General features: G+C 75.0%; 96 protein-coding genes (2 of these 96 running past the window's edge). 53 read left to right on the top strand and 43 right to left on the bottom strand.

The annotated features are described in order from the left end of the window. Positions 1–11, top strand: the end of a protein-coding gene (locus tag LPA54_RS04940) for a zf-HC2 domain-containing protein (RefSeq protein WP_228974131.1). 1,396 nt of this gene lie to the left of the window's left edge; only the last 11 of its 1,407 coding nucleotides appear in the window; its start codon lies off the left edge, out of view; it ends in the stop codon at positions 9–11. A gap of 6 nt (positions 12–17) precedes the next feature. Here the strand turns inward: LPA54_RS04940 and purU are convergent, their stop codons facing one another. Together purU and LPA54_RS04950 are read right to left on the bottom strand one after the other, a co-directional pair. Continuing rightward, the gene (gene purU / locus LPA54_RS04945; protein WP_228974133.1) at positions 18–869 is read right to left on the bottom strand and encodes a formyltetrahydrofolate deformylase; all 852 of its coding nucleotides are present in this window, start codon (positions 867–869) and stop codon (positions 18–20) included. A gap of 95 nt (positions 870–964) precedes the next feature. Continuing rightward, a complete protein-coding gene (locus tag LPA54_RS04950; protein WP_228974135.1) occupies positions 965–1,447 on the bottom strand; it encodes a hypothetical protein in 483 nt (160 codons plus the stop codon). Positions 1,448–1,647: 200 nt separating this feature from the next. Here LPA54_RS04950 and LPA54_RS04955 point away from each other — a divergent pair, with 200 nt between their 5' ends. Then, the gene (locus LPA54_RS04955) at positions 1,648–2,916 is read left to right on the top strand and encodes an ABC transporter substrate-binding protein (protein ID WP_228974380.1); all 1,269 of its coding nucleotides are present in this window, start codon (positions 1,648–1,650) and stop codon (positions 2,914–2,916) included. A gap of 43 nt (positions 2,917–2,959) precedes the next feature. Here the strand turns inward: LPA54_RS04955 and LPA54_RS04960 are convergent, their stop codons facing one another. Beyond that, the gene (locus tag LPA54_RS04960) at positions 2,960–4,318 is read right to left on the bottom strand and encodes a hypothetical protein (RefSeq protein ID WP_228974137.1); all 1,359 of its coding nucleotides are present in this window, start codon (positions 4,316–4,318) and stop codon (positions 2,960–2,962) included. 81 nt (positions 4,319–4,399) lie between these two features. Then, positions 4,400–5,782, bottom strand: a complete 1,383-nt coding sequence (locus LPA54_RS04965) for a transcriptional regulator (RefSeq protein WP_228974139.1) — start codon at positions 5,780–5,782, stop codon at positions 4,400–4,402. 299 nt (positions 5,783–6,081) lie between these two features. On the opposite strand from LPA54_RS04965, the gene LPA54_RS04970 reads away from it, so the two are divergent. From LPA54_RS04970 to LPA54_RS04980, 3 genes are all read left to right on the top strand, one after another. Then, the gene (locus tag LPA54_RS04970; RefSeq protein ID WP_228974141.1) at positions 6,082–6,756 is read left to right on the top strand and encodes a bifunctional DNA primase/polymerase; all 675 of its coding nucleotides are present in this window, start codon (positions 6,082–6,084) and stop codon (positions 6,754–6,756) included. Positions 6,757–6,858: 102 nt separating this feature from the next. Further along, positions 6,859–7,671 (top strand): ABC transporter ATP-binding protein, encoded by an 813-nt coding sequence (locus LPA54_RS04975; protein ID WP_228974144.1) that lies wholly within the window; start codon positions 6,859–6,861, stop codon positions 7,669–7,671. Positions 7,672–7,754: 83 nt separating this feature from the next. Further along, positions 7,755–9,386: a transporter gene (locus LPA54_RS04980; protein ID WP_228974383.1), complete on the top strand. Its 1,632-nt coding sequence runs from the start codon at positions 7,755–7,757 to the stop codon at positions 9,384–9,386. 104 nt (positions 9,387–9,490) lie between these two features. Here the strand turns inward: LPA54_RS04980 and LPA54_RS04985 are convergent, their stop codons facing one another. Both LPA54_RS04985 and LPA54_RS04990 read right to left on the bottom strand, forming a co-directional pair. Next, the gene (locus LPA54_RS04985) at positions 9,491–10,363 is read right to left on the bottom strand and encodes an alpha/beta fold hydrolase (protein ID WP_228974146.1); all 873 of its coding nucleotides are present in this window, start codon (positions 10,361–10,363) and stop codon (positions 9,491–9,493) included. 458 nt (positions 10,364–10,821) lie between these two features. After that, on the bottom strand, positions 10,822–11,514 hold the full coding sequence (locus tag LPA54_RS04990) for a metal-dependent transcriptional regulator (RefSeq protein ID WP_228974147.1): 693 nt from the start codon (positions 11,512–11,514) through the stop codon (positions 10,822–10,824). A 170-nt stretch (positions 11,515–11,684) separates the two neighbouring features. Between LPA54_RS04990 and LPA54_RS04995 the strand changes: the two genes are divergently transcribed. Then, positions 11,685–12,440 (top strand): SIS domain-containing protein, encoded by a 756-nt coding sequence (locus LPA54_RS04995; RefSeq protein ID WP_228974148.1) that lies wholly within the window; start codon positions 11,685–11,687, stop codon positions 12,438–12,440. Between the two features lie 44 nt (positions 12,441–12,484). Here the strand turns inward: LPA54_RS04995 and LPA54_RS05000 are convergent, their stop codons facing one another. Together LPA54_RS05000 and pdxH are read right to left on the bottom strand one after the other, a co-directional pair. Further along, on the bottom strand, positions 12,485–13,873 hold the full coding sequence (locus LPA54_RS05000) for a PAS domain-containing protein (RefSeq protein WP_228974150.1): 1,389 nt from the start codon (positions 13,871–13,873) through the stop codon (positions 12,485–12,487). A 353-nt stretch (positions 13,874–14,226) separates the two neighbouring features. Further along, complete coding sequence (pdxH, locus tag LPA54_RS05005; protein ID WP_228974153.1) at positions 14,227–14,916, bottom strand: pyridoxamine 5'-phosphate oxidase; 690 nt, start codon at positions 14,914–14,916, stop codon at positions 14,227–14,229. Between the two features lie 245 nt (positions 14,917–15,161). Between pdxH and LPA54_RS05010 the strand changes: the two genes are divergently transcribed. The 8 genes from LPA54_RS05010 to LPA54_RS05045 all read left to right on the top strand — a co-directional run bounded on the left by LPA54_RS05010 (position 15,162) and on the right by LPA54_RS05045 (position 25,316). Further along, on the top strand, positions 15,162–16,262 hold the full coding sequence (locus tag LPA54_RS05010; protein WP_228974155.1) for a citrate synthase 2: 1,101 nt from the start codon (positions 15,162–15,164) through the stop codon (positions 16,260–16,262). Positions 16,263–16,490: 228 nt separating this feature from the next. Beyond that, complete coding sequence (locus tag LPA54_RS05015; RefSeq protein WP_228974156.1) at positions 16,491–17,324, top strand: TIGR03084 family metal-binding protein; 834 nt, start codon at positions 16,491–16,493, stop codon at positions 17,322–17,324. After that, complete coding sequence (locus LPA54_RS05020) at positions 17,321–19,045, top strand: acyclic terpene utilization AtuA family protein (RefSeq protein WP_228974158.1); 1,725 nt, start codon at positions 17,321–17,323, stop codon at positions 19,043–19,045. The genes LPA54_RS05015 and LPA54_RS05020 overlap by 4 nt, the downstream gene beginning before the upstream one ends. A 91-nt stretch (positions 19,046–19,136) precedes the next feature. Continuing rightward, the gene (locus LPA54_RS05025; RefSeq protein ID WP_228974159.1) at positions 19,137–20,735 is read left to right on the top strand and encodes a carboxyl transferase domain-containing protein; all 1,599 of its coding nucleotides are present in this window, start codon (positions 19,137–19,139) and stop codon (positions 20,733–20,735) included. A gap of 6 nt (positions 20,736–20,741) precedes the next feature. Then, the gene (locus LPA54_RS05030) at positions 20,742–22,763 is read left to right on the top strand and encodes a biotin carboxylase N-terminal domain-containing protein (RefSeq protein WP_228974160.1); all 2,022 of its coding nucleotides are present in this window, start codon (positions 20,742–20,744) and stop codon (positions 22,761–22,763) included. Between the two features lie 50 nt (positions 22,764–22,813). Beyond that, positions 22,814–23,965, top strand: coding sequence for an acyl-CoA dehydrogenase family protein (locus LPA54_RS05035; protein WP_228974162.1), 1,152 nt, complete (start codon positions 22,814–22,816; stop codon positions 23,963–23,965). A 53-nt stretch (positions 23,966–24,018) separates the two neighbouring features. Continuing rightward, a complete protein-coding gene (locus LPA54_RS05040) occupies positions 24,019–24,753 on the top strand; it encodes an enoyl-CoA hydratase family protein (RefSeq protein ID WP_228974163.1) in 735 nt (244 codons plus the stop codon). Then, positions 24,741–25,316: a TetR/AcrR family transcriptional regulator gene (locus tag LPA54_RS05045; RefSeq protein ID WP_228974165.1), complete on the top strand. Its 576-nt coding sequence runs from the start codon at positions 24,741–24,743 to the stop codon at positions 25,314–25,316. Before LPA54_RS05040 ends, LPA54_RS05045 begins: the two co-directional genes overlap by 13 nt. A 61-nt stretch (positions 25,317–25,377) precedes the next feature. Here LPA54_RS05045 and LPA54_RS05050 read toward each other — a convergent pair whose 3' ends face one another. Both LPA54_RS05050 and LPA54_RS05055 read right to left on the bottom strand, forming a co-directional pair. Further along, entirely contained in the window at positions 25,378–26,361 is a 984-nt protein-coding gene (locus tag LPA54_RS05050; protein WP_228974167.1) for a DMT family transporter, read from the bottom strand. 131 nt (positions 26,362–26,492) lie between these two features. After that, complete coding sequence (locus tag LPA54_RS05055; protein WP_228974169.1) at positions 26,493–29,429, bottom strand: FAD-binding and (Fe-S)-binding domain-containing protein; 2,937 nt, start codon at positions 29,427–29,429, stop codon at positions 26,493–26,495. Between the two features lie 190 nt (positions 29,430–29,619). On the opposite strand from LPA54_RS05055, the gene serC reads away from it, so the two are divergent. Together serC and LPA54_RS05065 are read left to right on the top strand one after the other, a co-directional pair. Then, positions 29,620–30,738 (top strand): phosphoserine transaminase, encoded by a 1,119-nt coding sequence (serC, locus tag LPA54_RS05060; RefSeq protein WP_228974172.1) that lies wholly within the window; start codon positions 29,620–29,622, stop codon positions 30,736–30,738. A 268-nt stretch (positions 30,739–31,006) separates the two neighbouring features. Further along, on the top strand, positions 31,007–31,699 hold the full coding sequence (locus LPA54_RS05065) for a DUF4360 domain-containing protein (protein ID WP_228974174.1): 693 nt from the start codon (positions 31,007–31,009) through the stop codon (positions 31,697–31,699). Positions 31,700–31,937: 238 nt separating this feature from the next. On the opposite strand, the gene LPA54_RS05070 is transcribed toward LPA54_RS05065, so the two are convergent. Both LPA54_RS05070 and LPA54_RS05075 read right to left on the bottom strand, forming a co-directional pair. Then, the gene (locus tag LPA54_RS05070) at positions 31,938–32,777 is read right to left on the bottom strand and encodes an ABC transporter permease (protein WP_228974175.1); all 840 of its coding nucleotides are present in this window, start codon (positions 32,775–32,777) and stop codon (positions 31,938–31,940) included. Next, on the bottom strand, positions 32,774–33,880 hold the full coding sequence (locus LPA54_RS05075; RefSeq protein WP_228974178.1) for an ATP-binding cassette domain-containing protein: 1,107 nt from the start codon (positions 33,878–33,880) through the stop codon (positions 32,774–32,776). Before LPA54_RS05075 ends, LPA54_RS05070 begins: the two co-directional genes overlap by 4 nt. 102 nt (positions 33,881–33,982) lie before the next feature. On the opposite strand from LPA54_RS05075, the gene LPA54_RS05080 reads away from it, so the two are divergent. From LPA54_RS05080 to LPA54_RS05090, 3 genes are all read left to right on the top strand, one after another. Further along, positions 33,983–34,756 (top strand): TetR/AcrR family transcriptional regulator, encoded by a 774-nt coding sequence (locus LPA54_RS05080; protein ID WP_228974180.1) that lies wholly within the window; start codon positions 33,983–33,985, stop codon positions 34,754–34,756. Between the two features lie 132 nt (positions 34,757–34,888). Beyond that, on the top strand, positions 34,889–35,794 hold the full coding sequence (locus LPA54_RS05085; protein WP_228974182.1) for a hypothetical protein: 906 nt from the start codon (positions 34,889–34,891) through the stop codon (positions 35,792–35,794). 128 nt (positions 35,795–35,922) lie between these two features. Then, a complete protein-coding gene (locus LPA54_RS05090) occupies positions 35,923–36,417 on the top strand; it encodes a DUF3224 domain-containing protein (protein ID WP_306806455.1) in 495 nt (164 codons plus the stop codon). Here LPA54_RS05090 and LPA54_RS05095 read toward each other — a convergent pair. Further along, complete coding sequence (locus tag LPA54_RS05095) at positions 36,399–37,421, bottom strand: WD40 repeat domain-containing protein (RefSeq protein WP_228974184.1); 1,023 nt, start codon at positions 37,419–37,421, stop codon at positions 36,399–36,401. The two genes, LPA54_RS05090 and LPA54_RS05095, sit on opposite strands and share 19 nt — an antisense overlap. Before the next feature lie 50 nt (positions 37,422–37,471). Here LPA54_RS05095 and LPA54_RS05100 point away from each other — a divergent pair, with 50 nt between their 5' ends. The 3 genes from LPA54_RS05100 to LPA54_RS05110 all read left to right on the top strand — a co-directional run bounded on the left by LPA54_RS05100 (position 37,472) and on the right by LPA54_RS05110 (position 41,437). Next, positions 37,472–38,176, top strand: a complete 705-nt coding sequence (locus LPA54_RS05100) for a GDSL-type esterase/lipase family protein (protein WP_228974387.1) — start codon at positions 37,472–37,474, stop codon at positions 38,174–38,176. A gap of 638 nt (positions 38,177–38,814) precedes the next feature. After that, positions 38,815–40,899: a hypothetical protein gene (locus LPA54_RS05105; RefSeq protein ID WP_228974185.1), complete on the top strand. Its 2,085-nt coding sequence runs from the start codon at positions 38,815–38,817 to the stop codon at positions 40,897–40,899. 1 nt (position 40,900) lies between these two features. After that, complete coding sequence (locus LPA54_RS05110; RefSeq protein WP_228974188.1) at positions 40,901–41,437, top strand: hypothetical protein; 537 nt, start codon at positions 40,901–40,903, stop codon at positions 41,435–41,437. 244 nt (positions 41,438–41,681) lie between these two features. Here the strand turns inward: LPA54_RS05110 and LPA54_RS05115 are convergent, their stop codons facing one another. Then, on the bottom strand, positions 41,682–42,305 hold the full coding sequence (locus LPA54_RS05115; protein WP_228974191.1) for a GNAT family N-acetyltransferase: 624 nt from the start codon (positions 42,303–42,305) through the stop codon (positions 41,682–41,684). 83 nt (positions 42,306–42,388) lie between these two features. On the opposite strand from LPA54_RS05115, the gene LPA54_RS05120 reads away from it, so the two are divergent. After that, positions 42,389–43,321, top strand: coding sequence for a phosphotransferase family protein (locus LPA54_RS05120; protein WP_228974193.1), 933 nt, complete (start codon positions 42,389–42,391; stop codon positions 43,319–43,321). 130 nt (positions 43,322–43,451) lie between these two features. Here LPA54_RS05120 and LPA54_RS05125 read toward each other — a convergent pair whose 3' ends face one another. Then, positions 43,452–44,711 (bottom strand): LLM class flavin-dependent oxidoreductase, encoded by a 1,260-nt coding sequence (locus tag LPA54_RS05125; RefSeq protein WP_228974195.1) that lies wholly within the window; start codon positions 44,709–44,711, stop codon positions 43,452–43,454. 211 nt (positions 44,712–44,922) lie between these two features. Further along, complete coding sequence (locus tag LPA54_RS05130) at positions 44,923–45,306, bottom strand: hypothetical protein (protein WP_228974196.1); 384 nt, start codon at positions 45,304–45,306, stop codon at positions 44,923–44,925. Between the two features lie 362 nt (positions 45,307–45,668). On the opposite strand from LPA54_RS05130, the gene LPA54_RS05135 reads away from it, so the two are divergent. Further along, entirely contained in the window at positions 45,669–46,949 is a 1,281-nt protein-coding gene (locus LPA54_RS05135) for a hypothetical protein (protein WP_228974198.1), read from the top strand. 87 nt (positions 46,950–47,036) lie between these two features. Here the strand turns inward: LPA54_RS05135 and LPA54_RS05140 are convergent, their stop codons facing one another. Continuing rightward, positions 47,037–47,447: a hypothetical protein gene (locus tag LPA54_RS05140; protein ID WP_228974200.1), complete on the bottom strand. Its 411-nt coding sequence runs from the start codon at positions 47,445–47,447 to the stop codon at positions 47,037–47,039. Between the two features lie 91 nt (positions 47,448–47,538). Here LPA54_RS05140 and LPA54_RS05145 point away from each other — a divergent pair, with 91 nt between their 5' ends. Together LPA54_RS05145 and LPA54_RS05150 are read left to right on the top strand one after the other, a co-directional pair. Beyond that, on the top strand, positions 47,539–48,357 hold the full coding sequence (locus LPA54_RS05145) for a helix-turn-helix transcriptional regulator (RefSeq protein WP_228974202.1): 819 nt from the start codon (positions 47,539–47,541) through the stop codon (positions 48,355–48,357). Next, the gene (locus tag LPA54_RS05150; protein ID WP_228974205.1) at positions 48,354–48,590 is read left to right on the top strand and encodes a DUF397 domain-containing protein; all 237 of its coding nucleotides are present in this window, start codon (positions 48,354–48,356) and stop codon (positions 48,588–48,590) included. Before LPA54_RS05145 ends, LPA54_RS05150 begins: the two co-directional genes overlap by 4 nt. Here LPA54_RS05150 and LPA54_RS05155 read toward each other — a convergent pair. Together LPA54_RS05155 and helR are read right to left on the bottom strand one after the other, a co-directional pair. Then, a complete protein-coding gene (locus LPA54_RS05155) occupies positions 48,587–49,150 on the bottom strand; it encodes a dihydrofolate reductase family protein (RefSeq protein ID WP_228974206.1) in 564 nt (187 codons plus the stop codon). The two genes, LPA54_RS05150 and LPA54_RS05155, sit on opposite strands and share 4 nt — an antisense overlap. A 275-nt stretch (positions 49,151–49,425) precedes the next feature. Continuing rightward, entirely contained in the window at positions 49,426–51,576 is a 2,151-nt protein-coding gene (helR, locus tag LPA54_RS05160; protein ID WP_228974209.1) for an RNA polymerase recycling motor ATPase HelR, read from the bottom strand. Positions 51,577–52,151: 575 nt separating this feature from the next. Between helR and LPA54_RS05165 the strand changes: the two genes are divergently transcribed. After that, entirely contained in the window at positions 52,152–52,667 is a 516-nt protein-coding gene (locus LPA54_RS05165) for a SigE family RNA polymerase sigma factor (protein WP_228974210.1), read from the top strand. Between the two features lie 199 nt (positions 52,668–52,866). Next, on the top strand, positions 52,867–54,471 hold the full coding sequence (locus LPA54_RS05170) for a hypothetical protein (RefSeq protein ID WP_228974212.1): 1,605 nt from the start codon (positions 52,867–52,869) through the stop codon (positions 54,469–54,471). Positions 54,472–54,533: 62 nt separating this feature from the next. Here LPA54_RS05170 and LPA54_RS05175 read toward each other — a convergent pair whose 3' ends face one another. From LPA54_RS05175 to LPA54_RS05190, 4 genes are read right to left on the bottom strand one after another with little or no spacing between them, the layout of a single operon-like run. Next, entirely contained in the window at positions 54,534–54,950 is a 417-nt protein-coding gene (locus tag LPA54_RS05175) for a hypothetical protein (protein WP_228974213.1), read from the bottom strand. A gap of 34 nt (positions 54,951–54,984) precedes the next feature. Further along, the gene (locus LPA54_RS05180) at positions 54,985–56,499 is read right to left on the bottom strand and encodes a PTS transporter subunit EIIC (protein ID WP_228974215.1); all 1,515 of its coding nucleotides are present in this window, start codon (positions 56,497–56,499) and stop codon (positions 54,985–54,987) included. A 52-nt stretch (positions 56,500–56,551) separates the two neighbouring features. Then, positions 56,552–57,661 carry an N-acetylmuramic acid 6-phosphate etherase gene (gene murQ, locus LPA54_RS05185; protein ID WP_228974217.1) on the bottom strand — a complete coding sequence of 370 codons (1,110 nt, stop codon included), beginning with the start codon at positions 57,659–57,661 and terminating at the stop codon, positions 56,552–56,554. Between the two features lie 18 nt (positions 57,662–57,679). After that, positions 57,680–58,573, bottom strand: a complete 894-nt coding sequence (locus tag LPA54_RS05190) for a MurR/RpiR family transcriptional regulator (protein ID WP_228974389.1) — start codon at positions 58,571–58,573, stop codon at positions 57,680–57,682. 147 nt (positions 58,574–58,720) lie between these two features. Here LPA54_RS05190 and LPA54_RS05195 point away from each other — a divergent pair, with 147 nt between their 5' ends. Then, positions 58,721–59,077: a hypothetical protein gene (locus tag LPA54_RS05195; protein ID WP_228974218.1), complete on the top strand. Its 357-nt coding sequence runs from the start codon at positions 58,721–58,723 to the stop codon at positions 59,075–59,077. Continuing rightward, positions 59,074–59,349: a DUF4031 domain-containing protein gene (locus tag LPA54_RS05200; RefSeq protein WP_228974220.1), complete on the top strand. Its 276-nt coding sequence runs from the start codon at positions 59,074–59,076 to the stop codon at positions 59,347–59,349. Before LPA54_RS05195 ends, LPA54_RS05200 begins: the two co-directional genes overlap by 4 nt. Here LPA54_RS05200 and LPA54_RS05205 read toward each other — a convergent pair. The 3 genes from LPA54_RS05205 to LPA54_RS05215 form a co-directional block, all read right to left on the bottom strand. Beyond that, a complete protein-coding gene (locus LPA54_RS05205; RefSeq protein ID WP_228974222.1) occupies positions 59,297–60,634 on the bottom strand; it encodes a Cmx/CmrA family chloramphenicol efflux MFS transporter in 1,338 nt (445 codons plus the stop codon). The genes LPA54_RS05200 and LPA54_RS05205 overlap by 53 nt on opposite strands. A gap of 210 nt (positions 60,635–60,844) precedes the next feature. Next, on the bottom strand, positions 60,845–61,633 hold the full coding sequence (locus LPA54_RS05210) for a hypothetical protein (protein WP_228974223.1): 789 nt from the start codon (positions 61,631–61,633) through the stop codon (positions 60,845–60,847). A 46-nt stretch (positions 61,634–61,679) separates the two neighbouring features. After that, the gene (locus LPA54_RS05215; RefSeq protein WP_228974225.1) at positions 61,680–63,992 is read right to left on the bottom strand and encodes a cation-translocating P-type ATPase; all 2,313 of its coding nucleotides are present in this window, start codon (positions 63,990–63,992) and stop codon (positions 61,680–61,682) included. A gap of 409 nt (positions 63,993–64,401) precedes the next feature. On the opposite strand from LPA54_RS05215, the gene LPA54_RS05220 reads away from it, so the two are divergent. Further along, positions 64,402–65,097, top strand: coding sequence for a copper homeostasis protein CutC (locus LPA54_RS05220; RefSeq protein ID WP_228974227.1), 696 nt, complete (start codon positions 64,402–64,404; stop codon positions 65,095–65,097). Positions 65,098–65,175: 78 nt separating this feature from the next. Here LPA54_RS05220 and LPA54_RS05225 read toward each other — a convergent pair whose 3' ends face one another. Then, the gene (locus LPA54_RS05225; RefSeq protein ID WP_228974229.1) at positions 65,176–67,209 is read right to left on the bottom strand and encodes a UvrD-helicase domain-containing protein; all 2,034 of its coding nucleotides are present in this window, start codon (positions 67,207–67,209) and stop codon (positions 65,176–65,178) included. A 1,066-nt stretch (positions 67,210–68,275) separates the two neighbouring features. On the opposite strand from LPA54_RS05225, the gene LPA54_RS05230 reads away from it, so the two are divergent. The 4 genes from LPA54_RS05230 (at position 68,276) to LPA54_RS05245 (ending at position 75,164) form a co-directional block, all read left to right on the top strand. Further along, entirely contained in the window at positions 68,276–71,644 is a 3,369-nt protein-coding gene (locus LPA54_RS05230) for an ALF repeat-containing protein (RefSeq protein WP_228974231.1), read from the top strand. Positions 71,645–71,866: 222 nt separating this feature from the next. After that, positions 71,867–73,744 carry a DNA/RNA non-specific endonuclease gene (locus tag LPA54_RS05235; protein ID WP_228974391.1) on the top strand — a complete coding sequence of 626 codons (1,878 nt, stop codon included), beginning with the start codon at positions 71,867–71,869 and terminating at the stop codon, positions 73,742–73,744. A gap of 29 nt (positions 73,745–73,773) precedes the next feature. After that, complete coding sequence (locus LPA54_RS05240; protein ID WP_228974233.1) at positions 73,774–74,817, top strand: hypothetical protein; 1,044 nt, start codon at positions 73,774–73,776, stop codon at positions 74,815–74,817. A 146-nt stretch (positions 74,818–74,963) separates the two neighbouring features. Beyond that, positions 74,964–75,164: a hypothetical protein gene (locus tag LPA54_RS05245; RefSeq protein ID WP_228974235.1), complete on the top strand. Its 201-nt coding sequence runs from the start codon at positions 74,964–74,966 to the stop codon at positions 75,162–75,164. 127 nt (positions 75,165–75,291) lie between these two features. Here LPA54_RS05245 and LPA54_RS05250 read toward each other — a convergent pair whose 3' ends face one another. Together LPA54_RS05250 and LPA54_RS05255 are read right to left on the bottom strand one after the other, a co-directional pair. Further along, positions 75,292–76,935, bottom strand: coding sequence for a DNA repair helicase XPB (locus LPA54_RS05250; protein ID WP_228974238.1), 1,644 nt, complete (start codon positions 76,933–76,935; stop codon positions 75,292–75,294). Positions 76,936–77,125: 190 nt separating this feature from the next. Then, a complete protein-coding gene (locus tag LPA54_RS05255; protein ID WP_228974240.1) occupies positions 77,126–79,612 on the bottom strand; it encodes a helicase C-terminal domain-containing protein in 2,487 nt (828 codons plus the stop codon). A gap of 85 nt (positions 79,613–79,697) precedes the next feature. Here LPA54_RS05255 and LPA54_RS05260 point away from each other — a divergent pair, with 85 nt between their 5' ends. From LPA54_RS05260 to LPA54_RS05295, 8 genes are all read left to right on the top strand, one after another. Next, positions 79,698–80,750 carry a hypothetical protein gene (locus tag LPA54_RS05260; protein ID WP_228974241.1) on the top strand — a complete coding sequence of 351 codons (1,053 nt, stop codon included), beginning with the start codon at positions 79,698–79,700 and terminating at the stop codon, positions 80,748–80,750. A gap of 327 nt (positions 80,751–81,077) precedes the next feature. Then, the gene (locus tag LPA54_RS05265; protein WP_228974243.1) at positions 81,078–82,262 is read left to right on the top strand and encodes a helix-turn-helix domain-containing protein; all 1,185 of its coding nucleotides are present in this window, start codon (positions 81,078–81,080) and stop codon (positions 82,260–82,262) included. A gap of 465 nt (positions 82,263–82,727) precedes the next feature. Beyond that, entirely contained in the window at positions 82,728–82,904 is a 177-nt protein-coding gene (locus LPA54_RS05270) for a hypothetical protein (protein WP_228974244.1), read from the top strand. Continuing rightward, on the top strand, positions 82,894–83,148 hold the full coding sequence (locus LPA54_RS05275) for a hypothetical protein (RefSeq protein ID WP_228974246.1): 255 nt from the start codon (positions 82,894–82,896) through the stop codon (positions 83,146–83,148). The genes LPA54_RS05270 and LPA54_RS05275 overlap by 11 nt, the downstream gene beginning before the upstream one ends. After that, a complete protein-coding gene (locus tag LPA54_RS05280; RefSeq protein ID WP_228974248.1) occupies positions 83,145–83,498 on the top strand; it encodes a DUF6415 family natural product biosynthesis protein in 354 nt (117 codons plus the stop codon). The genes LPA54_RS05275 and LPA54_RS05280 overlap by 4 nt, the downstream gene beginning before the upstream one ends. 78 nt (positions 83,499–83,576) lie before the next feature. Then, entirely contained in the window at positions 83,577–83,978 is a 402-nt protein-coding gene (locus tag LPA54_RS05285) for a hypothetical protein (protein WP_228974249.1), read from the top strand. Between the two features lie 35 nt (positions 83,979–84,013). Further along, on the top strand, positions 84,014–84,427 hold the full coding sequence (locus tag LPA54_RS05290; RefSeq protein WP_228974251.1) for a hypothetical protein: 414 nt from the start codon (positions 84,014–84,016) through the stop codon (positions 84,425–84,427). A gap of 86 nt (positions 84,428–84,513) precedes the next feature. Next, positions 84,514–84,675 carry a hypothetical protein gene (locus LPA54_RS05295; RefSeq protein ID WP_228974252.1) on the top strand — a complete coding sequence of 54 codons (162 nt, stop codon included), beginning with the start codon at positions 84,514–84,516 and terminating at the stop codon, positions 84,673–84,675. A gap of 127 nt (positions 84,676–84,802) precedes the next feature. Here the strand turns inward: LPA54_RS05295 and LPA54_RS42595 are convergent, their stop codons facing one another. Next, positions 84,803–85,186, bottom strand: coding sequence for a cold-shock protein (locus LPA54_RS42595; protein WP_058943222.1), 384 nt, complete (start codon positions 85,184–85,186; stop codon positions 84,803–84,805). Between the two features lie 164 nt (positions 85,187–85,350). Between LPA54_RS42595 and LPA54_RS05305 the strand changes: the two genes are divergently transcribed. After that, positions 85,351–85,608, top strand: a complete 258-nt coding sequence (locus LPA54_RS05305) for a hypothetical protein (RefSeq protein WP_228974254.1) — start codon at positions 85,351–85,353, stop codon at positions 85,606–85,608. Here the strand turns inward: LPA54_RS05305 and LPA54_RS05310 are convergent. The 5 genes from LPA54_RS05310 to LPA54_RS05330 form a co-directional block, all read right to left on the bottom strand. Further along, positions 85,578–86,276, bottom strand: a complete 699-nt coding sequence (locus LPA54_RS05310; RefSeq protein WP_228974255.1) for an HAD family hydrolase — start codon at positions 86,274–86,276, stop codon at positions 85,578–85,580. The two genes, LPA54_RS05305 and LPA54_RS05310, sit on opposite strands and share 31 nt — an antisense overlap. 83 nt (positions 86,277–86,359) lie before the next feature. Beyond that, positions 86,360–87,193 (bottom strand): 1,4-dihydroxy-6-naphthoate synthase, encoded by an 834-nt coding sequence (locus tag LPA54_RS05315; RefSeq protein ID WP_228974394.1) that lies wholly within the window; start codon positions 87,191–87,193, stop codon positions 86,360–86,362. 12 nt (positions 87,194–87,205) lie between these two features. Then, positions 87,206–88,081 (bottom strand): futalosine hydrolase, encoded by an 876-nt coding sequence (locus tag LPA54_RS05320; protein WP_228974257.1) that lies wholly within the window; start codon positions 88,079–88,081, stop codon positions 87,206–87,208. Next, positions 88,078–88,575 (bottom strand): DUF2771 domain-containing protein, encoded by a 498-nt coding sequence (locus LPA54_RS05325; RefSeq protein ID WP_228974259.1) that lies wholly within the window; start codon positions 88,573–88,575, stop codon positions 88,078–88,080. The genes LPA54_RS05320 and LPA54_RS05325 overlap by 4 nt, the downstream gene beginning before the upstream one ends. 45 nt (positions 88,576–88,620) lie before the next feature. Then, positions 88,621–89,919, bottom strand: a complete 1,299-nt coding sequence (locus LPA54_RS05330) for an MFS transporter (protein ID WP_228974262.1) — start codon at positions 89,917–89,919, stop codon at positions 88,621–88,623. Positions 89,920–90,311: 392 nt separating this feature from the next. On the opposite strand from LPA54_RS05330, the gene LPA54_RS05335 reads away from it, so the two are divergent. Both LPA54_RS05335 and LPA54_RS05340 read left to right on the top strand, forming a co-directional pair. Then, positions 90,312–91,232, top strand: coding sequence for a DUF3027 domain-containing protein (locus tag LPA54_RS05335; RefSeq protein ID WP_228974264.1), 921 nt, complete (start codon positions 90,312–90,314; stop codon positions 91,230–91,232). A gap of 1,088 nt (positions 91,233–92,320) precedes the next feature. Beyond that, positions 92,321–95,428, top strand: coding sequence for a sacsin N-terminal ATP-binding-like domain-containing protein (locus LPA54_RS05340; RefSeq protein WP_228974267.1), 3,108 nt, complete (start codon positions 92,321–92,323; stop codon positions 95,426–95,428). Between the two features lie 118 nt (positions 95,429–95,546). Here LPA54_RS05340 and LPA54_RS05345 read toward each other — a convergent pair whose 3' ends face one another. Together LPA54_RS05345 and LPA54_RS05350 are read right to left on the bottom strand one after the other, a co-directional pair. Continuing rightward, the gene (locus LPA54_RS05345) at positions 95,547–97,976 is read right to left on the bottom strand and encodes an HAD-IC family P-type ATPase (RefSeq protein ID WP_228974270.1); all 2,430 of its coding nucleotides are present in this window, start codon (positions 97,974–97,976) and stop codon (positions 95,547–95,549) included. A 262-nt stretch (positions 97,977–98,238) separates the two neighbouring features. Then, positions 98,239–98,502: a DUF2530 domain-containing protein gene (locus LPA54_RS05350; RefSeq protein ID WP_228974271.1), complete on the bottom strand. Its 264-nt coding sequence runs from the start codon at positions 98,500–98,502 to the stop codon at positions 98,239–98,241. Positions 98,503–98,673: 171 nt separating this feature from the next. Between LPA54_RS05350 and LPA54_RS05355 the strand changes: the two genes are divergently transcribed. Continuing rightward, positions 98,674–100,122 carry an NCS2 family permease gene (locus LPA54_RS05355; RefSeq protein ID WP_228974273.1) on the top strand — a complete coding sequence of 483 codons (1,449 nt, stop codon included), beginning with the start codon at positions 98,674–98,676 and terminating at the stop codon, positions 100,120–100,122. 185 nt (positions 100,123–100,307) lie between these two features. Here the strand turns inward: LPA54_RS05355 and LPA54_RS05360 are convergent, their stop codons facing one another. Continuing rightward, positions 100,308–100,490, bottom strand: a complete 183-nt coding sequence (locus LPA54_RS05360) for a BrnA antitoxin family protein (protein ID WP_228974274.1) — start codon at positions 100,488–100,490, stop codon at positions 100,308–100,310. A 128-nt stretch (positions 100,491–100,618) separates the two neighbouring features. Here LPA54_RS05360 and LPA54_RS05365 point away from each other — a divergent pair, with 128 nt between their 5' ends. The 4 genes from LPA54_RS05365 to LPA54_RS05380 all read left to right on the top strand — a co-directional run bounded on the left by LPA54_RS05365 (position 100,619) and on the right by LPA54_RS05380 (position 104,311). Beyond that, positions 100,619–101,071: a MarR family winged helix-turn-helix transcriptional regulator gene (locus LPA54_RS05365; RefSeq protein WP_228974276.1), complete on the top strand. Its 453-nt coding sequence runs from the start codon at positions 100,619–100,621 to the stop codon at positions 101,069–101,071. 28 nt (positions 101,072–101,099) lie between these two features. Further along, entirely contained in the window at positions 101,100–102,485 is a 1,386-nt protein-coding gene (locus LPA54_RS05370; RefSeq protein ID WP_228974277.1) for an MFS transporter, read from the top strand. Positions 102,486–102,497: 12 nt separating this feature from the next. Further along, positions 102,498–103,067, top strand: a complete 570-nt coding sequence (thpR, locus tag LPA54_RS05375) for an RNA 2',3'-cyclic phosphodiesterase (RefSeq protein WP_228974279.1) — start codon at positions 102,498–102,500, stop codon at positions 103,065–103,067. Positions 103,068–103,321: 254 nt separating this feature from the next. Beyond that, positions 103,322–104,311: an aldo/keto reductase gene (locus LPA54_RS05380; RefSeq protein ID WP_228974281.1), complete on the top strand. Its 990-nt coding sequence runs from the start codon at positions 103,322–103,324 to the stop codon at positions 104,309–104,311. Positions 104,312–104,431: 120 nt separating this feature from the next. Here LPA54_RS05380 and LPA54_RS05385 read toward each other — a convergent pair whose 3' ends face one another. Beyond that, the gene (locus LPA54_RS05385; protein WP_228974283.1) at positions 104,432–104,725 is read right to left on the bottom strand and encodes a DUF3303 family protein; all 294 of its coding nucleotides are present in this window, start codon (positions 104,723–104,725) and stop codon (positions 104,432–104,434) included. Positions 104,726–104,930: 205 nt separating this feature from the next. Between LPA54_RS05385 and LPA54_RS05390 the strand changes: the two genes are divergently transcribed. Together LPA54_RS05390 and LPA54_RS05395 are read left to right on the top strand one after the other, a co-directional pair. Then, complete coding sequence (locus LPA54_RS05390) at positions 104,931–106,649, top strand: hypothetical protein (RefSeq protein ID WP_228974403.1); 1,719 nt, start codon at positions 104,931–104,933, stop codon at positions 106,647–106,649. Between the two features lie 16 nt (positions 106,650–106,665). Then, a complete protein-coding gene (locus tag LPA54_RS05395) occupies positions 106,666–107,445 on the top strand; it encodes a DUF4239 domain-containing protein (protein WP_228974285.1) in 780 nt (259 codons plus the stop codon). Positions 107,446–107,742: 297 nt separating this feature from the next. On the opposite strand, the gene LPA54_RS05400 is transcribed toward LPA54_RS05395, so the two are convergent. The 4 genes from LPA54_RS05400 to LPA54_RS05415 all read right to left on the bottom strand — a co-directional run. Next, positions 107,743–107,946 (bottom strand): hypothetical protein, encoded by a 204-nt coding sequence (locus LPA54_RS05400; RefSeq protein WP_228974288.1) that lies wholly within the window; start codon positions 107,944–107,946, stop codon positions 107,743–107,745. A gap of 248 nt (positions 107,947–108,194) precedes the next feature. Continuing rightward, positions 108,195–110,312 (bottom strand): trypsin-like serine protease, encoded by a 2,118-nt coding sequence (locus LPA54_RS05405; protein WP_228974289.1) that lies wholly within the window; start codon positions 110,310–110,312, stop codon positions 108,195–108,197. Positions 110,313–110,434: 122 nt separating this feature from the next. Then, positions 110,435–110,896, bottom strand: coding sequence for a hypothetical protein (locus LPA54_RS05410; RefSeq protein WP_228974291.1), 462 nt, complete (start codon positions 110,894–110,896; stop codon positions 110,435–110,437). A 65-nt stretch (positions 110,897–110,961) separates the two neighbouring features. Beyond that, positions 110,962–114,237: the 3' portion of a polymorphic toxin-type HINT domain-containing protein gene (locus LPA54_RS05415; RefSeq protein WP_228974293.1), read on the bottom strand. 717 nt of this gene lie beyond the right edge of the window; the window shows 3,276 of its 3,993 coding nt (coding positions 718–3,993); the start codon falls outside the window, past its right edge; the stop codon is at positions 110,962–110,964.

The following is a 114,237-nucleotide window of genomic DNA, read 5'->3' on the forward strand; positions in this document are numbered from 1 at the left end:
GCCGTCTGTGACCGCCGTCAGGCGAAGACGACGGTGCGGCTGCCGTTGAGCAGGATGCGGCGCTCCGCGTGCCACTTGACCGCGCGGGCCAGCGCCTGGCACTCCACGTCGCGTCCGACGGCGACGAGTTGGTCCGGCGTGACCTCGTGCCCCACGCGCTCGACCTCCTGCTCGATGATCGGGCCCTCGTCGAGGTCGGCCGTCACGTAGTGCGCCGTGGCGCCGATCAGCTTCACGCCGCGCGCGTGCGCCTGGTGGTACGGCTTCGCGCCCTTGAAGCTCGGCAGGAAGGAGTGGTGGATGTTGATGATCCGGCCGCTCAGCGCCTTGCACAGGTCGTCCGACAGGACCTGCATGTACCGGGCGAGGACGACCAGTTCGACGTTCTCGCCCCGCACCAGCTCCAGCACCCGCGCCTCGGCCTCGGCCTTGGTGTCCTTCGTCACCGGGATGTGGTGGAAGGGCACGTCGTAGGAGGCGGCGAGCTCCGCGAAGTCCGTGTGGTTGGAGACGACGGCGACGACCTCGACCGGCAGCGCGCCGATCCGCTGGCGGAACAGCAGGTCGTTCAGGCAGTGGCCGAACTTCGAGACCATCAGCACCACCCGCATCCGCTCGTCGGCGCGGTTGATCTGCCAGTCCATCCCGAAGGAGTCGCCGACGGCGGTGAAGCTGGCCCGCAGCTTCTCGACGGTGACCGGCGCCTCGGCGGAGAAGTGCACCCGCATGAAGAACAGGCCCGAACCGCGGTCCCCGAACTGCTGGCTGTCCTCGATGTTGCACCCCGTGATGAAGAGGTAGCTCGACACGGCGTGCACGATGCCCTGCTTGTCGGGGCAGGAGAGGGTGAGGACGTACTGGTCGGTCATCCTCGCAGGATGCCATACGCGGCGGGCCGGCCCCGCGCCGCGTCCGCCTGGCGGACCTCGGCCCGGGGGGGCGGTCGCCGACCGCCCGCGAGGCCTCAGGCGGCGCCGGTCAGGGCCCGCAGCGCGTACAGCGGCTGCGGCGGGGCGTCGGGGTCCTCGCCGTCGTTCACGGCGAGGGCGACGTGGGCCTCGCGGGCGGCGCGCACGGCCTCCGGCCAGCCCTGGTGGCCGAGGTAGGCGGAGACGGGCGCGTCCGGGCCGACCTGGTGCACGATCCGCAGGACCCGCAGGACCGCCGCGTCGACCAGCGCGGCCTCGCCCGGGTCGCGGAATATGGTGCCGACGTACTTCTCGGCGGACCAGTTGTCCAGCCAGGTGTCCTCGACCAGCCGGTACACGGCGTCGGTGACGTCCCCGTACCCCTCGACCCCCGCCAGCCAGCACTCCTCGTGGAAGCGGACGTCGGAGAGCATGTGCAGCGCGGAGCGCACGTTGGCGCGCCAACGCCACCAGGGCATGTCGTCGATGGGCATGCCGCCCATGGTGGAGGAGCGACGGCCGCGACGGGAAGAGTTCATCTGCGTTCACCTTGCGGGCCCGGTCCTCGCGGACCGCGCCCGGGACGGACGGGGCACGTGCGCCACGGGGGCGCGGCGCCGGGTTCGATCGTACGTCCCCACCGTACGCGGCGGTCGGCTCCCGTAATTCACCTCGTCGTCACCGACCGTTGAACCACCCTCACTGCGCCGTTACCCACGGGGCGGAAGTGTGCGTGACCATGACCGGTAACGGCACGCGACGCTTCCCCACACCGCTCCTGCCCAGGGCCGCGGCGGTGCTCGTCGCGGCGTCCCTCCTCGCCGGCTGCGGTGCCCTCCCTGGAGCCACGGGGGGCTCCAGGGAGCCCGTCACCGTGATGACCTGGGCCCCTTCGGAGACCCGCGCGACCAACATGCCCGGCATGCCCGCGATGGCCGAGGCGTACGCCCGCTGGAGCAACAGCCGGGGCGGCGTCGACGGCCGCGACCTGCGGGTGGTCACCTGCAACGAGGGCAACACCGCGACCGGCGCCGCCGCCTGCGCCCGCCAGGCCGTCCGCGAGGGCGCGGTCGCGGTGGTCGGCTCCTACAGCCAGCACGGCCGCGCCTTCATGGCGACCCTGGAGGCGGCGAACATCCCGTACATCGGCGGCTACGGCCTCTCCGACGAGGAGTTCACCAGCCACCTGTCCTACCCGGTCAACGGCGGGCAGGTCTCGCTGCTCGCCGGGAACGGCATGCAGCTCGCCGCCTCCTGCGAGCGGGTCTCCCTCGTCCGTCCCGACACGATCGCCGGGGACTACCTGCACGCGCTGCTCAACTCCGGCCTCACCCGGGGCCGGCAGCGCGAGGCGTACGACATCCCCGCCGCCGAGGACGCCGGCGAGTACGCGGTCGTCGCCGACCGCTCCCGCAAGCGGGCCGGCAAGAAGCGCGGCTGCGTCACCGCCGCGCTCGGCGAGCGCACGGCCAACTTCTTCGACTCCTACCGGCGGCTGCCCTCCGACGGCCGGGACGTCCGCGTCTCGTCCGTGCTGGGCAGCGTCGACCAGCCGCTGGTCGACCGCACGGGCGGCGCCTCCGGGCCCTTCGAGGGCGCGTACATCACCGGCTGGTACCCCGACGCGGCCGACCCTCGCTGGGAGCCGATGAAGCAGGTGATCCGGGAGCACGCCTTCGGCGACAACCGGATCGACCCGGCCGACGCCGGCGTGCAGACCACCTGGATCGCCTACACCGTCCTGCGCCGGGTCCTGGAGGCGATCGGCGAGGGCGAGGTCACCCCCGGCCGCATCGCCCTGACCCTCGACCGGGGCCTGCGGGTGGACACCGGGGGGCTCACGCCCGTCCTGCGCTGGCGGTACGAGGACATGCTCGGCACGCCCGGCTTCCCCCGGATCGTCAACCACGGGGTGACCTTCCAGGTGGTGCGGCAGGGCCGCCTCGTGGCGCAGAGCTCGGGCTTCGTCGACGTCGGCGAGGCGATGCTCGACGCCCGCGCCTCCTAGGAGGTGTCCCGCCGCGGGTGCGCGGCGGGGCGCCGGGGGCGCGTCAGAGCTGCGTGGGCTGGCGCTCGGTGAGGCCGTACGTCCGGGCGATGCCGTTCCACAGGCCCGCGGCCTTCCGCTTGGCGATGGTCGCCTCGCTGCTGGCCCCCGCCGCCGAGGCGGTGCTGCCGGTGTTGCGGGCCTTGCCGTCCTTGCAGTTCTTCGGCTTCTTGACCTGCTCCGCCCAGGCGGCGTAGTGGTCGTCGGCCTTGGCCGACGCCTGCCAGGCGGTGGTGAGGGCGGAGGCGAGCGCGGCGTGGTCGGGGAGCTTGTCGATCGGGGTGCCGCCCAGCCGGGTCACCAGCTCGCGGCGCTGCCCGGCGGCCTCCCGCAGGTCCGCCGCCGCCTCGTCCAGCTTCTGGCACCGCTTGATGTTCTCGACCGAACGGATCACCGCGGCGCGGCTGTCGTTGCTGTCGGCGAGCAGCTTGTCGAGCCCCTCCGCCTGCGTCTTCACCGGGTCGGCGGCGGGCGCGGCGGTCGTTCGCTCGGGCGTCGGGGACGAGGCGGCGGCCACGCCGGTCTTGTCGGTCCGCGCGTCCTTGTCGTCCCCGCCGCCGAGCAGGGCGCCCGCACCGAGCCCCACCACGGCGCACCCCACGACGACGGCCGCCACCAGCGGCAGTTTGGAGGAGCGGCGCGGCGGCTCGTCGTCGTAGCCGTCGTACCGGTCGGGGCGCCCGGCCGGTCCGCCCCAGGACTGCTGCTGCGGGTGGGGCTGGTGCTGCGGGCCGGCGGCGTACTGCTGCCGGTGCGGCGGCTGGGGGTGCTGCTGGGCGGGCGGCTCGTACCGGGGCATCTGCTGCGTCCCGCCCGAGGCGTCGTCCCGGAAGAGGTTGTCGAACTCGGCCGGCGGTCCGGTACGTCCCGGTACGGGGGGTATGTACTGGGTCGCCTCGGCATCCGGATCCGGCTGCCGGGGCTGCTGGTGCTGCGGCGGCTGGTGCTGCGGCTGCTGGTGCTGCTGGGGCGCGTACGGCTGCCCGTATCCCGGCTGCTGCGGCTGCCCGTACCCGTGCTGCTGCGGCTGCGGGGCGCCGAAGCCCGTGCCGAGGAACTGCGTCGACTCCGCCGGGCTCTCCGGCGGCAGGGGCGAGGACACCGGCGGCACCGGCCGCAGGTACTGCGTGGCCGGGTCCGTCGCGGCGTCCGGCGGCACCGGCCGCAGGTACTGCGTGGCCGGGTCCGTCGCGGGGTCGGGCGCCACCGGCCGCAGGTACTGGGTGGCCGGGTCCGTGGGGTCCTGGGCGGGGGGCGCGGCGGGGCCCTCACCCGGCGCGGCGTGCGGGGGCGGCGGCCCCCAGGGCTGCCCTGCGGGCCGACCCCACGACTGGCCCTCCTGGCCGTGTCCGCTCTGCGTCACCGGGACTCCTACGTGTGAACCTACGGAAACGTCGGCTCACGCTACCGGGTGTGCCCCCGCCCCCGCACACGGGTGCGGTCCTCAGGCCGCCTGGAGCTCCAGGCGCGCCGTGAACTCCCGTACGGCCGCCTCCTCCCCGAACGGCTCCAGCCGCAGCTGGAGGTCGTCGAGGTACTCCGCGCCGCGCGACGACCGCAGCGTGCCGAGGAGTTCGGCCGCGCGGACGCCCGTGTGGCACGCCTGCTCCACCTCGCGCTGCTGCACCTGCGCCGACGCCAGCAGCACCAGCCCGATCGCCCGGCGCCGCGCGCGGGAGGCCGGGTGGCCCTCCAGGGCCTCGGTCGCCGCCCTGGCCGCCGCCTGGGCCTGGCCGAGGTCCCGGTGGCAGTGGGCCAGTTCGTCGGCGAGGTACGCGTGGTCGAAGTGGGCGATCCACGCCGGGTCGTCGCCCGAGCCCGGGTCGGCCCGGTCCAGCGCCGCGACGGCCCGCCCCGCCACGTCCTGGCAGGTGCGGGCGTCGCCGAGGAGGGCGTGGCCCCGCGCCTCGGCCGCCAGGAACATCGCCTCCGCGCGCGGCGTGACGTGCCCGCGGGCGCCCTCCTGCGCGGCCCGCGCCAACTGGGCGATCTCGCGCGGGTTGCCCAGCTGGGCGGCGAGGTGGCTCATCGAGGCGGCGAGCACGTACCCGCCGTACGCCCGGTCGCCGGCCGCCTGCGCGAGGCGCAGCGCCTGGATGTAGTACCGCTGCGCCAGGCCCGGTTGCCCGGTGTCGACCGCCATGTACCCGGCCAGTTCGGTGAGCCGGGCGACGGCGGCGAAGAGCTGGCGCCCCACCGCGTCCCGGTAGGAGCCGGCCAGCATCCCGGAGACCACGCTGTTCAGGTAGTGCACGACCACCGGCCGCACGTGCCCGCTGCCGAACCGGTGGTCGAGGTCGACCAGCGCCTCGGTCATGGCGCGCACGGCGCGGACGTCCGACAGCCCCACCCGCGACCCGGCGGCCCGTGCGACCTGCGGGTCGGGGCCGGTGATCAGCCAGTCCCGGCTGGGCTCGACCAGGGCGGAGGCGGCGACGGTCGAGCCGGACAGGAAGTCCCGCCGCCCCACGTCGCTGCGCCACAGCTCGCAGACCTGCTCGATGGCGCCGAGGACGGTCGGCGCGAACTGCAGCCCCACCCCGCTCGCGAGGTTCTTGCCGTTCGCCATCCCGATCTCGTCGATCGTGACCGTACGGCCCAGCTTGCGCCCGAGTGCCTCCGCGATGATGCCGGGGGCCCGGCCGCGCGGCTGCTGCCCGCGCAGCCAGCGCGCGACGGACGTCTTGTCGTACCGCAGGTCCAACCCCCGTTCGGAGCCGACCATGTTGACGCGGCGGGCGAGCCCGGCGTTGGAGCACCCCGCTTCCTGGATGAGAGCCTGCAGCCGTTCGTTCGGCTGACGGGCGACGAGCGGCCTCGCTGCCATGACTACCCCCTGTGCTGCCGGTGGTGATCAGATCGTCGATCACTGCCCGGCTGGTGTCCGGAGAATGCAGAACGTGGCGCTGTAATACCAAAACAACGGCTATGGCGATGTATCGCGGCGCATGCCGGGAGCCTCCCGCATTGACGCCCCTCCCCCGACAGTGGTTACCCGTCCGCGGCTCCCACCGCCCGTGCGCGCCCCCGGACGTGCACCCATGCGCCCCGCGTGCCGGATCGATGCACCTCCCCCTTCGGCTTTGCGCCCCGTAACCCCCCGTGTGGCGGGCAGTTGTGCTCTCCGTGGAAGAGACCATCGGAGTCACGGAAGCCGCACGGATCCCCCAGCAGCGCGGTGAGCAGCTGTTGGACAGCGCCGTGCGGTACGCGGAAGAGCGGCACTGGGACGTGTTCCCCGGCACGTGGTTGGAGGCGGTCGAGGGCCGGGAGCTGTGCTCCTGCCAGGACACGGCGTGCCCCGCGCCGGGCGCCCACCCGGCGCGGCCCGACTGGGCCTCGCAGGCGACGGGGAGCGCGGTCGGGGCGCGCCGGCTGTGGGGCAAGCAGCCGCGGGCGTCGATCCTGCTGCCGACGGGGCGCACCTTCGACGCGCTGGACGTGCCGGAGTCGGCGGGCTTCCTCGCGCTCGCGCGGATGGAGCGGATGGACCTCACGCTCGGCCCGGTGACGTGCACCCCGGACCGGCGCATGCTGTTCTTCGTCCTGCCGGGCGCGGCCCCGAAGGTCGCGGAGCTGATCCGCAAGCTGGGCTGGTCCCCCACCGGGATCGACCTCGTCGCCAAGGGCGAGGGCCAGTACGTGGCGGCGCCGCCCACCCGGGTCGGCGGCCAGGGCGCGGTGCAGTGGGCATGCCGCCCCACCCCGGCGAACCGCTGGCTGCCGGACGTGGAGGAGCTGATCAGCCCCCTCGCCTACGCGTGCGGGCGGGAGGCGGCGGCCGCCCGGGGCCGCCGGTAGCGGGGGGCGATCCGCAGGGGTGCGGACCCGCAGGTGAGGGGTTCGTAGGCTGTCCCCACGGCCGCAGGGTGCGGCGGGGGACAGTGGAAGGCGGCAGTGACCATGCCGGAGCCGGAAGTCGACCTGGCGGGTGGAGCGCCCTCGGCGGCGCCACCCGCCGTTCGTGTGGAAGGGCTGTGGAAGCGCTTCGGCGAGCAGGTGGCGGTCGCGGGGGTGGACCTGGTGCTGCCCGCCGGGAGGTTCGTGGGCCTGGTCGGTCCGAACGGCGCGGGCAAGACGACGACGCTGTCCATGGTGACCGGGCTGCTCCGCCCGGACGGGGGCAGCATCGAGGTGGCCGGGCACGACGTGTGGCGCGACCCGGCCGCGGTGAAGGCCCGCATCGGCGTCCTGCCCGAGGGACTGCGGCTCTTCGAGCGGCTCTCGGGGCGCGAACTGCTCGGGTACACCGGGCGGCTGCGGGGGCTGCCGGGCGCCGAGGTCGACAAGCGGGCGACGCAGCTGCTCGACGTGCTGGACCTGGCCGGCTCGCAGCACAAGCTGGTGATCGACTACTCGACCGGCATGCGGAAGAAGATCGGACTCGCGGCGGCGCTGCTGCACAACCCCGAAGTGCTCTTCCTGGACGAGCCGTTCGAGGGCGTCGACCCGGTGTCGGCGCAGACCATCCGGGGCGTCCTGGAGCGGTACACGGCGTCCGGCGCCACGGTGGTCTTCTCCAGCCACGTCATGGAGCTGGTGGAGTCGCTGTGCGACTGGGTGGCGGTGATGGCGGCGGGCCGGATCCGCGCGCAGGGCACGCTCGCCGAGGTGCGGGGCGACGCGCCCACGCTCCAGCAGGCGTTCCTGGAGCTGGTGGGCGCGCGGGGCCGGGACACGGGCGAGTCGCTCGACTGGCTCGGAGGTGCGCGGTGACCCCGGCGGCCGGTACGGCGCTGCCGGGCGGCCCCGGCGCCCCTGGTTCCCCCGGCTCTCCTGGCTCTCCGGGGGTGCCCGGTCTGCCGGGGGTGCCCGGCGGGGGGCCGGGGGTGGTGGGCGGCGGGCTGGTCCCGGTCTTCGTCCGGCTCAAGTGGGCGCTGCTGCGCAACGGCCTGCGGCAGTCGGCGGGGCGGACGGCCGTCTACGTCGTGTCGATCGTCTTCGCGCTGCTCTTCGCCGCCGGGCAGCTGCTCGGCATGGTGCTGCTGCGCGGCCACGCCCAGGCCGGGACGCTCGCGGTGCTGCTGACGGCGGTGCTCGCCCTCGGGTGGGCGGTGATGCCGCTGTTCTTCCCGAGCGGCGACGAGACGCTCGACCCGACGCGGCTGGTGATGCTGCCGCTGCGGGCGGGGCCGCTGGTACGGGCGCTCCTGGTGGCGTCGCTGGTGGGCATCGGGCCGCTGTACACGCTCTGCCTGGTGGTCGGCGCGGGCGTCTCCGTCGCCCACGGGGCGTTCGCGGTGGCCGTGGCGGTGGTGGCGGTGCCGCTGGTGCTGCTGGTGTGCCTGGCGCTGGCGCGGGCCGTGGCGGCGGCCAACATCCGGCTGCTGACCTCCCGCCGGGGCCGGGACCTGGCGCTGCTGAGCGGGCTCGTGGTGGCGGTCGGCATCCAGTTCGTGAACTTCGGCGCGCAGCGGCTCGGGGAGGCGGGCGGGCTCTCCCGGCTGGAGCCGGTCGCGGAGGTGGTGCGGTGGCTGCCGCCCGCGTCGGCGGTCGGCGCGGTGGACTCGGCGAGCCGGGGGGCCTACGGGGCAGCCGCGGTGCAGCTGCTGCTCTCGGCGGCGGCGCTCGCGGGGCTGCTGTACTGGTGGCAGCGGAGCCTGACGACGCTGATGACGGCACCCGACGGCTCGACGCTCGCCGCGGCGGGCACCGGGGCGGACCGGCGGCGCTCCGCGGCGGGCGGAATCCGGCTGTGGCCGGAGGGGCGCACCGGCGCGGTGGTGCGGCGGGCGCTGACGTACGCGTGGCGCGACCCGAAGGCGAAGTCCGGGTGGGTGACGGCGCTCGCGCTGGGCGCGATCATCCCGCTCTTCAACGCCTGGCAGGGCAACGGGTCGGTCTACTGGTCGTGCTTCGCGGCCGGCATGCTCGGGACGCTGATGTACAACCAGTTCGGCCAGGACACCTCGGCGTTCTGGATGGTGGCGATGACCGTGTCGTCGCCGCGCGACGCCTATGTGGAGCTGCGGGCGCGGGCCGGGGCGCTGCTGCTGGTGACGTTGCCGTACGCGACGCTGGTGACGGTGGCGACGGCGGCGGTGCTCGGTGACTGGCGGTCGCTGCCCGGGGGGCTGGGGCTGTCGTACGGGCTGCTGGGCGCGATGCTCGGGATGGGCGCGTGGGCCTCGGCGTTCTTCCCGTACTCGATCCCGCAGGACAGCGCGTACAAGAACGCCGCTCCGGGGCAGGGCTCGCTGGCCTGGATCTCGATGACGTGCGGGATGCTCGGCTCGGTGCTGCTGTGCGCGCCGCTGGTCGTGGCCGCCGTCTGGTCGCACGTGTCGTCGGCCGGACCGTCGGCGGGGTGGCTGCTCCTCCCGCTGGGCGCCTGCTGGGGCGCGCTGCTCACCTGGGCGGGCCTGCGCTGGGGCGCCTCGCGCACGGCGCGGCGCCTGCCGGAGATCCTGGCGGCGGTCAGCAAGGCGTGACGGCCCGGCACCGCGGCCCCGCCCCCGGGCGCCGGGCCGTGGCGCCGGGCGGCGTGCGGCGTGCGGCGCCGCCCGGGTGCGGGGTGCGGGGGCGCGCGGGGGTGTCAGCGCGGCGGGGCGACCTCGGCGAGGAACGGTTCGACGGCGGCGCGCCACGCCTCGGGCTGGTCGTAGTGGATGTAGTGGCCGGCGTCGGCGACCTCGGCGTACCGGCCGTGCGGCAGGACGCGGACCATCTCCTGCGCCTCGGCGCGGCCCAGTTCGCCGTCGAGGCCGCGCACGACCAGGGTGGGGCAGCGGACCTGGGCCAGGGTGTCCCAGTGGGCGTCGTGGACCCAGGTCTCCCGCGCGGCGAGCATCCCGTCCGGCGAGAAGACGGGCCGCCAGCCGTCCGGCGACTCGCACATGACCTCGGCGAAGAACGCGCCGCGCGCGGGGTTCGGCCGCTCGACCCGGGGGTCGTCCTCGCCGAACCAGCGGCGCACGTCGGCGAGGGTCGCGAACGGCACGGGCCACGTGCCGAACCAGCTCTCCCACTCCCGCTGCGACGCCGCGCCGAGCGCCGAGGCCCGCATGTCGCCGATGACGAGCGCCCGGACCAGGTCCGGCCGCTCCGCGGCGAGCTGCCAGGCCGTCAGGGCGCCCATGGAGTGTCCGACGAGCGCCACCGGGCCGAGGCCGAGCTGCTCGATGGCCGCGACCGCGTCGGCGACGTACGCCTCGCGCGTGTAGGGGCCGGCGGCCGGCTTGTCGCTGTGGCCGTGGCCGCGCTGGTCCAGGGCGACGGGCCGGTACTTCTCCGCCAGCCAGCGCGCCGTCTGCGCCCAGTGCGCGGCGCGGCCCATCAGCCCGTGCAGGAGTAACACGCTCTGGACGGGCTCGGTGCCGCCGTCACCCGGCCCCTTGGGCGGGTCGGCGAACTCCCAGGCGGCGAGGCGTACGCCGTCGGCTCCGGTCAGGTCGATCCGTCGCACCATCTGCCCTGGCACCCCCTTCTGTCACGTCGGCTACCCCCGTCAGACTATCGAACTCATATTCGAAAACTGGGCCGAGGGCGCCAACACCGCTCGTTCGAGTGACCCCACTCAAGGATTGGGTCGCGCTGCCGAGGGGAGATCTTCAGCGGGAGGCGGACCACTCGGGGAAAGAGGTCCGACGGGATTGACCCTGGGAGCTCGGGGCTCCGGGTCAGCACAGGGGAGGTCGGGTCCCGGTGCCGCGAGGCACCGGGACCTTCCTCGTGAGCGGACGCGCGCTTCGACGCGGACGGACGGCGCACCGCGCTGCTCCCTCCCCGGGCCGATCACCTGCCGCAGCCAGACTGGCACGCGCGGCGCCCGCGCGTCGGCCGTTCCCCGGATCGGCCGGCTCCGCCCGCGCCGGAGCCGCCGGCGCGCGGAGGAAACCGGCCGGCAGAGGGGCCGCCCCCGCGGGGTCAGCGCTTGGCGACGAAGACGTGCGACGCCACGTCGGCGTCCAGTTCGGCGGCCTCGCCGCTGCTGCCGACCAGCACCCCGCCGGGCGACTCGGTCACACTCACCACGGAGCCGGGCTGCACGCCCGCGCGCCGCAGCGTGTACATGAGCTGGGCGTCCGTCTGGATCGGCTCGCCGATCCGGCGCACCACCACGGTCTTGCCCTCGGCGCCGGCGTCCAGCTCGGAGAGGGAGACCATGTCCTCGTTGAGGTACGGGTCGCTCTCGCCCTTCTCGCCCAGCTCCTCCAGCCCCGGGATGGGGTTGCCGTACGGCGACTCCGTGGGGTGGCGCAGCAGTTCCAGGACGCGGCGCTCGACCGCCTCGCTCATCACGTGCTCCCAGCGGCACGCCTCGGCGTGGACCTGCTCCCACTCCAGGCCGATCACGTCGACGAGGAGGCACTCGGCGAGCCGGTGCTTGCGCATCACGCGGGTCGCCAGCCGGCGGCCCTCCTCCGTCAGCTCGAGGTGGCGGTCGCCCGCCACCGTCACCAGGCCGTCACGCTCCATCCTGGCGACCGTCTGGCTCACCGTCGGGCCGCTCTGGTCGAGCCGCTCGGCGATACGGGCGCGCATGGGCACCACACCTTCCTCCTCAAGCTCGAGGATGGTGCGGAGATACATCTCCGTGGTGTCGATCAGTCCGGACATACGTGCCCCTCGGTGCGTGACATTCAACCTGCGCGGCCCCGTCTCCATTGTTGCCCATCCCGTCGGCAACCGTGCCGCCCCGGACGGGGCGGCGGCCCGACGCCGTATTGACACGGGAATGGTCCAGACCGCACCGTGATCCGCGACACGACGAGAGGAAGGCCATGTCGATGGGCGACAGCACACTGGCCGGTCAGTTCTTCGACGCCGCGATCGGGCTGCTGCGGCGGGTCAGGGACGAGGAGTCCGGTCACATCGCCGCCGCGGGCGCCGCCGTCGCCGGGGCGGTCGCCTCGGGGGGCCGCCTCTTCGCCTTCGGGGCCGGGCACTCCTCGCTCGCCGCGCAGGACGTCGTCTACCGCGCGGGCGGCCTCGCGGTGATGAACCTGCTCGCCGTGCCGGGCGCCGTCGGCGTCGACGTCACGCCCGCCACCCTCGGCTCGGCGCTGGAGCGCGTGGACGGGCTGGCCGCCGCGGTCCTCGACGCGTCCCCGGCCCGCGCGGGCGACGTGCTGTTCGTCGTCTCCCTGTCCGGGCGCAACGCCCTGCCCGTCGAGATGGCCTCGCACGCCCGCGCGCTGGGCCTGACGGTCGTCGGCGTCACCTCCGTGGCGTACGCGAAGGAGACGACGTCCCGGCACCGCTCGGGCACCTTCCTCAAGGACCACTGCGACGTGGTCCTCGACTCGAAGATCGCCGTCGGCGACGCCGAGCTGGCCCTGGAGGGCGTCGCGGCACCCTTCGGGCCGGCCTCCACCGTCGTGACCAGCGCCCTGATGCAGGCCGTGATGGCCGCCGCCGCGCAGGAGCTGGTCGGCCGCGGCGTCGAGCCGCCGCTGCTGCGCTCGGGCAACGTCGACGGCGGGCACGAGTGGAACACCCGGGTGATGGACGAGTACGCGGACCGGATCTTCTACCGCCGCTAGCGGCGCCCCGGCGGGGGCGGGACGGGGCCGGCCGGCCCGCCCGGTCAGTCCGGGTGGGCCAGGTCCAGCGAGGCCGCCACCCGGACGGCGACGCTCTCCGCGTAGCTGACGTCCGCCCGCTCGAAGGGCGGTCTGCTGCCGGACCGAAGGAACGTCACCACGCCCAGCGTCCGGCCCCGGCTGCGCAGCACCGCGCAGAGCGCGTGCGCCGTACCGGGCGGCCAGTGGCGCTCCACCGCCCACGGCCGCACCGGCCCGCCGCGCCGCTCCGCGGTGCCCTGGCCCGCCGACCGCGCGGCCCCCGACGGCCCCGCGGCGCCGGGCGGCCCCGCCGGCCAGGTGCTGGCCCGTACGGTGGCCGCCCGGTCGAGCGCGCGCAGCGCCGGGTGCCCGGCGGCGTACGGCACCGGCAGGCCCGGGCCCGGGACGCGCGCCACCGGGCCGGGGGCCTCGGCGGGGGTGGCCGCCGCCCGGACCAGCCGGGCGCCGCCGTCCCGGGCGACGTCCAGCAGCGCGTCGTCGGCGAACCCGGCGAGCGCGAAGTCCAGGTAGACGGTGGCGGCCTCCATGGGGTCCTCGCACTCCGCCGCCGCGGCGCCCGCCCGGTGCAGCTGGCTCGCCCGGAACCGCAGCCGGTCGGCGTCCTGCTCGGCCTGACGCGCCTCCGTGACGTCCTCGAACAGCCAGGCCACGCCGAGCGGCGCGGGGTCGCGCGCCAGCGGCGAGGCGAGCCGCAGGAAGGCGCTGCGCCAGCAGCGGCGCCGCTCCCCCTCGGGGGTGCGGACCGTCGCCCACAGTTCGGTGGGGGCCTCGGGGCCGCCCTGCGCCAGGACGTGCTCCAGCGCCGCCTCCAACTGGTCGGCGCCCTGCGCGACGGCGTCCCCGAGCGGGCGGCCCAGCAGGGCGGTGCGGGACGCGCCGAGGGCGCGGGCCGCCGGGCCGTTGACGACGGCCGGGCGCAGGTCGGCGTCGACCACGACGAGGGCGCACGGCGCGTCGCCGAACAGGGCGTCGCTGAGCGCGACGGAGCGTTCGAAGTCGAGCTGCGCGTGGACCTCGCCGAAGGCGCAGTACACCCCGGCCGGGCTGCCGTCGGCGCCGCGCACCCCCGCCGCCTGGGTCCGTACCAGGACCCGGCCGCCGTCCTTGCGGAGCAGCGGGAACTCGTGGAGCCGGCGGCCGGGGCCGGCCATGGCGCCCGCCAGCCGGGCCTCGATGCCGGCGGCGTCGGCGGGCCGCGCGGCCCAGCCGCCCAGGCCGCGGCGCCCGACCGCCTCCTCCGCCGGCCAGCCGAGGAGCCGCTCGGCCTCGCGGTTCCAGTGGGTGACCACGCCGTCCGCGTCGAACGCGCAGAGCGCGGTGTCCATCCCGTCCAGCAGCGCGCTGAGCAGATCACCGTCCGCCCGCGCCGTACCGCTCCTGGACGCACTCATCCCGGCACCCCCTGCGAGACGTGGACGTTGCCGCGCGTGCAACCGCACGTGCCCGGCCATTCAACTCGAACGTGACCCACGACACACGGGGTTCGCGAAATTCGGTTGAGCGGGACGCGGGGCGTTCCTAGGGTGGTGCGCACACGAGAGAGGAGGTGATCCGGAAGTGGTTTCTTTTCGGATGCGTGAGGTGACTGCGGGCTGAGGCCTGTCGTCACATGGCGGCAGGCCTCCTGCCGTACACCCAGCAGTCACCGGCCCGCGGGCTCGTCGGCACATCCGGCCGACCTCTCCTCACCAGCAGGAGAGAGCAGAGCCCGCGGGCTTCTCCATGCCCGGCCCCGGCCCCCGGCCTACGGCGCGAGGCGCTCCACGTGCCAGGTGCCGGCGGGGGCGCGGACGTAGCGGAGGCGGTCGTGGAGGCGGTTCTCGTGGCCCTGCCAGAACTCCACCGTCTCGGGCGCCACGAGGTAGCCGCCCCAGTGCGGCGGTACCGGAACCTCCGTGCCCTCGGGATGGCGGGCCGCCAGTTCCTCGTAGCGGGCGAGGAGTTCGTCGCGGGAGGCGATCGTCGAGGACTGGGCGCTGGCCCAGGCGCCGAGCCGGGAGCCGTGCGGGCGGCTGCGGAAGTAGGCGGCGGTCTCCTCGCGGCCCACGCGGGCGGCGGTGCCCGTGACGATGACCTGGCGGGCGACGGGGTGCCAGGGGAAGAGCAGGGAGACGTGCGGGTTGGCGGCCAGCTCGCCGCCCTTGCGCGACTCGTAGTTGGTGTAGAAGACGAAGCCGCGCTCGTCGAAGTGCTTGAGCAGCACCGTGCGGGCGGAGGGGCGGCCGTCGGGGGTGGCGGTCGCCACGACCATGGCGTTCGGCTCGCGGATCCCGTCGCTGTCGGCCGCGTCGGTGAACCAGCACGCGAACTGTTCCATGGGGTGGGCGGCGAGGTCCCGCTCCGCGAGGACGCTGGTGTGGTACTGCTCGCGCATCGGGGCCGGGTCGGGGGCCGGGTCCAGGGCGGGGTCGAGGGCGTCGGTCACGGCGACCATCCTGCCGCAGGGCGGCGTCCCGGGAGTAGCGCCCCGGCGCCCGGAAGGCGGGCGGGAGGGTGCGCGGGCGGCCGTGGGGGCGCGGCTGCCGGCGCAGTCTGCCCCGCCCGCCGGCCGCCCAATCCCGGTGCCCGGTTCGGCGGAGTGTGCCTGATGTCACGCTTCCCCGCATCGGGGGAACCCGACAGACTCGTCGGCTGGGTCACTGTTCCTTCCACACACACGTCACCACGAGGAGCCGCCAGATGTCCGACTTCGTACCCGGGCTCGAGGGAGTCGTCGCGTTCGAGACGGAGATCGCCGAACCGGACAAGGAGGGCGGCGCCCTCCGGTACCGCGGCGTCGACATCGAGGACCTCGTGGGCCACGTCTCCTTCGGGAACGTGTGGGGCCTGCTCGTCGACGGCGCGTTCAACCCCGGCCTGCCGCCGGCCGAGCCGTTCCCGATCCCGGTGCACTCGGGCGACATCCGCGTGGACGTGCAGTCCGCGCTGGCGATGCTGGCGCCGGTGTGGGGGCTGAAGCCGCTGCTCGACATCGACGAGGAGCAGGCGCGCGACGACCTGGCGCGGGCGGCGGTCATGGCGCTGTCGTACGTCGCGCAGAGCGCGCGCGGGCAGGGCCTGCCGATGGTGCCGCAGAGCGAGATCGACAAGGCGCGGTCGGTGGTCGAGCGGTTCATGATCCGCTGGCGCGGCGAGCCCGACCCGAAGCACGTCAAGGCCGTCGACGCGTACTGGACGTCGGCCGCCGAGCACGGCATGAACGCCTCCACCTTCACCGCCCGCGTCATCGCCTCGACCGGCGCGGACGTCGCCGCGGCGCTGTCGGGCGCGGTGGGCGCCATGTCCGGCCCGCTGCACGGCGGCGCCCCCTCCCGCGTCCTCGGCATGATCGAGGAGATCGAGCGGACCGGCGACGCGGTCGCGTACGTGAAGCGGGCCCTCGACAAGGGCGAGCGGCTGATGGGCTTCGGCCACCGCGTGTACCGGGCCGAGGACCCGCGCGCGCGGGTGCTGCGGCGTACGGCGCGGGAGCTGGCGGCGCCCCGCTTCGAGGTGGCCGAGGCGCTGGAGAAGGCGGCGCTGGAGGAGCTGCACAACCGCCGTCCGGACCGTGTGCTGGCGACGAACGTCGAGTTCTGGGCGGCGATCGTGCTGGACTTCGCCGAGGTGCCGGCGCACATGTTCACCTCGATGTTCACCTGCGCCCGCACCGCCGGCTGGTCGGCGCACATCCTGGAGCAGAAGCGCACGGGCCGCCTGGTCCGCCCGTCGGCCCGGTACGTCGGGCCCGGCTCGCGCGACCCGCGCGAGGTCGGCGGCTACGAGGACATCGTGGAGTAGCCCGCGCCCGGCGCCCGGACCCGGCGCCGCGGCCGCCGCCTTCCGGCCCCGCCGCCCCTCGCGGGCGGCGGGGCCGCGGCGTTCCCGGGGGGGGCCGCTCGGCTCCGGGGCGGGCGCCGCCGGGTCGACGCCCCGACCTTAAAAGCAAGCACGCTTGCTTGTTTCTTCGGGCGGGCGCTGTCATGCTCCCCGGACACACCGCCGTGTCCCGACCCGAGGGAGCGCACCGTGCCCCACCCGGATCCCGAGCAGGGCCCGCCGCCCGACCCGACCACCGCCGTCCTGGCCGACCTGCGCGCCGAGGGCGAGGACCTCGACCGGCTCGTCGCCGGACTCGACGCCGCCCGGTGGGCCGCGGCCACGCCCGCGCCCCGCTGGAGCGTCGCCCACCAGGTCGCCCACCTGGCCTGGACCGACGAGGCCGCCCTCCTCGCCGCCACCGACCCGGGCGCCTTCGCCGGCCACGTCGCGCGGGCGGCGGCCGCCCCCGACACCTTCGTCGACGAGGCCGCCGAGGCCGGGGCCGCCGCCCCGCCCGCCGCGCTCCTCGCCCGCTGGCGCGCCGCCCGGGAGCGCCTGCACCACGCCCTGGCGGCCGCGCCGCCCGGCACCCGCGTCCCCTGGTACGGGCCGGACATGAGCGTCGCCTCGATGGCCACCGCCCGCCTCATGGAGACCTGGGCGCACGGCCGCGACGTCGCCGACGCGCTCGGAGCCGTACGCCCGCCCACCGCCCGGCTGCGCCACGTCGCCCGCATCGGCGTGCGCGCCCGCGACCACGCCTTCGCCGTGCGCGGGCTGCCCCCGCCCGCCGCGCCGTTCCGGGTGGAACTGGCCGCGCCGGACGACGCGGGGACGACCTGGGCGTACGGACCGCGGGACGCGCCGCAGCGCGTGACCGGGCCCGCCCTGGACTTCTGCCTGCTGGTCACCCGGCGGGCCCACCGCGCCGACCTCGCCGTACGCGCCGAGGGCCCCGACGCGGACCGGTGGCTGGACCTCGCCCAGGCGTTCGCGGGCCCGCCCGGCCCCGGGCGGCGACCCGCCGGGGAGGCCCGGTGACCCCCGCGGCGCCGGGCGCGCCGGGCCCCGCCGTACCGCCGGTACTGCGGATCGGGAACGCCTCCGGTTTCTACGGCGACCGCTTCGACGCGGTCCGCGAGATGCTCACCGGCGGCCCCCTCGACGTGCTCACCGGCGACTACCTCGCCGAGCTGACCATGCTCATCCTCGGCCGCGACCTCCTCGAGGACCCCGCCCTCGGCTACGCGCGGACGTTCCTGCGGCAGATGGAGGAGTGCCTGGGCACCGCCCACGAGCGGGGCGTCCGCGTCGTCGCCAACGCCGGCGGCCTGAACCCGGCCGCCCTCGCCGACGCCCTGCGCGCCCTCGCCGACCGGCTGGGCCTGCCCGTCCGCGTCGGGCACGTCGAGGGCGACGGGCTGCCCCTCCCCGAGGGCGCCCTGACCGCCAACGCCTACCTCGGCGGCGCGGGCGTCGCGGCCTGCCTCGCCGCGGGCGCCGACGTCGTCGTCACCGGCCGCGTCACCGACGCCGCCCTCGTCACGGGCCCGGCGGCCTGGCACTTCGGCTGGGGCGCGGACGCCCACGACGCCCTGGCCGGCGCGGTCGTCGCCGGGCACGTGCTGGAGTGCGGCACCCAGGCCACCGGCGGCAACCACGCGTTCTTCCACCGCGACGGGTACGACGCCCGCCGGCCCGGCTTCCCCCTCGCCGAGCTGCGCGCCGACGGCTCCGCCGTGATCACCAAGCACCCGGGGACCGGCGGCGCCGTCACCGTCGGCACCGTCACCGCGCAACTGCTGTACGAGACGGCCGGCGCCCGCTACGCCGGGCCCGACGCGACGGCGCGCCTCGACACCGTGCGCCTCACCCGGGAGGGGCCCGACCGGGTGCGGGTGTCCGGGGTGCGCGGCGAGGCCCCGCCGCCGCTGCTCAAGGCCGGGATCACCCGGCTCGGCGGCTGGCGCAACGAGGTCGTCTTCGTCCTCACCGGCCTCGACGTGCCCGCCAAGGCGCGGCTCGTGCGCGAGCAGGTGGACGACGCGCTGGGCCGCTCCGCCCGCCGCCCCGCCGACGTGCGCTGGGAGCTGGTGCGCACCGACCGGCCCGACGCCCCGACCGAGGAGACCGCGAGCGCCCTGCTCCGGCTCGTCGTGCGCGACCCCGACCCCGAGGCGGTGGGCCGAGCCGTGACGGGCGCCGCCGTCGAGCTCGCCCTCGGCAGCTACCCCGGCTTCCACGTCACCGCCCCACCCGGCAAGGGCGCGCCCTACGGGGTGTTCGAGGCGGTGTACGTCGACCCCGCGACCGTGGCGCACACGGCGGTGCTGCCCGACGGGCGGCGCGTCCCCGTCCCGCACCCGGCGGCGGTCCGCGCCCTCGCGCCCGTACCGGAACCCGCCCTCCCGCCGCCCCCGCCGGCCGGTCCGGTGCGGCGGGCGCCGCTCGGGCTGGTCGCCGGGGCCCGCAGCGGCGACAAGGGCGGCGACGCCAACGTCGGCGTGTGGGCGGAGAGCGAGGACGCCTGGCGCTGGCTGGCCCACGCCCTGACCGCCGACCGCCTGGGGGAGCTGCTGCCGGAGACCCGGGACCTGCCCGTCACCCGGCACGTCCTGCCGAACCTGCGCGCCCTGAACTTCACCGTCGCCGGCCTCCTCGGGGAGGGCGCCGCCGCGCGGGTCCGGTTCGACCCGCAGGCCAAGGCGCTCGGCGAGTGGCTGCGCGCCCGCCACCTCGACATCCCGGAGGACCTGCTGTGAGCCCTTCCACGACCGTCCCCGCCGCCCCGGGGGCCCCCGGCCGTCCGGTGCGCGCTCCCGCGAGCGCCTCCGCACCCCCGGAGGTCCTGCCGTGACCGTCCTCGCCTCCGCCCTCGACCCCTCCTCAACCGACCACGCCGCCAACCGCGCCGCCATGCTCGCCCGCCTCGCCGAGCTGGACGCCGAGCACGCCAAGGCGCTGGCCGGCGGCGGGGAGAAGTACACCGCCCGGCACCGCGCCCGCGGCAAGCTCCTCGCCCGCGAACGCGTCGAGCTGCTGCTGGACGACGACACGCCGTTCCTCGAACTGTCCCCGCTCGCCGCGTGGGGCTCCGACCACCCCGTCGGCGCCTCGCTCGTCACCGGCATCGGCACCGTCTCGGGCGTCGAGTGCCTCGTCACCGCCAACGACCCGACCGTGCGCGGCGGCGCGTCCAACCCGTGGACGCTCCGCAAGGCGCTGCGGGCCAACGAGATCGCCCTCGCCAACCGCCTGCCCGTCATCTCCCTGGTCGAGTCGGGCGGCGCGGACCTGCCCTCCCAGAAGGAGATCTTCATCCCGGGCGGCGCCCTCTTCCGCGACCTCACCCGCCTCTCCGCCGCCGGGATCCCCACGGTCGCCGTCGTCTTCGGCAACTCCACCGCCGGCGGCGCCTACGTCCCCGGCATGTCCGACCACACCGTGATGATCCGCGAACGGTCGAAGGTCTTCCTCGGCGGCCCGCCACTGGTGCGGATGGCGACCGGTGAGGAGAGCGACGACGAGTCGCTCGGCGGGGCCGAGATGCACGCCCGCACCTCCGGGCTCGCCGACCACTACGCCTTGGACGAGCACGACGCGCTGCGCCAGGCGCGCCGGATCGTCGCCCGCCTCAACCACCGCAAGGCGCACCCCGCCCCGGGCCCGGCCGCACCGCCGAAGTACGACCCGGAGGAGCTGCTGGGGATCGTCCCCGGCGACCTGCGCACCCCGTTCGACCCGTTGGAGGTCCTCGCCCGGCTCGTGGACGGCTCGGACTTCGACGCCTTCAAACCGCTGTACGGCACGAGCCTCACCACCGGCTGGGCGACCCTGCACGGCTACCCGGTGGGCGTCCTCGCCAACGCGCGGGGCGTGCTGTTCAGCGAGGAGGCGCAGAAGGCCGCCCAGTTCATCCAGCTCGCCAACCAGCGGGACGTCCCGCTGCTCTTCCTCCACAACACCACCGGCTACATGGTGGGCCGGGAGTACGAGCAGGGCGGCATCATCAAGCACGGCGCCATGATGATCAACGCCGTCTCCAACAGCCGCGTCCCGCACCTGTCGGTGCTGCTGGGCGCCTCGTACGGGGCCGGGCACTACGGCATGTGCGGCCGCGCCTACGACCCGCGGTTCCTCTTCGCCTGGCCCAGCGCCAAGTCCGCCGTCATGGGCCCCCAGCAGCTCGCCGGGGTCCTGTCGATCGTGGCCCGCGCCTCCGCCCGCGCGAAGGGGCAGCCCTACGACGAGGAGGGCGACGCCGCGCTGCGGGCGGTGGTGGAGCAGCAGATCGAGTCCGAGTCCCTGCCGATGTTCCTGTCCGGGCGGCTGTACGACGACGGGGTCATCGACCCGCGCGACACCCGTACCGTCCTCGGGCTGTGCCTGTCGGCGATCCACACCGCACCGGTCGAGGGCGCGCGCGGCGGCTTCGGCGTCTTCAGGATGTGAGGCCCCGTGATCGAGACCCTGCTCGTCGCCAACCGCGGTGAGATCGCCTGCCGCGTCCTGCGCACCTGCCGCGACCTGGGCGTGGCGACCGTCGCCGTGCACTCCGACCCGGACGCCGGGGCGCTGCACGTGCGGCGGGCGGACGCCGCGGTGCGGCTGCCGGGCGCCGCGCCCGCCGACACGTACCTGCGCGGCGACCTGATCGTGGCCGCCGCCCTGGCGGCGGGAGCCGACGCGGTGCACCCCGGGTACGGCTTCCTCTCCGAGAACGCCGGCTTCGCGCGGGCCGTCGAGGCGGCCGGGCTGACCTGGGTGGGGCCGCCGCCCGCCGCGATCGAGGCGATGGCGTCCAAGACCCGCGCGAAGCGCCTCATGGGCGCGGCCCCGCTCGACCCGGCGGCGCTCACCGCGGCCGACCTGCCCGTCCTGGTCAAGGCTGCGGCGGGCGGCGGCGGGCGCGGCATGCGCGTCGTCCGGGACCTGGCCGCGCTGCCCGGCGAGGTCGCCGCCGCCCGCGCCGAGGCCCTGTCGGCCTTCGGCGACGACGAGGTGTTCGCCGAGCCGTACGTCACGGGCGGCCGCCACGTCGAGGTGCAGGTCCTCGCCGACGCGCACGGCACCGTGTGGGCGCTCGGCACCCGCGACTGCTCCCTCCAGCGCCGCCACCAGAAGGTCGTCGAGGAGGCGCCCGCCCCCGGCCTGCCGCCCGCCCTCGCCGACGGGCTGTGCGCGACCGCGGTGCGCGCCGCCCGCGCCATCGGCTACACCGGCGCGGGCACCGTGGAGTTCCTGGTCGCGGCGGACGGCACCGCGCACTTCCTGGAGATGAACACCCGCCTCCAGGTCGAGCACCCGGTCACGGAGGCCGTGTACGGCGTCGACCTGGTCGCCCTGCAACTGCGCGTCGCCGAGGGCGCCGCCCTGCCGCCCGAGCCGCCCGCCCCGCGCGGCCACGCCGTCGAGGCGCGGCTGTACGCCGAGGACCCGGCGCGCGGCTTCGCCCCGCAGACCGGCACCCTGCACGCGCTCGACGTGCCGGGCGTACGCCTCGACACCGGGTACGCGGCGGGTGACGAGGTCGGCGTCCACTACGACGCGCTGCTCGCCAAGGCCGTCGCCCACGCCCCGACCCGGCGGGAGGCCGTCCGCGCCCTGGCCGGCGCGCTGGAGCGGGCCCGCGTGCACGGCCCGGTCACCAACCGGGAGCTGCTGGTACGGACCCTGCGGCATCCGGAGTTCGTCGAGCCCGGCCGGGTCGACACCGGCTTCTACGACCGGCACCTGACCGAGCTGACCGCCCCCGCGCCGGGCGCCGGACACGCGGCGGTCGCCGCGGCGCTCGCCGAGGCGGCGTCCCGGCCGGGCCCCGGCGCGTGGCGCAACCTCCCCTCGGCGCCCCGCACCCGCGCGTACACCGGCCCGGGTGGTCCGGAGCGCCCCGGCGGCCCCGGCGACGGCACGGAGGGCCCCGGCGGCAGTACCGGTGGTTCCGGCGGCGACTCCGGCACGTACGTGGTGCGGTACCACCGGACCCGCGACGGCCACGCCCTGCCGGACCACCCCGGCGTGCGGGTCGTGTCGGCCGCGCCCGATCTGGTGCGCCTCGACGTGGCCGGGGTCGTCCGCCCGTACGCCGTCACCGCCTACCCCGGCCCGGGCGGCGGCACGGGGACCGTCCACGTCGACGCGCCGACGGGCTGCCACCGGTTCACGCCCCGCCCGCGCTTCCCCGACCCGGCCGAGCGCACCGCGCCCGGCTCGCTGCCGGCGCCCATGCCCGGCACCGTCGTGCGCGTCGCCGACGGGGTGGCGGAGGGCGCCCGCGTCGAGGCGGGACAGCCGCTGCTGTGGCTGGAGGCGATGAAGATGGAGCACCGGGTGACCGCCCCGGCCTCCGGCGTCCTCACCGCCCTGCACGCCGAGCCGGGCCGCCAGGTCCAGGTCGGCGCCCTGCTCGCGGTCGTCACCCCCGACCCGCCGGGGCAGGCCGACCCGGCCCCGCGCCCCGCCGGCCCGCCCGGGGAGTGACCGGCCGCCGCGCACGTCCCGCCCGTCCAGTCCGCACAGGAGGAACAGGCATGACCGCAGTCACCGGCACCCCCTTCGAGACCCCCGAGCAGCAGGCGCTGCGCACCGCCGTCGCCGCCCTCGGCCGCCGCCACGCCGACACCCACGAGGAGCACCCCGAGGTGCTGTGGACGGAGGCCGGCAAGCTCGGCTACCTGGGCGTGAACCTGCCCGAGCAGTACGGCGGCGGGGGTGGCGGCATCACGGAACTCACCATCGTGCTGGAGGAGTTGGGCGCGGCCGGTTGCCCGCTCCTGCTGATGATCGTCTCGCCGGCCATCTGCGGCACGGTCATCGCCCGGTTCGGCAGCGACGAGCAGCGGCGGCGGTGGCTGCCCGGACTGGCCGACGGCAGCCGGATCATGGCCTTCGGGATCACCGAGCCCGACGCGGGCTCCAACTCCCACCGCATCACCACCACCGCCCGCCGCGCCGCCGGCGGATGGGTGCTGTCCGGCCGCAAGGTCTTCGTCTCCGGAGTCGACCTGGCGGACGAGACGATGATCGTCGGCCGTACGGCGGACGCCCGGACGGGCGCGCTGAAGCCGTGCCTGTTCGTCGTCCCGCGCGACGCGCCCGGCTTCCGCCGCACCGCCATCGACATGGAGCTGCGGGCCCGGGAGAAGCAGTTCGAGCTGGTCCTCGACGACGTGCGGCTGCCCGCCGACGCCCTCGTCGGCGACGAGGACGCGGGGCTGCTCCAACTGTTCGCCGGGCTCAACCCCGAGCGGGTGATGACGGCGGCGTTCGCGCTGGGCATGGGCCGCTTCGCGCTCGCGCGGGCCGTCGCGTACGCGAAGGAGCGGCAGGTGTGGAAGGCCCCCATCGGCTCCCACCAGGCGATCGCGCACCCGCTCGCCCAGTCCCACATCGAACTGGAGCTGGCCCGCCTGATGACGCGGCGGGCGGCCGCGCTCTGCGACGCGGGCGACGACGCGGGCGCCGGCGAGGCGGCGAACATGGCGAAGTACGCGGCGGCCGAGGCGTGCGTACAGGCCGTCGACCGGGCCGTGCACACCCTCGGCGGCAACGGCCTCACCCGCGAGTACGGACTCGGCAGGCTCGTCACCGCCTCCCGCGTGGCCCGCATAGCACCGGTGAGCCGGGAAATGATCCTGAACTACGTCTCGCACCAGTCCCTGGGACTCCCCAAGTCGTACTGACCACGCCCGTACCGACCACGCTCGTACCGACCACGCCATCGGAGGCGAGAGCCATGCCCCTGGTCACCACCGCCCACGACCGTGCCGTCGCCACGCTCACGCTGGACGCGCCGGACACCCGCAACGCCCTCTCCGCCCGGCTGGTCGCCGAACTGGCGGACGCGCTGGCCGACTGCGCGCGGGACCCGGCCGTCCGGGCGGTGGTGCTCACGCACACCGGCACCACGTTCAGCGCGGGCGCCGACCTGAAGGCGCCGCCGAGCCCGTACGCCTTCGTGGCGCTGCTGCGCCGGATCGTGGAGCTGCCGAAGCCGGTGGTGGCGCGGGTCGCGGGGCGGGTGCGGGCGGGCGGGCTCGGGCTGGTCGCGGCGGCCGACCTGGTGGTGGCGTCGGAGGACTCCGACTTCGCCCTGACGGAGGTCAGGATCGGCGTCGCCCCGGCCCTGGTCTCCCTCACCCTGCTCCCCCGCCTCGACCAGCGGGCGGCGGCCCGCTACTACCTGACGGGGGAGCCCTTCGACGCGGCCGAGGCGGCGCGGGTGGGCCTGGTGACGACGGCGGCCCCGGACGTCGACGCGGCCCTCGGCCCGCTCCTGGACGCGCTGCGCAAGGGCTCGCCGCAGGGTCTGGCGGAGTCGAAGCGGCTGGTGACGGCTAGGGTGCTGGAGACCTTCGAGCGCGACGCGGAGGACCTCGTGCAGCGCTCGGCGCAGCTCTTCGCCTCGGCGGAGGCGCGTGAGGGAATGACGGCCTTCCTGGAACGACGGGACCCCGCATGGGCGATGTGACGCCGAAGCAGGACCGCAGCCGCGTCACCCGGCAGCGGCTGCTCGAAGCCGCCGTGGCGTGCCTGGCCGAACGCGGCTGGGCGGGCTCCACGGTCTCCGTGGTCGCCGAGCGGGCGGGGGTGTCGCGGGGCGCCGCGCAGCACCACTTCCCCACCCGCGAGGACCTGTTCACGGCGGCCGTGGAGTTCGTCGCCGAGGAGCGGTCGCAGGCACTGCGGGGGCTCACCGGCAGGAGTCGCGCCGAGGTGGTCGAGGCGCTGGTCGCCCTGTACACGGGGCCGCTGTTCCGGGCGGCCCTGCACCTGTGGGTGGCCGCGTCGGACGAGGACCAGCTGCGCCCCCGGGTCACCGAGCTGGAGGCCCGGGTCGGCCGGGAGACGCACCGCATGGCGGTCGAGCTGCTGGGCGCGGACGAGTCGCGGCCGGGCGTGCGGGAGACCGTCCAGGGGCTGCTGGACATGGCGCGGGGGCTGGGGCTGGCGACCCTCCTCACGGACGACTCGGCCCGCCGGGCGCGGGTGGTGGCCCAGTGGGCCCGCCTGCTGGACGACGCCCTGGGCTGACCGGCGAGGCGCTCCGGGGGCCCGCCGGTCAGGCCGGATGGGCAAGCGATCGGAGCAGCCCCTACGGCGCGCGGCGGCCGGTGCGGGCGCGTACGGCGCCGATGCTCGCCGCGACGACCAGGCTGATCGCGAGGGCGTCGGTGACGGACAGGGCCTGGTGCAGCACGAGGAAGCCGGCCAGGGCGGCGACGGCCGGTTCCAGGCTCATCAGCACCGCGAAGGTCGGCGCCGGCAGCCGGCGCAGGGCGGCGAGCTCCAGGGTGTACGGCAGGACGGACGACATCAGCGCCACCGCCAGGCCCAGCGCGAGCGTCGACGGCACGGCCAGGGCGGTGCCCGCCTCCGCGAGGCCGAGCGGCAGGCTCACCAGCGCGCCGACGACCATGGCGAGCGCGAGCCCGTCGGCCTGCGGGAAGCGCCGGCCGGTACGGGCGCTGAAGACGATGTACGCGGCCCACAGGGCGCCCGCCGCGAGGGCGAAGCCCGCGCCGACCGGGTCCAGCCGGTCGAAGCCGCCGCCGCTGAGCAGCACGACGCCCGCCAGGGCGAGGCCCGCCCACAGGAAGCTGACCGCGCGCCGGGACGCCACGACGGACAGGGCCAGCGGGCCCAGCACCTCCAGGGTGACGGCCGCGCCGAGCGGGATGCGGTCGACGGCCTGGTAGAAGCAGATGTTCATGCCGGCCATCGCGACGCCGAACGCGACGACGGTCCCCCAGTCCGACCGGCTGTGGCCGCGCAGCCGGGGGCGGCACACCGCCAGCAGGACCAGCGCGGCGAGGGCCAGCCGTAGCGTGACCACGCCGAGCGCGCCGGCACGGGGCATCAGCAGCACGGCGAGCGCGGCGCCGAACTGCACCGACAGGGCCCCGGCCACCACCAGGGCGACCGGTCCGAGCGCGCCCCTGCCCTGCGGGGCGGCGGCCCCCGGGAGGGCCGGCCCCGGGGCCTCGGCGGCGGGGGCCGCGGCCGGGGCGTCCGCGGGGAGCGGCGAGGGGGTGTGCGCGGGGGCCGCCGGGGTGTGCGCGGTACGGGCGTCGTTCACCGGTGTCTCGTCTTCCTCTTCTTCCTCGTTCGTGGTGCCCGGGGCTTCGGAGGGACCCGTTCCACTGCTTGGCCGTCCCGTCCACGGTAAGCAGTGAAACAGGTGGACGGCCATGGCAGGGTGCCCTTTTCTCACCTGCCGGGACGGCCGTCTCCCGACCCGCCGGGGCGGCCTCCCCCACCTGTCTGCGACGGGCCGCCCCCGCCCGTCCCCGCAGGGCCGCCGCCGCCCGTCCCCGCAGGGCCGCCGCCGCCCGTCCCCGCGGGGCCGTCGAGCGCCTCCGCCAGGACCTCCGCGAGGTGCCGGGCGCGCCGGCCCGCCAGCTGGTGCAGCTGGGTGCGGCAGGAGAAGCCGTCCGCGAGGAGCTCGGTGTCCGGGCCAGCCGCGCGCACCGCGGGCAGCAGCCGCTCCTCGGCGCAGGCGACGGACACCTCGTAGTGGCCGCGTTCGAAGCCGAAGTTCCCGGCCAGGCCGCAGCAGCCGCCGCTCAGCTCGCCGGTGAGCCCGGCGCGCTCGCGCAGCCGGCGCTCGGCGGCGTCGCCGAGGACGGCGTGCTGGTGGCAGTGGGTCTGCCCGGCGACGGGCCGGTCCACGCGGGGCGGGGCCCAGTCGGGGGCGGTGTCCTCCAGTGCCTGGGCGAAGGTGCGGACCGACGAGGCGAGGGTCCGCGCCCGCGGGTCGCCCGGCAGCAGCTCCGGCAGGTCCGTGCGGAGCGCCGCCGCGCAGCTGGGCTCCAGCACCACCAGGGGAGCCGTGCCGAGGATCGGCTCCACGGTGTCCAGGGTGCGGCGCATGACCGCGCGGGCCCGGTCGAGGCGGCCCGTCGACACGTACGTGAGGCCGCAGCAGACGCGGCCCGGGGGCAGCGCCACGCGCACGCCGGCCGCCTCCAGGACGGTGACGGCGGCGCGGCCGGCGGAGGGCGTGAAGTGGTCGGTGAAGGTGTCGGGCCACACGTACGCCCGCGGCGGCCCCGGCGGGAGGTCGGGCGGCGGCGTGCGGCGGGCGGCCCAGGCGCGGAAGGTCCGGCGGGCCAGCTCGGGCAGGGGCCGCTGCGGCGCGATCCCGCCGAGCCGTCTGGCGACCGCCGCGAGGGGGCGCACCCGGGCGGCGGCGTTGACCAGCGGCGCGAGGGGCGCGGCCGGGCGCAGCAGGGCGGGCAGGGAGCCCATCGCGTAGTGGGCGGCGGGCCGCGGCCGCCCGGCGTAGTGGTGGTGCAGGAACTCCGCCTTGTACGTGGCCATGTCGACGCCGACGGGGCAGTCGCTGCGGCAGCCCTTGCAGGACAGGCACAGGTCGAGGGCGTCGCGCACCTCGGTCGAGCGCCAGCCGCCGGTGACGACCTCCCCCGCGAGCATCTCGTGCAGGAGCCGGGCCCGGCCGCGCGTGGAGTGCCGCTCCTCGCCGGTGGCGCGGAACGACGGGCACATCACCGACGGGCCGGCGGCCGGCTCCTCGGTGCGGCAGGCGGCGACGCCCACGCAGCGGCGCACGGCCGTCCGGAAGTCGCCGCCGTCGTCGGGGTAGCCGAAGGCGACGTCGACGGGGGTGCGCGGCAGGACGTCGAAGCGGAGGTTCTCGTCGAGGCGGGCGGGGCGGGCGAGGGTGCCGGGGTTCATCCCGCCGTCCGGGTCCCACAGGTCCTTGAACCGGCCGAAGAGGGCGACCAGTTCGTCGCCGTACATCCGCGGCAGCAGCTCGGCGCGGGCCTGCCCGTCCCCGTGCTCGCCGGAGAGCGAGCCGCCGTGGGCGACGACGAGGTCGGCGAGGTCCTCGGAGAACCGGCGGTAGCGCCGCACGCCCTCCGGTTCGGCGAGCCGGAAGTCGATGCGGACGTGGACGCAGCCGTCGCCGAAGTGCCCGTAGGGCGTGCCGCGCAGCCCGTGCGCGGCGAGGAGGGCGCGGAAGTCCCGCAGGTACGCGCCGAGGCGGGCGGGCGGTACGGCGCAGTCCTCCCAGCCGGGCCACGCCTCGGCGCCGTCGGGCGTGCGGGTCGCGGTGCCGGCGGCGGCCTCGCGGACCCGCCACAGGGCGCGCTGCCCGGCCGGGTCGGTGACGACGGTGCCGTCGAGGGCGTCGGCGGCGCGCAGCAGGGCGGCCGCGCGGGCGGCGGCCTCGGCGGGGGTGGCCCCGCCGGTCTCGACGAAGAGCCAGGCGGCGCCCCGGGGGAGGCGGGCGCGGGCGGCCGGGTCGCGCACGAGGTCGTGCGCCATGCCCTCGACGGTGAGCGGGGCCAGCGGCAGCAGGCCGGGCGCGGCCTCGGCGGCGGCGCCCTCGTCGGCGTACCCGAGGACGGCGAGGGCCCGGGCGGGCGGCGACTCGACCAGCCGGACGACCGCCTCGGTGAGCACGCCGAGGGTCCCCTCGCCGCCGCAGAAGGCGCGGGCGACGTGCGTGCCGCGCTCGGGCAGCAGCGCGTCGAGGGCGTAGCCGGAGATGCGGCGCGGCAGGCCGGGCGGGAAGCCGGTGCGGATCAGGGCGAGGTGGCGGCGGACCAGGTCGGCGGTGCCGTCGGGGGCGCCGCGGCCGTCGGGCCCGAGGCGCAGCGCGGCGCCGCCGTAGGTGCGCACGGCCAGCTCGACGACGTTGTCGGCGGTGGTGCCCCAGGCGACGGAGTGGGCGCCGCACGCGTTGTTGCCGATCATGCCGCCGAGGGTGCAGCGGCTGTGCGTGGAGGGGTCGGGCCCGAAGGTCAGCCCGTACGGGGCGGCCGCGCCGCGCAGCCGGTCGAGGACCGCGCCGGGCTGGACGGTCGCCGTGCGGGCCTCCGGGTCGACGGAGAGGACGGCGCGCATGTGGCGGGTGAAGTCAAGGACGACGCCGGTCCCCGTGGCCTGCCCCGCGATGGACGTCCCGGCGCCGCGCGGCACCACGGGCGCGCCGTGCGCCCGGCACACCTCCAGGGCGGCGGCCACGTCGTCCGCGTCGTACGGCGCGACGACGCCGAGGGGGACGCGCCGGTAGTTGGAGGCGTCCATGGTGACCAGGGCGCGGGCGCCCGGCCGGAAGTCCACGTCCCCGCGGACGGCGGCGCGCAGCGCCCGCTCCAGGTGTGCGTGATCGCCCATGCCCCCAGCATGCCGCGCGTCCGCCCGGTCGCTCACGCTCGCGCCCCCTCCGTGTCCCGTCCGCGCCCCACCCGGCTCCCACCCGGGTCCCCGCCCGGGTCCCGCCCCGCCGCCCGCCCCGCCTCCTCTTCGTGTCTCATCCGACGGACAGGGGCGTCGGGGCGCCGGGTGACCCACTAGGCTCCGTTCCGTGGCTGAGATCCGGATTCCCGCTGACATCAAGCCCGCCGACGGCCGTTTCGGCGCGGGCCCCTCCAAGGTGCGGACGGAGGCGCTGGACGCCCTCGCCGCGACCGGCACGTCCCTCCTGGGCACCTCCCACCGCCAGGCCCCCGTGAAGAACCTCGTGGGCGAGGTCCGCGCGGGCGTGCGCGACCTGTTCGCGCTGCCCGAGGGGTACGAGGTGGTCCTGGGCAACGGCGGCTCGACCGCGTTCTGGGACATCGCCACCCACGGCCTGATCGAGTCGAAGTCGCAGCACCTGTCCTTCGGCGAGTTCTCCTCCAAGTTCGCGAAGGCGGCGAAGCTCGCCCCGTGGCTGGCCGAGCCGACCGTCGTCTCCTCCGAGCCCGGCACGCACCCGGAGCCGCACGCGGAGGCGGGCGTCGACGTGTACGCCCTCACCCACAACGAGACCTCCACCGGTGTCGCGGCGCCGATCGAGCGCGTCGCCGGCGCCGACGAGGGCGCGCTGGTCCTGGTCGACGCCACGTCCGGCGCGGGCGGCCTGCCGGTCGACATCGCCCAGAGCGACGTCTACTACTTCGCGCCGCAGAAGTCCTTCGCCGCCGACGGCGGCCTGTGGATCGCCGTGTTCTCCCCGGCCGCGCTGGAGCGCGCCGCCCGCGTGCACGCCTCGGGCCGGCACGTGCCGGAGTTCTTCTCGCTGCCGACCGCCATCGACAACTCGCTGAAGAACCAGACGTACAACACCCCGGCGCTCTCCACCCTCTTCCTGCTGAACGAGCAGCTGAAGTGGATCAACGGCCAGGGCGGCCTGGACTGGGCCGTGCGCCGCACCGCCACGTCCGCGCGCACCCTGTACGGCTGGGCCGAGGAGTCCAAGCACGCCACGCCGTTCGTCACCGACCCGGCCAAGCGCTCGCAGGTCATCGGCACCATCGACTTCTCCGACGAGGTCGACGCCGCCGCCGTCGCGAAGGTCCTGCGGGCCAACGGCATCGTGGACACCGAGCCCTACCGCAAGCTGGGTCGCAACCAGCTGCGCATCGCGATGTTCCCGGCGGTCGACCCGGCCGACGTCGAGGCCCTGACGGCCTGCATCGACCACGTCATCGACAAGCTCTGACCTTCCCGCCCCGGGGCCCGCCAGGGCTTCCGGGGCCGGTCACGTCCGTCCCAGGGGCCCGGTGCCGCGCGTCGTCCGCGCGGCACCGGGCCCCTGCGCGTTCCCGGCCGATTACCGACCTGTGCGGGAGCGTCGCGCGTCCCTACCATCCGTAGCGCACGTCCGGACGGAGCGGGGCACAGCGGCCCGAACCGTTTGAACGTTTGACATGTTCATGACCCTGCTCTCGGTCGCCCCCCCCCGTCGGCCGGCGACCGATCGGAGAACCATGTCCGCGAAGCCCTCCAGAAGAGCAGCCAGGGCGCTGGTGACCGGCGGTGCCACCGTCGCGCTCGCCGGGTCCACGCTGCTGGCCCCCGGTACGTCCACGGCCGCCGCCGGCGGCATCGTCGCCCCGCCCGACAAGATCGTCATCGAGATCGCGACGGTCAACGGTTCGGGCTGCCCCGCGGGTACGGCCGCCGTCGCCGTCGCCCCCGACAACACCGCCTTCACCGTCACCTACAGCCAGTACCTCGCGCAGGTCGGCGTCGGCTCCAAGCCCACCGACTTCCGCAAGAACTGCCAGCTCAACCTGGTCGTCCACGTCCCGCACGGCTTCACGTACGCCGTCGCCAGCGCCGACTACCGCGGCTACGCCCACCTGGAGCGCGGCGCGTCCGCGATCCAGAAGGCGTCGTACTACTTCCAGGGCTCGCCCGACACCGCGGCGCGCCAGCACCCGTTCAACGGGCCGTACGACAACAACTGGCAGGCCACCGACCAGACCGACTGGGGCCAGCTGGTGTGGGCGCCGTGCGGAGTGAAGCGGAACTTCAACATCAACACCGAGCTGCGGGTCAACGCCGGCACCTCGGACACCGCGAAGACGAACAGCTTCATCGCCATGGACTCCACCGACGGCGACATCAGGACCGTCTACCGCCTCGCCTGGAAGGAGTGCCCGGACCGCCGGGGCTGAGACCGGCGCGGCGCCGCCACGGCGCACCGCCGCCGGCCCCGCCGGGGCGCCCGGCGGGCCGGCGGCCGGCAGGCGGCGGCCGTGCGGGCCGGCGCCGTACGGGCCGGCGGCCGCCGGGTGACCGGTGGTCGCCGGGCCGTGGGCGGTGGCCGCCGGTCACCCGGCCGGCCGCCGCTCCCGTGACCGGTGGGTCCGCGCCCCCTCCGCGGGCCCACCACCCCCGCCCCGGCCCGTCGCCTCAGCGGCTCAGGCCGCGGAACCGGCGTACCGCCAGCGGCAGGCAGACCGCCGTGATGGCGAGCGGCCACACCACGGCCATCAGCAGCGCGTGCTCCTGGATCCAACTCCCGTCGGACGCGACCTCGTTGCCGAACAGGCCGCGCGCGGCGGACGCCGTCGACGACAGCGGGTTCCAGGCGGCGACGGTCCCCAGCCAGCCGGGCATGGTCGACGTCGGGACGAAGATGCTGGAGATCATCGTCAGCGGGAACGCGACCGCGAAGAGCGACCCGGCCGCCTCGGGGTTCGGCAGCAGCAATCCGAGCCAGACGCCGACCCAGATCAGCGCGAAGCGCAGCAGCAGCAGGAGGCCGAAGCCGCCCGCCGTCGCCGCGACCCCGCCGTCCGCCCGCCAGCCCATCGCCAGCGCGGTGGCGGCCAGGATGGCCAGCTCGGCGCAGGCGATCAGCAGGTCGGTCACGCCGCGGCCCGTCACCACCGCGGACGGGGCCATGGGCATGGACCGGAAGCGGTCGGTGACGCCCTTGGAGGCGTCGGTGACGACCGTCGTGGCGGTGTTCATGAAGCCGAAGGCCATGGTGGTCACGAACATGCCCGGCATCAGGTAGTTCCGGTAGTCGCCGGCCGTGCCGCCGTCCCCGCCGGGCGGCTTCATCGCGCCGCCGAACACATAGCCGTAGAGGAGGACGGAGACGATGGGGAAGCCAAGCTGCCAGGCGATGTAGACGGGTTTGCGCCGGTAGTGGGTGAGGCTGCGGCGGACGATGTTCCAGGAGTCGACGACCGCCCAGTACGCGCGTCCCCGTCCGGCGGGGGGAGTCAGGGTCGTGGTGCTCACGCCGCCGCCCCTTCCCGCGGAGCCGGGCGCGCGGCCCCGAGGCCCGTACCGGCGTCCGCACCGCCACCAGCCGGACCGCCACCGGACCGCCCGCCGTCCCCCGGCGGCCCGCCCCCCGCCGCACGGCCCCCCGCCGCACCGTCCCCCGCCGCCGCCTCGCGGGCGGCGCGTCCGGTGAGGCGGAGGAACACGTCGTCCAGCGTCGGCCTGCGCAGTCCGATGTCCTCCACGCGCACGGCCTCGTCCCGCAGGGACCTCGCGGCCTCGGTGAGGGCCTCCACGCGGTCGCGCACCCGGGCGTGGACGCGCCGTTCGGCCTCGTCCACGCGCACCTCGCCCTCGCCGACGCGGGCCACCACGGCGCTGACGCGCGGCAGGTCGGCCGGATCGGCGGCGACGACCTCGATCACGTCGCCGCCCACCCGGTCCTTCAGCGCCTGCGGCGTGTCGTCGGCGATGGCGCGACCGCGGTCGATGACCGTGACGCGGGAGGCGAGCCGGTCGGCCTCGTCCAGGTACTGGGTGGTGAGCAGCACGGTCGTGCCGCCCGCCACGAGGTCCCGCACGGCGTCCCACACCTCGCCGCGGCCGCGCGGGTCGAGGCCGGTGGTCGGCTCGTCGAGGAAGAGGACCCGCGGGGCGAGGACCATCGAGGCCGCCAGATCCAGCCGGCGCCGCATGCCGCCGCTGTACGTCTCGACGCCCTTGTCCGCCGCCTCCACCAGGTCGAACCGCTCCAGCAGCTCGTCGGCGCGCAGCCGGGCGCGGCGCCCGCCGAGATGGAACAGGCGCCCGAACATCTCCAGGTTCTGGCGCCCGGTCAGCACCTCGTCGACGGCCGCGTACTGGCCGGTGAGCCCGATCAGGCCGCGCACCCGGTGGGGGTGGCGGGCCACGTCCACGCCGGCGACCTCGGCGCGCCCGGCGTCGAACCGCCGCAGGGTCGCGAGGACCCGGACGGCGGTGGTCTTGCCGGCGCCGTTGGGGCCCAGGAGGCCGTGCACCGTGCCGGGCCGCACCAGCAGGTCGAACCCGTCCAGGGCGTCCTTGTCGCCGTACCTCTTCCGCAGGCCCTCGGCCCGGATCGCGTGGGTGGTGTCCATGCGGTCGCCTCCGTGTCCAGAAACTGAGTACACCGTACTCGCCGAAGCGTACACCGTACCCAGTTCTGGTGCGCGGGGTTTTCCCGGCCGTACGCTGGCGCCATGACCAGCAAGGGCGGCGACACCACGACCAGCGGCAGCGGCGACATCGTCCGCAGCCTGGAACTGCTCTGGGGCACGGAGGCGCCCTCGACCCGGGGCCCCCGGCGCGGTCTGACCCTGGAGCGGATCGTCACCGCCGCCGTCGGGCTCGCCGACGCCGAGGGGCTCGGCGCGGTGTCCATGCGCCGGCTCTCCACCGAGCTGGGCGTCGGCACCATGTCCCTCTACCGGTACGTGCCGGGCAAGGCCGAGCTGCTCGACCTGATGCTCGACCGGGTGCAGGGCCTCCCGCCGGACACGGTCGTCACCGAGCAGGCCGACTGGCGCGCCGCCGTCGAGACCCTGGCCCGCGGCTACCTCGACCTCTACCGGCGCCACCCCTGGCTGCTGAAGGTCAACCAGAGCCGCAGCGTCCTCGGCCCGAGCACGCTGCGCGGGCTGGAGTCGGCGCTGGGCGGGCTGCGCGGGATGGGGCTGAGCGACCCCGAGACCCTCTCGGTCATCATCGCGGTGCAGAGCTTCGTCGGCGGCATCGCCCGGATGGAGATCGAGGCCGTGGAGGCGGCGAAGGAGACCGGGGTCAGCGACGAGGAGTTCTGGAAGAGCCAGGAGCCCATCCTGGCGCGCGCCATGGAGAGCGGGCGGTTCCCGCTGATGGCGCAGTTGTCGGACGACACCTTCTCGGCGGAGTTCGACCACTTCGCGTTCGGCCTGCGGTGCCTCCTGGAGGGCTTCGAGGCGGTCGTCGCCCGCCGGGCGGCCGACGCCTCCTGACGCGGCGTCCGCCGGGCGGGCGGCATCCCGATGGCCCACTCGGCGCGCGCCGATGGCCCAGTCGGCGCGCGGCGCGCGGGCGCCTCGCGCAGCATCGGTGGGGAAGCAGCCGCAGAAAGCAGGAGGCACGCAGTGCGTCTCGGACCCCCCTCGTCGACCGCCCTCACGGCGGCCGCCCTCATCCTCCTCGCGGGCGCCGCCGCCCCCGCCTCCGCCACGACCGCCACCGCGGCGCCCCCCGCGTCCACGACCGCGGCGGCGCCCGCGTCCCCGGCACGGGCCGCCGCGCCCGCACCCGCCGCCGCCACCCACTGCGTCCCCGCCGCACCGCTGCGCCTCCAGGGCTCGCAGCGCCCGGCGGGCCCGGCCGTCGGCCTGTGCGTCACGGTCACCGGCGCGTCCATGACCGTCTCCGCCTCGGCCGACTGCGCCTGCACCACCTCCGGCACGTGGACGGCCCGGCGCGGCGACGCCGACGAGACCTCCGGCACGCTCGGCGCCCGCGCGGAGTACGCCGGGCCCGGCACGTACGCGGTCACCGCCACCGTCAGCATCGGCGGCGCCCACCGGGGCGCCTCCCCGGCCACGCCGCTCACCGGCACCGTCGGCGGCACCTTCGCCCTCGCCTCGGCGCTGCCCGCCCCCACGCACCGCATCGAGGTGACGCCCTCGGCCACGCTGCGCCCCGGTACGACCACCACCCTCACGTACAAGGTCACGCAGCTCGCCACCGAAGGGGACGGCAGCGCCCGCCTCGGCATCATCGGTGAGCCCGGCAGCGGCGTCTCGGTCACCTCGCCGGACGCCCGCTGCGTCAACCCGCTCACCAGCGGCGCCCCCGCCACCCGGCGCAGCCCGCACGCCGTGGACTGCACCTTCACCGACCTCGCGGTGGGGCGCCCGGCCGCCGTGACGGTCCGCGTCACCGTGCCGTCCGGGACCTGCTCGACGGTGGTGTCCAAGCTCGGCTACTGGACGCCGAAGGGCCAGCAGGTCTCCGGCGCCATGCTCAACGGCCCCACGGTCAGCTGCCGCTGACCCACCCCCGGGCCCCGGACGGCCCACCGGACCACCCCGGACCCGCCCGAGCCCGCGGGGGGGCCGGCCGCCGACCGACCCACTCGGCGACCGGCCCCGCTGTCACACCCCGCCCGTACACTCGCGCGATGGACCCGATGAGCCCGCCGGAAGCCGAAAGCCCCGAACCCCTCGGGAGCGCGCAGAGCCCCGAGACCCCCGAGAGCCCGTCGCGCGCCTCGGGCACGTTCACCGTCGCCGCGTTCGAGCCGACCTCCCTCACCCCGGACCCCGCCGTGGAGACGGCCCTGCCGGTCTCCGTCGCCACCATGGAGAAGCGCTACGAGGGCGAGGTCAGCGGCCGGTCCGCGACGCTCTTCACCTCCGCGTACGACCATGGCACCGACACCGGCACGTACCTGGCGATGGAGTCCTTCGAGGGCACCCTCGCGGGTCGCGCCGGCACCTTCAACTTCGTCCACGCCGCCTCCACGACCGCCGGTTCGGCCCGGCTCGGCGAGTACTTCGCCATCGTCCCCGGCAGCGGCACCGGCGAACTCGCCGGCATCACCGGCAGCGGCGCCCTGGCCGTCGACGAGGACGGCACGCACCGCGTCCGCTTCGACTACGCGCTGGGCGGCTGACCGCCCCGGCCCCGCAGCCGCCGCAGGCTCAGCAGCAGCGCCGCGCCGAGCACGACCGCGCCCAGCGCCAGCCCCGACCCGCCGCCCTCGCCGTCCGCGCCGTCCGCGCCCGACGGCGAGGCGGCGGACCCCGAGGGCCGCGGCGTCGGGCCCTGCGCGGGCGCCGCCCCCGTCCCCTCCACCGGCACCCGCACGACCCGGCTGCCCGCGCCCTCCGAGCCGAACAGCAGCGCCGACCCGTCCAGCGTGTACGTCACCGACTCCGACTGGCCCTGGATCGGCGCCCGCACCCGCTCGTCCGCGCCGAGCCGCCCGTCGCGCCACGCGTAGCCGCGGGCGCTGAAGTAACTGCGCAGCACCAGCCGGGTGCCGTCCGGGGAGAACGCCCCGTCGGTCACCCACGGCACCTCGCCGATCCGCCGGAAGACGTTGGCGCCCTTCGCCGACAGCTCCCGCGGCCCTTCGTACAGGCCGCCCCCGTCCTCGTGCTTCGACGCGATGTACACGCGGCCCGTCTTCGGGTGCACCATCAGCGCCTCCGCGTCGCGCGGCCCGTCCTCGTACGTCACCGTGTACTGGGTCGCCGTGACCGTCGTGTCGCGCAGCCGCTCCGGCTCGCGGAAGCGGTAGATCCACACGTGGCTCCACGAGCCGCCGAGGTTGTCGCCGATGTCGCCGACGTACACGTACCCGTCGGGGCCGACGGACACGGCCTCCATGTCGCGGGGCTTGCCCACGCCGCGCAGCGTGACCGTCGCGACGGTCTTCCCGGTGCGCCCGTCGACGGCGAAGAGCCGCGGCTCGTCCTGGTCGTTGTGCGTCCAGTGGACGCCGGGGTGGGCGCGGCTGGCGGCGAGTCCGCTGGACTCGGTGATGCGCGGGTCCGTGAGGGTGAAGCCGTCGCCGCCGTCGTCCGCGAGGGCGGGCCCGGCGGCGAGCAGCGGCGCGGTGAGGGCGAGGGCGGCGCCGCCCAGGGTCGTACACAGCGCACGGAGAAGAGCCATGGCCCCAGTGTCCACGCTCACGTGGCGTTCCTCCCCCGCGACCGGCCATGATGGCGGCCATGTCCCCCAGGTTCCTGTTCGTCGGCGACTCGATGACCATCGGCAGCGCGGGCGAGCACACCTGGCGCTACCGCATGTGGCAGCACCTGGAGGCCGTGCTCGGCCCCGGCCGGTACGGCATCGTCGGCCCCCGCACCACCCTCTACGACCACGAGGCCGGCGCGCCGGTCTCCACCGCCTACGCGGACCCCGCCTTCCCCGGGCCGGCCCGCGCGCACCTGGCGGGGTGGGGCGAGGGCTGGCTGCACATGGCGCCGGTCGTCGGTGACGCGGTGGCGGAGAGCGGCGCGGACGTGCTGCTGGTCTCGCTCGGCCTGATCGACCTGGGCTTCTACACGAACAGCGACCAGACGGTGGAGAACGTCCGGGCGTTCCTCGCGGCGGCGCGCGCCGCGAACCCGCGCGTGCGGGCGGTGCTGCTGCCGGTCATCCCGAACGTCCGCGCCGAGGAGGAGCCGCCGTTCGCGGCGGAGTGCGCCCGCTTCAACGAGCTGCTGGCGAAGACGGTCGCCGACCTGGACGACGGCGCGTCCCCCCTGCTCCTCGCGTCGCCACCCGCCGGCTACGACCTGCGCACCGACACCCACGACGGCACCCACCCGGGCCCCTCGGGCGAGCACAAGCTGGCCGCGGCCTTCGCGACCGCCCTCCACCAGGGCTGGGACCTGGGCGCCCCGTACCGCCCGGCCCGGTGACGGGCACAGCGCCGTAGGCGGTCATCCAAGCCGCAGGCATCTTGCGGGAACCGGCCGCTACATGGCCATCGCGAGGAGGGTCGGTCAGCCATCCGGAAACGCAGCCAATAGAAGACGTGAGAGTGAAGCGCACCGGCGGTACTCGGGGCTCACGTCGTCGCAAGCATCCTGCTCGCTCACCTGAATCCTGAGCCGCCGTCTCTTCCTCAAGTTGGCCCAGGCCGCAGCACCTCAACTGCGTTACCTCAACTGAACCTCAAGAATTCGATGGTTCTGTTGCCCGCGCTTCACTCGTGTGCGATCGTCGGGCCACGCAGAGTGAACGACCATCTTCAGTGCGCCGCACCTGATGACCACAGACCAGCGGCGCGATTCCTTTGCGAACCGAAAACAGGGGAACAAGAACTTTGATACGAAGACTCATGCCACGCAAAGCCCTTCTTGGGGCTTGCGCCGCAGCCCTTACCATTGGCCTGCTTCCACAACTGTCATCGAGTCAGGCTGCCGCCAAATCAGCGTCTGTAGCGGATACACCGGCCGAGACAGCAGCCACCAGCACTCAGTGCCACTCCAAAGTATCCACATATGTATGGGAAAACCGCGTCGCGGGTACAGGCAGTCGCACACTTCGAAAGTACATGGACTGGAACCCCTCGAGCGGTGGCGCGAACGGCACCCTGATACCCACAGAGGACAACGCCACCGTCCCACTGCACAGCAGGCTATTTTCCGGGAACAAGGGCACGATATACGAGATAGGCTTGAATGGATCCCTGAAGGCCTATAGAGACATGACAGGCAGTGGCGGCAGCCTGTTGACGCCGAGGTACTACTTCACGAACCCCGATCAGTCGTGGCCCAGCTTCGACAAAATATGGGCTGACACGAATGGGAACATTCTGGCGACTGACGACACAGGCAATCTGCATCTGTATCAGGTTGTTTACCCATCGTCGGGAACCACGGGCTCCACCACGCGTAAGGCTCGGCTTGACGCGGCAGATCCCGCACTGACCGAGCTCCGCCAGTCCTCCAAGATATGGACAGCAGGGGACAAGGTGTACGGCCTCCTCGGCAGCCAAGTTCGCGTGTGGGACTACTCGTTCAGCGGTGAGAAGGTCTCGCTCGGGACGAGTGGCAGGACTATCGCGACCGGGCTCTCGGACGTGCGAACGGCCTGGAGTCCCGGACCTGGAACCGTCTACACCCTGTCCGGGCCGAGTGGCTTGGCCCCACGTCTGCCAGGTGGTGTAGTGCGGGGTTACACGGGCGCACCCTCCGAGTTGCGCTCATCTCGGGATGAGGTCGCGGTGGGGATCTTCGGTGACGTCCTCGTCAATGCCGTGCCGTGTATCACGGAGGCCTCTGAGGACGCCAAGCCCTTCATCAGCGATGCAGCCCCGGATATGACTGGTGTGCCGGAGGTTCCCGCGACACTTCCCACCGACCCCACCCCACCCGGCCCCGCCAAGGTTTCCGGCAAGTTCGTGCTGGGAGACGGAAGCCCCGCAGCCGGACTTCCCGTAACGGTGGAGGCAACCGACGCACGCGGGCCGGGAGGCGAAGCAGTCGACTTGCCCGACCTGGGGTCGACACGTACAGCCCAGGACGGCACCTGGTCATTGACCCTTCCGGATGTACTCCCAACGGACATACAGAAGGCAGCCGATGACAACGGAGGCGCCCTGAACGTCACCGCCCGAACGGATGGTGTCACGACCTCAGGGGTCCCCATGATCGGAACCGTGAGCCTGGTGGCCGCGCCTGACGCACCTGTCAGCGGGCAGCCCACTGCCTTCGCGGCCTCATCGGCTGCGGACGCCCCGACGACGACTCCGCTTCTCCCTCTCCTCAATGACGAAAACCCGGATAACTCCGGCCAAGCGCCCACTGCCGAGCAGTCAGCGCAGACCTACGCGGCGAAGCACGAGAGTGCGCCGCTCGCCTCGAACGAAGGAACACCCAAATGGCAGAGCGACAGAGCGCCGGCACCCTCCAACTTTGATCCATATGTGATCAACGGCGCAGACATTCGCTCCCAAAAGGTGACTCCCTATGAAAACGGATCGGGGTGTCAGACATTTTCCTTCAGAGAGAAGAGTGTGGTCGCGTACACCGCCGTCGGCGAGGGTCACGCATACTGGGACGCACGATCGTCAGTAGAGTACTCAAACAAACTCTCCAGCCAGTTCGACTCCGCCATCAGCTTCGGTTCCAAGTGGACGGTCAGCGGAAAGGTTTCACGGGGATCCTCGGCTGGTATCTCCACTCACTACGCTTATCGCGGGCCCTACTTCTCGAAGCAGTGGACCGTGCCCATCGAATGGCACAAGGAACGCTGGGAAACCTACTGCGGCGCAATTCCCACTCTACGCGGTAAGTACTGGCGAATTGTGGCAGGTGGATACAAGGTTCCCCCGGGCGGCGCTACGGCGAAGTTCGGCAAGGATGTCATGAACAAGGACGGAATGAACAACTACCTCGGGTCGCGCCCTGAGTACCGGGCTGTCGTTCCGCGTGACACATACTTCGCCCTGACCCGCGGCCGCAGCTCCAAGATCGAAAGAGCTGCCACCGCCTATGGCATCACCTTTTCTGCGCAGACGACCTATGATCGCGATCACGCGCAGCGGATATACGCAGGCAGGGGGAGAAGTGCGCACGCCATCTGGGGACGCAGTGGTCCGCTTCACGGGAATCCGGGCATGTTCCACTCTTACTAGGGTGGCCGGTATAGCCGCCTTGACGCTTCTGATCGGCTGCAGTACGCCCCAACAAACACAGGCCCGCGAGGCAGGCACTGCCCTGTACACAGAGACGACCATGTCCAACGGCACCGCTGGCACAGAGAAGGCGCGAGTCGGGCAGGAATGGTGGTTCGCACTCCCCGTCCCACACAACACCTCCGGCCAAGCCATCAAAATAACGCGTGCCGAAGTCATGTCGGTGCCGCAGGGTCTTGAAGTCACCGGTTACGGGGCATTCAAGATCAACGACACCGGAGGCGTCTACTTCCTTTCCAACGCCGCGGATTCCGCTTCTCCTAGATTCCAGGAACTGCGGAACTACATCGACCAGCCCGTCGAGGTACAGCCCAACCAGGCAAGCAAGATCTATTATCTTGCTCGCCTCCGCGTTACCGACCGGGTGCATGGGAACGTTCGGGACTGCCGATACGAGTACGAGCAGGGATCACGCCGATATACACAGACACTGAGCTGTGAGGCAGAGATCCGCACCCAAGCGTCACAGCGCCGATGACAGTGGGGTGCCGCGCCTGCCGGTGCGGCGCCCCACCTCGTGCCGGCGTACGGCTGAACGCGAGGTTCAGTGAATGCCGCCGAGGCTGTGCTGGGTCATCCACGGTCGGCGCACGCGTCGGACCGGCACTGACCGGTCGGTGCGGCCCCCGCGGGCACTCACGGTTTGGTCAGTCGCGTCACGGCGGCCGAAACCACGTCCACGCCCCTGCTCACGCCAGCCGACCCGCCCGCCGGGCCGGGACCTACGCCGACGCGTCCGCCGCGCCGGCCGCCGGTGCCGGTGCCGGTGCCGGTGCCGTGCGGCGGGCGTGCCACTCCGCGCGGGTCACGGCGTACTCGACCTCGCCCTCCTCGGCGCCCTCGATCGGGTCCGGCCACTTCTCGAAGTGCGTGGTCACATACCTCAGCCCGGTCTTCTCCATCACGCGCCGCGAGCCGCGGTTGACCGCCATCGTGTACGCCACGACCCGTTCGACGCCCAGCTCGGCGAAGCCCTTGTCGACCAGCGCCCGCGCGCCCTCCGTGGCGAGGCCGCGCCCCCACGCCGCCCGGCGCAGCCGGTAGCCGAGTTCGACCTCGGCCGCGCTGTCCCGCTCCAGCGGCCGGAACTCGAACCACCCGAGCCACTCCCCCGTCACGGCGTCCTCGGCCGCCCAGTAGTCGAACACCCCCGTGCACGGGTGGCGGCGCAGCATTCCCGGCAGGTGCTCGTCCCGCGCGACCTCCAGGGGAGTCGGCCGCCCCCCGGTCAGGTACCGCATCACCTCCGGGTCTCCGTCCAGCCCGACCAGCAGTTCCTCCTCGCCGGGCGAGAAGGGGCGGAGGACCAGGCGGTCGGTCGTCAGGAAGGCTTCCGTGGATCCCATGGGCGGATTGTCGCCCCGGGACGGCCGCCTGCCCATCGAATATCCGTTGAGGCGACGGATCCCGGCCGTCTACCGTCACGGTCATGCTGCCCGCCGTGGAGACCGACGAGGAGTGGGACGCCGTCGTCCCCGACGAGGCCGTGATGCGGCCGGGCGCCGAGGACCTGTGCGCCCGCCTCGGCTTGGCCGGGGCCTCCCTGACACGCTTCCCGGAGGGCTCGCAGCCGGTGTACGCGGTCGGTGACGAGCTGGTCCTCAAGCTCTTCCCCGGCGCCGCCGCGAGCGACGGGATCGCCGAGGGCCGGGTGCTGGCGTACCTCCAGGGGCGGCTGCCGGTGCCGACCCCGCGGGTCGAGGCGGCCGGCGCGTACGAGAACGGCTGGCGGTACGTCCTGATGTCGCGGCTGCGCGGCGAGAACCTGGCGCACGCCTGGGGCCGCGCCCCGCACGCCGCCCGGGTGCGGCTCGCCGCCCGGGTCGGGGAGGCGCTGGCCGCGCTGCACGCCCTGGACCCGGCCCCGCTGGCGGACGTGCTCGGGCCCGGCGACTGGGGCGCCTTCACCGACCGGCAGCGCGCGCGGGCCGTCGCCCGGCAGCGCGCGCGGGGCCTGCCGGAGCCGTGGCTGGAGCGGATTCCCGGCTTCCTCGCGTCCGTCCCGCTGCCCGGCGCCCCGCACCGCCCGGCGCTGCTGCACACCGAGGTCATGCGGCAGCACCTGCTCACCGATCCCGACGGGTGGCGGCTGACCGGCCTGTTCGACTTCGAGCCGGCGATGATCGGCGACCCGGTGTACGACTTCGTCGGCGTGGGCGTCTTCGTCACCGGCGGCGACCCGGTCCTGATGACCCGGCTGCTCGCGGCGTACGGCCGCCCCGTCGACCCGCGGGCGGTGCTCGCGTACACGTTGCTGCACGTGTACAGCGACCTCCCCTGGTACCTGCGCGAGGTGGGCACGCGCGGGGCGCGGACCTTCGACGACCTCGCGGAGGCGTGGTTCGGCACGGCGGCGGCCTGACCACCCGGCGAGCCGGCGCCCCGAGCCCCGCGCCGCACGCCCCGCACCCCGCACCGCGCGCTCCGCGCCGAGGGGCGGGCGGCCTCCCGTCCGGGCCGCGCGGCCGCCCGCCCCCTCTCACCGCCCCCGCTCACCTGCCCTGCGGCTCCGGCGCCACCGCGTAGTCGCCGATGTCGGTCGTGTCCGGCTCGATCCGCGCCAGCGCCTTCGCGATCGGCCCGTCGAGCCGCGCCGCCTTCTCCGCGTCGCGCCCGGCGCGGCGGGCCGCGAACTCCGGCATGACCTCCCCGGCGAACGTCCGCAGCGACTCGCACACGTGCTCGTGACGGGTCCGGCCCAGCTGCGCCGCGAAGATCACCTGGTCGACGCCGGCGGCCTCGTACCGGCGTACCAGGTCGGTCAGTTGCCCCGGCGTGCCGATGCCCTGCCGCAGGGAGGCGATCTGCGCGAGCCGCGCCTCGTCCTCCGGGGTGCGGGGCTCGCCGAGCGCCGCGACCGGGTCGCGGGTCAGCCCGTGCTCGGCCCGCATCTCCTCGAACTGCTGCCACAGGTCGCTGGTGCCGGGCCGGTGCCGGCCGAGCCCGTAGTAGTACTTCAGACCGAACGACCAGAAGTGCGCGCCGTCCAGGCCCCGGTCGAGGGCCGTCTCCTCGTCGGGGTGGCAGAGGAAGGGCAGGACGACGGCGAAGTTCGGGTTGACGGCCCGCCCGGCGGGGACGCAGTCGTCGGAGGCGATGACCCGGTAGTACAGGTCCACCCACTCCTTGGCCTCCTCCGGCGTGACGAAGGAGAGCGAGAGCGCGCCGAGGCCCGCCCGCGCGGCGGACTCGATGGTCTGCCGGGCCATGCACGCCACCCACAGCGGGGGGTGGGGGCGCTGCTTGGGCTTGGGCAGGACGTTGCGCGGCGGTACGTCGATCCAGCGGCCCTCGTGCCCGGTGAACGGCTCGTCGGCGAGCATCCGCGTGACGACGCCGAGCGCCTCCTGCCACTGCTCCCGCTTGGTCTCCCGGGAGACGCCGAACCCGTCGAGCTCCATCTGCGAACTGCCCTGCCCGGTACCGAAGTCGACGCGTCCGCGCGAGATCAGATCCAGCGTGGCGACGCGCTCGGCGACGCGCACGGGGTGGTTCACGCCGGGGGCGAGGGTGACGATGCCGTGGGCGAGCCGGATCCGCTCGGTACGGGCGGCGGCCGCGGCGAGGAACACCTCGGGGGCGGAGGAGTGGGAGTACTCCTCCAGGAAGTGGTGCTCCGTCTCCCACACGTAGTCGTAGCCGAGCCGGTCGGCCAGTTCTATCTGGTCGAGGGCCTCGTGCAGGAGGCGTTCCTCGCTGCCGGACTCCCACGGACGGGGTAACTGGTGCTGGTACAGCAGTCCGAATCTCATGGCGGTGTGCTCCTCGGTAAGGCGGACGGGCGCGGCATCGACCCGACGATCTCGGGCTGCCCCTACGCGGTACGTGGCATACCCAAGCAGTGCGGTTTTGGCCGGTACTCCCCTCCTCACCGACCACTACCGCACCACCCGCCCCACTGGTCGGCGCCTGTCCGACACACCGAACACCCGCCGGCCGGGCGGGGCGCGACGGCCGCGGGTCTCAGCGGTAGTCGGCGAAGAACGTGCGCAGGTCGGCCAGCAGCAGGTCCGGGGCCTCCATCGCCGCGAAGTGGCCGCCCCGGTCGAACTCCGACCAGTGCACGACGTTGTCGACCTCCTCCTCGTCCCGGCGCAGCGCGATGTCCTGGACCCCGAACATCGCCACGCCGAGCGGCACGGAAAGCGGCTCGGGCTCGCCCCACTCCCGCCCGTCCTCGTAGTACAGGGCGGCGGACGAGCCGGCGGTGCCGGTCAGCCAGTACAGCGACCCACCCGGCCGAACCCGCGCCGGTGTGTGCCGACTTGTGATCGCCGGGCCGCCCCAGCCGTCGGCGCTCCGTTCGACAAGCAGGCGCCGACGGGAACTGTTGGCCGATCGGTTCACGCAAGGACCCGCCGCCCCAGCGCTGCGCGAGGCTCGGCTGCGGGCCGGAATTCGCACCCCCTCGGCCAGGCCGCCGGAACGGCGTCACGCGGTGCGACCGCGTCCACCCACCGGGCGACCCGACGGGCCCGCGTGCCGGGCCCCCGCCCCGGCACGCGGGCCCGTCCTGGCATCGACTCCGGCCGTGCGCATCCCCGACCGGCACCGCACGGGCCCTCGGGGCGGATCGTTCCCTCTGCGCGATCCGGCCAGCGCGCGGCCTGGCCGGATGGCACTCGAACGCCCATCCCGTAATTGACGGTCCATCAGATGGGCCGGAAGCCTGGCGACGGAGACATCGGCACCCAAGGAGCGAGGCAAGCGTGGCAGACGACAGCGGCAAGACCCCCGACAAGCCGTACGTGATCCGTGGCCGAGGCAAGGACAAGGCCCCCGCGGGCACCTTCGCGCTGTTCGCCGACGTCAACTACAACGTGGGCGGACCACGGGACAAGATCCTCGTCATCCCGGCCAAGGGCACGGCGAACAACTTCAGCGAGTACGAGTTCGACCAGAGCGACGACGGCGTGAGCTCCGTCGTCAACAACACCGCCGACGACAACATCCTCTTCACGCGCACCAATCAGGGCGGCAGCCAGCTGCCCGTCAAGGCCGGCACGTCGATCGACGACATGACGAGGATCCCCCTGTCGGGCAGCCCGACCAGCACGTGGAACGACCAGGCCCAGTCCGCCCTCGCCTTCGCCAAGCCGGTGCCGCTCCCGGTCTTCACCGCCCCCGCGGCCGGGGCGCAGACCGAGAACCGCCGTCAGCCCGTCCGGGGCACCGCCGCCCCCGACGTGCAGCAGGTGCTGCTCTACGACGGGACCAAGCAGTTGGCCGGCGTCCCGGTCAAGGACAGCGCCTGGGAGTACACCCCGGACGCCGACTGGCCGCTCGGGCAGCACGACCTCGCCGCCGTGGCCGTGCGCGACGACGTGACCTCCGGCAAGGCCTACCAGCGCTTCTACGTCACGCTGCCGAGCCCCGTCGTGGACATCAGGTCACCCCTGGACGGCGCGGAGGTCGACACCGGGACCTCGGTCGACGGTGTCGCCTTCAACGCCGACTCCGTGCACCTCGTCGAGGGCGGCACCAAGCTCGGCAGCGCCCCGGTGAGCGGTCAGAACTGGTCCTTCGCCCCGGACGGCGGATGGAGTACGGGCAGTCACGCGGTGACGGCGACGGCCGTGCGCGGCAGCCAGGAGTCGGAGCCGGACACGGTCGCCTTCACCGCCGCGAAGAAGAACCTCACCGTCGACTTCACCTTCAACTCCAGCTGGCAGGACTGGGAGACCCAGAAGTACATCCACTCCTACGACATCACCCTGTACGCCGGTGACTCCGACGTGACCCACTGGAACGTCGGGTTCGGGCAGCTCCCGGTCGGGTCGGTGCTCTACAAGGAGTTCACCAGCACGTTCTGGGGGATGATCATCGAGGACGGCTCCCACGGGGACGTCCTCCTCGGCTCGCCTCCCGAGGGCGTCCACGTCGTCCCGAAGGGCGGCAAGCTGACCATCCGCGTCCTGGTGCTCTACCCGACGCAGGACGAGGCGCACAAGCACCTCTACGCCCTCTTCGCCAAGTCCCTGTCCCGCTAGCGGCGACCACCACCTGGCCCGGCGACGCCCCTGTGGGCGCCGCCGGGCCTTTTCGCATGCCCACGGGTACGGCCCGCGCCCGCGCCCTCACAGGACCTCCAGCAGCAGGTGGTGCAGCAGCTCCGGGTCCACGAACGGCATGTCCCGGGTGGGGAGCGAGCGCCAGTCCAGGGGCCACGTCAGACCGTCCAGCGCCGGGACCCCGACGTACGCCGCGCACCCCGCCCCGCGCGACAGCGCCCGCGCCCGACCCGCCGGCCAGGCGTGGGCGGCGGCCGTCAGCGGCGGGACGAGGAAGTACATGTTCCGCTGGCCCGCCAGCTGCCGCACGATCGGGCCCGCCTGGAAGTCCGTGTACGTCATGAGCCGGTACGCGACCTCCTCCGCGAGCATCCCGGCGATCCGGACGGCGTCGAAGTGAACGCCCGCGTGACGCAGGGCATGACCGGAGGCGGGCACCCAAGAGGGAGCCCTGTCAAGCGGCTTGGGGAGATTCATGAGACCAGCTTCACGACTCCGCTCTACTGTGACCAGCGCCACAAGGCGTCTGTGCTGAGCTGTGCACATGGGAGCGGCGACTGTGAACTCTGTGAACATCGGGACCAACGGCACCCCCGGTGCCGCCAAGGCGTTCGGACGGCTGCTGCGCTTCCACCGGCAGCGCGCGAAGGTCTCCCTGGAAGTGCTGGGCGAGCACACCGCGTACTCCAAGTCCCAGGTGGCCATGATCGAGCGCGGCGAGCGCAAGCCGAGCGCCCGGTTCGTGGAGGTCGCGGACGAGGTCCTGGGTGCACAGGGTGCACTTCTGGAGGTCGCGCAGGAGGTCACCGCGAGTGGAGTGGCGGCGTGGTTCGAGGACTACTTGGTGGAGGAGCAAAGGGCTGCGGGCATTCACAAGTACGAGAACCGGGTGATTCCAGGACTGCTGCAGACGCCACGGTACGCGCAGGCGGTTTTCAACTGCGCTGTACCAGCGTTGGAAGACGAGGAGATCGAAGCGGGCGTCGCCGCTCGCCTGGCTCGGCAGCAAGTGCTCACCAAGGCGCCTCGTCCGCATGTGACCTTCGTGTTGGAGAAGATCGTGCTCACCCGGCCAATCGGCGGATCGGCCGTGCTGAAGGAGACCTTGGAGCACGTCCTCGGCGTCGCGCGCCTACGTAACGTCTCCATTCAAGTCATGCCGGAGAGCAGGCAGACGCACGCAGGCATCGACGGGCCCTTCACTTTGCTGGAGACAGCCAAGCGCCTTGGGCAGCTCGTCTACGTCGAAGGGCAAGGCGGTCGCTACTTTCTCAGCGAGCAACCCGACGTGGGGGAAACGTTCGAACGGTATGGCACGCTGCGAGCGCAGGCACTGTCCCCAGAAGATTCCGTACGTCTCATTGAACAGGTGGCACGAGAGCTTTGAGTACCGACCTCAACTGGTTCAAGAGCAGCTACAGCGGTGGCCAGGGTGGCGAGTGCGTCGAGGTGGCCTTCGACTGGATCAAGTCTTCCTATAGCGGTCCGCAGGGCGGCGACTGCGTCGAGGTCGCCGTCTGTCCGCACACCGTGCACGTGCGGGACTCGAAGGACGTCGCCCGCCCCGGGCTGGCCGTCGCGGCGGGTGCGTGGGGCGTGTTCGTACGGGCGGTGCGCTAGCGCGTCACGCGGTAGCGGAGGTAGGGGAACTTCGAGCTGAAGGTGCGGGTCTCGACCAGTTCGAGGTCCACCCGCCGCTCGCCCCGGGGGAAGAACGGGGTGCCGCCGCCGACCAGTACCGGGTACACCACGGCCCGGTACTCGTCGATCAGGTCCGACGCCGCCGCCTCGGCGGCCAGCGTCGCGCCGCCGATCGCGATGTCGCCCTCCCCCGGCTCGGCGCGCAGCCGCGCGATCTCCTCCGCCAGGCCGCCCGAAGCCAGGCGGGCCCGGCCCTGTACCTCCGAGAGCGTGGTGGAGAACACCACCTTCGGGAGCGGCTTCCAGAGGTCGGTCCACTCGCGCGACGCGGCGTCGAGCGCCGGGTCCTGGTCGGCGGTCTCCCAGTACAGCATCGTCTCGTACAGCCGCCGTCCCAGCAGGTGGACGCCGACCTCCCGGATGTCGTCGATCCAGAAGCGGAAGACGTCCTCGTCCGGGGCCGACCAGTCGAAACCGCCGTCCGGTCCGACGATGTAGCCGTCGAGTGAGACGTTCATCGAATAGGTGACCTTGCGCATCGGGAGCCTCCTCGGGGCGGGGTTCGACCGTACGGCCACCGGACCCCGTCGGACCCGTCACGGCTCGCGGGTGCCCCTCGGGTGTCGCGGCCGGGAGCCCGTCCGCGTGGGTACGCGCGCACGTCGTCCTTGCCGCGACGCGGGCGCACCGGGCCGGCTCCTCCCCGGTACGTCCGAGGAGGAGCCGGACGCCCCGGCCCGAACCCGCGCCGTGGCGAAGGTCCGGGCCGGGCCGTCCGGGCGTCCGGCCGTGGGTCCGTGGCGGCGGGCGGGGGTCAGCCGGCCGTGCGCAGGATCACGAGCCGCTGCGTCGCGCGGGTCATCGCGACGTACCGGTCCACCGCGCCCGTGACGCCCTCGCCGAACCGCTCCGGGTCCACGACGACGACCAGGTCGAACTCCAGCCCCTTCGACAGCTCCGGCGTCAGCGACCGTACGCGCGGGCGCTCCCGGAACGACGGGGCGCCGATGACGCAGGCGACGCCCTCGCTGTGGGCGGCGAGCCACGCGTCGACGACCTCGTCCAGCTCCTCCACCGACCCGTACCGGACGGGGACGCCGCTGCTGCGGACGGAGGTCGGCACGTTGGCGTCGGGCAGCGCCGCCCGGATGACCGGCTCGGCCTCCGCCATGACCTCTTCCGGGGTGCGGTAGTTGACCGTGAGGGAGGCCACCTCCGCCCGGTCGATGCCGACCCGTGCCAGCCGCTCCTGCCAGGTCTCCGTGAACCCGTGCCGGGCCTGCGCGCGGTCGCCGACGATGGTGAAGCTGCGCGACGGGCAGCGCAGCAGCAGCATCTGCCACTCCGCATCCGTCAGCTCCTGCGCCTCGTCCACCACGACGTGCGCGAACGGCCCGGCGAGGACGTCCGGGTCGGCGGTGGGCAGCGCCGACTCGTCGACGAGGCTGTCACGCAGGTCCTGGCCGTGCAGCATCGTCACCGCGCCCTCGCCGTCGTGGTCGGCGGCGATGACGTTGTCGATGACGTCGGCCATGCGGGCCCGCTGCGCGGCGACGTCCGCGTCGTGCCGGCGCTTGCGCAGCGACGCCTTCGGGTCGCCGAGCCGCTGCCGGGCCGCGTCCAGCAGCGGCAGGTCGGAGACCGTCCACGCGTGGGGCTCCGCGCGCTGGAGCGCCCGCACCTCCTCCCGGTCCAGCCAGGGCGCGCACATCCGCAGGTAGGCGGGTACGGTCCACAGGTCGCCGACCAGGTCGGTCGCCTCCAGCAGCGGCCACGCGCGGTTGAGCGCGCCGACGAGCTGCCGGTCGTGCCGCAGCGCCCTGCGGAACAGGTCGTCCGGTACCTCGGCGTCGAACTGGTCGCGGAGGATCGTGACCAGTTCCTCGAAGATCCGGTCACGGGCCTCGTTGTGCGGGGTTCCGGGCTCGGGCGCCTCGAACGCCTCCGCCCAGTCGTCGGCGGTCAGCCGGGCCTCGCCCCACGGGGTCGTGACCGTCATGGCGTCCGTGGGCGGAGCCTCGTAGAACCGGACGGCCTTCTCGATCGCCCGCACCAGCGGCGCCGACGACTTCAGCCGGGCCACGGCCGGGTCGCCCTCCACCGACGCGGCGGCGCCCTCGGGCACCAGGTCGCGCAGGGTGCAGGTCTGCACGCCCTCCTCGCCCAGGCTGGGCAGGACGTCCGCCACGTACGCCAGGTACGGCTCGTGCGGGCCGACGAACAGCACCCCGCCGCGGCGGTGGCCCAGGCGCGGGTCGGAGTACAGCAGGTAGGCGGAGCGGTGCAGGGCGACGACGGTCTTGCCCGTACCGGGGCCGCCGTCCACGACGAGGGCGCCTCGGGAGCCCGCGCGGATGATGGCGTCCTGGTCGGACTGGATGGTGGCGAGGACGTCCCGCATCCGTTCCGACCGGTTGCCGCCGAGGCTCGCGATGAACGCCGACTGGTCGTCGAGCGCGGCGCGCCGCTCCAGCCCGTCGGCGGTGAACACCTCGTCCCAGTAGTCGCTGATCCGGCCGCGGGTCCAGCGGTAGCGGCGGCGGCTGACCAGGCCCATCGGGTTGGCGTGGGTCGCCGCGAAGAACGGCTCCGCCGCCGGGGAACGCCAGTCGACCAGCAGCCGGCGGCCCGCCGGGTCGGTGAGGCCGAGCCGCCCGACGTACAGGGGCTCCGCCTCGCCCGCCAGGACGACGTGGCCCAGGCACAGGTCCAGGCCGAAGCGGCGCAGCGCGCGCAGCCGCCCGGACAGCCGGTGCACCTCCACGTCCCGCTCCATCGCCTCCCGGCCGACGCCGCCGGGCGCCCGCAACGTGGCGTCGAGACGGGCGGTCACCTCGGCGATCGACTGCTCCAGGGCGGCGGCGATGGCCGCGAAGTGCTCCTCGTCGGCGGTGATCAGTGCCGGGTCCGCCTTGGCGGCCAGGCGCTCGGGCAGGTCGAACGCGCTCGTGGTCAGCGGGGCCATGTCAGCGACCTCCCCGCGGGGTCACGGCCTGGGGGACCCGTGGCACGGGCTCCGGCAGGGGCCCGATGTCCCCGCACACCCCGTGGAACGACAACAGCACACGCACGTCGTGAATCTCCCATTTCCGCATTTCGGCGGCTCGCGGCCTTCAGACCAGCGATTCTGCGCCACGACGGGGGCCTTGCCGCAAGCCCCCCGGTGCGCTATAGGTTGAAGGTGGCGGAGAGTGGGTCCCCCTCCCGCCCCATCCCTTGATCGTCCGCGCGCCGCCGTCGCTTCCTTCGACGCCCGCCGCCGTCGCTTCCCTCGACGCCCGCCGCCGCGCCGCCCGCCGCCTCCCCCGGTTCTCCCGCCGCGCCGCCCGCCGCCTCTGCGCCGCCTCTCCGGCTCCTCCCGCCGCGCGGTGCCTGCCCTGGCGCTCGCCTCGGCAGCCCGTACGACCCCCGCCCGCTCTTCGGCGCCCGCCGGGAATCGCCCACGACGGACGTGAAACGTTTCCCCGGTGCCACCCGGTCGATACGGGTGGAGGGGCGGCCCCGCCTCTCCCCGACCACCAGACAGGAAACGGGGAAGGCGTGAAACAGTCCCGCGCGGACGAGTTCATGGAGTTCGCGGCAGGCCGCACGGGCCACCTCTTCCGCTCCGCGTGCCTTCTCACCAGCGGCGACGTCCACCTCGCCGAGGACCTGACGCAGGAGACGCTGCGACGGATGTACGTGGCGTGGGGGCGCCGCCTGGGGCGGCGGATCGACAACCCCGCCGCGTACGCCCAGACCGTGCTGGTCCGCGTCTTCCTCACCCACCGCAGCCGGCGCGCCTCCACGGAGGTCGTCCTCGCCGACGTGCCCGACGCCGCCGCGTCCGGCGGACCGGACCCCGACACCAGGGTGGCACTGCTGCACGCCCTCGGGCAGCTGGCGCCGAAGGACCGGGCTGTCGTCGTACTGCGGTACTGGGAGGACCGCAGCGTCGAGGAGACCGCCCGGGCGATGGGCACCAGCCCCGCCGCCGTACGCACCCGGTCCACCCGGGCCCTGTCCAGGCTGCGCACCCTGCTGGGCGCCCACGCGACCGACTTCATCACGACCTGATCCACGTCACCGCCCGACCCTCGCCATGCCCGACCCGCATCACTGCCCGACCCGCATCACTGCCCGACCCGCACCACGGCCCGGCCCACGTCACGGCCCGACCGACGTCACGGCCCGACCGACGTCACGGCGCGACCGACGTCACGGCGCGACCGACGGCCGAGCATCCACCCCGACCTCAGCGAACCGGTGATTCCCCATGTCTTTCGAGGACCAGCTCGGCGAGGCACTGCGCCGTACCGGCGACACCTTCACCACGGACCGACAGGAGCAGCTCATGACCACCGCCGCGACCGAGGGACGGCGCAGCCTGCGCCGCAGGAGGGCCGGGCTCGCCGTCGCCGCGAGCGTCGTCGCGCTCGCCACGCTCGGCACCGGCGCCTACGCGACCGGGATGCTCGACGACGACCGGGACGCCTCCGTCGCCGAGGAGACGGCCGAGCTGAGCGGTGACCGCGTATTCGACATCCTGCGCAGGCTCACCCCCGGCGGGACGATCAGCCGGCAGCAGGTCCTGCCGCGCGAGCCCGGCGAGTACGCGCACGTGTCGTTCGTCTACGACGACGGGAAGGGCGCCGGGCTGGTGGAGCTGCGGCTGGGCGTCGCCGACCCCCGCCGCGGCGACAAGGCCCTCCCCTTCGACCGGGCGAGCCACGAGAAGCCGTGGACGACCCCCGTGACGAAGAACCAGCGCACCCGGCACGTCACCCCCGAGGGCCACTTCGTCGACTTCACCCTGTGGAACACCCCCGACCCCCAGCGCCCCACCGGGACCCGGAACGCGCCGGTGCTCCACCCGGCCCTGTACCGGCTGCTCCACGCGAACGAGTGGCGGGAGGAGATGGGCCGCCTGCCCAAGCCCGACCCACTGCTCGGCGAGAAGGCCATGGACCCGCGCTTCGTGAAGCCGCGGGACACCGTGTCGGCGCGGGGCATGACCGAGACGCTGCGCGCGCTCCTCCCGAAGGGCGGCACCTTCGGCCAGGAGCGGGCCCGGGGCACCGCCGACCACCGGGGACCGACCGCGACCCTCGTGTACGACGACGGCAAGGGCGGCACCGCCGTGACGGTCTCGCTGTACCGCGTCGACCCCGACGGGTACTCGACCCGGCAGTTCACCAGGTGCCACGTGTCCCACTGCGTCCGCGAGAAGCTGCCCGACGGATCCGTGACGCGCAGCCACGACGTGCGGACGCAGCGCCCGCAGCAGGTGCTGGAACGGTCGGTGACGTACGTGTCGGCCACCGGCGACATGGTGGAGGTCGACACCCGCAGCGCCCCCGGCACGGGCCAGGCACCCCGGGCCGTACCCGCGCTCACCAGCGAACAGCTGAAGGCGCTCGCCATGTCACCCCGCTGGCGCCCGGCTCTCGACGCCCTGCCCCCGGCCCCCGACGAGGAGCGGGACGGACCGGGCCGCGTCTGGGAGTCGGGCAGGGGCGCGGCCGACTGGTCCTACCTGATGGCGAAGGGCAGCCAGGTGGTGGACACGGACGGTCTCGGCCCGGGGCTCGTCGAGCTGCGCATCGACCGGAAGCGGCGCAACACCACCGACGAGGTGGTGCTCGACGTACGCGAGGAGAAGGTGGCCGAGGGCGGCGAGGGCGTTACCCGCTGGACCGTCACCGGCGCCCAGCCGCGCGGCCACTACGTCACGGTCACCGCGTACAACGCCCCCGCCCCGGACGCCGACGCCACCCGCACCACCCCGGCGATCAACCTGCCGGAGATGAAGGCCCTGGCCACGCACCAGGACTGGAACAACGACCGGTTCGTCGACTCCCTGAGGCGGCCCCGCCCCTAGGTCCAACGCGGCGAGCGCGCGTGCCGGGCGTCGGGGCCCAGGCGGGACTTCCCGGACAGGACCTAGGGGGCGGGCGCGGGCGTCGTGGGCGTCGCCGGGAGGCGGAGGAAGCCGGTGGCGCGGGGGGTGAAGGTGAGTTCGCAGGTGTCGCCCACGCCTGCCCGGACGCCCTCCGCCACGTCCGGGTCGGGTGTGCCGTAGACCTCGAAGCGCTCCACCCGGCAGTGCTCCATCACGTCCCTGATGTACGGGTCCGCGAGCCGCCAGTGGGCGCGGACCGCTTCGGAGTCCCGGTACAGCTGGAAGCTGTGCGCGAGCAGCCGCTCCTCGTCCACGAACGTCTGCACCATCAGCTGCGGTCCGTGCTTCCGCGCGAAGGCCACCGCCCGGTCGATCGCGTCGAGGAAGTCCTCCAGGTGGCCGTCGGTGACGCGCATGGTGTTGTGGAACAGGAGGGTCGTGTCGTCGTGTGTCGTCATGCCCCCGAGCCTGCTTCCTCAAGTGCGCTTGAGGTCAAGGGGCGGTGGACGGGTCGGTGGTCGGCGGTCCGGTGGGCGGCGGGGCGGTCGCCGTGATGCCGCGCAGGCCGAAGAAGTACGTGGCGACGAAGCCCGCCGCGTACCCGGCGAGCAGGCCCGCCGCGTAGACGGTGACCGTCCTCAGCAGGCCGCCCGCCCCGTCCAGCAGCGGGAACAGCGCCCAGCCCGACGGTCCGATCGCCGTCGAGCCGACCGTGTCGCCCCACATGCCGAACAGGCCCACCACTCCCCCGCCGAACGCCCCGCCCACGCACGCCGTCACGAACGGGCGGCCCAGCGGCAGCGTCACGCCGTAGATGAGCGGCTCGCCCACCCCGAGCAGGCCCGCGGGGAGCGCCGAGCGGATCGTGCGGCGCAGGGCCGTGTCCCGGCGCAGGCGCACGTACACGGCGAGGGACGCGCCGACCTGCCCGGCGCCCGCCATCGCCAGGATCGGCAGGAGCACCGTGTGGCCCTGCTGCTCGATCAGCGTGGCGTGCAGCGGGATCAGCGCCTGGTGCAGGCCCAGCATCACCAGCGGCAGGAACAACCCGCCCAGCAGGAACCCGGCCGCCGCGCCGCCGTGCGCCAGCAGCCGGTCGGCGGCCGTGCCGATGGCCGTCGCCACCTCGCCGGCCGCGTACATCAGCCCGTACACGGTCGCGAGGCCCGCGACGAGGACCGTCAGCGTCGGCGTGACCAGCACGTCGAGGGCCTCCGGGACCCTGCGGCGGCACCACTTCTCGACGCGCGTCGCGAGGAACGCCGCCGCCAGCGCGCCGAGGACGCCGCCCTGGCCGGGCGACAGCTGCTGCCCGAACACCTCGACGCGGGACACGCCCGCGTACACGACGATCGCGGCGACCGCCCCGCCGAGCACGGGCGTACCGCCGAACTCCTGCGCCGTGTTGTAGCCGACGAACACCGCGATCAGCGCCATGAAACCGGACGCGATCACCGTCAGGGCGGGCGTGAGGGCGGGCAGCGCGCCGAGGTTGACGAGGAGGCCGTTCAGGCCGGCGATGACGCCGCAGCCGATGAGGGCGGGGATGAGGGGGACGAAGACGTTCGCGACGCGGCGCAGGAGACGGCGTACCGGGCGCTGCCCGCCGGGGCCTGGCGGGCTTGGTGGGACTGGTGGGCTTGCCTGGTTGGGGGCGCCGGGGTCTCCCGGGCCCGCGCCGGCCGGGGCGGTCGCGGGGCTCCCGGTGGGCGGGGCGTGCGGGCGGGCCGTCGCGGCGACGAGCGCCGCGAACTCCGGGGTGATCCGAGCGACCGCGCCCGGACCGAGGACGATCTGGTACGTGCCCTCGTCCTCCACCACGCCGAGCACGGCGGGCAGCGCCCGCAGCTCCGCCTCCCGCACGAGGGAGCGGTCGCGCAGGGCGAGGCGCAGCCGGGTCATGCAGTGGGCGACGGACGCGACGTTCGACGCGCCGCCGACCAGGGGGAGCAGGGCCGCCGCCGTCGACCGGTGGTCGGGCGGGCGGGGTTCTTCGGTCGTCGTCATGGGGGCCTCGCCGTGCGGGGGTGTCCGGGGGCCGCCGGGGGCTCGGTCGGGGTCAGGGGACCGCCGAGAGCGCGGCGCGCAGGTGACCGTGGTGCTCCGCGAGGAGGCGGGCGGCGGTCGGGGCGTCCACCCCGCCCAGCAGGACGAGGATGGCGTTCTTCACCTCGCCGCCCGTCGCCTCCAGGGCCGCCGCTATCTCCCCGTCGGAGGCGCCGGTCGCCTGCGCGACGATGCGGTGCGAGCGGGCGCGCAGCTTGTCGTTGGTGGCGCGCACGTCGACCATCAGGTTCCCGTACGTCTTGCCGAGCCGGATCATCGTGATCGTCGAGAGCATGTTGAGGACCAGCTTCTGCGCCGTGCCCGACTTCAGCCGCGTCGAACCGGTGATGAACTCCGGGCCCACGACCACCTCGATCGGGTGGTCCACCGCGGCGGCCAGGGCGCTGCCCGCGTTGCAGGCGACGCCGACCGTCAGGGCCCCCGCGTCCCGCGCGTACTCCACGGCGCCCACCGCGTACGGGGTGCGGCCCGACGCCGAGACGCCGACGACCGTGTCGTCCGGGCGCAGGTCGAGGGCCTTCAGGTCGTCGTGCGCCAGGGAAGCCGCGTCCTCCGCGCCCTCCGCCGAGCGGACCAGCGCCTCGGGGCCGCCCGCGATCAGCCCGACCACCTGCGACGGGTCGGCGTTGAAGGTGGGCGGGCACTCGCTGGCGTCCAGCACGCCCAGCCGGCCCGCCGTGCCGGCGCCCGCGTAGACGAGGCGGCCCCCGCGTGCCATGCGGGCCGCGATGGCGTCGACGGCGGCGGCGATCCGCGGCAGCTGCCCGGTCACCGCCTCCGGGACCGCGCGGTCACCGTCGTTCATGGCGCGGGCGATGTCGAGGGTGGAGCGCGTGTCGACGTCCGCCAGGTCGGGGCGGAACTCCTCGGTGGTGAGGGCGCCCAGCTGCGTGCGGAGCGAGGCACCGGCCGGGGCGTCGGCAGGAGCGGGACCCGCGGCGCCAGGACCGTGGCCCGCGACGCCAGGGCCGTGGCGCGGGGCTAGGGCTTCGGCAGGACCGTGCTTCGCGTCGCCAGGGCCGTGGCGCGGGGCTTCGGCCGGGGCGCGGTGCGGGGGCTGGTGGTGGGTGAGGCGCCGGGCGTGCGGGGCGGGGTCGTTCATGCGCGGTACTCCCGTGCTTCAGCGGGTGGACGGGCGCGGCCGCGGCGCCCTGCGGTGGGCCAGCGCCTCGTACGACGCGGACAGCGCGGGGGCGGCCGTCGCGTACGTGCGCTGCGTGACCCCGGTGAACAGGCAGTCCACCACGAGGAGCTGGCTCGTGCGGGACGACATGGCCGCCGGGCGCAGCTCCGTCTCGCGGGCGGTGGAGGTGGTGAGGAGGTGGTCGGCGTACTGGGCGACCGGCCCGTCCGGGCGGCCCGTGATCGCCACGGTGGTCGCCCCCCGCTCGAAGGCCACCCGCAGCGGCTCGATGACGTCCGCGGTGGCGCCGGAGTGCGTGATGGCGACGGCCACGTCCCCCGCGCCGAGCTGCACGGCGCCCGTCACCGCCACGTGCGGGTCGTGGTGGGCGTGCGCGACCAGGCCGATGCGCAGCAGCTTCTGCGCCAGGTCCTGGGCGACCAGCCCGGAGGCGCCGCTGCCGTACACGTCCGTGCGGCGGGCGTCCGCGAGGGCCTGGACGGCCGCGGCAAGCTGGACGGTGTCCAGGGCGGCGGCGGTGTCGGCGAGGGTCTGCTGCTCGTCGCGGGCGAGCTTGGCGACGACCGCCTCGATCGGGTCGTCGACCGCGATGTCGGAGGTGACGGCCGGCGAGCGGCCCGAAGTGCGCTGCGCGGCCAGGCCGGCCAGCGCCAGGCGCAGGTCGCGGTAGCCGGGGTAGCCGAGGAGGCGGGCGGTGCGCACGACGGTCGCCTCGCTCGTACCGGTCAGCTCGGCCAGGCCGGTGACCGTGAGGGCCGCGCACCCGGCCGGGTCGGCGGCGACCGCCTCCGCGACGCGCAGCATGGAGCGGGTCATCGACGGGGCCAGGGTGCGCACCTTCGCGGCGAGCGGGTCCGGGGCGGCGCCCACGACCGGGCCCGCGCCCGCGTCCGCGCGCGGGCCGCCCCGGTCCGGCGGCCCCACCGGGGCGGTGAAAGTTTCCTTCACGTCGTCGATCACCTCTGAAACGTATTTTCAGCGATGGTGGCCGTCAACCCCGCGGGTCAGAATGGCTGCATGAACGAACCGGACCGGCTGGAACAGGCCCTGCACGCCGCCCGCGCGCTCGTCCTCGCCGACCTCGCCGCCCGGGACGTCGCCCAGGCCGAGGTCGTGTCGATGGTCGAGGACTCCGTCACGCACCGCCGCTGGTGGGTCGGGCAGTGGCCGGAGGGCGTCGGCTACCTCCCCGGGCTGGTCGCCCAGGACGTGCAGGACGCGCTGCTGGAGCGGTACGGGCGCTGGCCGCTGTGTCCCGTCTGCGACTCGGGCGACCCGCACGCCCTCGACGTCGAGCCGGAGCTGGGCCCCGACCCGCACTGGGTGTGCGGCCGGGCCGGCGTGGTGGTCGCCCCCGTGGGAGGGCTGGCATGACGCTGTACATCGACCCGCCGACCTGGCCCGGCCACGGCCGCATGTGGTCGCACCTGATCAGCGACACGTCCTTCGACGAGCTGCACGCGGCGGCCGCCGCGATCGGCGCCCCGCCCCGCGCCTTCGACGGCGACCACTACGACATCCCCGCGCACCGCTACGGCGACGCCGTGGCCGCCGGGGCGGTGGAGGTCGGCTCGAAGGAGATCGTGCGGCTGCTCAGGGCCGCCGGGCTGCGCCGCCCGAAGCACCTCCGGACGCCTTCGCCGTGACCCCGGCGGACGCGGCTCCGGCGGACGCGGCTCCGGCGGACGCGGTTCCGGCGGGGACTGCATCGGCGGGGGCCGGGGTGTCGGCGGGCATCGGGACCGCCCCCGGCGCGCCCGTGACGACGCGGCTCGGCGTACCCGCCTCCCGGCGGTGCAGCCGCAGCGCGACGCCCACGGCGAGCAGTGCGACGAGCGTCATGGCGCCGCCCGCCCAAGCGGTCGCCGGATAGCCGAGGCCGGCGTCGATGACGGTGCCGCCCAGCCACGGGCCGCCGGTGTTGCCGAGGTTGAACGCCGCCGTCGTGGTGGCGCCCGCGAGCGTCGGGGCGGCGCCGGCCACGTTGAACATCCGGGCGTTGAGCGCCGGCGCGGTGAAGAACGCCGAGACGCCCAGGAGGAACGACACCGCGACCGCCGCGACCGGGCTGCCGCCGAACAGGGCGAGCGCCGCGAGCAGCACCGTCGACGCGGTGATGCCGCTCAGCATCACCCCGAACAGGTGCGCGTCGGCGACCCGGCCGCCGACGGTCGTACCGACGAGCGCGCCGAGACCGAAGAGCCCCAGCACCGTCGGCACCCAGCCGGAGTCCAGCCCCGCCACGTCGGTGAGGAGCGGGGCCAGGTACGAGAAGGCGCAGAACACCCCGCCCGCGGCGAGCGCGGTGACCACCACGGCCAGCCACACCTGCCGGTCCCGGTAGATCGCCAGCTCCCGGCGGAGGGCCGGCCGCTCGGCGGGCAGCGGGATGCGCGGGATGCGCGTGACGACCCCGACGAGCGCGAGCGCGGAGGCGGCGCCGACCGCCCAGAACGCCGAGCGCCAGCCCAGGTGCTCACCGAGGAAGGCGCCCGCGGGCACGCCCAGGACGTTCGCGATCGACAGGCCGCCGATCATCACCGCCATCGCACGGGCCCGCGCCCCGGGCGCCACCATCGCGATGGCGACCGCCGCGCCGACGGCCCAGAACCCGGCGCAGGCCAGCGCGCTCACCACGCGGGACGCGAACAGCACCCCGTACGAGGGCGCGAGGGCGCCCGCCACCTGCCCGAGGCCGAACGTCGTGATCAGCGCGATCAGCGTCGTCCTGCGGGGCAGCCGCAGCGTCGCCACGGCGAGCAGCGGCGCGCCGACGACCATGCCGATCGCGAAGGCCGATATGAGGAGCCCGGCCTGCGGGATGGAGACGCCCATGTCCTCGGCGATGGGCGGCAGCAGCCCGGAGAGCATGAACTCGCTGGTGCCGAGCGCGAAGACGGACAGTCCGAGGATGTAGACGGCCGTCGGCATCCGGGCGGGAGCGGGCGCCGGCACCGGGGCCGGTACCGGAGCCGGTACCGGAGCCGGTACCGGAGTCGGAGCCGGCGCCGGCGCCGGCGCGGAGGACGACACGGGGGACGGCGCCGGGTCGCAGGCGGCGGAAGGGGCGGGTTCGGCGGCGGGTTCGGGCGGAAGATCGTCGTGGGGCGGCATGACAGGTGCGAACGCCGTCGGAGCCGCTTACATTCCCAGGAGTCCCAGCTCGGTCGCGAGGTTCCGGCGGGCCGCGGCCTCCCACCGCTCCGCCCCGTACGGGGTGCGGAACAGCCGCGGCAGGTCGAGGAGTTGCCGCAGTACGGCGGCCCGGCCGGTGCGGAACGCGTCGTCGGGGACGAAGCCGTACTCCTCGCGCACGGCGGCCGCGTAGGCGGCGTACGCCTCCGGCCCGCCGGCGAGGACCGCCAGGTCGGCGTCGCACAGCACCTCGCCGTCGCGGTCCCCGGGCGCCGGGTCGTGCGTGACGGTGAGCAGCACCAGCCGGGACACCTCCGCCGTGCGGCGCGCGTCGACGCCGAGTTCGGGCAGGGCCCGCTCGGCGAGGCGGGCGCTGCGCTCCTCGTTGGTGGAGCGGTCGGGGAGGTAGACCGCGTCGTGGAACCAGGCGGCGAGCTCCACGGCGGCCGGGTCGTCGGCGTGCCCGGCCAGCTCGTCGACGCGGCGGAGCACGGCGAGGAGGTGGTCGGTGGTGTGGTAGCGCCGCTGCGGCTCGGCCCAGCGGCCCAGCAGGTCGCGCAGGTACGGCTCCGGGTCCGGCAGCCCCGCGTCCTGCGACGGGTGCGCGTCGTGGGCGTGCGGGCCGTGCGGCGGCTGCGGGCTCCCCGTACGCGCCTCCCCGGCGGGCGCGTCCCGCGGCGGCTGCGGGGCGGGGTCGCCGGTGGGCGGGCGGCCCGCGTCCCGCGCCCGCCGGACGGTCGTCAGCCAGCGGGCGCGGAGCTCGTCGTGGGCGGGGTGCGGGGCGGGTGCGGCCATGGACCCATTGTGCCGGGCGCCCCTCCCCGCCCCGCCCCCGTCCGCGCTACGTCGCGGCCGTGAAGCCGCGCAGGCGCAGGCTGTTGCCGACGACGAAGACGGACGAGAACGCCATCGCCGCCCCGGCGATCATCGGGCTGAGGAAGCCCGCCGCCGCCAGCGGCAGCGCCGCCACGTTGTACGCGAACGCCCAGAACAGGTTCCCCTTGATCGTCCCGAGGGTGCGCCGGGAGAGCCGGATCGCGTCGGCGGCGGCCCGCAGGTCGCCCCGCACGAGGGTCAGGTCGCCCGCCTCGATCGCCGCGTCCGTACCGGTGCCCATCGCCAGGCCCAGGTCGGCCTGGGCGAGCGCCGCGGCGTCGTTCACGCCGTCGCCGACCATGGCGACGCTGCGGCCCTCGGCCTGGAGGCGCCGTACGACGTCGACCTTGTCCTGCGGCAGCACCTCGGCGATGACGTGCTCCCGGTCGATGCCGACCTCGGCGGCCACCGCCTCGGCGACGGTGCGGTTGTCGCCGGTGAGCAGGATCGGCGTGAGGCCCAGCGCGCGCAGCCTGCGGATCGCCTCGGCGCTGGTGTCCTTGACCGCGTCGGCGACCTCCAGGACCGCCCGCGCCTCGCCGTCCCAGGCGACGGCGACGGCGGTCCGGCCCGCCGCCTCCGCCGCGTCCCGGGCGCGGGCCAGCTCGTCCGGCAGGTCGATGGACCACGCCCCCAGCAGCTTCTCCCGGCCCACCAGCACCGCGTGGCCCTCGACGACGCCCTGCACGCCGAGGCCCGGCACGTTGGCGAAGTCCTCCACGGCGGGCAGGGAACCCGTCCGCTCCACCGCCCCGGCCGCGACGGCCCGGGCGACCGGATGCTCGGAGGCGTCCTCCAGGGCCCCGGCCAGGCGCAGCGCCTCGGCCTCGCCGACCGTGCCGGCGGTGTGGACGGCCAGGAGCGTCATCCGGCCGGTGGTGACGGTGCCGGTCTTGTCGAGGACGACGGTGTCGGCCCGGCGCGTGTTCTCCAGCACCTCGGGCCCCTTGATGAGGATGCCGAGCTGCGCGCCCCGGCCCGTGCCGACCATGAGGGCGGTGGGCGTGGCGAGCCCGAGGGCGCACGGGCAGGCGATGATCAGTACGGCGACGGCGGCGGTGAACGCCGCGGTCGCCCCGGCGCCGCTCAGCAGCCACCCGGCGAGGGTGGCGAGGGCCAGGACCATGACGACGGGGACGAACACGGCGGAGATCCGGTCGGCGAGCCGCTGGGCGGCGGCCTTGCCGTTCTGCGCGTCCTCCACCAGCTTCGCCATGCGGGCCAGCTGCGTGTCGGCGCCGACGCGGGTGGCCTCGACGACGAGCCGGCCGCCCGCGTTGAGCGTCGCGCCGGTGACCGCGTCGCCCACCGCCACCTCCACGGGGACGGACTCGCCGGTCAGCATCGAGGCGTCCACGGCGGACCGGCCCTCCACCACGGTGCCGTCCGTGGCGATCTTCTCCCCGGGGCGGACGACGAACCGGTCGCCGACCCGCAGCTCCTCCGCCGGTACGCGCACCTCGCGGCCGGCGCGCACCACGGTGACCTCCTTGGCGCCCAGCTCCATCAGCGCCCGCAGCGCCGCGCCCGCCTTCCGCTTGGAGCGGGCCTCGAAGTACCGGCCGGCGAGGATGAACGCCGTCACCCCGGCCGCCGCCTCCAGGTAGATGTTGCCGGCGCCGTCGGAGCGGGAGATGGTCAGCTCGAAGGGGTGCGTCATGCCCGTCATGCCGGCCGTGCCGAAGAACAGCGCCCACAGCGACCAGAGGAACGCGGCGGTCGTACCGACCGAGATGAGCGTGTCCATCGTCGCGGCGCCGTGCCGCAGGTTGGTCCAGGCGGCGCGGTGGAACGGCCAGCCCGCGTAGACGACCACGGGCGCGGCGAGCGCGAGGGAGAGCCACTGCCAGTTCGCGAACTGCAGCGGCGGGACCATCGCCATGGCCACGACGGGGACGGCGAGGGCGACGGCGGTCAGCAGCCGCTGCCGCAGGTCCCGCAGATCGTCGTCGGCCCTCTCGCCGACGGCGCTGCCGCCGCCGACGGCGACCGTGCCGTCGCCGGCCGCACCGCCGTCGCGCGCGCCCGCCGCCGCGGGGGGCGCGGGCGGGCGGGCGGTGTAGCCGGTCGCCTCGACCGTGGCGACGAGGTCCGCCACGGACACGTCGTCGCCCCGGTAGGTGACCTTGGCCTTCTCGGTGGCGTAGTTGACGGTGGCCTCGACACCGTCCATGCGGTTGAGCTTCTTCTCGACGCGCGCCGCGCAGGAGGCGCAGGTCATGCCGCCGATGGCGAGCTCGACCTCGGCGGTGCCGGGCGTGGTGGCGGGGCCGCTCATCTCGCGCTCATCTCCACTCCTCCGGATCCGGGTACCCGTGACCGGGACGGTACGCATACCCTGGGGGGGTATCCCTTCCCGGTCAGTGTATACCCCCCTCAGGTAACCGCGTCACCCCCGCGACCGCCACCCGGCGCCCACCCGCCACCGACCCCCAGACCGTCCGCCCGACACCCGCCATCCGTCCGCAGACCGTCCGCCCGGCGCCCACCGGCCGCCCACCCCCGGTACCCACCGTCCGCCCGCCCCGGGCGCCCGCCCCGGGCGCCCGGCGGGCGGTCGTCGGGCGCCCGGCGGAGTACGGATCGCCCACGGGGCGGGCGCCGTGGAGCCCCCACGCATTAGCATTGGACTAGACCTGTACGAGACCCGTGCGGGATCGACATCCACCTGCGAGGAATGGGGTCCGATGAGCAACCGTGCAGTGCTGGAGGTGATCGCCCTCGACGCCGAGGACGCCATCGCCGCCCAGGCCGGAGGGGCGGACCGCCTGGAGCTGGTCACCGACATGGCCGCCGACGGGCTCTCCCCGTCCCGCGAGACGTACGCCCGGATCCGCGCCGCCGTGGACATCCCGCTGCGCGTCATGCTCCGCCTCGGCACCGGCTTCGCCGCCGGGGACGTCGACGCGCTCGTCCGCGTCGCGGCCGAGCTGCGCTCGGAGGGCGCCGACGAGTTCGTCCTCGGCTTCCTCGACGCGTACGGCCACCCCGACCTCGACGCCCTGGAGCGGCTCGTCACCGAGCTGGACGGCTGCCGGTGGACCTTCCACCGCGCCATCGACCACTGCGCCGACCGCGGCGCCCTGCGCAAGCACCTCGCCGACCTGCCGGGCCTCGACACGTTCCTGACCGCCGGCTCCGCCTCCGGGGTCGACGCCGGCCTGTCCGTGCTGACCGCCGAGGCCGCGCAGCGCGACCTCCCCGGGTACGAAGCGGTCCTCCTCGTCGGCGGCGGCCTGCGCCTCGACCACGTCCCCGCGCTCCGCGCGGCCGGCGTCGACGCCTTCCACATCGGGGGCGCGGCCCGCCCGGCCGGCTGGTCCTCCCCGGTCGCCCCGGGCGCCGTGGGCGCCTGGCGCCGCGCCCTGGACGAGGCGGCCTGACCCGGCGGACCCGCCTCCCCGCCCGGCACGGCCCCCGGCTCGCACCCGGGCGGGCGGGCGGCCCGCCCGGGCGGCGGCTCAGGCGGCCAGGTGGTCCGGCAGCGGCGAGGCGTGGACGAGGGTCAGGCCGGAGACCGCGCGGGTGAGCGCCACGTACAGCCGCCGCAGCCCCGTCCGCTCGTCGGGCTCCCCGTGCACCACCGCCGCCGGCTCGTCCAGCACGACGTAGTCGTACTCCAGGCCCTTCGCCAGCGACGCGGGCACCAGTGTCAGGCGGGTCTGCGCGGAGGTCTCCTCGCCCGGCGCGAGGAAGCCGAGCCCCGCCCCCTCCAGCGCCGCCGCCAGCACCGGGACCCGCGCGTCGGCGGCGATGAGCCCGACGGACCCCTCCCGCGCCAGGTACGCGCGGCACGCCGCGACGACCGCCGCGTCCCGCTCCGCGTCGCCGACGGCCCGCACCTCCAGCGACCCCGGGTTCTCCCGCACCGACCGCACCTCGGCCAGGCCGGGCGCGATGTGCGGCAGCAGCCGCGAGGCGTACGCGATCACCTCGCGTGGTACGCGGAAGCCGGCCGTCAGCTCCTCCACCACGGCGTCCGGCTTGCCCAGGTGGCCCAGCGCCTCCGCCCAGCTGCGCGTCGCCCACGGCGTCGTGCCCTGCGCCAGGTCGCCCAGGACCGTCGCCGACCCGGTCGAGCAGCGCCGCCCCACCGCCCGGTACTGCATCGGCGACAGGTCCTGCGCCTCGTCGAGCACCACGTGCCCCAGCGAGTGGGTGCGCTCCACCAGGTCGGCCGCCTCGTCGACGAGGACGGCGTCCGCGGGCGACCACTTCGCCGACCGGACGCTCCGCGGCGGCCGCGTCCACAGGACGGCCTTCTGCTCCTCGTCGGTGAGGACGCCCCGGGCGTGCTCACCGAGGAAGTCCGCGTCGGACAGCAGCCGCAGCACCAGCTTCGCCGGGTCGACCGGCGGCCAGATCGCCTTGACCGCCGCCTTCACCGCCGGGTTGCGCGCCACCGCGTCCTGCACCCGGTCGTCCGGCGCCTCCCCGGCCTCCTCCATCCGCACCAGCACCGCGTGCGCGATGCGCCGCGGCAGCGCCTCACGGGCGGCGCCGTAGCGCATGTCGCGGGCGAGCAGCTCGCGGACGATCTCCTCCACCTCGTACGCCGGCACCCGCCACCGCCGCGAACCGCGCACCACGACGACCGGCTCGACGGGCGGCGTCACGTGCGAGCGGACCGCCCGCCGCAGTACCTCGGCCATCCGGGCGTCGCCCTTCACCACCGCCGACGCCGCCTCGTCCGCGCCCCGCACCTCGACGTGCGCACCGACCAGGTCGTCGACGGTCGACTGCCGCACCTCCAGCTCGCCCAGGGCGGGCAGCACCTGCTCGATGTACCGCAGGAACGAGCGGTTCGGGCCGATGACGAGCGTGCCCGTCCGCGCCAGCCGCTCCCGGTGCGCGTACAGCAGGTACGCCACCCGGTGCAGGCCCACGGCGGTCTTGCCGGTGCCGGGCCCGCCCTGCACGCACACCGTCCCCGACAGGCCGCTGCGGACGATCTCGTCCTGCTCGGGCTGGATGGTCGCGACGATGTCCCGCATCGGCCCCACGCGCGGCCGCTCGATCTCCGCCTGGAGCAGCCGGCTGGCGGTGTCCGCCTCGTCCGGGTCGGTCAGGTGCTCGTCCTCGTACGCGGTGAGCTCGCCGCCCGTGTAGCCGAACCGGCGACGCAGCCCGACGTCCTGCGGGTCCTTGCGCGACGCCCGGTAGAACGGCTGCGACACCGGGGCACGCCAGTCGATCACCATCGGGTCCCCGTCGCCGTCGTGGACGTGCCGCCGGCCGATGTAGAAGCGCTGCCCCTCCTGCGTGGTGTGCAGGTAGTCGAGCCGCCCGAAGAAGAGCGGCGTGTGGCTCAGGTCGGCGAGCGCCTTGACCCGCTCCTCGATCTGGCGGGAGAGGACGGCGGCGTTGACCCAGTTCGCGGTGACGTCCCGGATGTCGAGCGCCTCCACGTCCTCCCGCATGGCGCGCAGGGCGGCACGGGACGCCGCGAGGTGGGCGCGCTCGCGCGCGAGGGGGTCCGGGTCGGTCGCGGACATGGCGGTGCCTCCGGGCGGGACGATCAGGGGTGGGGACGGGGCCGTCCGGTTTCCGACCGGAGGGCGGCGCTCCCTGACGGGGAGGCGGGCAAGCGGGAGAGTGTACTGAGCCCCCACCGCCGGGGCGAACGCTTTTCCCCGCCCCCGCCCCCCGTCGCGGCACCCGCTCCCTCCTCCGTGACCCGCGCGGTCGCCCTGGCACCGCCTCGCCGAGCACGGTTCAAGGCCCGACGGGCCACCGTCGGCGGTACCCACCCCCCGCCCCGCACCTCGCACCCCGCAGCCCCAGCCCCCGAGCGCGCTGGTCCCGCGGCGGCTGTCCGGCCGCCCACGGGCCGGCCCCGCCTCTCGGCGGCTGGTCGCATCGGGGCACGGGAGCCGGCCACCAGCTCACCCTGGAGCCGTCTCCCGGCCGCCGCACCCGTGTCGCCGCGGTCGGAGCCGGGACGTCGATCCGCGCAGGCGCCCATGCGCGCCGCGTGAACCATTCGCGGTGCGGTCGCACGGACATTCCGCTTTTTCCCTCATCGCATCCCCCTGTTCGTCGCCGGCGCGCGGACGCCCGGCGTCGGGCTCGATTCGGGAGTGCGAGGGAAAGCGGTATCCGCATCGCTCCACCGGGAGATCCCAGGCTCCCCTGGGAGGCGGCCTTCATTTCCCCTCTCGAAACGAGTGGCCCCTACCGCCGTGAGCGTCGCCCACCTCGCTTCCCCACCACCGGGCCGTCCCTGGGGTGAGCCCGCGACAACGCGTCTACCAGGCGAATACAGGACGGACACCACCGATCGCGCCATCCGCTGTGGTCAACCGAGTCAGCACGACCGGTCGCAACTCGCCAGTGGATTCCAAGCCATGCTCAACGCCTTTATCCAGCCGCACATTCCGGCGCCACACTCCACGACCCGGCGTAATTATATGAAGAGTTGGTAGTGTCCCCGGGGCAAGCAGCCCCATACACGCACCACTTCGCGCCTCTTTGTGGTCCATCCCAACGGACACGCCTGAATTCGCCCCACCGATGAGCGCCGACCTTCCCGCCCACAGCTCACACAAGGACGACTCCCTTATGCAGACAACCTTCTGGAGCCGACGCCGCGTGCTCGGTGCGCTCGCCGCCACCACCGCCGTGGCCGCCACACCCTCGGCGCTCCTCGCCCCGGTCGCCGCCGCGACGGGGGCCACGACGCCGCAGCCGTTCCCGCTGCCGGACACGGAGCGGGCCAAGGCGGTCAGAGCCTGGATATCGGGTGGAAGAGGCGTCAAGGCCGCAGCCTCGCGGGCCCTGCTCGGCTCCGACAGCGAGATCCAGTCCTTCCTTGCCGAGACGCTCCCGTACCAGACCGTGCAGGACAACCGCGTGGCCGTCATCAGCTCCCTGGACCGCGCGGGCAAGGGGCTGCGCCGTGAGGCGGTCGCCGCCCTCGACAACGGTGACGCCGCCATCTCCGAGTTCCTGAGGGGAGGCTTCCAGCCCGCCATCCTCGAGGACCTCCGGGTGGCCACGACCATCGTGTCGGCCACCGGCGACAGGGCGGTCCGGCGAGAGGCCACCGCCGCCCTCGACGTCGGCAGCCACGCCGCCCTGACCGAGTTCCTCACCGACACGCAGTACGACGCACGCCTGGAGGACGCCCGGGTCCAGGTGTCCTTCATGCTGACGCAGGCGGGACCGGAGGTGCGCAAGTACGCCGACCGCGCCCTCAGCGGCACCGCGTCCGACGTGGAGTGGTTCATCGAGACCGGGCAGCACATCGCCCGGGCCCGGGACCAGGAGTCGGCGAAGATCGAGGAGCTCGTCGCGGTCGTCCAGCGGGAGGGCAAGCGCGCCGAGAGCCAGACGAACCTGGCCGTCGAGGCCTCCGCACGCGCCCAGACCGCTGCCCAGAAGGCGAAGGAGGCGGCGGAGAAGGCCGCCGCCGAGGCCGCCGCCGCCAAGGACGACGTCCAGAAGTCCGGGGCGGCGGCCCGCAAGGCGGCGAGCGCCGCCAAGGGCGCGGCGGACGCCGCCCGTAACGCCATCAACGCCTCGAACGCCGCAGTGACGGCGTCCCGCCGCGCCTCCTCCGCCGCAGCCGGCGCCGCCCAGGCCGCCGCGAACGCCGGCAGCGCCGCCTCCCGCGCCTACCACGCCGCGATCGGCGCCTCAAAGGACGCCGGCAAGGCCGAGGCAGCCAAGAACGCGGCGGTCGCCGCACGCAACGCCGCCGCCCAGGCGCGCACCGCGGCCAAGGCCGCCGACCAGGCGGCCATCGCCGGAAGCCAGGCTGCCGCCGCCGGTTCCGCCGCCGCCTCCGCCGCACGCAACTCCGCCGCCGCCGCGAACGCCGCCGCCCAGGCCGGCGCCGCCGCCGGCGCCGCGCAGTCGGAGGCCGCGGAGGCCAAGCGCCAGGCCGCGATCGCGTCCACCGCCGCGAACCGGGCCACCAACGCCGCGTCCACCGCCCAGGCCCTCGCCAACACCGCGGCCGCGGCCGCGCGCACCGCCAGGGACGCCGCCAACTCCGCCGCGGACCACGCCGACAGGGCCGCCGCCGCCGCCGAGGAGGCCGTGAAGTACGCGGGCAAGGCCGTCGACTACGCCAACAGGTCGACCGCCCACGCGGCGGCGGCCGTCCAAGCCGCCAACACGGCCACCAAGGCGGTCTCGGACGCCCTCCTGGTGGAGCAGAACGCGCGGAAGGCCGAGGCGGAAACCCTCGAGCAGGACAAACTGCAGGCCATCGACGAGGTCAGGCTGCTCGCCGAGATCGAGGCGAAGGAGCTGGCCGCCTACCGGAACAAGCTCGCCCAGGCCCAGCAGACCGATCAGGCGACCAGGGACCTGATCGCCAAGGCGGAGCAGGCGCTGGCGGCGAACGACTTGCCGGTCGCGGCGGTCGAGGGGCGCAAGGCGGCCGTCGCCCTGCTCGACTCCCGAGGCGCCTGGACCCGCCAGGCGGCCCAGTTCGCCCTCTCCGGCACGGACGACGACGTGTTCGCCTGGATCGACCTCGACCGGCTCCTGGCCCAGCAGCAGGACGACCGGGAGACCACGCTCCACGTGGCCACGGTCGCCGGCCCCAAGATCGCCGAGGCGGCCAAGGCCGCCCTGGAGAGCCCCGAGTCCACAGCGGTCGGGGACTTCCTCACCGGCGGGATGAAGAGGGCCTCGGACGAGGACAACCGGGTCGCCATCGTTCGCATCCTGGGCACGAACCCCGGGAAGGCCGTCACCGCCGCGGCGAACAAGGCCCTCGACATCAACACCACCGAGTCGCTGCAGAGGTTCTTCGACCACGAGTACCCCGAGGCGATCCGGGAGGACGACGCGGTCCACACCATCTCCCTGATGAACACCGGGGGTGCCTACACCAAGGCGTACGCCGAGGTGGCCATGGAGGGGCCCACCTGGATGCGCCGCAACTTCGTCTCCCTGGTGCAGTTCCGGACGGCCCAGCTCGACCACGACACCGCCACCCATGTCGCCGCGATCCGCGGCGCCATCGCAGCCGCGGCGAAGATCGCCGAAAAGGCCCAGGAGAACGCCGCCCTGGCGTCGAAGGCCGCCGCCGACGCCCGTAGCGCCGCCGCCGAGGCCAAGGCGTGGGCGGCCAAGGCACTCGACGCCGCGGCCAAGGCCGACAGCTACGCCGACGAGGCGCGGCGGAACGCGGACGCGGCCGACAAGTCCGCGGCCGAGGCCAAGGCGTCCGCGAGCAGGGCGAGCACGGCGGCGTCGACCGCCCGTGGCGCCGCCCGCACCGCGAACTACGCGGCGAACAAGGCGATGGACTCCGCCCGGTCCGCCCTCAGGTCCTCCTCCAACGCCCAGGCGTCGGCCGCCAGCGCCCGAGCTTCCGCGATCGCCGCGGGCAAGGACGCGGCGACGGCGGCGGCCGCGGCCACCGAGGCCCGGCAGATCGCAGCCGCCAAGCGCGAGGCCGAGGTCAAGGCCGCGGCCCAGGCGGCCGCCGAGAAGGCCCGCCGTGAGCGGGACGCCAAGACCAACCCGGCCGACCAGGGCACCAACGACCAGATCAACCCCAACGGGACGAGCACGGACGCCGACGAGTGGTGGAACGACGCCGGCTTCTACGCCGACGCGTTCAACGCGATCAGCGTCGGCGCCGGGTTCCTGGCCGCGGGCTGCGCCCTCGCCTCCTTCGTGTTCCCCCCGGCGGCCGGAGCCGCCGGCTTCTTCGCCGCGGTGTCGATGGGCGCCGCGGGCCTCGGCACCCTCTTCACCGGGATCGAGCACGGCTTCTCCAGCGGCCAGTTCATCGACTCCGCCATCAACACCGGCCTGAGCCTGGTCACCTTCGGGCAGTCCAGGTGGATCGGCGCAGCGGACAAGGCGCTCGGCGGCAAGCTCATCAAGCCCGTCGTCGGCAAGATCGCCGACGTCGGGGAGGACGTCGTGTCAGGGGCCACCAAGGTCCTGTCGTCCATCTTCTGACCTGCTCGCGGCGCTCGGCCCGCCGGCCGGGCCCGCACGGTCTCTGCCCCGGTACGGACGTTCCGGCGCCGGCGAGCCCGGCGCCGGTGTCCCGGACGGCCTCTCACGCCAAGTCATCGGGGCAGCCACGCCCAAAAGAAAGGTATGACCATAATGCAGGCGATACGACCTGGACGGCCCGGACGGAGACGTGCCCGGTCGACCGTGCTGGCCGTGGTGGCCATGGTGACGCTGGGGCTCACCACGACCGGTATGAGCCCGGCGCCGCAGGCGGCCCAGGGCAAGCCGCAGCGGGTGGACAGGGCCGCCCCGGTGGCTCCGCCGGTCACCGCGCCCGCGGAGACCACCCCGTTCCGGGTGCAGTCCGAAGAGCGCTGCGAGCCCACGCCGGCAGGCTCGAAGGAGCGCCGTGCCGGCGCCGTCGAGTCCTGTGTGACGATCACCCCGGCCCCGGCGCCCGCGAAGGCGCAGTACCGGGCGGCCGGTGCCGCAGCTACCGCCGCCGCCGGCAGCTGCGACATCACCAACCCCGGCAACTACGGCTACGAACGCTTCTCGTACTGCGTGACCGGCATCAACGTCATTTACATCCTCCGCGACAGCAGGGGCCTGGAGATCGGACGCGGCGTCCTGGAGGTCTCGACCGGCGCCGACCTGTCCCCGACCGCCACAACCTGGAGCGAGCAGGTCACCGTCAGGATGACGGCCGCGTCCGGCGATGTGACCTCCCTGAACGCCAAGTTCAAGGCATCCTGTGACGCAGGGTGCACGGTCACCAAGTCCATGCCCTGGTACGTCGGCGCCATCTCGCTCGGCAAGACCCTCACCGGCAGCGTCACCTACTCCTCGCCCCGGACGACGGGTTCCTCCGCCTCCTTCCACACGTCCTACGCGATGTACGTGACGTCTCCGGGTGCGACGGCGACCGACCCCAACGCGTCGTGGAAGAACGCGCGTCAGATCAGGTGCGACGACGCAGTCGGCGGCACTTCGGTGGCGGGCTGTGCCGTCCCCTCCGTCATGGCCGTCGTGCCGATGAAGGCGACGAGCGCGGACGCGGGCGGCGCCGTGGCCGCCTACGGCTGGGCCCAGAAGAACCTCAACGGCGCCTGGGGGAAGAAGGGCAGCCCCCTTACCCGGTCGACAAGCGGCGTGGCCGCCCGTACCGCCAGCACGTGCGGTGGCTTCACCGCCGAGACGGATCTCGTCGACGCCGACTCCTGCGGTGACTTCCCGTTCGGTGAGGCGAAGGAGGGCGGTGCTCCCGGCGCGCAGTGCGCCGAGGTGATCCCCAATCTCGGCAACGGCGAATGGGACACGTACATCCTGAACAACGCCCATGCGCACGACCCCGCCGCACCCTGCGTTCAGGCCCATGTCACGCCCACCGAGAAGCAGTTCGCGGACACGCAGCTCGGCGACGGCTTCAGGGGCCAGCGGGTGATCGACGGTGACCGGTTCGAGCTGCCGATCTCGACGCCCGACACGACAGGGCAGGCCGACTGCCTGGCCGCCCAAGCGCCGACCGGTTCGCTGCCCAACGGTGACGGCTGGTTCTGGAACACCACCGAGGCGGTTCCGCTCGTCAACAAGACCGTCCCGACAAGCGGACCCGGACTGCGGCCGACCCGGGCGCAGGCGTGCCTGGGTCGGAATACCCGCGGCGGGACCGGAACCAGTAACCCCGTCACCGGCATGGAGGATGCGGAGGCGTTCAAGATCGCGGCCGGTGTCACCTATTCGCAGGACCGGTGCCACCTCATCGCAAGAATCCTCGGCGGCCAGGGCACGAGTGAACGCACTCGCCGCAACCTCGTCCCTTGCTGGCATTCCGGGATGAACACGGGCACGCCCAGCATGCGGACGTTCGAGGACCAGACGCGGAACCTGATCAAGGGCCCTCTCGCCGCCTTCGGGGCGAACGACGCGGTCTTCTACGAGGTGACACCCGTCTACAAGGACGCAAGCAGCACCATCCCGCTGGGTGTCACGATGCACGCGACGATACAACGGGCGAACGGGACAACCGAGGAACTGTTCCCCAACGTCTACGTCACCAACACCTACCAGAACACCGGGACGCTCAACCTCGGTAACTGATTCACCAGTGCGCGCCAACGGGAGCCTGTATGAGTCTCACCACCCCACCGCGGCCGTTCGACATCACCTCGCTCTTCCCTCAACTGGCCCCGCTGGCGCGCACGGCGACCCGGCTGCACCCGCGCCCCGGGTCGCCGACGGTGCACGACAGCTCCGTCGGCGGGCCGCTGCTGTGGCCCGCCGGCGAGCCGTGGCCGTACTGCGACGAGCCGCACGACAGGCACGCGTCGCAGGCGGTCCACTCGCCGGACGATGTCCGGCTGCTCCGCCGCGATCTCGCCGCCGCGGAGGAGCGGCTGCGTCTCGACCCCGAGGCACCCGAGGTCACCCCGGAGGAACGGGAGAACTGGGAGCGGATCAAGGTGGGCCGCGCGTGGTTCGACGGCCCGATCCCCCTACTTCCCGTCGCCCAGCTCTACGCGCGTGACGTTCCCTTCACGTGTCCGCCCGACGCGGATCTCCTCCAGGTTCTGTGGTGCCCCTTCGACCACGCCGAACGCGCCCACCCCACGACCGCACTCTTCTGGCGCTCCTTCGCCGCCGTCGCCGACGTCCTCGACGCACCGCCCGAGCCGCCGGTCATCCAGTCCCAGTGGTACCTCCCGGAGCCGTGCCTGTTCTCACCGGAACAGGTCACGGACTTCCCCCATCCCTCGGAGCTGCCCGAGGAGTTGCGCGCCCAGCTGGAAGACATGAGCAGATGGGAGTCGGTCGACCCCGCGCTGTACAGCAGTTACGCGTACGACCCGGGCGAGCTCTATCTGAACAACCTCTCCACCGCCCCCGGCTGGAAGACCGGCGGCTGGACCGGCTGGGGCCTCGGCGACCCCGTCGACCGCTCCTGCCCCGAATGCGGCACCGAGGAGGTCCCGCTCCTCACCATCGCCTCCTCGGAATGGGACGGCGGCAGCGGGACCTGGATCGCCGAGGAGGACCGGACGACCCCGGCCGCGCCTCCCCTGGGCACCCGGGACGGCAACTTCACCTTGATCGACATCGCCGGCGGCTACACTCTCCAGCTCCACGCCTGCCCGGTGTCCCCGCACCATCCGCACATCGAACTGGTCCAATAGCAGCGCGCCTCCCGGGCCAGCCGGAGGAGTGAGGCGGGCGGTACGACCCGTAGGGGACGGCGTATGCCTGGAGTCGTACGCGGGCGGCTCGGCGGTTCAGCCCCGGGGGCGAGGGAATCGGGGGCGCGGCGGCCCACCATGGAGACATGAGCGCAGCGACCTTCACCCCCGCGTCCGGTACCGCCCCCCGCCCCCGCGCCGGCGAGCCGTCCGGCGCCGCCGACCTGCCCGGCTCCCGGATCGGCGGGGCCCTGCGCGCGGTGCGGGTCTTCACCGCGGCGGCCTTCGGCGTGGCCGTCCTCGGCGCGTACGACGCCGAGGCGGCGGGCGTCGTACGCCGCCACTGACCCACCCGCGGGCCCGGCCACTGACCCCCGCCCGAGGCCCGACCCGGCCCCGGGCGGGCACCGGGGGAGGCCCAGCGACACGCACCCGGCAGGCCCCCCGCCGCCCCGCCGCCCCGCGCCGGAGCTCTCAGGCGCCGCTGAGGAGGTCCCCCGCGTCGACGATCCGGTACGCGTACCCCTGCTCCGCCAGGAACCGCTGCCGGTGCGCGGCGAAGTCCTGGTCGATGGTGTCCCGTGCGACGACCGAGTAGAAGTGTGCCTGGTGCCCGTCCGCCTTGGGGCGCAGGACCCGTCCGAGCCGCTGCGCCTCCTCCTGGCGCGAGCCGAACGTCCCCGACACCTGGATGGCGACGGTCGCCTCCGGCAGGTCGATCGAGAAGTTCGCGACCTTCGACACGACGAGGACGCTCAACTCGCCGTTGCGGAACGCGTCGAACAGCTTCTCGCGCTGCGCGTTCGACGTCTCGCCCTTGATGACGGGCGCGCCCAGGTGCTCGCCCAGCTCGTCCAGCTGGTCGATGTACTGGCCGATGACGAGGATCTGCTGCCCGGCGAACTTCCGCACGATCGCCTCGGTCACCCGGCGCTTGGTGTCCGTCGTCGCGCAGAACCGGTACTTCTCCTCGCTCTCCGCCGTGGCGTACGCGAGCCGCTCGGACTCGGTCAGGTCGACGCGGACCTCGACGCAGTCGGCGGGCGCGATGTACCCCTGCGCCTCGATCTCCTTCCACGGCGCGTCGAACCGCTTCGGCCCGATCAGCGAGAACACGTCCGACTCGCGCCCGTCCTCGCGGACCAGCGTCGCGGTCAGCCCGAGCCGCCGCCGGGCCTGGAGGTCGGCGGTGAACTTGAACACCGGCGCGGGCAGCAGGTGCACCTCGTCGTAGACGATCAGGCCCCAGTCCCGCGAGTCGAACAGCTCCAGGTGCGGGTAGACGCCCTTCCGCCGGGTCGTCAGCACCTGGTACGTGGCGATGGTGACGGGCCGGATCTCCTTGCGGGTCCCGCTGTACTCGCCGATCTCGTCCTCGGTGAGCGAGGTCCGCTTGACCAGCTCGTGCTTCCACTGCCGCGCGGAGACGGTGTTCGTGACGAGGATCAGCGTCGTCGCCTTGGCCTGCGCCATCGCGCCGGCGCCCACGAGGGTCTTGCCGGCGCCGCACGGCAGCACCACCACGCCCGACCCGCCGTGCCAGAACCCCTCGACGGCCTGCTTCTGGTACGGGCGCAGCTCCCAGCCGTCCTCGTCCAGCTCGATGGGGTGCGCCTCGCCGTCGACGTACCCGGCGAGGTCCTCCGCCGGCCAGCCGAGCTTCAGCAGCGTCTGCTTGATCTGGCCGCGCTCGGAGGGGTGGACGGCGACCGTGTCCGGGTCGAGGCGCTCCCCGACGAGCGGCTTGATCCGCTTCGACCGGAGCACCTCCTCCAGCACGGGCCGGTCGGTCGTGGTCAGCACGAGGCCGTGCACGGGGTGCTTGCCGAGGCTCAGCCGCCCGTACCGCGCCATCGTCTCGGCGACGTCCACGAGCAGCGCGTGCGGCACGGGGTAGCGCGAGTACTCGACCAGGGCGTCCACGACCTGCTCGGCGTCGTGCCCGGCGGCGCGGGCGTTCCACAGGCCGAGCGGCGTCAGGCGGTAGGTGTGGATGTGCTCCGGCGCCCGCTCCAGCTCGGCGAAGGGCGCGATGGCCCGCCGGCAGGCGTCGGCCCGCTCGTGGTCCACTTCGAGCAGGAGTGTCTTGTCGCTCTGGACGATCAACGGTCCGTTCACGCCTCACCCTTTCCGTACGGCCCCGAGGACGCGGCCAAACCTCCAGTGTGCCGCATGCCCGGTGCCGGGGGTGCGGGTCGCGGACCGGCCCCGGCGGTTCCGGCCGGTCGCGCACCGGCCCCCGGCCCCGGCGGTCCGGGCCGCGCCGACGCCCCGGCGACCGGCGGCGTGGCCGGGGGCGTGGCCGGGGTCACTCGTCGGCGAGTTCGGCGACGCCCGTGATGCGGTGGAGGGCGTACGTGCGGACCTCGTCGGCGGTGTGGTCGTACGCGGTGACGAAGCCGCCCTCGACGCGGACCGGGGCGATCACGCGCTGGCTGGCGGCGCCCTCGGCGTTGACGTAGCCGATCCACACGGCCGAGTTGGTCATGGCCGCGGCCTGGACGGTGGCGAGGGTCTCGGCGGCGGAGGTGCGCGGCAGGGCCCCGTCGACGCGGCCGGTGGCCGGGGCGGCGGTGCCGGTCGCGGTGGCGGTGTGCGGTTCCTTGCGGGTCACGGTCGCGGCGCGGTCCCCGGCGCGGATGGCGCGGACGGCGGCGCCCAGCAGGGTGGCGTCGGGCAGCGGCGGTCCGTCCGGCACCGGGGCGGGCGCCGTGCGGGGCCCGGTGCGGTAGGAGTCGGCGCGGGTGATCAGCACGTCGCCCGCGGCGGACTCGGCGGCCGGGGCGAAGCCCATGGACCGCAGCCCGTCCAGCAGCACCGCCGGCGCGGCCTGGGCGGCGAGGACGGTCGGGGCGAGCCGGCGCAGCCCCAGCGACGCGGACCGCTTGTCGGCGAGGATCTCGCCGAGCACGGCGTCGTCGTCGCAGCGCACGTACGAGGAGGCCGCCCCGACGCGCAGGTGGCCGTGGCGGCGGGCCACGTCGTCGATCAGGTAGGCGAGCGGCTGCGGCACGGGCGTGCGGGAGTGCTCGGCGAGGAAGGCGTGCAGGTCGGCGGCGGTCCGCCCGGCGTCCAGGGCCCGGCGCACCGAGCCGGGCGTGAAGCGGTAGACGGTCGCCCCGCCCTTGGACTCGACGTCCGCGAGGACCGCCAGCGCGTCCGCGAGGGGGCGGCTCAGCGGGCCGGGGGCGACGGCGGTCAGGTCGGCCTGGAGCAGGACGTGGTCGACCGGTTCGGGCAGCAGCGGCGCGAGCAGCGCCACTGCGGCCTCGTCGTCCGGGCCGTCCAGCAGGGCCCGGCCGTGGCCGGAGAGGGCGCCGCGGCCCGTGACGCCGAGGGTCTCCGCCTCGGACAGGGCCCAGCCGGCGAGGCGGGCCCGCAGGTCGGCGCCGGGCGCGCCCCCGCGCAGGGGCCGCTCCCAGCGCAGCCGCGCGAGGAGCACGTCCGGTTCGGGCGCGCCGCCCGGCGGGAGCGCGGCGAGCAGGTCCAGCACCCGGCGCCGCACCTCGGGGGCGGCGCCCCGGTCCAGGTCCGGGCCGAGCGCGGCGAGGGTGCGGCCCTTGGCGTCCTGCCCGCCGACCAGCCCGGGGGTGCGGGTGGAGGCCAGCCACGTCCCGGCGAGGCGGGCCCAGCGCCGGGCGGGCGGCAGGTCGAGCCACGCGTCGTACGCCGGGGTCGGCGCGTACCGCTCGTCGGCCTCGCCGTCCGGGGCGAGCAGCCCCGCCCCGTACAGCAGTTCCAGCCAGAACGCGGCGACCGGCTCGGGCGCGTCGAGGGCGGCCGCGGTGCGCTTGAGGTCGCGGACGGACAGGCCGCCGGCGCGCAGGACGGGCGGCCCGCCCTGGTCCCACGACTTCAGCAGCTCCTCGGCGGTGGCGAGCGCCGTGTACGCCTGGCCGGCCGCCGTGCTGTCCACAACCTGTGGACGGTACTCGCGGGCCGGCTCCACGGCGGGCGGCGCCGGCTCGGGCACCCGGTGCGCCCGGCCCGCCCGCAGGTGCAGCGCCACCTCGCGCGGCAGCGCCACCGTCCGGGCCGACGTGGGCAGCAGCAGCCCCCGGTCGCGCAGCCAGCGGACCGGCGGCGCGGGCGCCGCGCTCACCTCGCCGTACGGCGGTCCCCACACCAGCCGGTCCAGCACGCCGAGCGCGTCGGCGGGCGCCTGGTCCAGCAGGGCGTCCATCCGCGTCCGGTCGGTGAACAGCCCCGCCAGGGCGGCCACCGCCGACACCGGGTCGTGCGTGGACGGCAACCCGACGGCCCGGAGGATCTCCTGGAGGCGGCCGGGCGACATGCCGGCGGTCGCCTCCGCGACGGTCGGCCCCAGTCCGGTCGGCGACGGGTGCTGCGGCGACGGCGCGAGCAGCTCCCGCGCGGTGCGCACCAGCCGCAGCCGGTCGTCGCCGCCCCACACCAGGGCCTGTTCGCGCAGCACGGCCACGGCGCCGGGCAGCGCCGCCGCCACGGCCTCGTCACCGGCGTCCCCGGCCATGAGCCCGAGCAGCACCGGGTACGGCGCCGGGTCGGGCGCCACGGCCAGCGCCTCCGCGGTCTGCAACGCGAACCGGTCGAGCCGCTCCAGGGCCCGCACCACGGAGGCGCGCGTACCGGCCCGCGTGGCGAGCTGCGTCAGGTCGCCGGGGACGGGCGCCAGCAGGTCGGGGCGGGCCCGCAGCAGCGCCGCGATCCCCTCGTCGCCCCGCGCCCGCAGCGCCTCCGCCAGTGTGCGGGGCGCCGCCGTACCGTCTTGCTCCTCGGGCACGTGCGCCTCCCGCTCGGTCTCGCCGGTCGCCATCCGCACCACGTTAGCCCCTGGCCCCGCCCCAGGCGCTAACGTCGGGACGTCGGCCGGGCGGCGGGCAGCGGCATGGAGGGGCACGGTGGGGATCGAGAGCGACCAGCTGGTCTTCGACTACCTGAGCCGGGTCGGCGACCTGGCGCAGCAGCGGCAGTTGCCGGCGAAGGAGCGGATGAGCCTCGTCGCGTCGCTGCGCGACGAGATCACCCGGCAGCGCGAGGGCGGCGGCACGGACGGCCCGGCCGGGGTGCGGCGCATCCTCGACCGGCTCGGCTCGCCCGACGCCGTCGTCACGGCCGTGGCCACCGGCGGCCTCGCCGTACCGGGCCAGCGGACCGCGGCGGCGCCGCGCGACCGGGTGCCGGCCGAAGCGGAGTCCGGCGGCGGCACCGGGGCGGAGTCCGGCGGCGCCGGGCCGGGGCCGGAGCCCGACTGGTGGAGCGTGGTGCCCGGGTTCACCGGCGGCGTCGAGGTGCCGGAGCTGCTCGTACCGCCGGAGGAGCAGGACGGCGGGGACGGCGAGGCGGCCGCGAAGGACGGCGCCGGGTCCGGGCCGCCCGCGCCCCCGCCCGGGGGCCCCGGCGTACGGCTGCTGCGCCGCCTGCTGGGCCGCACGCCCCCGCCGACGACCGCGAAGGCGCTCCCGGGCGCGGCGCCGGTGGCCGGCGGGACGGCGGCGGTCGGCGCGGTGCTCGTCCCGGCCGTCCCCTGGTGGCGCGCGCGGCTGCCGCGCCGCCGGCGCGGGGGCGCGGCGCCCGCGGCGGCCGTGGCGGCGCCGGTGGTCGCCGCTCCGCGCCGGTGGGGGAACCCGGTGCTGCTCATCGCGGCCGTCCTGCTGGTGGCGGGCACGGTCACCGGTTCGTGGCTCGCCCTCGCGGGCGGCTGGCTCCTCGCGTACGCCTCGCGCCGGCTGAGCCGCGCCCAGGCGAAGTGGGCGGCCCTCGGCCTGCCGGGCCTCGTCGCCGCGGCCACCGCCGTGTGGCTGTGGGGCCGCCGCGACGGGCGGTGGGGCGAACCGCTCGCGGCGGGCGGCCCGGCACTGCGCGAGGCGCTGTCGGAGACGTGGCCGTGGACGGTCCGCCTGGCGGCCCTGGCCTCCGCCGCGTACCTCCTGTGGCGCGCCCGCCGCCTGTGACGGGGCAGCACGGGGCGGGCGGGCCCGGGGCGGCGCTTCCACGGTGCCGGGGCACTTCCGGGCGGCGAGGCCGGACGGCCGGGGTCGGCGGCGGGAGCCGGCCCAGGCGGCGGCCTCGGGGCGGTGGGCGGGCGGCTGCTCACCTCATGCCCGGGCCCTCCACCTGTCCGGCCCCGGGTACTCCGGATCACGCTCGGCACGGGCAACCGTGCTGCTGCCGCGTATATCCGCCGAGGCGCCAACTGCCAACGCAGCGCGGCTTTCTACGGTGTACGGCCTACAGGTGGGCGGTACCGTTCTGGTGACGAGTCAGAACTGGAGACCAGCATGCACTCCCTGCCGCACGACCACACCGGCGCGCGCATCAAGCGCCTGCGCCTCCAGTACGGCCTCACGCAGAAGGCGCTCTCGGACCTCTCGGGCATCCCGTACAGCACGCTGACCAAGACTGAACAAGGCAGGATCGCCACCACCCCGTACGTCATCGCCTGTGTGGCCCGGGCGCTGCGCGTGGAACCGGCCACCGTGTCCGGCCAGCCCTACGCCGATGAACTCCGGGCCGACGCCCTCGATGTCCTCATCCTGCCGATCCGCGAGGCCCTGGACGTCTACGACCTCGGGCCGGACCCTGACATCACCCCCCGCCCGTGGCAGCTCCTGCACGCCGATGCCGAGGAACTGCTGGTGCACGTGCGGGCGGGGAGGCTCAAGCAGGCCGCGTCCAGCGTGGCCGGCCTCATCCAGGAGGTCACCACGGCCGCGCACCTCACGCAGTCGACAGATGGCTGGCGCACACTCGCCAGCACGTACCGGACCGCCTACGACGTCGCGACGAAGCTCGGCTACGGCGACCTGGCCGCCATCGCCTTGAGCCGGATGGACTGGGCAGCGGCTCACGCCTCCGATGCGGTGGTCGGTGGCATGTACCGCTACATGCGTGCGCTGACCTACCTTCGCAGCGGGCAGTACCGCACGGGCGCTCGGCTCGTCCAGACCGGTCTCCAGGTCTTGGAGCAAGCCGACCCCGGCCGCGAGCGCGACGCCGTCACCGGCCAGTTGCACCTCGGTGCCGCCGTCCTGGCGGGCCGCGCCAAGCACACGCACGCCGCTGACGAGCACCTCACGGAGGCGGCCCGCTTCGCTGACCGGACCGGCGAGGCGGTGAAAGTGCACTGGCTGGCGTTCGGGCCGACAAATGTGGCAGTGCACCGGGTGTCAGTGCTGGCGGAGCTGGACCAGTACGACGAGGCGGCGCAAGCAGGAAGGGGCCTCACGATCCCCCAGGACTGGCCCGCCTCCCGGTGCAGCCACCACTACGCCGAGCTGGCACGCGCCCAGATGTGGGACGGCGACCTGGCCGGAGCTTTCGCCAGCCTGCTGAAGGCGCGCAAGACCGCTCCCCAGCAGGCGAAGTACCACCCGACAGTCCGTGAGACCTACCAGGGCCTGGAGGCCGCGAAGCGCGCGCTCCCCGACTCCTTCCTCTCGTACGGCACCTGGCTGGGTGCCTGACGGAGCGTCACCCTCTGGTCCCGACTATCACGGACTTGTGATAGCCGGGGCCTTGTCGCGCGGCCAGCATGTGAGGCACGTCACCAGCCGGTGACGACGGACCCCGGCGCCGCTGTGACCCGGCCCGGGGCATGGCCGACTGCGAGGAGTCGACATGGCATCCCTATCACGCCGCGTGTACCACGTCTTACGACGAGCCGGCGCCGCCCTTCCCGGACGCGGCCGCCGCGCCCGGCACGCGCGCCCCCGCGGCCCCGTGACCGCCCCGCGCCGCCCTCTCCACACCGTCCGCCACGCGCCGCCGGCCTGGAGCGCCACCGCGTCCACCGGCCGCCAGCGGCCGCCCGCACACCTACCGCGCGCCGCCGCCTGGCCACAGGTCCTCCTCCAGAACGGCACGCCCGTGCGCCCCTACGTGCTCCCACCCGCCGAGCGGGCCGCCGCACGGATGCAGGGAGGCGCCCGATGACCGAGATCACCCTGCGCGTCTACCGCGTCAGTCTTGCCGACGGCGCCATCACCCCCGTTGGCGAGCCCCGCACCCACAAGACGGTCGACATCCTCAAGCAGCCTTTCCGGCCCACGTGCCACTGGCCCGCCTGCGGCTGCCCCCGTTGCATGCCCGAGGCAGGTGAGCGCTGAGATGGACTTCACCTTCGACCCCCGGTACCTCCCCGCCACCTCCCTACCCGACGTACCGGACGCCGGTCGTCTCAGCCACCGACAGCGCAACGGCGGCGACTGTGTCCACTGCGGCGTCACCCTCAGCCCGAAGACCGCCGTCAGTCTGGGCACCCAGGTGTACAAGACCGTCGGCGTCCCCGGCCTCACCGAGTGGTGGCCCCGCTCGTGCCGCTCCTGCCACAGCGCGGGGACCACACCGTGACCGCGCCCGCGGCCCGGCGGCCGCTCGACACCGAGACGATGCGGGACGTCGCGCGGCGGCTCCTCGACCCCCACGCCGAGGTGCCCACGGAGGACGCCGCCGAGACCCTCGCCCTCACCTGTCGGGGCATGCTCATGCTCCTGATCCCCGCCGTCGAGGATGCCTCGCACCGGCTCACGGTCGACGCCCCGCCGCGGGTCCTGGCGGACGCGGGCGTCTTCGAGGCACGAGCCCGACTCGGCCATCAGCCGGGCGGCGGACTGCCCGCGCGGATCGCCCACGCCCAGCGCCTCGCCCGGTCGGTGCTGTGTCTCCTCGATCACCTGACCGGTCCGACCACCACCCCCTGACCCCGCCTCCGCCGTGCCGTGGCTCTCGCTCGTGGGCCCGGCCTCGGCGGGGGTGGCTCCCACCGGCCGGAGACCGCCATGAGCAACCTCGGCGACGAGGTCCACGACACCACCAGCGGGGCCACCGGCACCGTCTTCGCCCGCGGCGCCGGCGTCCTCCATCTCGGTGACCGGAGCGGCCACAGGTGGCGGGCCCTGACCGTCCGCTGCGAGCCGGTCGTCCCACCCGCCGCGCGGAGCACCGACCGCCCGCCCGGCACCACCCCCGTGGTGGTCGCCCCGGACGGCATCCGACGCGGCGACCGGGTCCGCCCCATCGAGGACGGGCCCGCCCACCGCGTCCGCGACATGCGCGTGCCCGGCCCCGGCCGCCACGTGCTGCACCTCGCCGGACGGGCCCGGCCGTGGGTCGTGCCCGTCGGCGGGCACCGGGTGTACCGGCCCTACGCGGCCATCCGGGAGCGTCCCGCCCGCACCTAGACTGGCCGGGCCGCGACGAGAGGAAATGATCACAAATGCGCCCCGCCCGCTTCACCGACTTCGTCATCGACGTCGTCAAGAACACGCCGGCGACCGACCGCGTGCAGACCCTCGCCGACGCCGGCGACACCAAGCACCCCTTCGGCGTCGCCATCACGCCCGCCGGTGGCGGCCGCGAGACCCGGTGGCAGTTCCTGGGGCAGTTGCCGGAGAGCGCCAAGCACGACACCTTCACGGACGAGCCGGTCACCGGCCCCCCGGCGCCCGCCGGCCCCGCGCCGCAGGCCGGCGACGAGCCCGAGGCCTGGCTGGCCGCCGCCCTCGCGCACGCCGAGTGCCCGGAGATCGCCGCCCTCGAACGCTGGTCGACCCGCCCCGACGCCGGGGCGCAGCGGGGCCTCACCGTGACCTTCCACAACGGCGCGCGGATCTTCGCCCGCGTCCTGTGACCCTTCCTGCGGCCGAGGCCGCCCCGGGGAGCGCACCACCGCACCGCCGCACCACCTGTCGGCGCCACCACCGATGGAGGACTGATATGTGCGCGTGTGACCCCGCCCACCGCTTCGACCCGGCCCGCTGCGCGGGCGACTGCCCGAGCTGCGGGGCGATCGTCGGCGCCCCGCCCGGGCAGCCCACCACCATCCACCAGGGACCCGACGGCGGCACCTGCCCGGGTACCGGCCGGCCCGCCGTCTGACCCCCTGCCCCGGCGCCGCGCCACCGGGCGGCGGCCCCGGGCTCTACCGTGCGGCGGAGGAGGGGCGGAGCCGGGCGTGCGGCGAGGCCGCGGGGCGGGTGGCTGGTGGCGGGTGGCCCGTGGCGGGTCAGACGTCCAGTTGGTCGGCGACCGCGCGCAGCAGGCCCGCGATCTTCTTGCCGTGCACCTTGTCGGGGTACCGCCCCCGCTCCAGCATCGGCGTGATGTTCTCCAGCAGGGTCGTCAGGTCCTGGACGATCGACGCCAGTTCGTCCGGCTTGCGCCGCTGCGCGGCCGCGACGGACGGGGCCGGTTCGAGGACCGTCACCGACAGGGCCTGGTCGCCCCGCTGCCCGGCGACCACGCCGAACTCCACGCGCTGCCCCGGCTTCAGGCTGTCGATCCCGGCAGGCAGCACCGACGAGTGCACGAAGACGTCACCGCCGTCGTCGCGGGAGAGGAAGCCGAAGCCCTTCTCGCTGTTGAACCACTTGACCTTGCCGGTAGGCACGTCCTGTCCTCGTCCTCGTACTCGATGGGGCCGCCGTGGAAAACGGCTCTGGATAGCAGTGCAGCGGGTCGCCCGGACCCGCTGGGCAACAAGGCTAATGGTCCAGGCCCCGCTGACAAGACGCCGCCGGACCGTTCCCCCGGCCTGGGAACTACCCTGGCCGAATGCGTAGCGAAACCACCGCGAGCGACGCCCTGCCGGGCGACGGGCTCATCCGCGTCGGCGCGATCCTCTTCCTCATCGGAGCGGTCGCCACACTCGTCACCGTGGCACCACTCTTCCTGGGGACCGAGCCGTTCCCGACGGTCTCGTACCTCGTGTCGATGCTGATGGGCGTCGGCTTCCTCGTCGCCGCGGCCGGCGTGCTCCGCACGATCGCCGCGCAGCGGCGTCAGGCCAGGGCCGCCACGCGCTCCGCGTAACCCGCCCACCAGGCCGGGAACGCCGTCAGATCAGGCAGGACCACGTCGGCACCCGCCGCGCGCAGGGCCTCCTGGTCGTACGGGCCGGTGGCCACCGAGACGGCGAGGGCACCCGCCGCGCGGGCGCCGCGGATGTCGCCGAGGTGGTCGCCGACGTACACGGCCGCGCGGTGCGCGCGCAGCGCCTCCGCCTTGGCCTCGGCCCACAGCCGCCCGACGACCGCGTCGGGCTCCAGGCCGAGGTGCGCGACGTGCAGCCTGGCGTGCGGTTCGTTCTTCGCCGTGACCACGACGCTGCGCCCGCCCGCCGCGCGAACGGCTTGAATCGCATCCCCCGCGCCGGGCAGGGCGAGGGACGGTTCGATCGCGTGTGTGGGATAGATCTCACGGTACGCGGCGGCCATCTCCTCGACGCGCTCCTGCGGGAACCAGTGCGCGAGCTCGTGTTCCAGGGGCGGCCCGAGGCGGCTCACCGCCAGCTCCGCGTCGATCCACACGCCGGTGCGGGCCGAGAGCTCGCGGTAGGTGTCGCGGATCCCGGGGCGCGAGTCGATCAGCGTCATGTCGAGGTCGAAGCCGACGGTGAGCGGGGCGCTCGCCCCGGGGAACGGCGCGGCGGACTCCGCCGCCGGGTCGGCTGCGGGGGACGGGGACGCGGTGAGGGCCATGGGGGCCATTGTGCCCGGGCCGGTCCGCGGGGCGCCGCCGGGTTTCCGACGGCCCGGCGGGGCGGGGCGGGCGGCGCCCGGGGCTACGGGAAGGCGAGCGCGCCCGGCCGGACCGGCGGCACCAGGCCCTCGTCCGCGGCGCGCGTCAGCAGCGCCTCCACGGCCGCGTACCCCGCCGTCCCCAGGTCCTCCGTGAACGGGTTCACGTACAGCCCGATGTGCTGCTCGGCGACCGCCGGGTCCATCTCCTGGGCGTGGGCCCGCACGTACTCCGCCGACGCCCCGGGGTCCGCCCACGCGCTCCGCACGGACGCCCGCGCCGACTCCGCGAGCCGCCGCAGCCCCGGCGCGCCCAGCGACCGCTTCGCGATGATGGCGCCCAGCGGGATGGGGTGGCCGGTCGTCTCCTCCCAGTGCTCGCCCATGTCGGCGAGGCGGTGCAGCCCGTACTGCCCGTAGGTGAAGCGCGCCTCGTGGATGACGAGCCCCGCGTCGACCTTCCCGTCCCGCACGGCGGGCATGATCTCGTGGAAGGGCAGGACGACGACCCGGCCGATCCCGCCCGGCACGGTCCGCGCCGCCCACAGCCGGAACAGCAGGTACGCCGTGGAACGCTCGCTCGGCACCGCCACCGTGCGGCCCGACAGGTCGAGCCCCGGCTCGCGGGTGAGCACCAGCGGCCCGCAGCCGCGCCCCAGCGCACCGCCGCACGGCAGCAGCGCGTACTCGTCCAGGACCCACGGCAGGACCGCGTACGACACCTTCAGCACGTCCAGCTCGCCGCGCTCGGCCATGCCGTTCGTGACGTCGATGTCGGCGAAGGTGACGTCCAGCTCGGGCGCCCCGGGCACCAGCCCGTGCGCCCACGCGTGGAAGACGAACGTGTCGTTCGGGCAGGGGGAGTATGCGACGCGCATCACCACTGGCCCTCACTCCTCCCTGAAGACGGTGCTGCTCAGCGACCCGGCCGCGCCGCGCAGCGCGTCCAGGGCCGCCCCGATGCGCCAGGCCGCCCGGTCGCGGGGGCCGACGGTGTTGGAGACGGCGCGCACCTCGACGACGGGCACGCCGTGCGCGGCGGCGGCCTCCGCCACGCCGAAGCCCTCCATCGCCTCGGCGGCGGCGCGCGGGTGGCGGGCGGTCAGCTCGGCGGCGCGGGCGGCGGTGCCGGTCACGGTGGAGACGGTGAGGACGGGGGCCGTCAGGCAGGGCCGGCCGCCGGCGCGCAGGGCGTCCGCGACGCGCGCGGTGAGCGCGGGCGGCGGCACGTGGACGGAGCGGCCGAAGCCCAGCTCCTCCACCGGCAGGTAGCCGTCCGGCGTGTCGGCGCCCAGGTCGGCGGCGACGACGGCGTCCGCGACGACGAGCGCCCCGAGCGGGGCGTGCGGCGCGAAGCCGCCGCCGATGCCGGCGCAGACGACGAGGTCGTAGGGGTACGGGGCGGTCGCCAGCGCCGTCGCGGTGGCGACGGCGGCCGCCGCGGGGCCCACCCCGGCGGCGAGCACGTCCACGGTGGCGGCCGGGGGCCCGGCGGCCGCCGGGCCGTCGTACGTGACGGACCGGTCGGCCGGGCCGCCGCCCGCCGCGGCCGGTGCGGCTGCGGCCGGTACGCCTGCGGCCCTGGCCGGGGCGGCCGCGGCCGGTGCCGGGACGCCTGCGGCCGGGGCGGCCGTGAGGAGGTGGCTCGTCACGGTGTGGCCGCTCGGCAGGCTGCGGGCGGACCCGGCGGCGCGGCCGGTCAGACCGTCCGCGACGGCCTCCGCCTCCGCCGCCACGGCGGTCACGACCAGGACGCGCAGGGTCACACCTTCTTGAGCACGAAGCGGTAGACGCCGATCGCCTTCTTCGACTTCGCGTCGGTCTCCAGGATCGAGACGCGGACGCTGTCGGGAGCCTCGCCGCCCATCTGGCCGGCGGAGAAGAACGCGCTCGCACCGATGGACCGGTACGTCTTCGTGTACGGCTCCTGCTCGGCGCGCTGCCCGTCGAGGAACAGCGTCCAGCCGTTCTCCGCGATCTCCGGGTCGACGCCGAAGCGCACCCGGTCGTCCACGGACACGTCGACGGCCTTGCCGCCCTTGGCGCTCAGGCACTCCTGGACGCGGGACTCCTTGAGGCCGCCCTCGTCGTAGCAGTCGTCGGCGGCCTCGGTGTTGTACGAGTCGGATCCGACCGTCACGGTCGCGATCGGCGTCGGCTTGGTCCAGCCGCACGCGGAGAGGACGAGCAGGCCGGCGGAGACGGCACCCAGAGCGACGCCGGCCCGGCGGGCCTTTCCGGAGAAGAACGCAACGGTCATGGGGCGAAGGCTATCGGGCCTGGCCGCCGAGGGCGCATGGGGGGCTCACGCGACGCGCGGTCGGCGTGGCGCCCGGCCGTCGTGCCGCGCCGCCGCGAGGAGCCCCCGGCCCGCCACGGCCACCCCCGTGGCGAGGATCGCCGACGCGACGCCCATGCCGAGCGAGCCGTGCAGCGGCAGGGCGATCCCCACCGCGCCGCCCACGACCCACGCCATCTGGAGCAGCGTCTCGGAGCGGGCGAAGGCGGAGTTGCGCACCGCCTCCGGCACGTCCCGCTGGATCAGCGCGTCGAGGGACAGCTTCGACAGGGCCTGCGCGAACCCCGCCGCCGCGCCGAGCAGGGCGATGAGGATCCCGCTGAAGAAGACCGCGGCGACCACCGTGGCGGTCAGCACCAGCCCCAGCATCGTGGCGATGATCGCCTCGGGTGCCCGGTCCCTGAGCCAGGCGCCGACCGCCGTACCGCAGGCGTTGCCCGTGCCGGCGGCCACGCCGACCACCGCGAGCGAGACGGCCGCGCTCTGTCCGCCCAGCGGGTGGACCCGCAGCAGGAACGCCAGGAAGAAGATCAGGAACCCGGAGAGGCCGCGCAGCGCCGCGTTGGCCTGGAGCGCGTGCAGCACGGCCGGGCCGACCGTCCGCAGCCCCGGCTTGCGCTCGCCGTGCGTGAGCATGTGCGCCTTGCGCTCGCCCTTCGCGGAGTCCACCTTCGGCGGCAGGGTGAACGCGAGGAACGCCCCCGCGACGAACAGCGCGCACGCCCCGTACAGCGGCCACTGCGGCCCGACCCGGTGCAGCAGCACCGCCACCGGCGCGGCCGCGCCCGTGGCCAGCAGCCCCGCGAGGGTGACCCGCGAGTTCGCCTTCACCAGCGAGAAGCGCGGCGGCAGCAGCCGCGGCACCACCGCCGAGCGGACCACGCCGTACGCCTTGGACGCGACGAGGACGCCCAGTGCCGCCGGGTACAGCTCCAGGTCGCCGGTGGCGACCGCCGTCGAGAGGGTGAGCGCCAGCAGCACCCGGGCGAGCATGGAGCCCGCCATGGCGGCGCGGCGGCCGTGCGGGACGCGGTCCAGGAGCGGACCGATCACCGGGGCGAGCAACGCGAACGGGGCGAGGGTGATCGCCAGGTACAGCGCCACCCGGCCGCGCGCCTCGTCGGTCGGCACCGCGAAGAAGACCGTCGAGGCGAGCGCCACGGTGATCATCACGTCACCCGCGCCGTTCACCGCGTGCAGCTCGATCAGCTTTCCGAGACCGGACTCGCCCGCGCCGTGCGCGTGGGTGGCCCGGCGGATGCCGCGGGCGGTGGAGGTGAAGGGCCAGTGGGCCGCGCGCCCCACCCGGCGGCCGAACGTCCGGCCCGCCGCGCCCGTCCGGCGGACCGCCGCACGGAGCCGTCCGGCACGCCCGCCCCGGCCGGCGCGCCGCGACGGTTCCGGGGACCACCGAGCGGTTGCCACGTCGCCATACTGCCCCACCTGACCCGTTCGTGGAGGGTTACTTGGGGCGGCCGTGTGGGCGGCGGGCTGCGGAGGGGGTAGCGTGCGTAGCGCGCCACCGGCGGAAAGTTCTCGGCCGCGCGCCTCTTCGGCATCCCGCAGAATGGGTGAAGTGAGGTGGGCCCGAGCACGTCGGGCGCGAACGTCGATGCGGTCCCCGGGTCCGCTCCGTCCGCCGCCCGTGCAGTCGCGCCCGGCGCACCTGTGAGACGGCGTAGGAGAGAAGCGAACCTGTGAGTGCTGCGACGACGCGAAGCCGTGCCCGGCGTGCCCCCGCCCTGGACCGCCTGTGCGCCGAGGCGGTGGACCTCGCCCGGGAGGCCGCCGAAGAGGCGGCGGCGCCCGGCGTCGTCGGCCGGTACGTGGAGGCGGTGGCCGAGGGCGACCGGGTCGTCACGCACTTCTTCGAGAGCGCCGAACCGGGCTACCGGGGCTGGCGCTGGGCCGTCACGCTGACCCGCGCGTCCCGCGCGAAGTACGTCACCCTCGCCGAGACGGTGCTGCTGCCCGGCCCCGACGCGCTCCTCGCCCCCGAGTGGGTGCCGTGGAGCGAGCGGCTGCGCCCCGGCGACATGGGCCCCGGCGACCTGCTGCCGACCGAGGCGGACGACCTGCGCCTGGAGCCGGGTTACACCGGCGAGGAGGCCCCGCCGCCGAACTCCGCCGTGTCGGAGGAGATGACCGAGCGGGTCGAGGCCGAGGACGCGGAGATCGTCTCCCGCACGCCCTCGCGCGGCACCGTCGCCGCCATCGCGGAGGAGCTGGGCCTGCGCCGGGCGCGCGTCCTGTCGCGCTACGGGCTGCACGCGGCGGCGGACCGCTGGGAGGAGGCGTACGGGGCGAAGACCCCGATGGCCCAGGCGGCGCCCGCCTCGTGCCTCTCCTGTGGCTTCCTCACGCCGATCGGCGGGTCCCTCGGCCAGGCCTTCGGGGTCTGCGCGAACGAGTTCTCCCCGGCGGACGGGCACGTCGTGTCCCTGGAGTACGGCTGCGGCGGGCACTCGGAGGCGGCCGTCATGCCGAAGCCGCCGCGCCCGGCGCCGCCGGTGCTCGACTCGATGGGCGCGGACGCGTTCTCGCTGCGGCCCTCGCAGGAGGGCGGCTCGGTGCCGGACGCCGCCGACGCGGAGTCGGAGGACCTGGGCCACTCCTGACCCCGCCGGGGCCCGGGCGGGCCTCGGCGTGAGCCCCGGCGCGGGCGGCTCGGCTGCGCCGCACGTCCCGGGGTGCCCCGCACGCCTTGGGGCACCCGCTGAGCCCCGCACGCCCTGGCGCGCGCCGCCGCGCCTGGCCCGCCGGCCCGGACGCGGCACTCCGCCCGGTCACGCCGCGCGTGCTCGGGCCCCGGCCCCGTGTCATGGCCCCCAGCCGGCCCGGGACCTCGCACTCCTCCGCGGCGGGCCGCGTCCCCCGGGGCTCGGCGCTCCCGCGCCGTGGGCATGCGTTCCGCCAGGGGCGGAACGGGCGGGCACGGCGGAGCCGGGCGGTGCGCGGCTGCCGGGCCGGTACGCCCTGGGGCGCGACGTGCCGCGGGAGGGCACCGTCCCGTTGTGCCCACCCGTTCCGCCCCAGCGGAACGACTGCCCACAACGGCGGCAACGGTGACCGACCCGACGCGCACCGCCCACGGCGCACAGGCGGGACCCACCCACCCCACAGGCGGGACCCACCCGGGCGGGACGACCGCCCACAACGGCACCAACCGTCACCGACCCGACCGGCACCGCCCACGACGCACGGGCCGGACCGACCCGGGCGGGACGACCGCCCACAACGGCGGCGACCCTGACCGGCCCGACCGGCACCGCCCACGGCGCACGGGCGGGACCCACCCACCCCACAGGCGGGACCCGCCCACAACGGCGGCGGCCGTGGTGGCCCGGCCCGTAGCGACGCGACCCGCACCGCCCCGGGCGCACACGCGGAACCCCCGCCCCACGCGGGACGCGGCCCAGCGGAACGACCGCCCACAACGGCGGCGACCGTGACCGACCCGGCCCGTACCGCCCCAGGGGGACCCGCCTCCCCACGGGCGGGGAGCCGCGCCCCACGGCGGCCGTGGCGGGCCAGGCCCGTACCGGGCCCGGCGCGACGGTCGTCGGGGCGCGTCGGTGGGCGCGGCTTCCCGGGGATCTTCGAGAGCTCCGCACACCGCCTCCACCAGGCCGTTCAGGGGTGCGTACGGGCGCGCGGTACCTTCGGCCGGAGACCGGTTCGTACGTCGAGGAGAGCGGAGCACATCGTGAGCGTGAGGGCGACGGCGGCGGGCGAGGGCGCCGACCCGTTCGGGACCGCGCGGCTGCGGCGCGGGGTGCTCGACGCGTGGGGGGCCGGACCCGCGCGGTTCCGGGAGGACGCCAACGCCGAGGAGGAGCTGAGCCTCGGCGGCTACCGCGACCGGCTGGTCGTCGAGTTGGCGCAGAACGCCGCCGACGCGGCCGCCCGCGCCGGCGTCCCCGGCCGGCTCCGGCTCGCCCTGCACCCGGCGGACGCGGACGGCCCGGCCGTCCTCGCCGCCGCCAACACCGGCGCCCCGCTCGACGCGACGGGCGTCGAGTCGCTCTCCACGCTCCGCGCCTCCGCCAAGCGCGAGGGCCACGAGGGCGCGGTCGGCCGGTTCGGCGTCGGCTTCGCCGCGGTCCTCGCGGTGAGCGACGAACCGGCCGTCATCGGCCGCCACGGCGGGGTCCGCTGGTCCCTCGCCGAGGCCCGCGACCTGGCCGCCCGCGCCGCGCAGGCCAGCCCCGGCCTCGGCGACGAGCTGCGCCGCCGCGACGGCCACGTGCCGCTGCTGCGGCTGCCGCTGCCCGCCGAGGGCGCCCCGCCCGCCGGGTACGACACGGTCGTCGTGCTGCCGCTGCGCGACGCCGCCGCCGTCGACCTCGTGGAACGGCTCCTGGCCGGGGTGGGCGACGCGCTGCTCCTCACCCTCCCGGGCCTCGCCGAGATCGTCGTGGAGACCCCGTCGGGCACGCGCACCCTCACGCGCGGGCAGGACGCGGCGTACACGGTCGTGGACGACTCCGCGCGCGGCACCGCCCGCTGGCGGACCGTCACCCGCACCGGGCCGATCCCGCCCGAGCTGCTGAAGGACCGCCCCGTCGAGGAGCGCCTGCGCCCGCACTGGTCGGTCACCTGGGCCGTCCCGGTCGACGGGGAAGGCGCGCCCGTCCGCCCCGGCACCACGCCCGTCGTGCACGCGCCGACCCCCACCGACGAGCCGCTGACGCTGCCGGCGCTGCTCATCGCGTCGTTCCCGCTGGACTCCACGCGCCGCCACCCCGCCCCGGGCCCCCTGAGCGACTTCGTCGTGGCGCGGGCGGCCGACGCGTACGTCGAACTCCTCGCCGACTGGCGCCCGGTGTCCACCGGCACCCTCGACCTGGTGCCCGGCCCGCTCGGCAAGGGCGTCCTCGACGGCGCCGTCCGCGGCGCGATCCTCGAACTCCTCCCCCGCGTGCCCTTCCTGGCCCCGGCGGCGCCCTCGGAGGAGTTGGCCGCGCTGCGCCCGTTCGAGGCGGAGGTCGTCGAGGGGGCGGGCGCCGAGACGGTGCGCGTCCTGGCGGAGGTCCTCCCGACGCTGCTCCCGGCCGGCCTGGAGCGGCGCTCCGAGCTGCGCGCGCTGGGCGTGGCCCGGCTGCCGCTCGGGGACGCCGTCGACCGGCTCGCGGGTGCCGAACGCGACCCCGGGTGGTGGTACCGGCTGTACGACTCGCTCGCCGGCGTCGACCCCGACCGCCTCACCGGGCTGCCGGTGCCGCTCACCGACGGCCGCACCGCGATCGGCCCCCGCCAGGTCCTCCTGCCGCTGGCGGACACCCCCGCGGACCTGGCCCGGCTCGGTCTGAAGGTGGCGCACCCGGACGCCGCCCACCCGCTGCTGGAGAAGCTGGGCGCCCTCCCGGCGACCCCGCGCGCGGTCCTCACCACCCCGCAGGTACGGGCGGCGGTCGCGGCCTCCCTCGACGCCGACGAGGCGTGGGACGACGACGCCATGGACGCCGAGGAGCTGGCGGACACGGTCCTCGCACTGGTCCGGGACGCCGGTCTGGAACCGGGCGACGAGCCGTGGCTCGGCGCGCTGGCCCTGCCCGACGAGGACGGGGAGCCCGCCCCGGCCGGCGAGCTGGTCCTGCCGGGCAGCCCCTTCGCGTCCGTGCTGCGCCCCGGCGAACTGGCCCTGTGCGACGAGGAGCTGGCGGAGCGCTGGGGCGAGCAGCCGCTCGCGGCCTGCGGGGTGCTGGCCGACTTCGCGCTCGTCCGGGCCGCGGACGTCGTCCTGGACCCGGACGAGCTGGAGCCGCGCGACGCGGACTACCCCGAACCGGACGACGCCGGCCTCCTCGACGCGGTCGACGTGTGGTGCGAGGACGTCCTGGACCGGCTCCCCGAGACCCCCGTCCCGCCGGTCGCCACGGAGCTGGTCGCCGTACGCGACCTGGACCTCGTCGACGACGACGCCTGGCCGCGCGCGCTGGCCCTGCTGTCCCGGCCGCCGCTGCGGGACGCGCTGACCCAGCCGGTGCGGGTCCTCCTGCCGGACGGCACGACGCGGACCGTCCGCCCGTACACCGCCTGGTGGCTGCGCGACCATCCGGTCCTCGACGGCCGCCGCCCCGCCGGGCTGCGCGCGGCGGGCGCCGACCCGCTGCTGGAGGGCCTGTACGAGTCGGTCGACACGACCGGCTTCGACGACGCGCAGGTGCTGCGCGCCCTGGGCGTGCGGACGTCGGTGGCGGCGCTGCTCGACGAGCCGGGCGGCGCGGCCGAGCTGCTCGGGCGGCTCGCCGACCCGGACCGCGAGGTGACGGGCGACCGGCTGCACGCCCTGTACACGGCGCTGGCGGAGCTGGATCCGGAGCAGGTGACGCTCCCGGACGAGCTGCGCGCGGTCGTGGACGGCGAGGTCCGCGTGGTGGACGCGGCGGACGCGGTGGTGGCCGACGCCCCCGACCTGCTGCCGCTGGCGTCCGGGGTGCCGCTGCTGCCGGTGGCGCCGGCGCGGGCCGCGGACCTGGCGGAGCTGCTCCAGGTGCGGCGGCTGAGCGGGACGGTACGGGCGGAGGTCGCCTCGGACGGCGAGGAGCACGCCGTCCCGCCGGCGGTCCTCACCCTGCTGGGGCCCGGCACGCCGCGGGTGTACGTGGAGCACGAGGAGCTGGTGGCGGGCGGCACGGAGCTGGACTGGCGGCTCACCCCGGACGGCACGCTGCACGCGGCGACGCTGGAGGGCGTGGCGGCCGGCCTGGCGTGGGCGGCGGGGCAGTGGCCGCGCCGGTTCGAGGTGGCGGCGCTGCTGGAGGACCCCTCGCGCACGGAGGAGCTGGCGCGGGACCGCTGGTTCGACTGAGCCGACCGGGCGGTACGGACGCGCCCGCCGCGCCCGTACCGCCCCCGTCCGTGACCGCCCGCCGCGCCCGTACCGCCTCTGCCGCCGGCAGCGCCCGTGCCGCCCGTGACCGCCCGGCCTACGCCGGGACCCTGCGGTCGACCCAGCGCCAGGCGCCCTCCAGCAGCGCGGCGGCCGCGGCGGCGATGCCGACGGCGGCCCACGGCATCGTCGTGCCGACCAGCCGCAGGGCGAAGAACTCCTGGAGCCACGGCACGACGAGGACCACCAGGAACCCGCCGGCCATCGCCGCGACCAGCCCGACCCGCCACCAGGTGTAGGGGCGGGCGATGATCGCCAGCACCCACAGGGAGACGAGGAACAGGGTGAGGGTCGCGGCGCTCGTCTCCGCGGCGAGCGCCTCCGGCCCGCTGTAGTGGGCGCCGGCGAGCAGGTACGTGGTGAAGGTGGCCGCGGCGGCGATCAGCCCGGCCGGCACCGCGTACCGCATGACGCGCCGCACGAAGTGCGGCTGGGCCCGTTCGGTGTTGGGCGCCAGCGCCAGGAAGAAGGCCGGCACCCCGATGGTGAGCGTCGACAGCAGGGTCAGGTGGCGCGGCAGGAAGGGGTACTCGACCTGCGCGGCCACGACGAGGACGGCGAGCAGCACCGAGTAGACGGTCTTGGTGAGGAACAGCGTCGCGACGCGCGTGATGTTGCCGATGACCCGCCGCCCCTCCGCGACGACCGAGGGCAGGGTGGCGAAGCTGTTGTCGAGGAGCACGATCTGGGCGACGGCCTTGGTGGCCTCGGAGCCGCTGCCCATGCTGACGCCGATGTCGGCGTCCTTGAGGGCGAGGACGTCGTTGACGCCGTCGCCGGTCATGGCGACGGTGTGGCCGCGGGACTGGAGCGCCCCGACCATGTCGCGCTTCTGCTGCGGGGTGACCCGTCCGAAGACGGCCCCGTCCTCCAGGGCGGCGGCCATGGGCTCCCGCTCCTGCGGCAGCCGCCGGGCGTCCACGGTCCGGTCGGCGCCGGGCAGGCCCAGCTTGGTGGCGACGGCCCCGACGGAGACGGCGTTGTCGCCGGAGACCACCTTGGCGGCGACGTCCTGGTCGGCGAAGTAGGCGAGGGTGTCGGCGGCGTCGGGCCGCAGCCGCTGTTCGAGGACGACGAGCGCGGTGGGCTGCGCCTTCGCCGTGATGTGGGGGTCGTCGAGGTCGCCGCCGACCCGGGCGAGGAGCAGGACGCGCAGGCCCTGCCGGTTGAGCCCGTCGATGTCGTCGAGGACGGGGTCGCCGTCGGGGAGCAGCACGTCCGGCGCGCCGAGGAGCCAGGCGCTGGTCTGCCCGTCGCCCTCGCTGAACGCGGCGCCGCTGTACTTGCGCGCGGAGGAGAACGGCAGGGCCTCGGTGCAGCGCCAGTCGTCGTTGTCCGGGTAGGCGTCGACGATGGCCCGCAGGGAGGCGTTGGGCCGGGGGTCGGACTCGCCGAGGGCGCCGAGCACCTTCCGTACGTACGCCTCGTCGGCGCCGCCCAGCGGGCGCAGCTCGGTGACGTCCATGCCGCCCTCGGTGAGGGTGCCGGTCTTGTCGAGGCAGACGACGTCGACGCGGGCGAGGCCCTCGATCGCCGGGAGCTCCTGGACGAGGCACTGCTTGCGGCCGAGGCGGATGACGCCGATGGCGAAGGCGACGGAGGTGAGCAGCACCAGCCCCTCGGGGATCATCGGCACGATGCCGCCGACGGTCCGGGCGACGGAGTTCCTGACGTCGGTGTCCTTGACGACGAGCTGGCTGATGACGAGGGCGGTGGCGGTGGGGACCATCATCCACGTCACGTACTTGAGGATGGTGGAGATGCCCGAGCGCAGCTCGGAGTGGACGAGGGTGAAGCGGGACGCCTCCTCGGCGAGCTGGGCGGCGTAGGCGGCGCGGCCGACCTTGGTGGCGGTGAAGGCGCCGCCGCCCGCGACGACGAAGCTGCCCGACATGACGGTGTCGCCGGGCTTCTTGAGGACGGGGTCGGCCTCGCCGGTGAGCAGGGACTCGTCGACCTCCAGGCTGTCGGCCTCGGCGACGGTCCCGTCGACGGGGATCTTGTCGCCCGGTCCGAGTTCGATGAGGTCCCCGAGCACGATGTCGGACGTCGGCACCTCGGTGGCGGCGCCGTCGCGGCGGACGGTCGGGCGGGTCTCCCCGAGGACGGCGAGGCCGTCGAGGGTCTTCTTGGCCCTCAGCTCCTGGATGATGCCGATGCCGGTGTTGGCGACGATGACGAACCCGAAGAGGCTGTCCTGGATGGGGGCGACCGCCAACATGATCACCCAGAGGACGCCGATGAGGGCGTTGAAGCGGGTGAGGACGTTGCCCCGGACGATGTCGAGGGTGGAGCGGGAGGAGCGGACGGGGATGTCGTTGACCTCGCCCCGCTCGACCCGGTCGGCGACCTCGGCGGCCGTCAGCCCCCCGGGCCGGTACGGCACGTCCGGCTCCGCGCCGGCCCCCACGGTCGTTCCCCCGGGCACGCCCTCGGTCGCGTCCTCGGTCCTGGCACGCTGCGTCATGGTTCCGACGGTACGGGTCGCGGGCGCCGATCACCCCCCGGGCGCGGAGGAGATCCGACCACGGGAGGACGGGAACCCTCCCCCGGTCGTACACGGGTGCGACCCGGGCCCGGGCCCGGGCCCGGGCCCGGGTCGGCTCGGCCGCGGGCGCGTCGGCTCGCGCCGGGTCGGCCGCGGGCGTCAGGTACCAGGCGCCGGGGGCCGGGGCGTCGTGGTCGGGGGGCGGCCGCCGGGGTCCGGGTCGGGAGCGGGCGCCCGGGGGTCAGGCTTCGGTCGGGGTGCCGGCCTCGGCGCGGCGGATCGCGGCCTCGCGACGGCGGACGTACCAGATGCCGAGCAGGCCGAGGCCGCCGCCGGCGAGGCAGGTCCACACCCACCAGTCGATGCCGCGGTCGGCGAACCAGCCGTAGAAGGGCAGCTGGACGAGGAAGAGGGCGAACCAGAGGATCGTGCCGCCGGTGATGGTGGCGACCACGGGCCCCTCAAGGGGCTCGGGTGCCTCGTGCCTGGGGGTCCACTTCGCCATGGCGCCATCGTATGCGGCCCGGAGGTCTACGCGCGGAGATAGCGATCACCGAGTCATATGTTCATACTGAAACGGTTTGCCGTCGACCGGTTCCCTTCGTACGAAGACACGAAAGCGACCGGATCGCCCCGGCGGACCACCACCCCCGCCCCCCGCACCACGAGGTTCCGCATGCCCTCCACGGTCTCCGCCACCCCGGACGCGCCCGAGCAGCCGCCGAGCGGTACCGGCAGCGCCCTGGACCGCTTCTTCAAGGTCTCGGCGCGCGGCTCCACCATCGCCCGGGAGGTCCGCGGCGGCTTCGCGACCTTCTTCGCGATGGCCTACATCATCGTGCTGAACCCGATCATCCTCGGCAGCGCCAAGGACATGTACGGCCACCAGCTGGACAGCGGCGAGCTGGTCACGGCGACGGTGCTGAGCGCCGCCTTCGCCACGCTCCTCATGGGCGTCATCGGCAACGTGCCCATCGCCCTCGCCGCCGGCCTGGGCGTGAACACGGTCGTCGCCCTCCAGCTGGCGCCCCGCATGGCGTGGGCGGACGCGATGGGCATGGTGGTCCTCGCCGGCCTCGTCGTGATGCTGCTGGTCGCCACGGGCCTGCGCGAGCGGGTGATGAACGCCGTACCGGTCGGCCTGCGCAAGGGCATCGCCATCGGCATCGGCCTGTTCATCATGCTGATCGGGCTCGTCGACTCCGGTTTCGTCTCCCGCATCCCGGACGCCGCCCACACCACCGTCCCGCTCCAGCTCGGCGCGGACGGCCACCTCGGCGGCTGGCCGATCCTGATCTTCGCCCTGGGCACGCTGCTGACGCTGGCGCTGCTCGTGCGCAAGGTGCCGGGCGCGATCCTCATCTCCATCGTCGCCATGACGGCCCTCGCCATGGTGGTGCACGCCTTCGCGGAGGTGCCGTCCTGGGGCCTGACGACGCCCGAGTGGCCCGGCAACCCGGTGGCCTCCCCCGACTTCGGCCTCCTGGGGCAGGTCAGCCTCTTCGGCGGCTTCTCCAAGGTCGGCCTGCTGACCGGCTGCCTCTTCGTCTTCACCGTCCTGCTGTCCTGCTTCTTCGACGCGATGGGCACGATCCTCGGCGTCGGCGACGAGGCGGGGCTGATGGACGAGAAGGGCGAGTTCCCCGGCATCAACCGCGTCCTGCTCGTGGACGGCCTGGCCGTCGCCGCGGGCGGCGCCACCTCGTCCTCGGCGACCACCTGCTACGTGGAGTCGACGGCGGGCGTCGGCGAGGGCGCCCGCACCGGGCTCGCCTCCGTGGTCACGGGCGGCCTCTTCACGGTGGCGCTCTTCCTCACGCCGCTCGCCACGATGGTCCCGTCCCAGGCGGCGACGCCCGCGCTGGTCGCGGTCGGCTTCCTCATCCTCGCCGGCTCCGTGCGGGACATCGACTGGAGCGACTTCACCATCGCGGTGCCGGCGTTCCTGGCGATGGTGATGATGCCGTTCACCTACTCGATCACCAACGGCATCGGCATCGGCTTCATCGCCTTCTCCGTGCTGCGCCTGGCCGCCGGGCGCGGCCGGGAGGTCCCGGTCGCGATGTACGCGGTGTCGGGCGTGTTCGTCTTCTACTACGCGATGCCCGCCCTGGGCCTCACCTGACCGCCCCCGCGGGCCGGCCCGAAAGGCGCCGGCCCGCGGCCGTGGCCCCGCCCGTACGCCCGGCCGGGCCCTACGCCCCGGCGCCGCCCGTCCGCTCCGGCGCCGCCGCGCCGCCCGTCCGCTCCGGCCCCGCCCGTCCCCACGGCCGCGTCCATGCGCCGGGGCCGGGCCGCACCGGTAGCGGGCTACGTCACGCCGTAGAACTTCTCCGTCTCGTCGACGGCCGCGCTGAAGCGCTCGTCGAAGTCCTCGCGGACCAGCGTCCGGACCACGTAGTCCTGGACGCTCATCCCCCTCCTGGCCGCATGCTGCCGGACGCGGTCGAGCAGCTCCCCGTCCACGCGCAGGCTGAGCACCGTCGATCCCATGCCGGACAGAGTCGCGCCACGACCGTCGCCCGCGTGTCGCTTTTCGGTCACTTTTCACTCTTTCGAGTGACGCACCCCTCAGATAATCCGACTGGTCTTTAGACAGGGTAATGAGTTACCCTAAAGAGATGCCTGACCTGTCCAGCGGCGGACCCGGCAACGAGGCCGACGCCGCCGCCGTGAACGCGCTCCGCTCCTCCGTCATGCGGCTGTCGCGACGCCTGAAGCACCAGCGCGTCGACGAGTCGCTGAGCCCCACCGAGATGTCGGTGCTGGGCACCCTCGCCCGCTGCGGCTCGGCCACCCCCGGGGAGCTGGCCCGCAGGGAGCACGTGCAGCCGCCGTCGATGACCCGCATCGTCGCCCTGCTGGAGGGCAAGGGACTGGTCCGGCTGGAGCCGCACCCGGACGACCGCCGGCAGAAGGTGGTCACGCGGACCGAGCGGGCCCAGGCCATGCTGGAGGAGTCCCGCCGCAAGCGGAACGCCTGGCTGGCCTCGCTCGCGGAGGGGCTGGACGAGGACGAGTGGGCCCGGCTGCGCGCCGCCGCCCCGGTCCTGGAGAAGCTCGCGCACCTGTAGGACGACCGAACAGAGGAGGCGACCCCTTTTGAGGACGGGAACCGGAGAACACTCCGCCCCCGGACACAACCCCGACCACGACACCACCCGCGCACCCCGCGCACCCCGCTCCGGCGGCACGTTCTCCTCCCTCCGGGTGCGGAACTACCGCCTCTTCTTCACCGGCGCCATCGTCTCCAACACGGGGACCTGGATGGCGCGCATCACCCAGGACTGGCTGGTGCTGAGCCTCACCGGCTCCGCCGCCGCCGTCGGCATCACCACCGCCCTGCAGTTCCTGCCCATGCTCCTCTTCGGCCTGTACGGCGGCGTCATCGCCGACCGGTACCCGAAGCGGCGGCTGCTCCTGCTCAGCCAGGCGGCCCTCGGCCTGTGCGGGCTCACCCTCGCGGCGCTGACCCTCTCCGGGCACGTCCAGGTGTGGCACGTCTACCTGGTCGCCTTCCTCCTCGGCATGGTCACGGTCGTCGACAACCCGACCCGGCAGTCCTTCGTCTCCGAGATGGTCGGCCCCGCCCACCTGCGCAACGCCGTCAGCCTCAACTCGGCCAACTTCCAGTCCGCCCGCCTCGTCGGCCCCGCCGTCGCCGGTCTGCTCATCGCGTCCGTCGGCAGCGGCTGGGCGTTCCTGGTCAACGGCCTGTCGTTCCTCGCCCCGCTCACCGCCCTGCTGCTGATGCGCACCGCCGAACTCCACCCGGTGGCCCGCGTCCCGCGCGGCAAGGGCCAGCTCCGCGAGGGGCTGCGGTACGTCGCCGGGCGGCCGGAGCTGATCTGGCCGATCGCGCTCGTCGGCTTCGTCGGCACCTTCGGCTTCAACTTCCCGATCTGGCTCACCGCCTTCGCGGACGGCGTGTTCCACGTCGGCCCCGGCACGTACGGCCTGATGAACACCCTGATGGCGGTCGGCTCCCTCGCCGGCGCGCTCCTCTCCGCCCGGCGCGGCACGTCCCGGCTGCGCATGCTGGTCGGGGCCGCCGTGGTCTTCGGCGTCCTGGAGGTGACGGCCGCGGTGACGCCCAGCTTCTGGATGTTCATGCTGCTGCTCGTCCCCATCGGGATGTTCGGCCTGACGGTGAACGTCACGGCGAACTCGTTCGTCCAGCTCGCCACCGACCCGGCCATGCGGGGCCGCGTGATGAGCCTGTACATGATGGTGTTCGCCGGCGGCACCCCGCTGGGCGCGCCCCTCGTGGGCTGGGTCACCGACACCTACGGCGCCCGCGTCGGCTTCGCGACGGGCGGCGTCGTCTCGCTGGCAGCGGCCGCACTGATCGGGTTCGCGCTCTCCCGCGCGGCCGGGCTGCGAGTCCGCGTCGAGCTGCGGCGCGGCCGCCTGGTGCGCCACCCGCACGTCCACGTCGTGCCCCGCGAAGGGCGTGAACGAGCCGGTCACCTCGCCGCCACCGCGTGACAGACTCGCCCCATGAGGCTTTTCGCTGCCGTGCTGCCGCCCCCCGCGGCGGTCGGTGAACTGGCCGCGCTCGTCGACCGGTTGCGGACCCTGCCGGACGCCGGCGGACTGCGCTGGACGGACCGGGCCGGCTGGCACTACACGCTCGCGTTCATGGGCGAGGTGGAGGAGGCCCGGCTCCCCGAGCTGACCGAGCGCCTCGCCCGCGCCGCGCACCGCACCCCGTCCTTCCCGCTGCGGGTGCACGGCGGCGGGCGGTTCGCCCGCCGCGCCCTGTGGGCGGGCGCCGCGGGCGGCCTGGACGACCTGCGGCTCCTCGCCGAGCGCGCGGACGCGGCGGCGCGGCGGGCCGGGGTGGCGATGGAGGAGCACCGCCGCTACCAGGCCCACCTCACCCTGGCCCGCAGCCGCGAGGACACCGACCTGCGGCCCTTCGTGGCGGAGCTCGAACACTTCAAGGGCTCGCGTTGGGAGGTCACCGAGCTCGCCCTCGTCCGCAGCGACCTCCCCGTCTCCGGGGTGCCCGGCGAGGGGCCCCGGTACGAGACGGTCGGGGCGTGGCCGCTGGGCGGCACCCGCTGAGCGCCGGTTAACCTCGAGGGGTGGAACCGAAGACCCGAAACCGGATCATGGCCGTCGTGCTCGTCCTGATGTTCGCGATCATCGCGGTGGCGTCGCTCGGCGGCCAGTAGCCCCGGCGGCCCCCGGCCGACCCGCCCGGCCCCGCCCCTCGCCCCGCCGTGCCCCGTCCCGCCCCGCGCCCGCCGCCGGGCCGGACGGGGGCCTCGCCGACCGGTCTTGCCTGGAGCGGACTCCAGGCAGTTGGCTTGTGCCCCATGAAGTACACGCAGCTCGGACGCACCGGACTCAAGGTCAGCCGACTCGTCCTCGGCACGATGAACTTCGGACCGCAGACGGACGAACCCACCAGCCACGCCATCCTGGACGCCGCGCTCGACGCGGGCCTGAACTTCGTGGACACCGCCAACGTCTACGGATGGGGCGAGAACAAGGGCCGCACCGAGGAGATCCTCGGCTCGTGGTTCGCCCAGGGCGGCGGCCGGCGCGAGAAGACGGTCCTCGCCACCAAGGTCTACGGATCCATGTCCCCCGACGGCGAGACGTGGCCCAACCACGACCGGCTGTCGGCCGTGAACATCCGGCGAGCCGTCGACGCCAGCCTCAAGCGGCTCCGCACCGACCACATCGACCTGTACCAGTTCCACCACGTCGACCGCCGCACCCCCTTCGAGGAGATCTGGCAGGCCGTCGACGTCCTCGTCCAGCAGGGCAAGATCCTCTACGCGGGCTCCTCCAACTTCCCCGGCTACAAGATCGCCCAGGCGAACGAGACCGCCGCCCGCCGCGGCATGCTCGGCCTGGTCAGCGAGCAGTGCCTGTACAACCTCGCCGAGCGGCGCGCCGAGATGGAGGTCGTCCCGGCCGCGCGGGAGTACGGACTCGGCGTCATCCCGTGGTCGCCGCTGCACGGCGGCCTGCTGGGCGGGGTGCTCCGCAAGGAGGTCGAGGGCGGCCGGCGCGCCTCGGGCCGGTCCGCCGACGCCCTGGCCGTCTCCTCCGTACGCGCCCAGGTCCAGGCGTACGAGGACCTGCTGGACAAGCACGGCCTGGCCCCCGGGGAGGTGGCCCTCGCCTGGCTGCTGACCCGGCCCGGCGTCACCGGCCCGATCGTCGGCCCGCGCACACCGGAGCAGCTGGACAGCGCGCTGCGCGCCCTGGAGCTGGAGCTCGACGAAGAGGTGCTCACCGGGCTGGACGAGATCTTCCCCGGCCCCGGGCCCTCCCCGGAGGCGTTCGCCTGGTGACGGCGCGGACCCGGCCCCGGACGCCCGGTGTTGAGGACGAGGACGCGGGTCGGGCTGGTCAGGGTGGCGGTGCATTCTGTCGTCACGGGTGGGGCGGGGCCGGGGGCAGGCGGGGGCCGGTCAGCCGGACAGGTCGCCCAGGCCCCGCTGGAGGTCCTCGATGTTCATGCAGGGGCGGATCTCGATCTCCGCGCCCAGCTCCTGGAAGAGCGGCTCGCTGATCACCGGGAGCTGGGCGGAGTCCTGCATGTCGAAGACCATGTAGCAGCTGCGCCGTCCCGCGTGGGACGTGAAGTACACCGCCTCCGGCCGCAGCCGGTCCGTCATCCGGCGGACCACGTCGCCGACGCGTCCCTCGCGGACGGCTTCATTGCCCATCGACGTGTCCATCGTGGCGTGCAGCAGCATGCGCATGGTGCGGTCTCCTCAGGATCGGCGGTCGGTGCCTCACCCGCCAGCGTCGGCGCACCCCCGCACGGCCACCAGCGGGCTTCGGCCATCGCGGTGCTTTCGCGCACGGCCGGCCCAGTCCGGGTGTCGCCGCGCCCCCGCCCCGGCGGACGCTGACCGGGGCGCGCCCCAGCGGTGGCGGCGGCAGTCCGGCGGAAGGAGGGCCCGTATGACGGTCAGGCGGACGCTCCTCGTCGGTTCGCTGCCCCTGGTCCTGGTCGCACTGCTCCTGTCGGCGCACACCGCCCCCCGGGCCGCCGCCGACGGAGCCGGCGGCACGGGGGCGCTGCGGCTCTCCGTCACCGTCAACGGCCGGCCGGGCCGCGGCGCCGAGCACCCCGGCATCCGCGTCGGCCACCCCGTCGTCAAGCGGTACACCCTCACCAACCGCTCCGGCGCCGACCTGCACCGCGTCACCGTCACCGACCCGGCGGCGCCCGGCGCCGCCCTGCGCTGCCCGGGCGGCCCCGGCTTCTGGATGCGCGGCATGACCAGCGTCGTGTGCACCTCGCGGGTCCCCGCCGCGCCCGGCCGGCACACCGCGAACGTCACGGCCCGCGCCGTGGTCCCCTCCATCGGGCTGCGTCCCACCGCCACCGCCACCGCCGGGTACACCGGGGTGGCCGGGGGCCTGGCCGTCGCCGGGGCGGTGCGCGCGGTGGTCGGCGACAGCGCGGTCATCCAGTACGCCGTCGCCAACCCCGGCAACCGGCCCGTGTACGGGCTGCGGCTCACCGACCCCGTCATGCCGCCGGGGGCGCGCCTCGACTGCGCGGGCCGCCCGGCACCCCCGACGGTGCTCCCCGCCGGGGGCCGCGCCTCCTGCCTCGTCCACCTGACGGGCCTGCGCCCCGGCACCTACCACACGGCCGTCGAGGCGCGGGCCGGCGACCGGCTGTCGACGCTCGGTCCGCGCGGCGGGCTGGTGGGGCCGCCGCCACTGCTGGCCCGCGCGCCGCTGTCACCGTTCACCATTCCGCCGCCGCCCCCGCCGCCCCCGCCCCGCCCCGCCCCGGTGCCGCCGGCTCCGGGAGCACCGGGAGCACCGGGAGTCCCGGGAGTACCGGGTGCCCCCGGATCGCCGGCAGTGCCGGGTGTTCCCGGAGCGCCCGAGGCTCCTGGAGCACCCGGAGCGCCGGCCGTCCCCGGAGCGCCCCCGCCAGGAATTCCGGGTGCCCCCGCAGCGCCGGGCCGTGCGGTACCGGGCACTGCTCCCGGCGCGGTGCCAGGCGCGGCGGCCCCCGGGACGGCGGCAGCGGCAGCGGCGGCAGCGGCGGCGGCGGCAGCCGCTGCGGCCGGCGCGGTGCCGGGCGCGGCCGCCGGTGCGGCCGGTGCTGGTGCGGCGGCGGGTGCCGGCGCGGCAGCCGGTGCCGGTGCGGCGGCGGGCGCCGGCGCGGCAGCCGGTGCCGGTGCAGCAGCCGGTGCCGGTGCGGCGGCGGGTGCCGGTGCCGGTGCCGGTGCGGCGGCAGGTGCCGGTGCCGGTGCGGCGGCGGGCGCCGGCGCGGCAGCCGGTGCCGGTGCCGGTGCGGCAGCGGGTGCTGGAGCGGGCGCCGGGGCAGGTGCCGGAGCGGGTGCGGGCGCCGGAGCGGGAGCGGGTGCGGGTGCGGGCGCGGGCGCCGGTGCCGGCGCGGGCGTCGCCCCCGGCACCGCGCCGGGCACCGCGCCCGGTACCGCGCCCGGGGTCACCGGCCGTGACCCCGCCGCGCCCCGTACCCCCGCCCGCCCGCAGCGCCCCTCCGCGCAGCCGCCGGACCTCGGGCACCTGCTGTCCGCGCGGGCCCGGTCCGCCTCCGGCGACGGAGACTCCGGGCTCCCCCCGGCCCTCTACCTCCTGCTCCTGCTCCTGCCCGCGGCCGTCGTGGTCGTCTTCGCGGCCCGCCGCCTCTGACCGAAGGGCGCCCTGGATGAACCCCGTCATCGAAGCCCTCCTCCTCGGGCTTTTCGGCGCCCTGCTCGCCGCCGGCGTGGTGATCGCCTGGCACCGCTACAGGCCCGGCGCCCGGGACGGCGAGGGCGAGGAGGAGAGCGGCGAGACCGCCGCCGAGTACATGTCGATGATGATCGCGCTCCTCTACGCGATGCTGCTCGGCCTGGCCCTCGTCTCCGTCTGGGACCTGCGCGCCGAGGCCGGCAGCAGCACCGCCGAGGAGGCGGGCGCCCTCCACCAGGTCACCGTCCTCGCCGAGGGGCTGCCGCCCGAGCAGCGCCGGCGCGTCGAGGGCCTCACCCAGCAGTACGCCGAGCACGTCGTACGCGTGGAGTGGCCGCTGATGAACCGGCACGAGGACCTCGGCGACACCGGCTGGGACCTGCTGCGCCGGCTGCACGCCGACGCCGCCGCCCCGGCGGACGCCACCGCGGCCCAGCAGGTCAACGCGGTGGAGGTGCTCGCCCAGCTCGGCACCGTCGACGAGGCCCGCCGCACCCGCGAGGCGAGCGCCCAGGACACCCTGTCACCGGTGCTCTCGGTCGGGCTGATCGTCGGGGCGGTCCTCTCCGTCTGGATCCTGTTCTTCTTCGGCGTCGGACGCAGCCTGAGCCAACTGGTCATGACCATGGGCATGGTCGCCCTGACCGTCTTCCTCGGCTACCTGATCCACCAGCTGTCGATGCCGTTCGGAGATGTGGCAGGCGTCAGCACCGATCCCTTCACCCGCTACTTCCCCGTCCCGGGCGCGGACTGAGGGAAGCCGTGCCGATCAGCGCGCTCTCCCGGTTCATGGCCCGCACCCGAGCGCGCAGGACCACGTCCGGCGGTGCCGGGGCGGCCGTGTCCGGAGGGCAGTCCCACTCGCGTCCGCCCCCCGCCGGGCGGAGTTGGACGTACCCGCCGACGTGCCCCATCACCTGGCCCACCCGCCCGTCGCGCGTATCGACCGCGTACGACCCGACCCCGCTCGCCCCGACCCCGCTCGCCCCGCGCCCACTGGGCCCGGCCGCCGGCGACGCCCCCAGCGCCGGCAGCGCCCCGTCCGCCGGACTCACTTGCGCGCCCCCCGCAGCGCGCCCGCCAGGCGGACCGCCGTGTCGAGGTTGCACCGGCCCAGTTCGATGAGCGGGTGGGACACCTCGTTCGCCACCGTCACCAGGTCGACCCGCAGCGACGGCAGGACCACCCCCACCTCGCGCAGCTCGTCCCGCAACGTCGCCACCGCCTCCTCCGCCGCCCGAAGCCGCTCCTTCATGCCACGCACCTCCATACGCCGAGTACTCGCATTCCATACACAGCGTGGTCAAAGTCCCGGCACCCTGAACGGAGTCGGCGCACCGACAACCCCATCTGGCTAACGGCAGTTGCGCCGAGCCCGCCCCGGAAGTCCTCCGCCGCTGCGGTCACGCAGAGTTCTGCCCGCGCGGGGGAACGCGCCCGGAACGCGCGGCAGGCCGGTACGGGAACCCCGTACCGGCCTGCCGGCCCCGCCTGTGCGGTGGATCAGCCGCTGTACGGCTTCACGAAGCGCGTCTGCGCGTAGAGGAAGCTGTTCGGCTTCGACTCCCAGCCGAGCAGGGCGCCGTTGAAGCCGGCGTCCGGCCTCGCCGTCCAGGTCCACATCTTCACGACGCCGGTCGAGGCGTAGTGGTACATGGCGCCCAGGTCGTCACGGCCGTCGCCGTTGTAGTCGCCGACGACCAGCTGGAGGGCGGAGGTGTCGAGGTCGCCGCTGAGCGACAGCTTCACCGTCGGGCCGAAGGCGGTCTTCGTCGACAGCAGCGTGTTGCCGGTGACCTTGCCGTTGTCGTACCAGAACATCAGGTCGTCCAGGCGGTCGCCGTCGAAGTCGCCGACGTGCGGCTGGGCCTTGTTCCAGTCGTACGTGGTGGCGGCCGGGCCGGTCCACCAGACCTGCGGGGCGGTGAAGACACCGGCGGCCGTGGTCGGGAAGACGTACTGCTTGATGGAGTTGTCGCCCTGGCCGTAGAAGACGCCGAGCTCGTCGCGGCCGTTCCCGTCGAAGTCACCGGTGACGAACTTCGCGCGGGCGCGGGTCCAGGTGCCGGACGGAGCGGACCACGTCGACTCGACCATGCGGTCGAAGCCGCCCGTGGCGTTGGCGGCGAAGGTGTGGATCTTCGTGACGCCGGTCGTCTTGTCGACGTTCCACAGCGCGATGTCGTCGCGGCCGTCGCCGTTGAAGTCACCGGCCTGCGGGGTCATGTTGCTGTAGTGGAAGGTGCCGTGGCCGGCGACGACCGCCCACACCTGCACGGGCTGGGCGAAGGTGCCGTCCGCCTTGCCGGTCGCCAGGAACATCTTGACGCTGGTGTCGGAGTAGCCCTCGACGAAGGCGAGGTCGGTGCGGCCGTCACCGGTGAAGTCGCCCGTGACGCGCTTCTGGTACTCGGCGCGCCACTCGTTCGGCTTCGACGCGTACGTCTTGGTGAACGCGCCGATCCGGCCGTCCTCCCCGCCGCCGAAGGTGTACGTGGCGTCCGTGCCCTCCGCGAAGTCGTACCAGGCCGTCATGTCGCTGCGCCCGTCGACGTCGAGGTCGCCCCGGATCGCGGTGCCGCTGGACCACACGGTGGCGCCGGCGGAGGTGCGGACGACGACGTTGCCGCGGTCCTGGACGACCAGGGAGCCGCCGGCGGCGCTGGTGCCCGACTGCCACAGGGTGGCGGTGTCCGCGGCGTCGCGCACGACGAGGTTGCCGTCCGCGCCGAGGACGGCGGTGGCGCCCGGGTTGCCGCCCGTACCGGTCGACCACAGGACGTTCCCGGCGCGGCCGGAGACGACGAGGTCGCCGTCGGCCTGCATCGTCAGCCGGGACGTCGCCGAGACGAGGACGTCACCCGACCGCAGGCGCTGTCCGGCGGCGAGCTGGGAGCGGAAGGCGAAGCCGTCGACGCGGGCGGCGAACGCGCCGGTGCGGGTCTCCGTCTCCGGCATGCCGAAGCAGCCGCCCTGCCACGAGCGGGTATTGACGCCGACCAGCTCGACACCGCCGCCGGAACGCTGCCGCAGGACCGGGCCGCCGGTGTCGCCGGCGCAGACCGCGTCGTTCGCGGTGGCGCCGGTCAGGGCGAGGGTACGGGCGTCGACGGAGTCCACGCCGAAGGTCGCCGCGTGCAGCCGGTCCGGCCGCCACTCGGTCTTCGTCCGGCCGAAGCCGGCCGACTTCAGGGTCTGGCCCGCGGCCGCCGGCGTGGTGGCCACCGGCACCGGGGTGATGCCGGTCGCCGGGGTGGCCAGGCGCACCAGGGCCGAACCGCCGGCCTCGCGCGGGATGACCTCGACGACCTCGCTGACGTGACCGCCCGTCCCCGCCAGGTCGTTGCGGCCGATGGTGGCGACCGTCTTCAGCGCGGGCTTGCCGACCTTGACGTCACCGCCCGCCAGCGGGTCGGCCGCGAAGCAGGCGGCGGCGGTCAGCACCCACGAGGCGTCGATCAGCGCGCCGGAGCAGGCGCGCGTCTGCTCGCCCTCGCCGATCTGCAGGTTCGCGGTGAACGCGTACGAGGCGTCGGTGACGGCGGCGCCGACCACCGCGTTCGCGGGTATGGCCGTGCCGAGCAGGCCGGTGGCGACACCGGCGGTGAGGACGCCTGTCATCCAGGCGGGTCGGTGGGATCTACCGAACACGAAAGGGTTCCAATCGGTTGGGATACGGAAAGGCGGACGGTCGGGGGGGGGCGGGGGCGGACGCTCCCGAGCGCGGGGCGCCTCGCCCGGCGCTAGGTCCTGTCCCGGTCCGCGAGCGGCCCGAAGGGGTTCTCCAGGCCGCGGAGCTCCTCCACCGCGGCGCCGAGGAAACGCAGCGCCTCCCCCAGGCCGACCCCGTCGACCTGCCGCTCCCAGAGGACGGACGGACCCTCCGGGAGATCGGCGACGGGGTGGTCGAGGTAGGCGTCGACGGCGACGCGGGCGGAGCTGTGGGGGGTGGAGACGGTGAGCCGCGCGACGAGGTCGACCTCGTGGGTCAGCGCGTAGTCGGGCGTGATCCCCACCACGAAGCGGTGCAGCAGCGACACCTCGACCGAGCCGTCCTCGCGGCGGTCGGTGAGCAGCTCGTGGGAGAGCTCGCGGTGGTCGCCGAGGGCGGCGCCGTGGAGGAGCAGTTCGCTCGTGTGTCCGCGCAGCCGGTCGTGAAGGCGGTCAAGCTCTTGGAGGAACTCCAGGATCTCGTCGTGTGCCATGCGGCCTTCCGTTTCTCGGGTGGCGGGCGGCCCCGGGAGCGTCCCCGGGGCCGCCCGCCGGGTGACTAGCTGGCCATCAGGGTGTGGACGACCCACGTTCCCTTGTGGCCGCCCTCGCCCTTGTCGACGCGCCGGATGAGGAGTTCGAGCGTGTACGCGTCCTTGACGTTGCCGTCCTTGTCGGCGACCCGTCCGATCGGCTTGTCGAACTTCTTCTTGATGATCCTCTCGGCGCCGCGCGCGTTCTTCGCGGCCCACTTGGTGAGGTCGACGTTGGCGATCACGGCGTCGATGCTCTGCTGCGCCGTGGCCGGGTCGAGGCTGGACGCCTTGCCGCCCTTGAGCGTCGGCGCGCGGTCCTTGAGGGCCTGGTCGTCGAGGCCCACGTGGTCCTTGGCGTGGCCGCCGGCGATGTTGTAGTCCTTGTTCAGGTTGCCGCAGTTGTGGACGAGCAGCGGCGCGTCGCCGGCGAACGCGTAGTAGGTGCGCAGGCCCTTGACGGACAGGTTGTACACCGTCTCCGCCTCGGTCCACGTGCGCGTGCCGACCACCTCGACGGTGGTGCCGTCCGGGGTGCGCAGGTCCGCGCCGGGACGGAGGTCACCGGCGTCGACCCACGCCTGCCGGTCGACCGCCCAGAACGGGTGGTTGCCGGTGGCGGTGACGGTTCCCGTGGCGTCGCCGCGGTCGCCGTCGGTGTCGACGGTCAGCCGGACCAGGGTCTTGCGGCCGTGGCCGACGATGACGTCCTCGACTTCGCGGGCGTCCGTGCGGCCGCTGGCGGGGTCGGTGGCGACGACCCGGTCGCCGACACGGATGGCGCTGATGGGGGCGCTGGTGCCGTCGGCCTTCGCGACCCGCGTGGTGGCGGTGAAGCTGTTGGGCACCTTGCACGGGGGCGGGCTGCCCTTGCCGAAGAGGCCCTTGAAGAAGTCGACGGCCTTGTCGCCCCACTTGCCGAACTTGACGGCGGAGGCGCCGTACCCGGCGATCGGAATGGCCGAGCCGCAGGACAGGCCGGCGTTCAGCGCGTCGCCCTCGGCGCCGTACCAGGCGCAGTTGGCGCCGTCGGCGGCCTCGCCGATGCCGGGGACCAGACCGCCGACGTCGAGGAGGAAGTGGCCGGTCTCCGACAGGATGTCCCAGCCGTCGCTGCCCTCGGCCTCCGCGTTGGCCGCGGCGATGATGGCGGCGTTGTCCTTCATCTCGTTGATGCGCCGGCGCTCCTCCGCCTCGGCGCGCCGCTTCGCGGCCTCCTCCTGCTTGCGCAGGACGATGAAGGCGGCGTACGCCTCCTTCTGCGCCTTGTCGGCGGCCTCGGCGTCCTTGCCGGCGGCGGTCGCCGAGGCGCGCGCCGCGTTGGCGGAGGCCCAGGCGTCGTCGGCGGAGTAGCGGGCGGACGCCGCGGACTCGGCGGCGCGGGCCGCGGAGGCGGTGGCCTCGCGGGCCGCCTCCTTCGCTTCGGCCTCGGCGGCGCGCGCGACCTTGGCGGACGCGGCGGCCTCGTTGGCGGACTTCTGCGCGGCGTCGGCCGACTTGCGGGCGTCGTCGGCGTGCTTCTTGGCCTCGTCGGCGGAGTTCTTCGCCTTCTTCGCCCAGTCGTTGGCCTCGGCGGCGGCCTTGCGGGCGAGGGCGGCGACCCGGGCCGCCTCCGCGGCCTGCTGCTGGGCCGTCGCGGCGGAGACGGCGGCCTGCGCGATCAGCTGCCGGACGGCGGCCGTGTGGGTCGCGGCGAGCTGGTCCTTGCGCTTGGCCTTGTACTGGCCGACCGCGACGAAGTGGTGCAGCAGCTGCGGCGGGCCCTCCAGGGCGATCCGCGCGGCGGCCTTCACCTCCGGGCCGCCGGTGTCGAGCAGCGTCGCGGCCTGGACGCGGTCGTCCTCGGTGCGGGCCGCGTACTGGCCGGTGGTGATGAAGGAGCGGAGCTTCTCCGACGAGCCGTCGTTCAGCGCGGCCTGCGCGGCGGCGTTGACGCCCTTGCCCGCGTCGTCGCTGATCGAGATGACGCGTACCCGGTAGTCGTCCGCCGCGGCCTCGTGCTGCCCGGTGGCGAGGAACGCGTGGACCTTCGCCGCGTCACCGCCGAGGGTGTCGAGGGCGGCGGCGCGGACGGCCGGCGACTCGGCCTCGTCGGCGAGGCGCTCGACACGCACCACCTCGTCCATCTCGGCGGCCTGGTCGCGGCCGGTGCGGACGTAGTCCACGACGGCGGCGTCCGAACCGGCCAGCGCCGCCTGGGCGGAGGCGGTGGCCCACGGGCCGCTGTACTTCATCGTGGCGACGGCGACGGCGCGGCCCTTGGCGGCGACCGCCGCCGGGTCCGTGCCCGGCTGCGCTGCCTCGGCGGCCAGCCGGTCGGCCTCGGCGGTGAGCCTCGCCGCCTCGGCGCTCCGGTCGGTCTGCGCCTTGCGGCGCTCGTCGTCGGCGGCCTTCAGGTCCCGGGCCCGTTCGACGGCGGCCGTCGTGCGGGTCTCCAGGTCCTCCTGCTCCGACTTGCGCGCCAGGTCGTAGATCTTGCGCGCCTTCACCACGGCGTTGGTGGCGACGTCGGCGGCCTTCTTCGCCTCGGCGGCGTGCGCCGTGGACTCCTTGGCGGCCTTCGTCGCGTCACCGGCGTGCTTGGCGGCCTCCTCGGCGGCCGCCGCGGCCTTCTCGGCGTGCGCGGCGGCGTCGTTGGCGGCGTCCCGCGCCTCGAAGGCGGCGGCCGCGGACTCGCGGGCCAGGCTCTCGGCGGCGTTCGCGGCGCGCGTCGCCTCGGCGGCGTGGCGGCGGGCCGTGGCGGCGGCGGCCGCGGCCTTGGCGGAGTGCGCCCCGGCCGCGTCGGCGTGGCCGCTCGCCTGGGAGGCGGCGTTCGCGGCGGCGTCGGCGTTGGCGCCGGCGCTCGCGGCGGCCTTGGCGGCGTCACCGGCGGCGAGCGCGGCGACACCCGCCTGGAAGGCGGCCTCGGAGGCGAGCTTCGCGCCCTTCGCGGCGGTGCGGGCCTCCTCGGCGGCCTTGCGGGCGGCGGACGCCTCCCCCGCGTCGGTGGCGGCGGCCGCGGCGGCGCCCCGGGCGCGCGAGGCGGCCTGCGCGGCCGCGGCGGCGGCCGAGGCGGCCTGCGAGGCGGCCGCGGCGGCGACGCGGGCGGAGGCGTTCGCGGCGCGGGCCGCGCTGATGGCCTGCTGCGCGGCGGCGGCGGCGCCGCGGGCGGCGGTCGCGGCCCGGTTGGCGGCGTTCGCGGCGCGCTTGGAGTCCTTGCGGGCGGCCTCGGTCTCCGCCGCAGCCTTCAGCGCCGCCTCCTTGGCGAGCTTCGAGGCGGCGACGGCGCGGGCGGACGCCTCCTTCGCGGCCTCCGTCTCCCG

It is taken from the genome of Streptomyces sp. DH12, from assembly GCF_020873895.1.
Classification (GTDB): Bacteria; Actinomycetota; Actinomycetes; order Streptomycetales; family Streptomycetaceae; genus Streptomyces.

What these genes read in the sequence shown, in the direction of transcription:
- LPA54_RS05410 (WP_228974291.1), bottom strand. Translation starts at nt 110,896, where the DNA reads ATGGCACACGACGAGATCCTGGAGTTCCTCCAAGAGCTTGACCGCCTT.
- LPA54_RS05010 (WP_228974155.1), top strand. Translation starts at nt 15,162, where the DNA reads ATGTCCGACTTCGTACCCGGGCTCGAGGGAGTCGTCGCGTTCGAGACG.
- LPA54_RS04950 (WP_228974135.1), bottom strand. Translation starts at nt 1,447, where the DNA reads ATGAACTCTTCCCGTCGCGGCCGTCGCTCCTCCACCATGGGCGGCATG.
- LPA54_RS04990 (WP_228974147.1), bottom strand. Translation starts at nt 11,514, where the DNA reads ATGTCCGGACTGATCGACACCACGGAGATGTATCTCCGCACCATCCTC.
- LPA54_RS05350 (WP_228974271.1), bottom strand. Translation starts at nt 98,502, where the DNA reads ATGGCGAAGTGGACCCCCAGGCACGAGGCACCCGAGCCCCTTGAGGGG.
- LPA54_RS05155 (WP_228974206.1), bottom strand. Translation starts at nt 49,150, where the DNA reads ATGCGCAAGGTCACCTATTCGATGAACGTCTCACTCGACGGCTACATC.
- LPA54_RS05360 (WP_228974274.1), bottom strand. Translation starts at nt 100,490, where the DNA reads ATGGGATCGACGGTGCTCAGCCTGCGCGTGGACGGGGAGCTGCTCGAC.
- LPA54_RS05220 (WP_228974227.1), top strand. Translation starts at nt 64,402, where the DNA reads ATGAGCAACCGTGCAGTGCTGGAGGTGATCGCCCTCGACGCCGAGGAC.
- LPA54_RS05195 (WP_228974218.1), top strand. Translation starts at nt 58,721, where the DNA reads ATGAACGAACCGGACCGGCTGGAACAGGCCCTGCACGCCGCCCGCGCG.
- LPA54_RS05325 (WP_228974259.1), bottom strand. Translation starts at nt 88,575, where the DNA reads ATGACCGTTGCGTTCTTCTCCGGAAAGGCCCGCCGGGCCGGCGTCGCT.
- LPA54_RS05215 (WP_228974225.1), bottom strand. Translation starts at nt 63,992, where the DNA reads ATGAGCGGCCCCGCCACCACGCCCGGCACCGCCGAGGTCGAGCTCGCC.
- helR (WP_228974209.1), bottom strand. Translation starts at nt 51,576, where the DNA reads ATGGCCCCGCTGACCACGAGCGCGTTCGACCTGCCCGAGCGCCTGGCC.
- LPA54_RS05205 (WP_228974222.1), bottom strand. Translation starts at nt 60,634, where the DNA reads ATGCCGACGGCCGTCTACATCCTCGGACTGTCCGTCTTCGCGCTCGGC.
- LPA54_RS05035 (WP_228974162.1), top strand. Translation starts at nt 22,814, where the DNA reads ATGACCGCAGTCACCGGCACCCCCTTCGAGACCCCCGAGCAGCAGGCG.
- LPA54_RS05075 (WP_228974178.1), bottom strand. Translation starts at nt 33,880, where the DNA reads ATGGACACCACCCACGCGATCCGGGCCGAGGGCCTGCGGAAGAGGTAC.
- LPA54_RS05000 (WP_228974150.1), bottom strand. Translation starts at nt 13,873, where the DNA reads ATGAGTGCGTCCAGGAGCGGTACGGCGCGGGCGGACGGTGATCTGCTC.
- purU (WP_228974133.1), bottom strand. Translation starts at nt 869, where the DNA reads ATGACCGACCAGTACGTCCTCACCCTCTCCTGCCCCGACAAGCAGGGC.
- LPA54_RS05095 (WP_228974184.1), bottom strand. Translation starts at nt 37,421, where the DNA reads ATGGCTCTTCTCCGTGCGCTGTGTACGACCCTGGGCGGCGCCGCCCTC.
- LPA54_RS05100 (WP_228974387.1), top strand. Translation starts at nt 37,472, where the DNA reads ATGGCGGCCATGTCCCCCAGGTTCCTGTTCGTCGGCGACTCGATGACC.
- LPA54_RS05270 (WP_228974244.1), top strand. Translation starts at nt 82,728, where the DNA reads ATGACCGAGATCACCCTGCGCGTCTACCGCGTCAGTCTTGCCGACGGC.
- LPA54_RS05390 (WP_228974403.1), top strand. Translation starts at nt 104,931, where the DNA reads ATGACGGTCAGGCGGACGCTCCTCGTCGGTTCGCTGCCCCTGGTCCTG.
- LPA54_RS05180 (WP_228974215.1), bottom strand. Translation starts at nt 56,499, where the DNA reads ATGACGACGACCGAAGAACCCCGCCCGCCCGACCACCGGTCGACGGCG.
- thpR (WP_228974279.1), top strand. Translation starts at nt 102,498, where the DNA reads ATGAGGCTTTTCGCTGCCGTGCTGCCGCCCCCCGCGGCGGTCGGTGAA.
- LPA54_RS04985 (WP_228974146.1), bottom strand. Translation starts at nt 10,363, where the DNA reads ATGGTGCGACGGATCGACCTGACCGGAGCCGACGGCGTACGCCTCGCC.
- LPA54_RS05115 (WP_228974191.1), bottom strand. Translation starts at nt 42,305, where the DNA reads ATGGGATCCACGGAAGCCTTCCTGACGACCGACCGCCTGGTCCTCCGC.
- LPA54_RS04965 (WP_228974139.1), bottom strand. Translation starts at nt 5,782, where the DNA reads ATGGCAGCGAGGCCGCTCGTCGCCCGTCAGCCGAACGAACGGCTGCAG.
- LPA54_RS05405 (WP_228974289.1), bottom strand. Translation starts at nt 110,312, where the DNA reads ATGACAGGCGTCCTCACCGCCGGTGTCGCCACCGGCCTGCTCGGCACG.
- LPA54_RS05175 (WP_228974213.1), bottom strand. Translation starts at nt 54,950, where the DNA reads ATGACGACACACGACGACACGACCCTCCTGTTCCACAACACCATGCGC.
- LPA54_RS04975 (WP_228974144.1), top strand. Translation starts at nt 6,859, where the DNA reads ATGCCGGAGCCGGAAGTCGACCTGGCGGGTGGAGCGCCCTCGGCGGCG.
- LPA54_RS05355 (WP_228974273.1), top strand. Translation starts at nt 98,674, where the DNA reads ATGCCCTCCACGGTCTCCGCCACCCCGGACGCGCCCGAGCAGCCGCCG.
- LPA54_RS05240 (WP_228974233.1), top strand. Translation starts at nt 73,774, where the DNA reads ATGAGTCTCACCACCCCACCGCGGCCGTTCGACATCACCTCGCTCTTC.
- LPA54_RS05365 (WP_228974276.1), top strand. Translation starts at nt 100,619, where the DNA reads ATGCCTGACCTGTCCAGCGGCGGACCCGGCAACGAGGCCGACGCCGCC.
- LPA54_RS05210 (WP_228974223.1), bottom strand. Translation starts at nt 61,633, where the DNA reads ATGGCCGCACCCGCCCCGCACCCCGCCCACGACGAGCTCCGCGCCCGC.
- LPA54_RS05045 (WP_228974165.1), top strand. Translation starts at nt 24,741, where the DNA reads ATGGGCGATGTGACGCCGAAGCAGGACCGCAGCCGCGTCACCCGGCAG.
- LPA54_RS05230 (WP_228974231.1), top strand. Translation starts at nt 68,276, where the DNA reads ATGCAGACAACCTTCTGGAGCCGACGCCGCGTGCTCGGTGCGCTCGCC.
- LPA54_RS05265 (WP_228974243.1), top strand. Translation starts at nt 81,078, where the DNA reads ATGCACTCCCTGCCGCACGACCACACCGGCGCGCGCATCAAGCGCCTG.
- LPA54_RS04995 (WP_228974148.1), top strand. Translation starts at nt 11,685, where the DNA reads ATGGGCGACAGCACACTGGCCGGTCAGTTCTTCGACGCCGCGATCGGG.
- LPA54_RS05315 (WP_228974394.1), bottom strand. Translation starts at nt 87,193, where the DNA reads ATGCGCGTCGCATACTCCCCCTGCCCGAACGACACGTTCGTCTTCCAC.
- LPA54_RS05140 (WP_228974200.1), bottom strand. Translation starts at nt 47,447, where the DNA reads ATGAATCTCCCCAAGCCGCTTGACAGGGCTCCCTCTTGGGTGCCCGCC.
- LPA54_RS05385 (WP_228974283.1), bottom strand. Translation starts at nt 104,725, where the DNA reads ATGCGCATGCTGCTGCACGCCACGATGGACACGTCGATGGGCAATGAA.
- LPA54_RS05235 (WP_228974391.1), top strand. Translation starts at nt 71,867, where the DNA reads ATGGTGACGCTGGGGCTCACCACGACCGGTATGAGCCCGGCGCCGCAG.
- LPA54_RS05245 (WP_228974235.1), top strand. Translation starts at nt 74,964, where the DNA reads ATGAGCGCAGCGACCTTCACCCCCGCGTCCGGTACCGCCCCCCGCCCC.
- pdxH (WP_228974153.1), bottom strand. Translation starts at nt 14,916, where the DNA reads ATGGTCGCCGTGACCGACGCCCTCGACCCCGCCCTGGACCCGGCCCCC.
- LPA54_RS05080 (WP_228974180.1), top strand. Translation starts at nt 33,983, where the DNA reads ATGACCAGCAAGGGCGGCGACACCACGACCAGCGGCAGCGGCGACATC.
- LPA54_RS05170 (WP_228974212.1), top strand. Translation starts at nt 52,867, where the DNA reads ATGTCTTTCGAGGACCAGCTCGGCGAGGCACTGCGCCGTACCGGCGAC.
- LPA54_RS05255 (WP_228974240.1), bottom strand. Translation starts at nt 79,612, where the DNA reads ATGGCGACCGGCGAGACCGAGCGGGAGGCGCACGTGCCCGAGGAGCAA.
- LPA54_RS05345 (WP_228974270.1), bottom strand. Translation starts at nt 97,976, where the DNA reads ATGACGCAGCGTGCCAGGACCGAGGACGCGACCGAGGGCGTGCCCGGG.
- murQ (WP_228974217.1), bottom strand. Translation starts at nt 57,661, where the DNA reads ATGAACGACCCCGCCCCGCACGCCCGGCGCCTCACCCACCACCAGCCC.
- LPA54_RS05040 (WP_228974163.1), top strand. Translation starts at nt 24,019, where the DNA reads ATGCCCCTGGTCACCACCGCCCACGACCGTGCCGTCGCCACGCTCACG.
- LPA54_RS05065 (WP_228974174.1), top strand. Translation starts at nt 31,007, where the DNA reads ATGTCCGCGAAGCCCTCCAGAAGAGCAGCCAGGGCGCTGGTGACCGGC.
- LPA54_RS05125 (WP_228974195.1), bottom strand. Translation starts at nt 44,711, where the DNA reads ATGAGATTCGGACTGCTGTACCAGCACCAGTTACCCCGTCCGTGGGAG.
- LPA54_RS05295 (WP_228974252.1), top strand. Translation starts at nt 84,514, where the DNA reads ATGTGCGCGTGTGACCCCGCCCACCGCTTCGACCCGGCCCGCTGCGCG.
- LPA54_RS05090 (WP_306806455.1), top strand. Translation starts at nt 35,923, where the DNA reads ATGGACCCGATGAGCCCGCCGGAAGCCGAAAGCCCCGAACCCCTCGGG.
- LPA54_RS05380 (WP_228974281.1), top strand. Translation starts at nt 103,322, where the DNA reads ATGAAGTACACGCAGCTCGGACGCACCGGACTCAAGGTCAGCCGACTC.
- LPA54_RS05285 (WP_228974249.1), top strand. Translation starts at nt 83,577, where the DNA reads ATGAGCAACCTCGGCGACGAGGTCCACGACACCACCAGCGGGGCCACC.
- LPA54_RS05055 (WP_228974169.1), bottom strand. Translation starts at nt 29,429, where the DNA reads ATGGGCGATCACGCACACCTGGAGCGGGCGCTGCGCGCCGCCGTCCGC.
- LPA54_RS05200 (WP_228974220.1), top strand. Translation starts at nt 59,074, where the DNA reads ATGACGCTGTACATCGACCCGCCGACCTGGCCCGGCCACGGCCGCATG.
- LPA54_RS05290 (WP_228974251.1), top strand. Translation starts at nt 84,014, where the DNA reads ATGCGCCCCGCCCGCTTCACCGACTTCGTCATCGACGTCGTCAAGAAC.
- LPA54_RS05105 (WP_228974185.1), top strand. Translation starts at nt 38,815, where the DNA reads ATGGACTGGAACCCCTCGAGCGGTGGCGCGAACGGCACCCTGATACCC.
- LPA54_RS05400 (WP_228974288.1), bottom strand. Translation starts at nt 107,946, where the DNA reads ATGAAGGAGCGGCTTCGGGCGGCGGAGGAGGCGGTGGCGACGTTGCGG.
- LPA54_RS05225 (WP_228974229.1), bottom strand. Translation starts at nt 67,209, where the DNA reads ATGTCCGCGACCGACCCGGACCCCCTCGCGCGCGAGCGCGCCCACCTC.
- LPA54_RS05120 (WP_228974193.1), top strand. Translation starts at nt 42,389, where the DNA reads ATGCTGCCCGCCGTGGAGACCGACGAGGAGTGGGACGCCGTCGTCCCC.
- LPA54_RS04955 (WP_228974380.1), top strand. Translation starts at nt 1,648, where the DNA reads ATGACCGGTAACGGCACGCGACGCTTCCCCACACCGCTCCTGCCCAGG.
- LPA54_RS05395 (WP_228974285.1), top strand. Translation starts at nt 106,666, where the DNA reads ATGAACCCCGTCATCGAAGCCCTCCTCCTCGGGCTTTTCGGCGCCCTG.
- LPA54_RS05310 (WP_228974255.1), bottom strand. Translation starts at nt 86,276, where the DNA reads ATGGCCCTCACCGCGTCCCCGTCCCCCGCAGCCGACCCGGCGGCGGAG.
- LPA54_RS05305 (WP_228974254.1), top strand. Translation starts at nt 85,351, where the DNA reads ATGCGTAGCGAAACCACCGCGAGCGACGCCCTGCCGGGCGACGGGCTC.